This window comes from Mesorhizobium sp. LSHC420B00, assembly GCF_000503055.1.
Classification (GTDB): domain Bacteria; phylum Pseudomonadota; class Alphaproteobacteria; order Rhizobiales; family Rhizobiaceae; genus Mesorhizobium.
Map to the genome: position 1 here is coordinate 113431 of NZ_AYVY01000010.1, position 115343 is coordinate 228773.

Consider the following 115343-nt stretch of genomic DNA (forward strand, 5'->3'; position numbering starts at 1 on the left):
TATCCCGAGAAGAAAGGCCCGTTCAACATCGAGCTGTTCGGCGGTTCGCCGGACGACAACAATGCGTTCTTCTTCTATAACGGCGCCATGTCGGTTCTTCAGCCGCTGATCGACGACAAGACCCTCGTCGTGAAGTCCGGCCAGATGGGCATGGACAAGGTCGGCACGCTGCGCTGGCTGGCGGCAACCGCCCAGGCCCGCATGGACAATCTGCTCTCCGCCAACTACTCGGACGGCAGCCGCGTCGATGGCGTGCTCTCGCCCTATGACGGCCTGTCGCGCGGCATCATCGCTTCGCTGCGCGCCGTAGGCTACGGCACTGCCGATCAGCCATGGCCGATCGTCACCGGACAGGACGCCGAGACCGCTTCGGTCAAGGCGATCATCGCCGGCGAGCAGTATTCGACCGTGTTCAAGGACACCCGCGAACTCGCCAAGGCGACGGTCGAACTCGTCGACAAGGTGCTCTCGGGCGGCAAGCCGGAAGGCCTCGACACCACGACCTACAACAACGACGTCAAGGTCGTTCCCTCGATCCTGTTGACGCCGCATGACGTCGACAAGTCGAACTACCAGGCGCTGGTGGTCGACTCCGGCTACATCAAGGCCGAAGAACTGAAGTAATCGCGGTTACAAAGCCTGGGGTCCTGCGCAGGCAGGGCCCCTTTTCGTTGGCGAGCCAGCCCGGTATTGTTTGCGGACCTCGCAGGAGTGGTATTCTCAATGGCATCGACGATTTTGGAGATGCGCGACATCACCAAGACGTTTCCCGGCGTCAAGGCGCTGTCGAACGTCAAGCTCATGGTCGAGGAAGGCGAGATCCATGCCGTGGTCGGCGAGAACGGCGCCGGCAAGTCGACGCTGATGAAGGTGCTGTCGGGTGTGTATCCGTCCGGCACCTATGACGGCCAGATCATCTATCGCGGCGATGAGTGCCATTTCAAAGGCATCCATGACAGCGAGCGCAAGGGCATCGTCATCATCCACCAGGAGCTTGCGCTGGTGCCGATGCTGTCTATCGCCGAAAACATATTTCTCGGCAACGAGCAGGCCAAATACGGCGTCATCGACTGGAATGCCAACGAGACGCGCACCAGCGCCCTGCTCAAGAAGGTCGGCCTCAAGGAAGACCCCAACACGCTGATCACCAATATCGGCGTCGGCAAGCAGCAGCTGGTCGAGATCGCCAAGGCGCTCAGCAAAGAAGTGAAGCTGCTCATTCTGGACGAGCCGACGGCGAGCCTGTCCGAAAAGGACAGCCAGGCGCTGCTCGATCTGCTGCTCGAATTCAAGCGGCAGGGCATCACTTCGATCCTGATCTCCCACAAGCTCAACGAGGTGAACCGGGTCGCCGACAAGGTCACGATCATCCGTGACGGCCGGACCATCGAGACGTTGGCCAAGAAGGACATCTCGGAGGACCGCATCATCACCTCGATGGTCGGCCGTTCGCTCGACGACCGCTACCCGCCGCGAGAGCCGAAGATCGGTGAGACCGTTCTCGAAGTGAAAAACTGGTCGGTCTACCATCCCATCCATGCCGAGCGGCAGGTCATCAAGGGCATCAACCTCAACGCCCGCAAGGGCGAGGTGGTCGGCATTGCCGGGCTGATGGGCGCCGGCCGGACCGAGTTTGCCATGAGCCTGTTCGGCCGGTCCTATGGCCGTCGCATCACGGGCGAGGTGTTCCTTAACGGCAAGCCGATCGATGTCTCTTCGGTGAGCAAGGCGGTGGAACACGGCATCGCCTATGTTACGGAGGACCGCAAGACCTACGGTCTCAACTTGATCGACCATATCAAGCATAACATCACGCTGGCCAACCTGCCCGGCGTCTCGCGCCATGGCGTTATCGACGATTTGCGCGAGCTTTCCGTCGCCAACGATTATCGCGGCAGGACCAATATCCGCGCCTCAAGCGTCTACCAGATGACCGGCAACCTTTCTGGCGGCAATCAGCAGAAGGTGGTGCTGTCGAAATGGCTGTTCGCCAATCCGGAAGTGCTGATCCTCGACGAGCCGACACGCGGTATCGATGTCGGCGCCAAATATGAAATCTATACGATCATCGCGCGTCTCGCCTCCGAGGGTAAGGCAATCATCGTCATCTCGTCGGAAATGCCCGAACTGCTCGGCATCACCGACCGCATCTACGTCATGAACGAAGGACGCATCGTCGGCGAAATGGCGGCGAGCGACGCCAGCCAGGAAAAGATCATGCGCGCCATCGTCCGTGGAGAAGGGAAAGCATCATGAGCACCGAAAGCGCTCCCGGGCCGCAAACCGGCGTCGCCCAGGATATACAACAGGCACCTCGCATTGCCGTCTCGGCGCTGGTCACCAATCTGCGCGAATACGGGTTGGTGCTGGCGTTGATCGCAATCATGGTGTTCTTCCAGTTCACCACGTCCGGAACGCTGTTCAAGCCGGTGAACCTCAGCAATCTCGTGCAGCAGAACAGCTTCATCATCGTGATGGCGCTGGGCATGCTTCTGGTGATCGTTTCGGGCCATATCGATCTCAGCGTCGGCTCAGTCGCCGGCTTCATCGGCGCACTGGCGGCGATGATGATGGTTATCTGGCCGCTTGGCCCATTGAGCAATCCGCTGGTGGTGTCGATCATCTGCCTGATCGTGGGTGGCGCGATCGGCGCGGCACAAGGCTACTGGATTGCCTATCACCGAATACCGAGCTTTATCGTCACGTTGGCGGGCATGCTGATCTTCCGCGGCATCTGTCAGGCGCTGCTGGGTGGCGGGTCTTCCGTGGGGCCGCTTCCAGTCGGCTTCAAGGCGCTGAGTTCCGGCTTCATTCCGGACCTGATCGGCCCATTGACGCTGATACCACCGACCGTGAACGCCGCCGGCAAAACCATTGTCGGCAGCGGCCTGACGCTGCACCTGACGACTATCGTGATCGGCCTCGCCGCCGTGCTCGCCTATGCCTATTTCGGGCTCAGGGCGCGGCGCACCCGCGAGCGGCATGGCTACGAAGCCGAGCCTTTCTCGCTGTTCGTCGTCAAGACCCTGGTGATCAGCGGGCTGGCACTGTTTCTGGTCTACCAATTCGCCACCTATAGGGGCCTGCCCATCGTTCTCATGGTGATGGGCGTGCTGATAGCGTTGTTCGTCTTCGTTACCAAACGCATGACGATCGGACGCCGCATCTATGCGATGGGCGGCAATGCCAAGGCAGCCCAGCTATCGGGCATCAAGACCGAACGGCTGACGTTGATGGTGTTCATCAACATGGGCGTGCTGTCGGCACTCGGCGGCCTGATTATCGCGGCGCGCCTGGGGCAGGCGGTGCCTGCGGCGGGCCTCGGCAGCGAACTCGACGTCATCGCCGCGGTGTTCATTGGTGGCGCTTCGGCGATGGGCGGCGTCGGCCAGGTCATCGGCGCGGTGGTCGGCGGTTTCATCATGGGCGTCATGAACAACGGCATGTCGATCATGGGCGTCAATGTCGATTGGCAGCAGGTGGTCAAAGGCCTGGTGCTGCTCGGCGCCGTCGTCTTCGACGTCTACAACAAGAACAAGGCTTGAGAGGCAACCAGGAGGCATACAGGTCACATCGCGGCGCTGCCGGGCGGCGCGAAGAAGTCCCCCGAGGGACCTGACCCGCGAGCGCAATCCGGACGAAGAATTTCAACCGCGGCGTGGACAGGGTCCGAGCCGCGCCGGGCAGGGTTTGCCAAGAAGGCAGGCCGCAATTCAGAGAGGGTTACCATGCTGATCTCACAGATCCTCGACGACGCCGAGACGATCCGCGTCGTTGCCCGCAACGGCGGCAAGACCCGCGTCATCAACGGCGCTCGCAGCGTCTATTCGCTGGCGATGGAAGCCGCGCGCACCGGCACCGGGCTTGTCGCCCTGATCGAGCGCAAGGGCTTCGGCGAAACCGTCGATCTCGACGCAGCCTACAAGAAGGGACGGCTGCTGTCGCCGATCAACCATCCCGATCCGGCGCATCTCCATCTCACCGGCACCGGGCTGACGCATCTCGGCTCCGCCGCGACCCGCGATTCCATGCACAAGAAGCTCAGCGATGGCGGCGAGGAACAGCTGACCGATTCCATGAAGATGTTCCGCATGGGGCTGGAGGGCGGCAAGCCGGCGAAGGGCCAGATCGGCGTGCAGCCCGAATGGTTCTACAAGGGCAACGGTACCATGGCAGTGGCGCCCGGCGCGGCGCTCATGTCGCCCGCCTTCGCCCAGGATGCCGGCGAGGAGCCGGAAATCGCCGGAATCTATGTGATCGGCGACGACGGCGCCCCGTTCCGCGTCGGCTTCACGCTGTCGAACGAGTTTTCCGACCACGTCACCGAGCGCGTGAATTATCTCTTCCTCGCCCATTCGAAACTGCGCAACGCCTCGTTCGGGCCGGAGATCCTGATCGGCGACCTGCCGTCCGACATTCGCGGCGCTTCACGCATCCTGCGCCACGGCAAGCTGCTTTGGGAAAAGCCGTTCCTGTCGGGCGAGGCGAACATGTCGCACACCATTGGCAATCTCGAGCATCACCACTTCAAATACTCGGCCTTCCGCCAGCCGGGCGACGTGCATGTGCACATGTTCGGCACGGCGACGCTGTCCTTCGCCGACGGCATCAGGACGGAGGCCGGCGACGTGTTCGAAATCGAGGCGCAGGATTTCGGCCTGCCGCTGCGCAACCCGCTCGAAATCGAGCAGCCGGTGAAGGTGGCGGTGAAGGCGCTTTGAGCCGGCATAGCCGCAAGTAAGGGGAAGCTCAGCGCGCCGCGCGGAAATGCTTGGACAGTTTTAGGCCCTGCGCCTGATAGTTGGAGCCGAGATCGGTGCCGTAGAGTGCCTGCGGCCGTTTCAGCATGTGCTCGTAGACCAGCCGCCCGACGATCTGGCCATGGTCGAGAATGAACGGCACTTCGTGGCTACGCACCTCGAGCACCGCCCGGCTGCCGGTGCCGCCCGACGCCGAATGGCCGAAACCGGGGTCGAAGAAACCGGCATAATGGACGCGAAACTCGCCGACCAACGGATCGAAGGGCGTCATTTCGGCGGCGTAGAGCGGCGGCACATGCACCGCCTCGCGTGACACCAGGATATAGAATTCGTCCGGATCGAGCACCAGCTCGCCGGCACCGCTCTTGTAGAGCGGCTCCCAGAAATGGACGACATCCTGCGCGGCGCGCTTGTCGACGTCGACCAGGCCGGTGTGGTGCTTGCCGCGATAGCCGACCAGCCCGTCCTTGTCACCGTCGAGGTCGATCGACAACGCGATGCCGCCGCCTGAGATGTTGGGCGGCTCGGTGGCGACCAGCATCTCGGCGCGATGCAGGTCGTGCAGTTCGCTTTCCGACAAAAGCGCATTGCCGGTGCGGAACCTGATCTGCGACAGCCGCGAGCCGGTGCGCACGACGATCGGGAAGGTGCGCGGGCTGACCTCCAGATAGAGCGGGCCTTCATAGCCGGCGGCGATCTTGTCGAACTCGTGGCCGCGGTCGGTCATTACCCGAGTGAAGATGTCGAGCCGCCCGGTCGAGCTCTTCGGGTTGGCCGAAGCCGAAATATGCGCGGGCAGCGCCAGGCTTTCGAGCAGTGGCACGATGTAGACGCAGCCGGTTTCGAGCACGGCACCTTCGGCGAGGTTGATCTCGTGCAACTTCAGCCGGTCGAGCTTGTCGACAACTCTGTGGTCGGGGCCGGGCAAGAAGGAAGCACGCACGCGCCAGGCCTTGTCGCCGAGCCTGAGGTCAAGGCTGGCCGGCTGGATCTGGTCGGCATCGAGCGCGCGCGGCGATTTCAGCGCGCCCGTCTGGAACAGCGCGGAAATATCCCGATCGGGAAGAATGCCTGTCTGCCGCAAGGGTCTGGCTCCGTTCGAACACCGGGCGAGGTCTTGTTTCGTCACAGGTCCTTGCCACAAACCGTGGACGCCTTTGGCACCTGCTTGGTACAACCGTCTTAATCATGCCGGCAATTGACGCAAGCGTGGTGCGGGTCTAAAGCTCGTTATCCCGTGGTGATTTGGCCGGTCGGCTTGCAGCCACGTTAAACAAGTCGCTAAAGGACCGTCGGGCCGCAAGGCCATATGGACCGGTTGCGACTTTCGCGACCGGTTTTTTGTTGTTTGGACCATTTTTGGTGTTTGGATAGAATGATGACCAAGAAGCGCGACTGGAAGCCTCAGACCGCACTCGTGCATGCCGGGACGCTGCGTTCCGGCTTCGGCGAGACCTCCGAGGCGATGTATCTCACCCAAGGCTATGTCTACGAGACGGCGCAAGCGGCGGAAGCCCGCTTCAAGGGGGAGGAGCCGGGCTTCATCTATTCGCGCTATGCCAATCCGACGGTCGACATGTTCGAAAAGCGTATGTGCGCGCTGGAAGGCGCCGAGGACGCGCGCGCTACGGCGTCCGGCATGGCGGCGGTGACGGCAGCGCTGCTGTGCAGCGCCAGGGCGGGCGACCATATCGTGGCGGCGCGCGCACTGTTCGGCTCCTGCCGCTGGGTGGTCGAGACGCTGGCGCCGAAATACGGCATCGGGGCAACGCTGGTCGACGGCACCGACGTCGCCAACTGGGAACAGGCGGTCAAGCCGAACACCAAACTGTTCTTCCTGGAAAGCCCGACCAATCCGACGCTGGAGGTGGTAGACATCGCCGCCGTCGCGGCACTTGCCAACTCGATCGGCGCCAGGCTGATCGTTGACAATGTCTTCGCCACGCCCTTGCAGCAAAAACCCTTGCAGCTCGGCGCCCACATCGTCGTCTATTCGGCAACGAAGCATATTGACGGCCAAGGGCGCTGCCTTGGAGGCGTTATCTTGTCGGACAAAAAATGGATCGACGAGAACCTGCATGACTATTTCCGCCACACCGGCCCCAGCCTCTCGCCCTTCAATGCCTGGACCCTGCTGAAAGGCCTGGAGACGCTGCCGCTACGCGTCCGCCAGCAGACGGAAAGTGCCGGCCGCATAGCGGATTTCCTCGCCGAGCGCCCGCAAATCGCCCGTGTCATCTATCCCGGCCGTGCCGACCACCCGCAAGCGGCCGTGGTCAAGAAGCAGATGTCGGGCGGCTCAACGCTGATCTGCCTGGATGTGAAGGGCGGCAAGCAGGCGGCCTTTGCTTTCCAGAACGCGCTCGACATCGTGCTGATTTCCAACAATCTCGGCGACGCCAAGAGCCTGATCACCCATCCGGCGACGACCACACACAAGAACTTGACCGATGAGGCCCGCGCCGAGCTCGGCATCGGGCCGGGCACGCTCAGGCTTTCCGTCGGCCTGGAAGATACCGACGATCTGCTCGAAGATATCGAGCAAGCGCTGAGAGCCGCCGGATAGGGCTGACCGAACAGAGGTGAGCGGGGGGCGCCGATCAGGCGCCGGACGGGGTCTCTTCCAGCTCCGCGACGGCCTTGGTCTGGATGGTCATAACGTTGCCGCGCCAGTCGACGGCGCCGCTCAGCCAGCCGCGCGCCCATATCGCCGGCAGCATGCAGTCGCGAACCATCATCGCCAGGATGGTGCGCAGCGACAGGTGCCATCCTTTGACCCAGGCCAAGGCACATTCCGGCAGGTAGGCCGCGACCAGCACGGCGATGGCGGTTGCCGGCAGGCTGACGCCGGCGTCAGCCGCCGCGATCAGCGCAAGCAGCAGCGGCGGCGCCGCGCCGATCAGGATCTCGGGGGCGAAGAACAGCGCGAAGGTGACGCGGCGCAGCCGCGCCCAACGCGCCTGCCGAGACCAGATCTCGCCAAGCGTGCGCCGGCCGAGCGGCTGTTCGAAGGGCGAAGCGACAAGATTGACGCGAAGTCCGAGCCGGTTGACCAGCTTGGTCGCGGCGGCGTCCTCGGCGATCTCGGCGGCCAGTGCGCGGATGCCGCCATTGGCGTCAAGCATCGGCTTGTTCCACAACATGCTCTTGCCCTGGGCGAAGCCAAGGCCGAGCGCCTCTCCAGCGTACTGCCAGCGTGCCTGCAGTGTGTTGAGAAAGGCGCATTCGACCTCCCCCCAAAACCCTTCAGGCCGCGAGCCGATCGGCGTCGAGCAGACGAGGCCGGTGTCGGGCCGCCATGCCGCCATCAGCTGCTGGACATAATCGCTCGGCATAAGCACGTTGGAATCGGCAAGGATGACCCAGCGATAAAGCGCCGGTTCCCAACCCTTCACGCAATTGTTGAGTTTCGGATTGCCGCTGATGCGGTCGTCGCCGACGAGCAGCCGGGCGCGTATAGCCGGAAAACGCGCCATTGCAGTGGTGATCGACTTGACCACGGGGTCGTCGGCATGGGCGACGCAGAAGATGAGTTCGTAGCGCGGCCAGTCGAGTGAGAAGGCGCGCTCCAGCGTCTCCTCGGTAAACGGCTCGACGCCGCGCGCCGGGACGACGATCGATACCGGTGGCACGGTGGCGGCCGGCGATGCGATCCTAGCTGCTCGCTTCAGCTTCAGCGAAGCTAACAGGATGCTGGCGAGATTTGAAAGAAGGAGAGCTATGGAAAAGAGGGCGGCTGCGAATGTCGGTTCCATCGAGATCTGGTCACTCCAGAAATGCTGGCCGCATGACGGCCGTTTTCAACAATTCGACAGAACACCGAGTCGCCCGGCACAAGCCTGCACACCATCATTGTCATGTGTCACTTAAATGACATTGTTTTTCGGCACCTGCGCTTGAGTCGGGCAAGGAGATGACGCGCATCGTTGATCAAACTGCGCTGAGCGTCGAAAGTTCCGTCTACATTGCTTTGGAGCAGTTCATGTACAGCGCCGTCACCCGCAACATCGAAGTGCAGGTCAGGCCGTTCTATCTGGAGGATCATTCCGACCCGCCGCAAAACCGCTATGTCTGGGGCTACCAGGTGACCATCGACAATCGGTCGGACGAGTTCGTGCAGCTTCTGTCGCGCTACTGGCACATTACCGACGGCACCGGCAAGGTCGAGGAAGTGCGCGGCCCCGGGGTCGTCGGCGAGCAACCCGGACTCAACCCCGGCGACAGCTATCAGTATACGTCTGGATGCCCGCTCTCGACCCCGTCCGGCATCATGGTCGGGCACTACACAATGCGCAACAAGCGGGGCGAGACCTTCGACGTCGCCATCCCCGCCTTCTCACTCGATTTGCCAGGCACGCGGCGCACCGTCAATTGACGTTCACTTTGATTCCTCTTCCCGCCTTGCGGGGCGAGGAACCCAAGTTCTGCGAAGGCAGCCGCACTGACGCTCGTTATTGAGCCGCTGCAAATTCCGCCGGGTCGAAGTCATATTGCTTCGAGCAGAATTCGCAGGCGACGTGAATGCTACCATCCTCGGTGCTGTCTCTGATCTCCTCGGCGGAAAAACCCTCGAGGATGCCGCGGATCTTCTCCCTCGAGCATGAGCACTGGTCGGCGACCGGCACGCCGCCGAAGACGCGGACACCATGCTCGTGGAACAGCCGGTAAAGCAGCCGCTCGGCGCCGATAGTCGGATCGATCAGCTCGGTCGGTTCAATAGTACCAAGCAGCGCCAGCAGTTCCTGCCAGGAATTGTCGGTCGGGTCGTGGATTTCCTCACGCGGATCGCCGTCGCCCCCGGGAAGGTCGGGTACGCGCATGCGTTCCGGCGACTGCGGCAGGAATTGTGCCAGCAGGCCACCGGCGCGCCATTGCTCGCGGGCACCGCCGACGCCGGGCGTCAGAAGCTTGGCCACCGAAAGCCGTAGGTCGGTCGGAATCTGCTCCGATTGGCGGAAATAGGTGCGTGCGGCTTCTTCCAGCGTGACGCCGTCGAGCTGGACGATGCCCTGGTAGCGTTGCGTGTGGGCGCCCTGGTCGATTGTCAGCGCCAGGACGCCGCTGCCGAGCAGCGTCTGCGGCGACGTCTCGCCGGCAGCCGTCAAAGCCTCCAGCCGGTCGGCATCGAAGCGGGCATAGGCGCGCAGCGCGTGCGGCGTGGAGAAATCCGCGACCAGCATATCGACCGGCCCGTCGGTGCGGGTCTGCAGAATGAACTTGCCCTCGAACTTCAACGAAGTTCCGAGCAGGACGGTCAGCACACAGGCTTCGGCCAGTAGTCGTGCCACCGGCTCGGGATACTCGTGGCGGCTGAGAATAGCGTCGAGCATCGGCCCGAGCTGGACGGTACGGCCGCGCACGTCGAGCGGGCCGACCTCAAACGGCACGACATGGTCGTCGCCGGCGTAGCCGAACTCGCCGAGCTTGGGTTGATGTTCAGCCAATTGACGAGTTTCCAACATGACAAAGCTCCGGGGCGCGGCGATGCCGCCCTCCGGGGCGCATGCGACGAGACGCGCTCGATTTGCGTGATGCGCCTGAGATAGGCACCACGAACTCCCGGATCAAGGCGGCCCGGATCAAGCGCCCAGGCACCAGGCCAAAACCGCCTTCTGGGCGTGGAGCCGGTTCTCGGCCTCGTCGAACACCACCGAATGCGGCCCATCGATGACCTCGTCGGTAACCTCCTCACCGCGATGCGCCGGCAGACAGTGCATGAACAGCGCGTCCGGCTTGGCTTTCGCCATCAGGGCCGCGTTGACCTGATAGGGCAAGAAGACATTGTGGCCGCGCGCACGGTGCTCCTGACCCATCGAGACCCAGCAGTCGGTGACGATGCAGTCGGCCTCGTGAACGGCCTCCTCGGGCGAACGAGTGAATTTCAGCTTGCCGCCATTGGCCTTCGACCAGTCGACATGCCTCTGAGCCGGTTCGCTGCCTTCGGGCACGGCGACGTTCAGCTTGAAGCGGAACCGCGCAGAGGCCTCCAGTAAAGAATGCAGGACATTATTGCCGTCGCCGGTCCAGGCGATCGTCTTGCCGGCCACCGGACCGCGGTGCTCTTCGAAGGTCATGATGTCGGCCATCAACTGGCAGGGATGGGTTTCGTCGGTCAGCCCGTTGATGACGGGCACCGTAGCGTTTTCCGTCAGTTCCAGCAGCCGGTCATGCGAGGTGGTGCGGATCATGATGGCATCGACATAGCGCGACAGCACCTTGGCCGTGTCTGCAATAGTCTCGGAACGGCCAAGTTGCATCTCGGTGCCAGTCAGCATGATCGTCTCGCCACCCAACTGCCGCATGCCGACGTCGAACGACACGCGCGTGCGCGTCGAGGGCTTGTCGAAGATCATCGCCAGCACCTTGCCTTCGAGCGGCTTGGTGCGTTCGCCGGCCTTGAGCCTCGCCTTTCGCACAGCTGCGTCGTCGAGCATGAAGCGCAGATCGCCTTCGGAAACGGCGGATAGATCGGTGAAGTGGCGAAGGGACATCAGGAATTCCAGGATTACTTCGCGGCGGCAGCGACGATGGCATCCGCCAGGCTCTTGGCGCCGGCACGAATGCGCTCGAGCCCCTCGTGGATCTCGGCATCGGTGACGGTGAGAGGCGGCAACAGACGGATAACGTTGTCGCCGGCCGGAACCGTCAAGAGATGCTGGTCGCGCAGTGCCACCGTAACCTTGGTGTTGGGCATCGCGCATTTAAGGCCGAGCATCAGGCCGGTGCCCCTGATGCTTTCGATAACGTCCGGAAATTCGTCGGCGACACCGGCCAGCCCCTGTTTCAAGAGCAGCGCCTTGCGCCGGACGTCATCGAGAAAGCCGTCTTCCAGCACCACGTCGAGCACGGCGTTGCCGACCGCCATGGCCAGCGGATTGCCGCCGAAGGTGGTGCCGTGCACGCCGGCGGTCATGCCGGCCGCTGCCTCGTCGGTGGCGAGGCAGGCGCCCATCGGGAAGCCGCCGCCGATGCCCTTGGCCACCGCCATGAGGTCGGGTGTGACACCCGCCCACTCATGCGCGAACAGCTTTCCGGTGCGGCCGACGCCGCATTGGACCTCGTCGAAAATCAAGAGCAGTCCGTGCTGATCGCAGAGCTGCCTGAGCCGCTTCAGCGATTGCGACGGCACTTGCCTGATGCCGCCCTCACCTTGCACCGGCTCGATCAGGATCGCCGCGGTTTCAGGCGTGATCGCCTTTTCGGCGGCGTCGATGTCGTCGAAGCCGACTTGGTCGAAGCCGTCGACCTTGGGGCCGAAACCTTCCAGATATTTGTACTGGCCGCCGGCGGCGATGGTCGCCAGGGTGCGGCCATGGAAGGCGCCTTCGAAGCTGATGGTGCGGAAGCGCTCGGGATGGCCCTTGACGAAGTGATAGCGCCGCGCCGTCTTGATGGCGCATTCAAGCGCCTCTGCGCCGGAATTGGTGAAGAACACCTTGTCGGCGAAGCTGGCGTCGGCCAGCCGCTCGCCGAGCCGGCTCTGTCCCGGAATCTCGTACAGATTGGAGACGTGCCAGAGCTTGGCGGCCTGTTCAGTGAGGGCCGCGACCAGATGCGGATGGCTGTAGCCCAATGAATTCACGGCGATGCCGCCTGCGAAATCGAGATATCGCTCGCCCTTGTCGGTGACCAGCCAGGTGCCTTCACCGTGGTCGAAAGCCAGGGGTGCGCGAACAAAGGTCTCGAAAAGCGCCGAACCGCTCATTATATGCGTCTCCGGAACCGGAAAATCAAAAAGCCGCCAAAGCGGCGGCCCTTGTGGCTTATCGTGTTTTTCGGCCGTGAAGTCAACGAAAAGGTCGCGCAAGGACGTGCGGCAAGCCCCCCAGCACAATGCCGGCTCATAAGCGACCGGGCAAGTTGGGGAAAACCGAAAAAACCGATTCGTGTTGGCCTTGGGACTCTTGTCACCGAGTCAGCGCATAAGGTAATTGTAGTAGAGAAATAACTAGATTTCGTGCGGCGGACCTAATCACCCGATATATGTGGTGTCTGCCCGGCAGAAGCCGGGTCGGGAATGGATTCCGATTGCCGCACTTTTCAGCAGGAGCGCGGTCTCATGAACTGGACTGACGAGCGAGTCGAACTTCTCAGAAAATTGTGGTCGGAGGGTCTCAGCGCCAGCCAGATCGCCGCACAGCTTGGTGGGGTCAGCCGCAATGCGGTCATCGGCAAAGTGCACCGGCTGAAACTGTCCGGCCGCGGACGCACAACCGCATCACCGGCACGCCAGAAGAAGACGGTACAGGGATCGACGATCCAGAAATCGGTGTCGCGGGCAGCAAGCGCCACGCGCCATGCCACCACGTCGATGTCGATCGGTGCGACCGCGCTCAAGGCGCAGTTCGATGCCGAACCGGTGTCGCGCCACTATATCCGCCCGGTCGAAAACGTCGTCGTGCCGATCTCCCGGCATCTGCAACTCGTCGAGCTGAACGAGCGCACCTGCAAGTGGCCGAATGGCGATCCGCTTTCGGAAGACTTCCATTTCTGCGGCAACGACGCCGCCGAAACCGGACCCTACTGCAAGTACCACGCCCGGGTGGCGTTCCAGCCGGCGTCGGAGCGGCGGCGGAGCAGGTGAATGGTGGCGGCTTGAGCCTGGCGTAAGAAGCAAGGCTCCCATTTAGCCCTATTCACTATTCACCTCTCTTCAAAGCCACCCATTCTTGCGAAACCGCCAGTAAAGAAACGTGCAGATCAGGGCGATTGCCGCCAGTACGGCCGGGTAGCCATATTCCATCCTCAGTTCCGGCATGTCGCTGAAATTCATGCCGTAGATGCCGGCGAATGCTGTCGGCACGGCCAAGATGGCGGCCCATGAGGCAAGCTTCTTGGAGATCGCCGTCTCCTGACTCTGGCCGACCAGAAGGCTCGCCTCGAAGGCGAAGGCGAGAACCTCACGCAGGCTGTCGATCTTTTCCTGGACCGTGCGGATGTGGTCGGTGACGTCGCGAAACAGCGGGTGCATGGCTGTATGGATTTGCGGCAGATCGGCGCTGGTCAGCCGCCGGCAGACCTCCACCAGCGGCAGGGCCGCATTACGCAGGCGCAAGAGATCGCGGCGCAGCATGTAAAGCCGCTCGATGTCGGAGCCGGTCATCGGCTTCAGCAGAACCTTGTCCTCGATCGCCTCGACCTCGTTTTCGATCTGCTCGAGCACCGGCATGTAGTTGTCGACGATGAAATCGAGAATGGCGTAGAGGACGAAATCCTCGCCCTTGGCGAGGGAATGCGGACAGCTTTCCCAGTGCTGGCGAACGGCGGCGTAGGAGGTCGACGGGCCATGCCTGACGCTGACAATGTAGCCAGCGCCGACGAACAGATGCGTCTCGCCGAAGGTGACACGGCTGTCGATCAGCTGCGCCGTGCGGGCAACGATGAACAGGGCATCACCATATTGCTCGATCTTCGGCCGTTGGTGCGGATGCTCGGCGTCCTCGATCGCCAACTCGTGCAGATGGAATTGCGCCTGGACGCGCAGCAATAAATTGCGGTCGGGCTCCAGCAGTCCGATCCAGACGACATGGCCCGGCTTCCCGGCCCATTCGCCGGCTTCCTCGATCGGTATGTCGGCGATGCGCCGCCCAGCCGTATAGACGCCGCAAGCGATTATGCCCGACATCGGCGGCGCGGGAGCAAACTCGCGGACATATTCCATCCCAGCCTCCTGAAGGCAGGCTTTCATCGCGGAACTGAGAAGTCGGCGCGTCGAAAGCTTAGCGCAATTTGCTCTCAGGTGGCGAATCCGAAATTCGCATTAGTGTCGAGCAGCAGGGGAGCTGCTTTTCGGATTTGAGAGCCACTCCACCAAGTGGCAACTCTAGCGGCCACCACGTTTTGTTTCGAGAACTCACTTCGCAGGCAGCGTTGCGGGAAGAATTATCTTATCCGTCTTGTCGCCCTTCGGGCGATCGGCCGGCATCTGATCGCCGGTGACGATATAGTAGATCGTCTCGGCGATGTTGGTGGCGTGGTCGCCGATGCGCTCGATGTTCTTGGCGCAAAACAGGAGATGCGTGCAGGGCGTGATGTTGCGTGGGTCTTCCATCATGTAGGTCAACAACTCGCGAAACAGCGAGGTGTACATGGCATCGATCTGGTCGTCGCGGTCGCGCACGAAACCGATTTTCTCCACCGACCGCGACGCGTAGACGTCGAGCACTTCCTTGAGCTGGGTCAGTGCCAGATTGGCCAAAGCCTCGAGGCCGCGGAACAGGCTGTTCGGCTGGCGCCCGTCGGCGACGGCAACCACCCGCTTGGCGATGTTCTTGCCGAGGTCGCCCACCCGTTCGAGGTCCGCCGAGATGCGGATCGCGCCGACGATCTCGCGCAGATCCGTCGCCATCGGCTGGCGCTTGGCGATGATGATGATCGCCTTGTCGTCGATCTCACGCTGCCCCTCATCCAGAACCAGGTCGTCTCGAATGACTTTCTGGGCGAGCCCCGGATTCGCATTGACCAGCGCCGCTACTGCCTGCTCGACCATGCGCTCGGCATGCCCGCCCATCGCCGCGATGCGCTTCGACAGATATTTCAGCTCCTCGTCATAGGCGCTGACGATGTGCACGGACTGCATGGACGAATGCCTTCCCGGATCTTCTGGTTGAGTCGTTCGCTCGAATCCCCGCTGATACGCTAGCCGGATGACAGAAAAAAGAAACGGCCCATCATGTGGTAGATAGTACGGCGTCAGCGAGCCGGCAAATGGACCGTGAACGCCGCGCCCTTGCCGACCTCCGACCTGATGGAGAGTCTGGCGTTGTGGCGGGTTAGGATATGCTTGACGATGGACAGGCCAAGGCCGGTGCCCTTTTGGGTCCGGCTGTTCTCGACATCGACGCGGTAGAAGCGCTCGGTGATGCGCGGGATATGTTCTTCGGGGATGCCGGGGCCGAAATCCCTGATGGTGACGTCGATGCCCGGCTCGGGATCGCTGTCGCCGCGCGTAATCGACACCACGACGCGTCCACCGGACTGACCGTATTTGCAGGCGTTTTCTAGCAGGTTTTCAAAAACCTGGAAAAGCTCGTCGCGATCGCCGGGCACGTCGAGCGGCCCTTGCGCGAAATCCCGCTCGATGACGACGCCGTTTTCCTTGGCCAGCGGCCCAAGCGAATCGATGACGCTGTCGATGGCCTGGCGCAGATCGACCTCGGTTCCCGGCTTGAGATAGGGCTTCATCTCCAGGCGTGACAGCGACAGAAGGTCGTCGATGAGGCGCGCCATGCGGCTGGTCTGGTTCTGCATGATCTGCAGGAACTGCTCGCGTGCCGCGGGGTCGTTGCGGGCCGGCCCGCGCAGCGTCTCGATGAAGCCAGCGATCGAGGCGAGAGGCGTGCGCAACTCGTGGCTGGCATTGGCAATGAAGTCGGCGCGCATTCTGTCGATCCGGCGCGCCTCGCTCTGGTCCTTGAACACCAGCACGTAGAGATCCGTGGCGTGGCCGACAGAAGACGCGCTCACCCGATAAGCTCGTTCGACCGGCAGCTTCTCGATGTAGTCGACGCTGTCCGAAGCGACGTTGCCCGACAAGATATTATCCAGCAAGGCCTGCATTTCCGGCGCGCGGAATTTCAGCGACAGCGATACGCCGGGGGCAATCCCACCAAAGGCTGCAAAGGCGGCGGCGTTGGCATGGACGACGGCGGCGGAGCGATCGAAAATGATCAGCGGATCGGCAACCGCCGCCGCGAGATATTCGCCGGAAAGCCGTTGCAGGCCGCTCGCCTCGATGGCCGCGGCATTTTCGGTCGATTGATGCGCGACGCCGGCCGGCAGCATCGCAGCGGCAACCAGCACGGCGCCTGCCAGCAGCACCACATAGCCGGATATGCCGGCAAAACCATAGACCATCAGAACTGCAACGAAGCCGGCCGCCAGCAGCCAGCGGCTGTTCCACAGCCGCATGGCGACGGCTTGCGCCCTGCCTTTCCGCTCTGTGCCGATGTCGGCCATTTGCGCTCCGTCGCCTGCGCTCCGTCTGCGGCCACCTCAAGAACTTCCTGCTGGACCGGCATGGAGGCTCCCAATAGCATGAGTCCGGAAGCTGGAAAGGTTCGTCTCGATGAAAAACGCCAAGGAAGGCCCCGCTACAGGTTCGTCGGGGCCGTTGAAGATCATGATCGACGGCAAGGAGCGGGAGTTCGACATCGAGGCCCCCACTCTTCCGGACTGGGTCGAGGACCGCAAGCTGACCGCCGGCGGCTATCCCTACGACAAGAAGATGAAGAGCGAGGGGTATGACGAGAGGCTCGAGCAGCTGCAGATCGAGCTGGTCAAGGCGCAGGCGTGGCTACAGTCGACGGGCAAGCGGGTGATGTCGCTGTTCGAGGGACGCGACGCCGCCGGCAAGGGCGGCACGATCTTCGTTTTGCGCCAGTATCTGAACCCTCGGACGGCGCGCAACGTGGCGCTGACCAAGCCAACAGCCACTGAGCTTGGACAATGGTACTTCCAGCGCTACGTCGACCACTTCCCGACGTCGGGCGAATTCGTCACCTTTGACCGCTCCTGGTACAACCGCGCCGGCGTTGAACCGGTGATGGGATTCTGCACGCCCGCGCAGCACGAGCAATTTCTGGACGAGGTTCCGCATTTCGAGCGGATGATCCGCAACGAGGGCATCTATTTCTTCAAATTCTGGCTGAACATCGGCAGGGAAACGCAGCTTGAGCGATTCCATGACCGTCGCTGGAGCCCGCTGAAGAGCTGGAAGTTTTCGCCGATCGACATCGCCGGCATCACCAAATGGGACGACTACACCAAGGCGCGCGACCTGATGGTCGAACGCACGCACAAGGAGTTCGCGCCCTGGATCATTGTGCGGGCGAACGACAAACGGCGCGCACGGCTGGCGGTCATGCAGCGCATTCTCCTGTCACTTCCCTATGACGGCCGTGACCTCGACGTCATCGGCAAGGAGGACAAGAAGATCATCGGCGAAGGGCCGACTTTCCTCGAAAAATAAGCTCACCTCATCGATTAACGGCTCTCATGCCGCCATCCGGGCAATCCGCTGCAGCCGCTTCAGCGTGGTGTCGTCCTGCAACGCCTGCTGGAAAAGCGAGATCTCCTGGTCGATGCGGTCGCAGAGCGCGCCGGTGTCCCCCCTAAGCAGGTCGCGCGTCTGCAGCAGTGCCGCGACTGGCTTCTTGGCGAGCTGCCTGGCTCTGGCCAACGTGGCTTCCTCGACACTGACGTCCGTCACGATCTCGCCGACAAGGCCGAGCTGCCTGGCATCTTCGGCGGCGAGCGTGTCGCCGAGGCAGAAGAAGCGGAACGCACCGGCATAGCCGAGCTTCTGCGGCGCCAGGATGCTGGTCGCCGCGTCCGGCACCAGGCCGAAATCGACGAACGGCACCCGGAACGTGCTCTTGCTCGAGGCGATCACCATGTCGCAGTGGAACAGGATGGTGCAGCCGACGCCGACGGCGTCGCCGTCGACACAGGCAAGCACCGGTTTCGGGAACGTCGCCAGCGTGCGGAACATATCGGTGACGGCGGCGATCAATCGCCGATGTTTGGTGGCATCGAGAAATTCGGAGAAATCGGCACCGAGGCAAAAGCACCCGGCCAGGCCGCGCAGGACCACGACGCGGACGTCGTCATCGACAGCGGCTTCATGGAATGTCCTGGCCAGGCTTTCGTAGGCCCGCCTGTCCAGCACCGGGCGGCCGTCACCCGACGATACGGTGACGATCAGCGTGTGATTGCGGAATTCTGTTTTTGAGTGAACGTTCATGGCCCTCTCCAATCTTACGAGGCGCGTCTCTGTCCGAGCATGTCCGGGTACCCTCTGGCCAGCACCGGCGCAAAGTGATTGCGGCGCGATCGCACCACGTCGAGCGTGTGCTCGTTGAAGGTGAGCAGTGTGGCAACGACCTGCTGGTTGCCATAGGTCCGCTGATAGCCGAGCGGCGTTGCCAGGAAATGCAGTTGCAGCGCGCGAAGCACCCACATCGGCTCGAATTCGATGATCACCTGGTTGACGTTGCGCTTCAGACCCCACTCGACGAAGCCGGCGATCAGTTCGGTGCCCACCGTCGACACGCCGCGCCGGCCGTCGCGGAATCCCGGCGCAACCGCATAGCGGGTCAGTTCATAGACATTCGGCCCCGACGGTGGGGTTCCCTCATAAAGGTCCGCCAGCACATCGGTTAGAAGATGTGCCCGGGTCGTCGGCAACATACGCTGGTAACCGGCGAGCTCGCCATTGCGGATGACGATCTGGTGCACTGCCTCGTCGTGGTCGAATTGATCGATCTCGAGGCCATCGGGGCGCTGCAGATCGGTCCATCCCATCTCCTCGACGAAAATCTTGTAACGCAAGCGATGAACTGCCTCCCAAAGGCCTGGGCGTTCCATCAATTCCTGGGTGGTGAGGGAAAAAAGCATTTGCCGTCTCCTAGGTTCAATAGGAAAATACGGCCGTGCTCCCCCGAGAAAATTACGCGATCACGTAGGCAAGAATTTCTAGGCCGGCGCGGCCGACCTAGTTAATATAGCCGCGCCTTATCGCTTCCGCGACGGCTTGGACCCGGTTGACGGCACCGAGTTTGCTTTTGGCGTTAAGAAGGTGTTTCTCTGACGTGTGTTCCGAAATGCCGAGAATTTGGGAAATCTCCCATTCGGACTTGCCAACGGCGGCCCATTGCAGGCATTCGCGCTCACGCGGCGTCAATTCGACATGGTCGATGGTTTTGCCCGCCATGGTGTGGAGCTGCATGGCGCGGCCAATCGCATAAGTCGAGACCAACGAGACCAACCCGAACTCGGCGCCCGACAATTCGACAGCCTCGCCGCCCAGCGACACCATGACGATCTGGCCATCGAGCGTGATCAGCGGGAAGGCCAACCCGTCGCGCAGCTTGAATTCACCGGCGTCGCCCATCACCTCGCCGCCGCTCTTGCCGATGCGGATGCCCTGAGACGCTTCCCGCCACTGGAACGGCGCCTGAAGCTGCTTCATGTGGCTGACGACGGGATCGTGATCGACGTAGTTGCGCGCGACGTAGCGCTCAAGCCATTCAGCCGGCCAGTCGCAAAGCAGCACATGATTCTTTTGCTGATTTCTCGGCGTTCCAGGTTGCGGAACCGTCCCGGCCATCAGCGCCGTCAGCCCGAACCCGCTTGTTACCCCCAGCAGCTTTTCGCAGACGGCGGCCGCTGTGCCGGCGTGCTGCAACTGATCTATCAACTCCAGGGTACGATCGAAATGACCCATCGCAACATCTACCCCATGTTGCCTTCCGCACTTGAGACCAATGGCAGTGATCAACCCGCACTACGCCATCAACCCCGGACTGCAAAGCTGCTCCCTCTGTATGCCCCACCGCTCCTCTTGAGCCGGCATCATACAGTCACTTGCAAACTCACTAAACAATATCCCTAAATTGCCATGATGAAACCAAAAACCGTTGTGCCTGAGTTATTTTCGTACAAGAACCTGTGTTATTTCGTACGAAAGCCGGGGCAAGACTGGACGGAGTCGTCGCGTGGCGTTTCGGTGCATATCCATTTCATTGATCTCGATGCTGATCGGAGTGCAATCGCTTGCGGGTGCTGCGCGCGCTGCGGAGCCGCAGGTGCCGGTGTTTTGGGACGCCAAGGTGCGGCTGCCAAAGCCGGACCTTTCGATGCTGCCGCGGCTGCGATTCCTGACCACCACCGATTTCCCGCCCTTCAACTTTCTCGACGGGGCAGGCCGACTGTCCGGCTTCCATGTGGACCTGGCGCGCGCCATCTGCGCCGAGCTCGGCATTGCCGAAAAATGCCAGATCCAGGCGCTGCCCTGGGCCGAGCTCGAAGGCGCGCTGCGGAAAGGCGAAGGCGAAGCGATCATTGCCGGAATCGCCGCCACGCCGGAATCGCGGTCGAAATACGCGTTTTCACGCTCCTACCTGCGATTTCCGGCACGCTTCGTCGTGCCGAAGACACAGGCGCTGACGGAACCAATGTTCGACAAGCTGCGCAGCAAGCGTGTCGGCGTGATCGCCGGCTCCGGGCATGAGCGGATGTTGCGCGATTATTTCGGCGACGTCCAAATCGTCCCCTTCGCAAAGCCGGAGGAGCTTTATGGCGAGCTGAAAGCCGGCAAGATCGACGCCGCCTTCGGCGATGGCATGCGTTTTGCGTTCTGGCTCGGCGGTTCGGATGCGGCGGGCTGCTGCCGCTTTGCCGGCGGCCCCTATCTGGCGCCCGAATATCTCGGCTCGGGCATGGCGATCGCCACCAGGGCCGACGATCCGGCCCTGGCCGCCGCTTTCGACTATGCGCTGCAGGAAATTTCGGTGAAAGGCACGTTCGCCGAGTTCTATCTGCGCTATTTTCCGGTCAGCTTTTTCTGAGCTTGGCTGCTGGCTCAGGTCAGCGTGCGAAGGCGGGCCTTGGCGGCACGCGCGATGGCGGCGACCGTCAGCGCATCGAGGTCGAGTTCCCGGCGGACGAGCTGCAGCACGCGCACCTCCTCCAGTCGCATTTCGAGATCGACGGCCGCGACCTCGAAGGCAGCGGCATAGGCGGTGTCACGCAGGCGGTCGGGCAGCGCCTCGGCGACGCGCGCCAGGACGCCCTCCAGCCCGTCCTTTTCTTGCAGCATTTTCTGGCAGGCCTGGGCGACCTCGACCAGCCGCTCCTGATTGAAATCCTCAAACACCGGCCAGGATCGAACGACGTCGCCGATCCGCGCCAGTTCGACATCGGTCATGTCGCGGTCTGACGCCGAGGTGATGACCATCAGGTAGATCATGGCTTCGTGTGGCGACAATGGCATTTACAACTCCTTGAGACGGGTCCCGAAGTTAGGAACGAGGGACCGGCGCCGCAAGGAAAAAGAGCCGCGATCGTTGACGCTCCGGTCAGGCCCTGAAGCCTGATCCATACCGACTAAATGGGACGGGGCTCATATCTTCTTGCCTGATCACGGTCCTGCCCGGAAACCGGGTTCCACTTTTCGGGATCATAGTCTAGAGCATGCGGCTGCCGGCACGGATGCCGGCAAAGCTGCAGGAAATAGCATCATGGCCGGACAACAGCCGATCGATCTCAGCCCGGAAGTCCTCACCGCCGCCGCCGAAAGCAAGGCGTGGCCGTTCGAGGAAGCGAAAAAGATCGTCGCCCGCTACGCGAGCAGCGGCTACCCGGAAACGGTGCTGTTCGAGACCGGCTACGGCCCGTCGGGGCTGCCGCATATCGGCACTTTCGGCGAGGTGGCGCGCACATCTATGGTGCGCCACGCCTTCCGAGTGCTGACCGAAGACAAGGTCAAGACGCGGCTGCTGTGCTTCTCCGATGACATGGACGGATTGCGCAAGGTGCCGGACAATGTGCCTAACAAGGACATGCTGCGCGCGTATCTCGGCAAGCCGCTGACCAGGATACCGGACCCTTTCTCCAATGAGTATTCGTCCTTCGGCGCCGCCAATAACGCACGGTTGCGCGCCTTCCTCGACCGTTTCGGCTTCGATTACGAATTCGCTTCCTCGACCGACTATTATACTTCCGGCCGCTTCGACGCGACGCTGCTCAAGATGCTCGAGCGCTTCGATAAGGTGATGGCAATTATGCTGCCGTCGCTGCGTGAAGAGCGGGCGCAGAGCTATTCGCCCTTCCTGCCGATCCATCCCAAGACCGGCATCGTCATGCAAGTCGCGATCGATGAGCGCAAGCTCGACGCCGGCACCATCGTGTGGCGCGACCCGGACACCGGCGAGCGCTTCGAGACGCCGGTGACCGGCGGTCATGCCAAGCTGCAATGGAAGCCAGACTGGGCGATGCGCTGGGCAGCACTCGGCGTCGATTACGAGATGTCCGGCAAGGATCTGATCGATTCCGTCAAGCTCGCCGGGCAGATTTGCCGTGCGCTCGATGCTCCAGCGCCGGAGGGCTTCAATTATGAGCTGTTCCTCGACGAGCAGGGCCAGAAGATCTCGAAGTCGAAGGGCAATGGGCTAACCATCGACGAGTGGCTGACTTATGCGCCGACCGAGAGCCTTAGCCTTTATATGTTCCAGCGCCCGCGAACCGCGAAGAAGCTTTATTTCGACGTCATCCCGAAGGCGGTAGACGAATATTACACGTTCCTCTCTGCTTATCAGAAGCAGGATTGGAAAGAACGGCTGGGCAATCCGGTCTGGCACATGCATGACGGCAATCCGCCTATCATCGACCTGCCGGTGTCGTTCGCGCTGCTGCTCAACCTGGTCAGCGCCTCGAATGCGCAGAACAGGGACGTGCTGTGGGGCTTCATTTCGCGCCACGCACCGGGTGTGACGCCGGCAACTCACCCCGAACTCGACCGGCTGACCGAATATGCGATCCGCTATTTCGACGATTTCGTGAAGCCGGCTAAGGTGTACCGTGCCGCCGACGCGGTCGAGCGCGAGGCGCTGACCAAACTTTCGGAAGCGCTCGCCGCGCTGCCCGCTGACGCCGCCGGCGAGGCGATCCAGAACGCCGCCCTCAATGTCGCGCGCAAGATCGAGCGCTACCAGGATCGTTCCAAGCAGAGCCCTGAGGGTGGACCCGGCGTCTCCGTCGCCTTCTTCCAGATGATTTATCAGGTGCTGATAGGTCAGGAACGCGGGCCGCGCTTCGGTTCCTTCGCCGCACTCTACGGCATTGCCGAAACGCGTGAGCTCATTCGACGGGCGCTTGCTGGTCAGCTGGCGGCTTGAGGACGCCGTCCTGCTCCTCCAGGATCGAGCCCGGCGCCACAGGCGCGGATCGCGACGCAGCCGGGAGCGGCGGCAGGCCTGAGACCCTCGGCGCCGGCCCGAAGACGCCCTTTTTCGCTGCACGCGCCTTCTCGCCGGCTTCTATGTAAGCGCCGCCCTTGGCGGCGCGCGCCCAGCCGTTTTCGACCAACCATTGGCCGATATCCTGATTGCCGATCCGGCACTCGGCGGCGATCAGGTCACGGCCGCCTTCGGGCGGCACGGCACAGACCACCGCACGACCGCGCAGAAAAGCGCGGAAGGCAGTTCGCGCCCGGATGCCGCAACTCCAAGACTTGCCGCCGTCGGTGCAAGTCTCGTCCTGCTTGACGATGTCGATGCCGGAAACCGCAATCGAATAGCCCTTTGCCTCGATGACCCCGGCGGCCGGCGCGACCGGCTGGAACAGTTTCGTGCCTTTCCAGTCGTCAGGCATTTTCGTTTTTGGCGGCCTGGGCAGTCCGGCCAATGCCAGATCGCTCAACGGTGCGCGCGGCTCAATCCGTTCAAGCTCGTCGGAACCGAGCTGCGGCGGCACCACGATTTCCGGATCGATTGCCCTTGAATGCGTAGCCTGCTTGGCCGCCTCTGGTTTCGAGATGGCCGACGTAGCCGGCGCGGCGGGCTGGGGTTCAGCGCTGACCTGAATTTGCTCGCCAGGGCCGCCGCTTTGGTTCTGGACGGCGCGGCCGCCAGCGACAATTGCCGTGGCCATCGCCGGAATCGCCAGAACGGCCAAGGCAAGGTGAGGCAGACGCACCGGCCCCGCGCCTACTGGCTTGCCCAGACAATCCGCGCCACCCATTCGACATCACGCATGGGGATGTCGCGGTCCGGATGATCGGGATTGAGGGAGACCAGCGCGATCGACTTCGGTGTCTGACGGTCGAGCACCTTGGCCATCACCTCGCCGGCATTGGTCTTGACGACGACGCGATCGCCCTTTCGTATGATAGCCCCCGGCTCGACGATCAGGACATCGCCATTGCGGTAAAGCGGCAGCATGGAATCGCCCTGGACCTTCAACGCATAGGAGGTTTCGGTTGCCCGTGCCGGCAGCTCGATCAGGTCCCATCCCTGCCCCGCCGGAAACCCGGCGTCGTCGAAGAAGCCACCGGCGCCCGCCTGGGCGAAGCCGAGCAGCGGCACCGACGATTTCTGCACGGGCAGTGCGCCGGAATTACCCCGGCCTTCGACCAGCCCCGCAAATTCATCCAGCGAGGCGCCGGTCGCCTCGATGATCTTGGCCAGCGATTCGGTCGACGGCCAGCGCGGCCGCCCATCCGAGGACAGCCGCTTCGATTTGTTGAAGGCCGTCGAGTCGAGGCCAGCGCGCCTGGCCAGCCCGGAGGCCGAAAGCGAATAACGCTCGGCGAGAGCGTCGATGGCGGCCCAAACGCGGTCATGCGAGAGCACCTTGCTCTCCTTCGAAACAGGAAAAAATACCTTCCCTGTTCTACCTCTTGGCCGCCATCTTGTCCACCACCGAAGACGGCGTCACGCTGCCTCCTTGGCCTCGTTCCTGTCATAGGGATCGAAACGCTCATAGAAGGTCTCGCCCTTCTCGGCCATGTCGAGCAGCAGCTTCGGCGCCCTGAACTCGGCGCCGTATTTCTTCTGCAGGCGCTTGGCGATCTTGACGAATTTCTTCGCGCCGATGCCGTCGATGTAGGACAGTGCACCGCCTGTGTAGGGCGCGAAGCCGAAGGCCAGGATCGAGCCGACATCGGCCTCGCGTGGATCGGTAACGATGCCCTCCTCCATCACCCGTGCCGCCTCAAGCGCGATGGTGACCAGCAGCCGCTGCTTCAGCTCCTCATAATCGACCCTCTCCGGCGCCAGTTGCGGGTAGAGGTCCCTGAGGCCTGGCCACAGCTTCTTCTTGGCAGGTTTTGCCGGATAGTCGTAGAAGCCCTTGCTGTTCTTGCGACCCAAGCGACCGTGTGTGTCGACCATCGTGCTGATCAGCGCCATCTGCTTCGGGTCGACCGCCTTGTCGCCGAGATCGCGCATCGTCTGCTTCATGATCTTCTGGGCAAGGTCGATCGCGGTCTCGTCGGTCAACGCCAGAGGACCGACCGGCATGCCGGCGGCTTTGGCCGCATTCTCGATCATCGGCGCCGGAACACCTTCGATCAGCATCTTGTAGGCTTCCGACATGTAGCGCAGTACGCAGCGATTGACATAGAAACCGCGCGAATCGTTGACGACAATCGGGGTTTTCTTGATGGCGCGGACAAAGTCGATCGCGGTGGCCAGCGCTTTGTCGCCGGTCTTCTTGCCGAGGATGATCTCGACCAGCATCATCTTGTCGACCGGCGAGAAGAAGTGGATGCCGATGAAATTCTTTGGCCGCGCCGAATTCCTGGCCAGCGATGTAATCGGTATGGTGGACGTATTCGAGGCGAAGGTCGCCGAAGGCTTGAGCACAGCCTCGGCCTGTTCGGTGGCGCCCTTCTTTACGGCCGAATCCTCGAATACCGCCTCGACGACAAGATCGCAGCCGGCGAGATCGGCGTAATCGGCCGTCGGCGTGATCAGCGTCAGCAACTGGTCCTTGTCCTGTGGCTTGGCACGGCCCTTCTTCACCTGATCCGAGATAAGGTTGTCGGAATGCGCCTTGCCCTTGGCGGCAGACTCCATGTCACGGTCGAGCAGCACCACCGGAATGCCCGCCTTGGCCGTCACATAGGCAATGCCGGCGCCCATGAAGCCGGCGCCGAGCACGCCGATCTTCTTAAACCTCGTTTCCGGCACACCGGCCGGGCGGCGCGCGCCCTTGTTCAGTTCCTGGAGCGACACGAACAACGAGCGGATCATCGCTGCCGCTTCCCTGGTCTGCATGATCTCGGTGAAGTAGCGCTGCTCGATCCGCAAGGCGGTGTCGAACGGCACCAGCAAGCCCTCGTAAACGCATTTCAGGATGGCGGCAGCGGCGGGATAGTTGCCATAGGTCTCGCGGCGCAGGATGGCGATGGCCGGCGGCCACAGATTGGCACCGGCCACCGAATAGATCGGAGCGCCGGGCAGCTTGAAGCCTTTTTCGTCCCACGGCGCCACCGGTTTCAAGCCGTTCCTGATCATCGCCTTGGCGGTTTCGACCAGCTTGTCCGGCTCGGCAATCTCATGGATCAGGCCCATCGACTTGGCCTTCTGCGGCGACAGCGTCTGGCCGGAGGTCAGCATTTGCAGCGCCTGCTGCTGGTCGGTCAGCCGCGGCACGCGCTGGGTTCCGCCGGCGCCGGGGAAAATGCCGATCTTCACTTCGGGAAGTGCCATCCTCACTTTGTCGGAATCGGCCGCGACACGGCCATGGCAGGCGAGCGACAATTCGAACGCGCCGCCCATGCAGGTGCCGTTGATCGCCGAAACCCACGGCTTACCCGAGGTTTCCAGCTTACGGAACAGGCCGTTCATATAGCCCGCATTGTCGAACAGCGCCTTGGTCGCCTTCTCTGGGTCCTTTGCCTTGTCGGCGGCGAAGGTCGCCAGCATCTTGTGCAGCATGGTGATGTCGGCGCCGCCCGAGAACGTATCCTTGCCAGAAGTGATCACCGCCCCCTTGATCGCAGCGTCGTTCGCCACCTTGTCGACGATGGCGTTCAGTTCGAGCATCACCTCTTGGGTGAAGACGTTCATCGAACGGTCCGGCATGTCCCAGGTGACCAGCGCAATGCCGTCGGCGTCGATGTCGAGGGTGAAATTGCTGTAGCTCATCATCTCTCTCCGTCAGACGCGTTCGATGATCGTTGCGGTGCCCATGCCGGCGCCGATGCAAAGCGTCACCAGCGCGGTGTTCAGGTCGCGGCGTTCCAATTCGTCCAGCACCGTACCGAAGATCATCGCACCGGTGGCGCCGAGCGGATGGCCCATGGCGATGGCGCCGCCATTGACGTTGATCCGGTCATGCGGAATCTCGAAATTCTGCATGTAGCGCAGCACCACCGAAGCGAAGGCCTCGTTGAGCTCGAACAGGTCGATGTCCGACAGCTTCATCTTCGCCCGCTTCAACAGCTTTTCGGTGACGTCGACCGGGCCGGTCAGCATCAGCACCGGTTCGGAGCCGATGTTGGCAAAGGCGCGGATACGCGCGCGCGGCTTGAGGCCGAGCGTCTTTCCGGCCTTTTTCGAGCCGAGCAGCACGGCCGCCGCGCCGTCGACGATGCCGGACGAATTGCCGGCATGGTGGACGTGGTTGACCTCTTCCACCTCGGGATGCTTCTGCACGGCGACGGCGTCGAAGCCGCCCATTTCGCCGGGCATCACAAAGGACGGATTGAGAGCGGCCAGCGACTGCATGTCGGTCGAAGGCCGCATGTGCTCGTCGTGGTCGAGAATGGTCAGGCCGTTCTGGTCCTTGACCGAGATCACTGAATTCTTGAAGCGGCCCTCGCCCCACGCCTTGGCGGCACGCTTCTGGCTTTCGACCGCGTAGGCATCGACGTCGTCGCGCGAAAACCCGTATTTGGTGGCGATCAGGTCGGCCGATATGCCTTGCGGCACGAACCAGCCGGGCAGGCCGACCGAAGGATCCATGAACCAGGCGCCGCCGGAGGCGCCCATGCCGACCCGCGACATCGATTCGACGCCACCGGCAATCACGATCTCGTCGGCGCCTTGCGCGATCTTGGCGGCGCCGAAATTGATGGCGTCGAGGCCCGAGGCGCAGAAGCGCGATATCTGCATGCCAGGCGCCTTGGTGTCGTAGCCGGCCTCGAAAGCAGCGGCACGTGGAATGACTGCACCCGCCTCGCCAACCGGATCGACACAGCCGAAGATGATGTCGTCGACGGTGCCGGTGTCCAGCCCGTTGCGGTCGCGGATCGCCTCGAGCACCTTGGCGCCGAGCCGCACCGCCGGCACTTCGTGCAGCGAGCCATCCTTCTTGCCCCTGCCGCGCGGCGTGCGCACGGCATCATAGACGTAAGCTTCGGCCATTTTCCTGCTCCTTGGGTTTGCTGAAAGTCGCTCAGAGAGAGCGCCCGATCAGCAATTTCATGATCTCGTTGGTTCCGCCGTAGATGCGCTGGACGCGGGCGTCGCGGAACATGCGCGCAATCGGATATTCATTCATGTAGCCATAGCCGCCATGCAATTGAAGGCATTCGTCGACGACTTTTCCCTGCAGGTCTGACAGCCAGTATTTGGCCATCGAGGCCGTCACCGGGTCGAGGCCGCCGTTAATGTGGCGGGCAACGCAGTCATTATAGAAGACGCGCCCAATGGTCGCCTCGGTCTTCAATTCGGCCAGCTTGAACTGGGTGTTCTGGAATTCGATGATGGCCTTGCCGAAGGCCTTGCGCTCCTTGACGTAGTCGATGGTAAGAGCCAGCGCCCGCTCGACCATGGCGATAGCAGTGGTGCCGATCTGCAGCCGCTCCTGCGGCAATTGCTGCATCAGCTGGACGAAGCCCTGGCCTTCCTCGTTGCCAAGCAGGTTCGAGGTCGGCACACGCACGTCGTTGAAGAACAGTTCCGACGTGTCGTTGGCCTTGAGGCCGATCTTGTCGAGGTTGCGGCCGCGCTCGAAGCCCTCCACCTCGTCGGTCTCGACGACGATCAGCGAGATGCCCTTGGCACCTTTCTGCGGATCGGTCTTGGTGACGACGATGATGAAGTTAGCGAGCTGGCCGTTGGTGATAAAGGTCTTCGAGCCGTTGAGCTTGTACTGGTTGCCGTCCTTTTCGGCGCGCGTCTTGACGCCCTGCAGGTCGGAGCCCGCACCCGGCTCGGTCATGGCGATGGCGCCGATCAGTTCGCCGGTCGCCAGCCTCGGCAGCCATTTCTTCTTCTGCTCGTCCGAGCCGTAATGGAGGATGTAGGGGGCGACGATCGAATTGTGCAGGCCAATGCCGAACCCGTCGACGCCGACATGGGCGATCGCCTCGATGATGGCGCTCTCATGCGCGAAGCTGCCGCCCGAGCCGCCATATTCCTCCGGCATCGAGGCGCAGAGCAGGCCGGCCGCACCCGCCTTCAGCCAGCTTTCGCGGTCGACCATCTCGTTCTTCTCGAACTCGTCGTAACGCGGCGCGATCTCTTCCGACATGAAGCGGTGCGCCATGTCATAAAGCATGCCGACCTCGTCCGCCGCCCAGGCGGGTTTTGGAAGGCCAAGGATTTCGGCGGGACTGGTCATGTTTATTCTCTGATCCTCCTTCCAAGCACGCCGCCAGAATTGAGGCTGGCGCGCTGCCGTGGCGCCCTCTCCCGGCCGCTTCGCGGCCACCCTCCTCGCGAGGAAGAGGGGAGCCTAGAACGCTTCGGCCGGCAGCGCCATCAATGTGTCGGCGCCGCTGGAGATGCGGGCAAGGTGCGCCGCCGTCTCCGGCATGATCCGCTCCACGAAGAAGCGCGCCGTCACCAGCTTGTTGTCGTAGAAAGACGAAGCGCCGTCGGCGCCATTCGCCAATTTCGCTGCGGCCACCCTGGCCATCTGCGCCCACATATAGCCCAGCGCCACCAGGCCGAAGAGATGCATGTAGTCGGTCGAGGCGGCACCGGCATTGTCGGGCTTGGCCATGCCGTTCTGCATCAGCCACATCGTCGCCGCCTGCAGATCGTTGAGGCTCTTCTTCAGCGCCTTGGTGAAGGGCGCCATCTTCTCGTCGGTGCGGTTCTCCTCGCAGAACTCGCCGACTTCCCTAAAGAACGCCTGCACCGCGCGACCGCCATTCAAGGCCAGCTTGCGGCCGACGAGGTCGAGTGCCTGGATGCCGTTGGCACCCTCATAGATCATGGCGATGCGGGCATCGCGGACGAACTGGCTCATGCCGTGCTCTTCTATATAGCCGTGGCCTCCGAACACCTGCTGCGCCATTACCGCATGATCGAAACCCTTGTCGGTGAGCACGCCCTTGACCACCGGCGTCATCAGGCCGGTATAGTCATCGGCTGCCTGGCGATCCTTGTCGTCACCGGAGCGGTGAGCGATGTCGGACTTGATCGCCGTCCACAGCGCCAGCGCGCGGCCGGCCTCGTTGAAAGCCTTCATGGTCATCAGGCTGCGGCGGATGTCCGGATGGACGATGATCGGATCGGCCTTTCTGTCCGGCGCCTTCAGCCCTGACAGCGAGCGGCCCTGCAGACGATCCTTGGCGTAGGAAACCGCATTCTGATAGGCAACCTCCGACAGTGAGAGGCCCTGCAGGCCGACGCCAAGCCGCGCCTCATTCATCATGGTGAACATGGCTTTCAGCCCGCCATTGGCCTCGCCGAGCAGTGTGCCTTCAGCGTCGTCATAATTCATGACGCAGGTCGAATTGCCATGGATACCCATCTTCTCCTCGATCGAGCCACAGGAGACGGTGTTCTTCTCGCCCGGATTGCCTGATGCATCGAGCTTGAGCTTCGGCACGATGAACAGCGAGATGCCCTTCACGCCATCCGGCGCGCCCTCGATACGGGCCAGCACGAGGTGGACGATGTTTCCCGACATGTCATGCTCGCCGGCCGAGATGAATATCTTCTGGCCGGAGATCCTGTAGGTGCCGTCGCCATTTGGAACGGCCTTGGTGCGCAGCAAGCCGAGATCGGTTCCGCAGTGCGGCTCGGTCAGGTTCATGGTGCCGGTCCAGGCGCCCTCGACCAGCTTCGGCAACCATGTCGCCTTCTGCTCTTTGGTGCCATGGGTGATGATCGCAGCGATCGCACCTTGCGTCAGTCCGGCATACATCATCAGCGACATATTGGCCGACACCATATATTCGGCAACCGCAGTATGCACTGCATAGGGCAAGCCTTGCCCGCCAAACTCGACAGGTGCGGCGAGCCCCATCCAGCCACCTTCGCGATACTGGTCGAAGGCTTCCTTGAAGCCTTTTGGCGTCGTCACCGACCCGTCGACATGGCGCACACAACCTTCCACGTCGCCGACACGGTTGAGCGGCTGCATGACGTTTTCGGCGAGCTTCGCGCCCTCGGCAAGGATGGCCTCGAGCACATCCGGCGTCGCGTCGGAAAATCCGGGAAGATTGGAATAGCGCTGATAGCCCAGCACCTCGTTCAGCACGAACAGCGTGTCCCGGATCGGCGCTCTGTAGATCGGCATGCGTTTCCTCCACCATGCGGTCTTGGCCCCGAAATCAGCCTCAGCATATGAGGATGGCAGACGGACCAACGTTGCGGTCGAGATAACAAATATTGACGTTTGCGTAAACGTCAATTCTGCGATGGGGCAAATTTTCTCCCGCGCGCCAAGACGGCAAACGGCGAAGGACGGTAACGACGAAGAACCGCGCGGCGAAAGCCGCGCGGTTCTCATTCGTCAGAAATCGGCAGGTTTAGTTTAGCTCGCCACGCTGGCCTGCGGCGCCGAGCGCTCGATCAGCATTTGCCGGACGGTCGACATCGAGGCACTCAGTTCGCTGATAGCGTCATCGATCAACGCCCGCTGCTTCTGCAGGCGGGCAAGCTGCTTCTCCGACTTGTCGAGCGCCAACCGCAACTGCTTGGTGTTGGAGCCGTTCGGATCGTAGAGGTCCATCATCTGCTTGACGTCACGCAGCGAGAACCCGACCTTGCGGCCGAGCAAGATCAGTTTCAGCCGGGCCCTGTCGCGGCGTGTATAGAGACGGGTTGAGCCGTCACGCTGCGGGTTGAGTAGACCCTTGTCCTCATAGAAACGCAGCGTGCGCAGCGTCACTCCGTATTTCTTGGCCATTTCGCCGATGCGGACAAGCTCTTCACCGGCTTCGCTCGACATATCGTTGGTATTGGCCGCGGCTTGGCCGGGCGAAATAAGTTTCATGGTCACTGGCTTTCCCCGTCTGGTGGCGTCGCGGTCGCGGACCTTGCGTCGCCTGAGTGAAAGCGGGGGCGTGCTTCCACTCGTGGTTTCAACAAACAAATCACAAACGGCGTAATCCGCTCGTTTACGTTTACGTCAATGCTATATCGATAGCCGCCTTACGACGCAAGAGCGTTCTGGGCTTGGAACTTTATGCCGCAGCGCCGGTGGATAACCTAAAAGTCGTGGCCGATTTCGGGAGCGATCATGCGGCTGATCAAAATTCTACAGCGTCTTTTGTGCGTCCAAAAAGACACCCGGCGCCGTCCGCAGCCAGTCGACAAAGTTGCAACTTCTTAAGCTTGGTTAACGCGTTGTTTACCACGTTGGGGCGAAATGTGCGCATGTCGGTTACCCGTGTTTATCCTGTATTGAATTTTTCACGGTTTTTCGGAGCGCGGGTAAGACCCGGGAAGCTCGTCTTCCACTGCAACAAGCCAAGCAGTCGCGTTCGTCCCGGCAGGACTTTGGGAACCTGGTGAAAGCCAGCAATTCTGAAACGGGCGCATTGATGAACAGCAAGCGGTCCTACCTCGATACACTCAACGCCGGCAGGCAGCGCAGGCCGCACACGACGCTTGAAGAGCTCAACCGTTCCCTGGAAACGCTGGAGCAGCGACTGGAGCGGACGCGCGAGGAGACTGCAAGCCATCCCGGTCCACGCCGACCAGCGGCAGAACCGCGCTATCCTAGTGCCCAACCCTATGGCCAGCAGCGCCGGTACGAGGACCCACGCGACGCGCAGCGGCCGAAAGGTCCAGCGGCGGCCGTCGACCAGAACTACCAGGCGATCGCCCGCGATATCGACCGGGTGCGCGGCCAGGAGGACGGCGTCGCCCTAGCCGGCAAGATCGCTGGCGAATTGCGCGGCCTGCGCGAAGAGCTTCGCCAGCAGATGACCTCCGGCCTGCAACGCGAGTTCGACGCACTGCGCAAGAATATCGAGCGAGCCTACCAGTCAAATGGCGGCGGCAAGGGCAGCGCCGAACTCGGCGTCGAATTCGAGCGGCTTTCCGGCGCCATCCAGACGCTGGCCGAAAAAAGCGACGACAGAAGCGTCAATATGTTGCGGCTCGAGCTTGAGCAGGTCAAGGCAGCTCTCGATACGCTGGCGCGCGACGAGAGCGTGCAGGCAGTGGGCCGCCGCTGGGACGATTTCGACCGCCGCTGGAGCGCCTTCGAGGACCGCGTCGACGCCGATCAGCGCAAGCGCTCCGACGCGCCCGGCCTGTCGGCGCTGACCGAGCGACTCGAACAGATCAGCAATGCCGTCAGCAATCTGCCGGAATCGCTGTCGCTGCGCTCGCTGGAGGAAAAGGTCCGCATGCTTGCCGGAGCGGTCGACCATTTCGCCCGCCAGCAGGACAATCGCGGCAGCGACACATTCAGTCAGATCGACGAGCGGCTCGACGAGATTTCCCGCGCGATCGTCGCCTCGACGGTTGCCGCGCAAGCCAATTCGTTCGACCCCGAGCCCTTCGAACGCATCGAGAAGCGGATCGATTCACTGGCCCAGCAAATCGAAGAAGTGTCGCAGGATCGTCCGGGCCGGGAGGTCATCGACCGTCTCAACACATTGTCGAGCCGCGTGGATGAGCTGGCCGGCCGAGCCAATCTGCCGGAACAAGCTATGGAGCGCCTTGCCAGGCAAGTCGCGCTTATCGCCGACAAGATCGACCATGCACCTGCCATGCCCGACGCCGACTACATCTTCCAGGGGCTCGAGCAGCGCTTCGATGTGCTGTCCAGCATGATGGAACGTCGCCAGGGCGACGCCATCGAACAAGGCAACATGCTGTTTCGCGACCTTGAGCGCCGGTTGGACGAAGTCGCCGACAGGCTGGATCAGCGCATGCCGCAGGTCGACAGCGCCGGCGTCATGGATGCCATCGACGCCCGCTTCACCGCGCTGGCCAAGCGGATGGAGACGCGCGTTCCAGATCCCGCCAGCGAGGCGGCGATCCGCGGCCTGGAGAGCCGGCTCGAAGACATTTCAAGCCGGCTGGATTCGTCCGCGGCACAGGTCGCCAGCATCGACCCGGCGTTGATCCGCAGCCTCGAAGCGCAGGTCGCGGGCCTGACGGCGCATCTTTCCAAGCCCGGCACGCCGCTGCCGGAATTCGACGACATCAGCCCGCGCCTCAACGAGATCGAGAAGTCGCTGGCCGGAACCCGCGATTCCATCCTCGGCGCGGCGCGCGAGGCGGCCGAGAGCGCCGTCCGCTCGCTGGCCGGATCAAGCGCCAACACGGCGGCCGTTACCGGCCTCGCCCAGGACCTGAAGACGCTCGAGGCGCTGACGCGCCGTTCGGACGAGCGCAATTCAAGGACGTTCGAGGCTATCCACGACACGCTGCTCAAGATTGTTGACAGGCTAGGTTCACTGGAGACCGGCGAACCGGCAAGCGCAGAGTTGAGCAAACGCTTCGGCCGGGCATCCAAGATCTCGGTGCAGGACGCACCGTCGATGGACATCGACCAGCCGCTGCCGTTAACGGGCAACATGGCCGATCTGGACGGTCGCACCGCGGCGCTCGTGCGCGACGAGCCAGGTCCGCGTACGCCGGCCGCGGCGGCCGCGGCAGCCGCCCTGGCGGCCCTCGGTTCAGACACGACGCATGAAAAAACCGAGCACGGCGGCGGCAGGAAATCGATGTTAGGCGGGCTGGCGCGCGCCTTGAAGGGCAAGAAGGAGGCCGAGATGCCGCCGCTTGCCGGCTCGGCGTCGAGCGTCGAAATACCGAGCGTCGATCTGGACGAGCCGCTCGACCCCAAGGTCGCCAATCGGCCATTGGAACCCGGCTCCGGCGCCCCCGACCTCAGCGCCATCATGAAACGTGTGCGCGACGAGCGCGGGCAGCCGGCCCGCGAAGGCGGCGCCGAAGCGGCGAAATCGGACTTCATCGCGGCAGCCAGACGGGCTGCGCAAGCGGCGGCCGCCGAGGCGGACGCCCTTAAGCGCCAGTCGACGATGAAAGGCCCGGTCAAGGCGCTCAGGATAGGCGACCTGCTCAAGGCGCGGCGCAAGCCGATCCTGATGGGGGCAATTGCCATCATGCTGGCGCTTGCCGGCCTGCAACTGGGCAAAGCCTTCTTCTCCGATCCGGTCGAAGTCGCCAACAATGACGCGGCGCCGGCTGTGGCCGCACAGCCGGTGGAGACTGCATTGGCCAGCGTTGCCAGCGAACCGAAGGCGGACGCGCAGACGGCAGCGCAGGATAGCGCGCCGTCCTCCATCGTCAGGCAGGCAGAGCCGTCCGCAGCGACGACCAAGGACGACACGGCGGCGCAAACCGGCCCCGCCACACCGGCAACCGAGGCATCGACAGCCCCCGCGGCAGCCCCTGACATGGCGGCGCCAGACGCCACGGCCGCAGTGCCCGCACCGGCAGCGGCGACGGCCAGCGACGCCGAGCCAATGGCTGCCGCGCCTGCTACCACCACAGCTGCGACGCAGGACACGACGGGCACGGTGCCGCCGGCAGATGCTGCCGCGGCAAGCGTTGCCAAGATCGAGGTTCCGGCCGGTGTCGGTCCGGCCGCCCTGCGCGATGCAGCGGCCGGCGGCGACGCCAAGGCACTGTTCGAGATCGGCTCGCGCTACGCCGAGTCGCGCGGCGTCAAGGAAGACATGGCAGCGGCGGCCAAATGGTACGAGAAAGCTGCCGATCTCGGTTTCGCACCGGCAGAATACCGCATCGGCAATTTCTACGAGAAGGGCATCGGCGTCGCACGCGACATCAAAAAAGCGAAGACCTGGTACCAGCTTGCCGCAGAGCAGGGCAACGCCAGCGCCATGCACAATCTGGCCGTGCTGTTTGCGATGGCGGCGGATGGCGTGACCGACAATGAATCGGCAGCGCGCTGGTTCCAGGCGGCGGCGGACCTCGGCGTCAAGGACAGCCAGTTCAATCTCGGCATCCTTGCGGCGAAGGGCGTCGGCATGAAGCAGAACCTCGAGGAGAGCTACAAATGGTTCGCGCTCGTCGCCAAGACCGGCGACAAGGATGCGGCGGCCAAGCGCGACGAGATCGCCAAAGCCCTGAGACCCGAGCAGCTGGAGCGTACGCGTGCCGCGGCCGAGCTGTGGAAGGCCAAGCCGCTCGATCCAGCCGCCAATTCGGCCGACATTCCTGAATCGTGGCAGGACGGCACACCGCAGACGACGGCCGGCATCGACATGAAGAAAGCGGTCCAGAACATCCAGCGCATCCTCAACAAGAACGGCTACGAGGCCGGCAATCCCGACGGCATGATGGGCCGGAAAACCAAGAACGCGATCATGGCCTTCCAGACCGACAACGACATGAAGGCAACCGGCGCGATCGACGAAAAGCTGGTCAAGGCGTTGCTCGCGCGCAAATAACGGCGGATGCGTCGTTTCCGCGACGCCCTTGCCACAGATTTGCCTGTTAACTGATTGAGTTGTTTTTTGTTTCGGCGGTGCGACGAAGTTTGACTTCACCGCCCGGCCGGCGCAAGAACGAGATAGCCTTCTGGCGCAAAATGCCCGCAACGGTTGCATTCGCCAGGAGGCAAACTGATCGAGACTGACGGGTGGGCATCTATCTCCCGATCGCGGAAATTTCCGTTAACGTCTTCGTGCTGCTGGCCATGGGCGCAGCGGTGGGTTTCCTGTCGGGCATGTTCGGCGTGGGCGGCGGCTTTCTCATCACGCCGCTGCTGATCTTCTACAACATACCGCCCGCGATTGCGGTCGCCACCGGCGCCAACCAGGTCATCGCTTCCTCCTTCTCCGGCGCCCTGTCGCACATGAAGCGCGGCACGCTCGACTTCAAGCTCGGCGGCGTGCTTTTGGCCGGCGGCATCGTCGGCTCGACCGGCGGTATCTATGTCTTTGCGTTCCTGCGCCGACTCGGCCAGCTCGATCTGTTCATCTCGCTGCTCTACGTCGTGCTGCTCGGCACTGTCGGCGGGCTGATGCTGGTCGAGAGTATCAATGCGCTGCGCGTCACCCGCAGCGGCGCCGCACCGGTGTTGAAGAAATCCGGCCAGCACAACTGGATCCACCGCCTGCCGCTGAAGATGCGGTTCAGGGCCTCGAAGCTCTTCGTCAGCGTCATTCCGGTGCTTGGGCTGGGCGCGGCGATTGGCTTCCTATCGTCGATCATGGGCGTCGGCGGCGGCTTCATCATGGTGCCGGCCCTGATCTACCTTTTGAAAGTGCCGACCAACGTCGTCATCGGCACCTCGCTGTTCCAGATCATCTTCACCTCGGCTTACACCACGCTGGTCCACGCCACCACCAACCAGACGGTCGACGTCATGCTCGCCTTCCTGTTGATGGCAGGCGGCGTCGCCGGCGCACAATATGGCGCCAAGGCCGGTCAGAGGCTGCGGGGCGAACAACTCAGGGCGCTGCTGGCGCTGCTTGTGCTGGCGGTCGCCATCCGGCTCGCCATCGATCTTTTCGTCACGCCTCCCAATCTCTATTCGCTGTCCGGCGTGGGCCTGAGCTGATGGCTGGCTTGAGGACGCTCGCGGCCGCCGCCTTGCTGTCGCTGCTGGCCGCGGCGTCAGCGGCGAAGGCACAGACGCCACTAACCGAAAACATCCAGATCGGCCTTTCCACCGACAATGTCTCGATTACCGCCGGCTTTTCCGGCGCCGACCTGACCATCTTCGGATCGCTGGAAAATGCCGATCCGCTTGTCGCACGGCAAGGGCGCTACGACGTGATCGTTGTGCTGGAAGGCCCGGCCCGACCGGTCGTCGTGCGCCGCAAGGACCGGGTGCTCGGCGTCTGGGTCAATCTGGAGTCGGAGACCTTCGAAAACGTACCTGTCTCCTATTCTGTGGCGACGACGCGGCCGCTGCAGGACGTCACCGATCCGAACAGCTACAAGCAGCTGTCGCTTGGCGCCTCCAACCTCTATTTGCAGCCGGCCGACGCCGAGGACAGCCCGGCGACAATCGAGGAGTTCACCGCCGCGCTGCGCGAGCGCAAGGCGGCAACAGGCCTCTACAGCGAGAATGTCGGCGGTGTGCAGTTCCTGTCGCAGAACCTGTTCCGCGCCACCGTCAGGCTCGCTCCCAACGTTCCGGTCGGCACCCACAAGGCGCGCGCCTTCCTGTTCAAGAGCGGCCTGTTCATCAAGGAAAGCTCCGCCCAGCTCGAAATCCGCAAGTCCGGTTTCGAACAGTCGATCTTCCGCGTCGCCCACGACTACTCCTTCCTCTACGGTGTCTTTGCCGTATCGCTGGCCATGCTGACAGGCTGGCTCGGAAGACTGGTCTTCAGGAAAGACTGAACTCTCGTAAAAGTGGTTTCCCTTTCCGAGGGTATGGGCTAGACCGCGATCCCCGGTCCGACCGGGCACGAGCTGCTGCTCCCCAAATCAGAATATAGGAACGCACGATGCGACCAGCATTTGCCGGTATCGACTTCGGCACTTCGAATTCCACCGTGAGCGTGGTCAGGAACGGGCAGCCGCGGCTGGTGGCCTTGGAAGACGGCCAAGTCACTCTGCCCAGTGCGGTGTTCTTCAATTTCGAGGACAACCGCACCTATTTCGGGCGACGCGCCGTCGCCAACTATACGGACAGTATCGAAGGCCGCCTGATGCGCTCGCTGAAGAGCGTTCTCGGCAGCTCGCTCGCTCACGAAAAGACGCGCATCAAGGCGCGCTCGATCGGCTTCATGGAAATTGTCAGCCTATTTGTCGGCCACCTGAAAAAGAAGCTCGAAGAAAACGCCCTCGACACAGTCGAAAGCGTCGTAATCGGGCGGCCGGTACAGTTCGTCGACGACGACGCCGGGGCCGACGCCGAGGCCGAGCACGAACTCGAAAATGCCGCTCGCGCTCAGGGCTTCAAGCACATCGCCTTCCAATTCGAGCCGATCGCGGCGGCACTCGACTACGAACAGAAGGTGACGCGCGAGGAACTGGCGCTGATCATCGACATGGGCGGCGGCACGTCCGATTTCTCGATCGTGCGGGTCTCGCCCGAGCGCGCCCGCTCGCTCGACCGCAAGGACGACATCCTGGCCAGCCGCGGCATCCACATCGGCGGCACCGACTTCGATCGGCTGCTGAGCATCGCCCATGTGATGCCTCAGCTCGGCTATCTGACGTCGACTAAGGATGGCAAGCGCAATCTGCCGGCGAGCTACTTCATCGACCTGGCGACATGGCAGCGCATCAACCTGGTCTATACCGCAAGGGCGATGACGCATCTTCGCCAGATCCGCTACGAGGCAGAGCGCGCAGACCTGGTCGACCGCTTCATCCACATCGTCGAGCATCGTTACGGCCACGCGCTGGCGGCGCTGGTCGAAAGGGCCAAGATCGAGCTGACGGATCGATCGTCGGCCGGTATCGAGGTCGCGCTACCGGAGGTGAGGTTCACGGCAGAGATCACGCGCGAAGGTCTCGAAGCCACTATCGCTCGGGATATTGAGCGCGTTGCAGGTACCGTCGAGCAGACCGTCCGCGACGCGCAGGTGAAGCCCTCCGACATCACGGCGGTGTTCCTGACCGGCGGATCGACCGCGATCCCGCTGGCCAGGCAGCAGATCCTGGCTCTGGTGCCGCAGGCGTCGGTTATCGAAGGCGATGTGTTCGGCTCAGTCGGGCTTGGGCTGGCGCTCGACGCACAGCGGAAGTTCGCCTGATCGGCTTAAAGCGGCGCGGCTCTCTCAGCTTTGCCGCCGAGATGCGCCTTGAGCGCCATCTGGGCCAGGCTTGGCTGCCGGTCGCGATGCGTGATCATGGCAAATTCGCGCTTCGGCAGATCGATCGGCACGGAACGCAGACTGCCTTCGGCGACCGCGCGCGCGACGACGAGTTCCGAAATGATGCTGGCGCCGGCGCCGGCCTCGACCGCCTGGCGAATAGCCTCATTGCTCGGCAATACCAGGAATATCTGTAGGTCCGCGAACGAAATCCCGTCGCGTCGGGCAAGGTCCTCCAGCGCCTCGCGCGTGCCCGACCCGCCTTCGCGAATGATCCAGCGAAGCCCGCCAAGGTCGGGATGCCCAGGCGAAACTTCCGCGATCTCAGGGTGCGAGCGCGCCACGACCAGCATCATGCGATCGATATCGACCTTGGCACGCCGCAAAATGTCGGATTCGGTGCGCCCCTCGACCAGGCCAAAATCGGCTGCGCCATCAAGTACATTGGTCTCGACCTGCCTGGTGTTGCCAATGCTCACGCTCAGCCTGACGGCAGGATAGGCTTCGTGGAAAGAAGCGAGCCGGCGCGGCAGCCAATAGCTGGCGATGGTCTGGCTGGCAGCGATCGAGAGACTGCCTGATATCGTCTGCGAGACATGCTCCAGCACGTTGTGGGCGGCCGCCGCCCGCTCGAGAACCGCCTTGGCCTCCGGCAGGAACCGGCGTCCGGTCTCGGCGAGCTCGATATTGCGGCCCACTCGGTTGAACAACTGCACGCCGTGCTGCTGTTCGAGCGAGCGGATGGCGGCGGACGCGGCCGACTGTGAAATGCCTAACAAGTCGGCCGCTTTGGTCATGTGCGCCCGTTCGGCGACGGCGACGAAGATCCGCAATTGGTCCAGAGTCATGCCAGCATTAAGAAGCAAATCCGATTGGAATTACAAGAGCAAGTTGTTAGACAGATTGATTGCTTTGTTCTAAATTTTAGCCCGAAATTGGAAAAAAGTCGCGCCAGAACAGTCGAGGGTAGAAATTGGTGAGGCTGTTCAAATCCGTGTTTACGCACTGGACCCGCAGCCTGCGGTGGCGGCTCGTCGGTGAACGCTATCGGCCGGAACAGCATTACATGCGCGGCCCAGGCCCGAAGACGAGAGCCAAGGCCGCGGAACGCAACAACATCGCCGGATCATGACCAACAAACCGCTGCGCGGCGCCAACTCAGCACCATCCCAACGGCCGCTTGCCGATACGCGCGCGCCCGCCGAAGGCGACGGCGTCGATACTTCGCCTGATGTCTCCGACAGCATCGCCAAGACCACCTGCTATATGTGCGCCTGCCGCTGCGGCATCGACGTCCACATCAAGGACGGCAAAGTCCGCTACATCAACGGCAACAAGGACCATCCGGTCAACCGTGGCGTGCTGTGCGGCAAGGGCAGCGCCGGCATCATGCAGCACTACAGCCCGGCTCGGCTGAAAAAGCCGCTGCTGCGCACCGGCCCGCGCGGCTCGGGTGAGTTCCGCGAGATCGAGTGGGAGGAAGCTTTGTCGATCGCGACGAAGCGGCTTTCGAATATCCGCCGAACCGATCCGAAGAAACTCGCCTTGTTCACCGGGCGCGACCAGTCGCAATCGCTGACCGGCTGGTGGGCGAGCCAGTTCGGCACACCGAACTTTGCCGCCCATGGCGGCTTCTGCTCGGTCAATATGGCGGCCGGCGGCCTCTACACGATCGGCGGCTCGTTCTGGGAGTTCGGCGAGCCCGACTGGGACAACACCAAATACTTCATGCTGTTCGGGGTTGCCGAGGATCATGATTCCAATCCGATCAAGATCGGTCTCGGCAAGCTCAAGGCACGCGGCGCCAAGGTGGTCTCGATCAATCCCTGCCGCACCGGCTACAACGCGATTGCCGACGACTGGATCGGCATCCGGCCCGGTACCGACGGCCTGTTCGTGTTTGCGCTCGTCCACGAATTGCTTAAGGCCGGCCGTGTCGATCTCGACTACCTCTTGCGCTACACCAACGCCCATCTTCTCGTCATTCAAGAGCCTGGTGCTGCCGATGATGGGCTGTTCATGCGCGACGGCGACGGCAATCCGCTGGCTTGGGACAGGGTGGCGAAGATGCCAGTCAATGCCAGTGACGCCGACGCGAAGCCCGCACTGACCGGCAGCTTTCTCGTCGACGGCCGCCGTTGCGTGCCGGTCTTCCAACTCGTCGCCGACCGCTATCTGGATGAGAGCTATTCACCCGAGGCGGTCACTGACCGGTGCGGCATCTCCGCCGATACCATCCGCAGGATCGCCGCCGAACTCGCTCATGTCGCCTTCGAACAGCAAATCGAATTGCCGGTGGCGTGGACGGACTGGGCCGGCCGCCGGCACGAGACCATCAAGGGCCGACCGGTGTCGATGCATGCGATGCGCGGCATCTCGGCCCATTCGAACGGTTTTCACTCTTGCCGCGCCATTCATCTGCTTCAGGTGCTTCTCGGCACGGTGGACGTGCCGGGCGGCTTTCGCTTCAAACCGCCTTATCCACGGTCTGCACCGCCGGGTCCGAAGCCAGCCGGCAAGAATGTGAAGCCGATGACGCCGCTCGAGGGCATGCCGCTCGGTTTTGTCTGCGGACCGGGGGACCTGCTGATCGACGAAGGCGGCAAACCGATCCGTATCGACAAGGCCTACTCCTGGGATGCGCCGCTGGCCGCACACGGGCTCATGCACACGGTTATCCGTAACGCCTGGGCCGGCGATCCCTACACGATCGACACTCTGTTCATGTACATGTCCAACATGGCTTGGAACTCGTCGATGAATACCGTCGAGACGATGGCCATGCTGACCGATATTGATGCGTCGGGTGAGTACACGATCCCGTTCATCATCTATTCCGACGCTTATTATTCCGAGACCGTACCTTTTGCCGATCTGGTGCTGCCGGACACGACCTATCTCGAGCGTCATGACTGTATCAGTTTGCTCGATCGGCCGATCAGCCACGCCGACGGGCCGGGCGACGCCATCCGCCATCCCGTCGTCGAGCCGGATCGCGACGTCAGGCCGTTCCAGACGGTGCTGATCGAACTCGGCGCGCGGCTCAGCCTGCCCGGCTTCGTCGACGACGATGGTTCCGCCAAATACCGCGACTATCCCGACTACATCGTCAATCACGAGCGCACGCCAGGTGTCGGTCCGCTCGCCGGCTGGCGCGGCAAGGACGGGGCCTCGGTCGGCAAGGGCGACGTCAATCCCGACCAGTTGCAGCGCTACATCGATAATGGCGGCTTCTGGCACCAGGATTTCGCCGCCGATCAGCGCTACTACAAGATGGCCAACCGCTCCTATCTCGAATTCGCCGAGAGCATGGGCTTCATCCCGAAGGCCGAGCCGATCGTCTTCCAACTCTATTCCGAGCCGATGCAGCGCTTTCGCCTTGCGGCGCGCGGCCATGGCGGGGTGCTGCCGCCGGAGGCGGAGCGCAGCCGTATCGAGACCTATATGGATCCGCTGCCGTTCTGGTACGCGCCCTTCGAAGAGGCTGCAGTCGATAGCCAAGCCTATCCGCTCCACGCGCTGACGCAGCGGCCGATGCACATGTACCATTCCTGGGGCGCGCAGAATGCGTGGCTAAGGCAGATCACCAGCCAGAACCGGCTGTTCGTGCACAATCGGACCGCCGCCAGCCTCGGGCTTGTCGATGACGACTGGGTGTGGATCGAGAGCATCAACGGCAAGGTCAAGGGGCAGATCAGCCTGATCGACGGCGTCAACGCCGATACGGTGTGGACCTGGAACGCGATCGGCAAACGGCGCGGCAGCTGGGGGCTCAAGGATGACGCGGCCGAATCCAATCGCGGCTTCCTGCTCAACCACATCATCGGCGACCAGACCTCTGCCGATGCGAATGGCAAACGCTATTCGAATTCCGATCCTGTCACCGGCCAGGCGGCATGGTTCGACCTGCGCGTGCGCATCGTCAAATGCGCGGCCGAGGAAGCTGGCTTCACCGAGCCGCAATTCGAGCGGTTCCGGCAGCCGCCACACTTCGAGCCCTCGCCCGACAAGCTCAGTTTCGGCGCCGAATTCCGTCGGGAGAGAGAAGCTGCCGAATGACTTGCCTTCCCGCCCACACCGACAAAAAGCTCGGCCTGGTCATCGACCTCGACACCTGCGTTGGTTGCCAGGCCTGCGTCACCGCCTGCAAGGAATGGAACACCGGCGGCCATATGGCGCCGCTAACCGACATCGACCCCTATGGCGGCAATGTCGACGGCGTCTGGTTCAACCGCGTGCACAGTTATGAGCACATGACCGAGATGGGTGGGCGCACGGTCAATTTCCCGCGCTCCTGCCTGCACTGCGAGACACCGGCGTGCGTCACGGTCTGCCCGACCGGCGCCTCCTACAAACGGGCGTCGGATGGCATCGTGCTGGTCGACGAGGACAAATGCATCGGCTGTAAATTGTGCAGCTGGGCCTGCCCCTACGGCGCGCGCGAATTCGACACGGATGTCGGCGTGATGAAGAAATGTACGCTGTGCGTCGACCGCATCTATAACGACAATCTGGCGGAGGAAGACCGCGTGCCGGCCTGCGTTGCCGCCTGCCCGACCAGCGCGCGGCATTTCGGCGATCTGGGCGATCCGGCATCGGCTATCTCGCAACTGGTGGCGGAGCGCGGCGGTGTCGACCTGATGCCGGAGATGGGCTACAGGCCGACCAACAAATATCTGCCGCCACGCGCCCACACCAATCGCGCCGCATCGGTGCCGGCACAGGCGCTCCAGCCGATGCGAGCCGAAGGCGGTTTCCTTGGCTGGGTCGACCGCATGCTTTCGAACTGACCCGCGCCTTCATGCATCCAGCCTTCTCCGTCGTCTTTTTCACCACCGCCACGGGCGCCGGTTACGGCCTGCTCGCGCTGCTTGGCGTGTTGGCCGGACAGGGCTTTATCCCGCCCGATTTCTGGCTTGGCCTCACCGGCATGGGGCTGTCGCTCGGCCTGATCTCGGCAGGCCTGCTGTCCTCGGCCGGCCATCTCGGCCGGCCCGAACGCGCCTGGCGTGCCTTCTCGCAATGGCGTAGCTCATGGCTGTCGCGCGAAGGCGTTGCCTCGGTCGCCACCTTCGTGCCGGCGGGACTGTTCGGTATTGGCTGGGTGGTCCTCGGCCGTACGAGCGGCTGGGTGGCTGTCGCCGGGCTGCTCGCTGCCATCGGCGCGGTCGCAACCGTCTGCACCACCGGCATGATCTACGCGTCGTTGAAGCCGATCGCCCAATGGCACAGCCGCTTCACCCTGCCCGGCTATCTGATCTTTTCGGCGATGACCGGCAGCGTACTGCTCAACGCCCTGCTGCAGGGATTTGCGGCAGGCTCGAATATGCTTCTGGCGGCTGCCCTGTTGCTGACCGCGCTTGGCTGGGGTTTGAAGCTGGCGACCTGGCGATACAATGATAGGCTGGAGATCCCGACCAATGCCAACACCGCAACCGGGCTTTCCGGCGGCACGGTGCGGTCGATGGAATGGCCGCATACCGAGGAAAACTATCTGCTCAAGGAAATGGGCTTTCGCATCGCACGCAAGCACAGCGCAAAGCTGCGGCTGATCACCCAGGCTCTGGCCTTTGCCTTGCCCGCTTTGCTGCTGATTGCGGCGTTTGCCTTGCCGTGGCCCTTTGCGGCGGCTTCGTCGATACTCTCCGCAATCGCCCAACTCGCCGGCATGCTGGTGGAGCGCTGGCTGTTCTTCGCCGAGGCCAAGCACACTGTTACCCTCTATTACGGACGATAGGGCAGCTCAGCCCGGCCTGAGCATCGAGTGGGAAATCGCGAAGATGCGCTCAGTGCCAAGCATATAGGCCATCAGCGTTTCGCGGCGGAACAGCCCGGCATAGGCGCGGTCAAGGAGATTGAGCGAACCGGTGTAGGCGCCGAAGGCCGGCATGATCATGCGGCCGCCATCGCCGGCAAAGCAGCGCCGCCGCACCGAACGGCCTTGCTGGACGATGCGGGCGCAAGGATGCAGATGGCCTGATATCTCGCCCTCCACCCTTACCGCCGAAGGCTCGTGCCGGAAGAGCAGAGAGCCGATGGCCAGCTCGCGCACGGTGTCGCCCGGCAGGTCAGCCGGTGCTTCCGGGTCATGATTGCCGGCGACCCAGAACCAGTCGCGCCCAACCATCAGCCCTTCCAGCCTTTCGCGAAAGCTTGCGTGCATGCGCGCGGCGCCGCCGCCATCGTGAAAACTGTCGCCCAGGCTGATGACTATCGCAGGCTGATAATCGGCAATCACCGTCTGCAGCCGGAGCAGCGTGGCGCCGGTATCGTAAGGCGGAACCAGCGTGCCGCGCCTGGCCAGTGAGGAGCCTTTTTCCAGATGCAGGTCGGATACGGCCAGAAGCCGGAATTCGGGAAAATAGAGCACGCCGCGGCGGTCGCAGATCGCGCGTTCGCCAGCGATACGGACGGCGCCCGTATCCGCCAGAGTCGCAGCCATTGCCAGCGCCACAGTCATTTCGTCCCCATGGCCTCCTCGACCAGCGTGGCTGCATCCATCAGCAGCGTCTCATCGGCCTCGCCGTGCACCGGCATCTTGCCGATCTCAAGCATGATCGGCACGGCGAGCGGCGATATCTGCTCGAGATTCTTATGCATGATTCGACCCTGGACGCGCGAGAGCATCTCGGCAAGTCTGCTGACATCCAGCAGACCGGTCGCGGCATCGGCCCGCGTCGCCTGCAAAAGGATGTGGTCGGGCTCATGGCTGCGCAGCACGTCGTAGATGAGGTCGGTCGACACGGTCACCTGGCGGCCGCTCTTCTCCTGGCCCGGGTGGCGTTTCTCGATCAATCCCGAGATCAGCGCGCAATTGCGAAAGGTGCGCTTCAACAGCCAGCTGCCGGCGAGCCAGGCTTCGAGGTCGTCGCCCAGCATATCTTGATCGAAGAGCGCAGCCAGCGACGGTTTCTTCGCCCTGAACATGTGACCCATATCGGCCAGCGACCATATGGCAAGCGCATAATCGGTGGCGACGAAGCCGAGCGGCCTGGCTCCCGCCCTGTCGAGGCGGCGGGTCAGCAGCATGCCCAGCGTCTGGTGCGCCAGCCTGCCCTCGAACGGATAGGCCACCAGGTAGTAGCGGTTGCCGCGCGGAAAGGTCTCGATCAGCAGATCGTCGCGTTTCGGCAGCACCGACTTGTCGGCCTGGAAACGTAGCCAGTCGGCGACCTGCTCCGGCAGCTTCTTCCAGCGCTGCGGATCGTCCAGCATGGCGCGCACCTGTTCGGCTAGGTACGTCGAAAGTGGGAATTTGCCGCCGCCATAGTACGGCACCTTGGCGTCGCTGCCCGGCGCGTTCGAGACGAAGCACTCACTCTCACGGATGCCCTCGAAGCGCAGCACCTTGCCGGCGAACATGAAGGTGTCGCCGTGCGTCAGCGTTTCGAGGAACGCCTCCTCGATCTTGCCAAGAACCCGACCGCCACGCGAAGCCGCGCCTCTGCTGCCGGCCTGGACGTAGCGCACGTTGAGCGCCGGCACTTCAATGATGGTGCCGACATTCAGCCGGTATTGCTGAGCGACGCGAGGATTGGACACCCGCCACAGCCCGTCCTTGTTGAGACGAATACGGGCGTAGCGTTCGTAGTTCTTCAGCGCATAGCCGCCGGTGGCGACGAAATCGATGACGCGATCGAATGTCGGCCGGTCGAGATCGGCATAGGGTGCTGCCGTTCGCACTTCCTCGAACAGCGCATCGGCCTGGAACGGCGCACCGCAGGCGCAGCCCAGCACGTGCTGCGCCAGCACGTCGAGCCCGCCATTGACCAGCGGCGGCGTATCCTGGGCGCCCAGATAATTGGCGTCGAGCGCCGCCCTGCATTCCAGCACCTCGAAGCGATTGGCCGGGATCAGGATCGCCTTCGACGGCTCGTCCATACGGTGGTTGGCCCGACCGATGCGCTGTGCCAGCCGGCTGGCACCTTTCGGCGCGCCGACATGGACGACCAGGTCGACGTCGCCCCAGTCGATGCCGAGGTCGAGCGTCGAGGTGGCGACGATGGCACGCAAGGCGTTCTCGCCCATCGCTTTCTCGACGCGCCGGCGCTGGGCGACGTCGAGCGAGCCATGGTGTAGCGCGATCGGCAAGGTGTCCTCGTTGACCCGCCACAACTCTTGGAACAGCAGCTCCGCCTGGCTGCGCGTGTTGACGAACAGCAGGGTTGTCTTGTGGCGCTTGATCTCGTTGTAGATCTCCGGCGTTGCGTAGCGGGCCGAATGTCCCGCCCACGGCACGCGCTCCTCCGAATCGAGAATGGAGATCTCGGGCTTGGCGCCGCCAATGACGACGATCAGTTCGGCCATCGGCCCCGGTGGATTCTGGCTGACCAGCCAGCGCCGCAATTCGTCGGGCTCGGCGACCGTCGCCGACAGGCCGATCATCTGCAGGGCGGGCACAAACGAGCGCAGCCGGGCCAGGCCAAGCGACAGGAGGTGCCCACGCTTCGAGGTCACCAGCGAATGCAGTTCGTCGAGTACGACATAGCGCAGGTCCTCGAAGAAGCGCCTGGCGTCGGCCGCGGCAATCAGCAGCGCCAATTGCTCGGGCGTGGTCAGCAGAATGTCGGGCGGCGCCAGCTTCTGCCGCTGGCGCTTGTGTGCGGGCGTATCGCCGGTGCGCGTCTCGACAGTAACCGGCAGCCCGATCTCTTCGACGGGTTTGCCGAGATTGCGCTCGATGTCGACGGCCAGCGCCTTCAACGGCGAGATGTACAGCGTGTGGATGCCGCGATGCGCCTGCCCTGGCCTTCTCCTTGGCCGGCCGGCCAGTTCGGTCAGCGATGGCAAGAACCCGGCCAGCGTCTTGCCGGCGCCGGTCGGGGCGATCAGCAATACCGACTGCCCGCCCTGAGCCTTGGCCAGCAATTCGATCTGATGGGCGCGCGGCGACCAGCCTTTTTCCGCAAACCATTTGACGAATGGCTCGGGCAGGACGACGGCGGCTTTCTGTTCGGCAAGGCGCAGCTGCTCTGTCACGCGTCAGAGGTAGCGCGGCGGCGCGCGATCGCCAAGCAGAATCAGAACAAAAGGTGATCGATTCGCGTTACGGCCGGCGAAACCCCGTCGGACCGCCATAGAGATAGCCGATACGGGCGATCGCTTCGCTCAGTCCTTCACGCGATACCAGCATGGTGTGGCCATTGGCGTGGATTATCGTCTCGGCGTCGGTCATGATAGCGACGTGGCCTTTCCAGAACACCAGGTCGCCGCGCTGAAGCCCGGAAAAGTCCGGCCCCGGAACGAGCGGCTCGCCGATGGTTGCCGCCTGCATGTCGGAATCGCGCAGCACCTGCCTGCCGGCCATGCCCATCGCCAATTGCACGAGACCGGAACAGTCGATGCCGAAGCCCGAGGCGCCGCCCCACAAATAAGGCGTGCCGAGAAAGCTCTCGGCAACAGCAACGTAGTCGGCGGCCGCCTCGGCGACAGGCCTGAGATGACCCGAGATGACCGCTTGACCGGACGGCAACAGCGCATAATGCGTGCCGCGTGTTTCGGCTGAGCCCGTCACCGTCACCAATGATCCCATCGACAATTGCCCGCTCACCGGAAAGCGCAAGTCGGGTCCTGGATAGAGAAAGGTGCGCGGCACCGAAACGATATGGGTCGGCGCATGGTCCCGAGCGCCCAACGCCGTGTCGGCGACATAGCCGACATAGCCGTCGCATTCGCCCTGGATCCAGGCCCAGCCTTCTGCGTCCTCGAAGACGAGAATGTCATCGCCGAACAGAAGCTGTGTGTTGACACCGGCATTCGGCCGTGGCGCCTTGCGGATGTCGGCCACGGAAGCGGTGATGCGAGCCGGCCGGCCGGCGACGAACCGGTCGGCGGCGACCTCGCCTCTCAGCCTGGCATCGGCGAGATCGGAGCGGAAGGCATGGAGGCGGGCATCCCTGGCGGTCAAATCGGCAACTCGTTCAAATGGACAATTTGGTCAAATCGGCAGCTCTTGGGCTCTGGCAATGATAACATCGCCGAAGCGTTCGACAAAGAGCGCACCTTCGACTGTGCGCCTGACCAGCACGTTGCGCTTGTCGAGCTCGTCGCGGTGGCGCGACACCAACTTCAGCGCCCCCATCGTGTCGAGCGCACGGGTGATCACCGGCTTGGTGACATTGAGGCGGGCAGCCAGACCGCGCACCGTGTGCGGCGGCGGATCGAGATAGATGGTGAACAGGATCGCCGTCTGGCGCATGGTGAGATCGGGTGCGTCGTCGCGCACCTGCGACAGCACCACCTGCTGCCACAGTCGCAAGGCCTGACTTGGACGCATGATAATCGACATCCGTCCAGCATGACGGAAAATTGTTTCGGTTCCGTTTCAGTCAACACCTTCGTCGGCTATGCCGAGACATCATCCGCCGAAGCGGTTCGAAATGACACGCTCCAGCGCCCGGATGCCTTGCGCCTCGCCGCCGGCAAGGCCGTGCGGGCGGTCCGACGGGTTCCAGGCGAAGATGTCGAAATGCGCCCAGCTGGCGGTCTTTTGGACGAAGCGCTTCAGGAATAGCGCCGCGGTGATCGAGCCGGCGAGACCATCCGACGTGACGTTGTTGATATCGGCAATTTTCGACGCCAGCTTGGCGTCATAGGGCTTCCACAACGGCATGCGCCATAGCGGATCCTCGACCGCAACGGAGGCGTCCGCCAGCTCGGATGCAAGCGCCTCGTCACCGGTGTAGAAGGGCGGCAGGTCGGGGCCGAGCGCAACACGGGCAGCGCCTGTCAGTGTTGCCATATCGACCAGCATCTGCGGCTCCTCGTCGTCGGCCAAGGCTAAGGCGTCGGCGAGGACCAGCCGCCCTTCAGCGTCGGTGTTGCCGATTTCGACGGTGATGCCTTTGCGGCTCACCAGCACATCGCCTGGACGGAAGGCGTTGCCGGCTATCGAATTCTCGACAGCGGGGATGAGCACGCGCAGCCGGACCTTCAGCCTGGCGGCCATGATCATGGAAGCGAGGCCCAGCACGTTGGCAGCGCCGCCCATGTCCTTCTTCATCAAAAGCATGCCCGAGGACGGCTTGATGTCGAGGCCGCCTGTGTCGAAGCAGACGCCCTTGCCGACCAGCGTTATCTTGGGGGCATTCTTCGGCCCCCAAATCATGTCGATCAGGCGCGGCGCGTCGGCCGAAGCGCGACCGACGGCATGAATCATCGGAAAGTTGGCGGCGAGAAGATCGTCGCCCTTGGTCACCGATATTTCAGCCTTGTGCGTCGCGGCCAAGGTCCGGGCGGCATTCTCCAGCTGGCCGGGACCCATATCGCTGGTCGGCGTGTTGACCAGGTCGCGTGCCAGGAAAACGCCATCGGCGATGCGTCTGACGCGAGCGGCGTCGGCGCCGGACGGCAGCGCGAAGCGAAGCGTCCTGCCGGGCTTCTTGCCATAGCGGGTGAAGACATAGCCGCCGAGTGCCAGCGCGAGTGCCGTAAGCTCCGGCTTGGCCGGTGCGGACGCAAGACGCCACTCGCCTTCGGGCAAGGCTCTCGCCAGTGCCCCGACGGCCATTGCACCCTCGTCGTCGCCGGTGCCGAACAGGGCTCCGGCAATCGCACCGTTGTCGCCAGGCACAACCAGCGTCCTGCCGGCCTCGCCGGAAAAGCCGTTGGCCTTGGCCCAGGCGACTGAGGATGGCTCAAGGCCCGCCGCCGCCTGCGCATCCTTCGCCACCAAATGGACCGGCAGCGCATTGCTCAATTTTTTCTCGACGAGTTCAACAGGCATTCGCTGGTCTCCGGCTTCTGAGTCGGCATTTCTTAACTCTCCGTTAGGGTTAACAGAATATTTCTGCGGGAGGGAAGATGACCACGCAAATGGTCACGCGCATGAACGGAGCCCTGGTGCCGATGCCGACCGACCGCAGGATGAACGCCAGCGCAAATAGGCTGATCACCACGGCGTTGATGATGGTGCTTGCCGCAAGCGTCGCTGGCTGCGGAACCAGCAAATTGACGACTGGCTCGATTTCTCGCCCAAGCGGCAAGCCGCTGGAAACAATGTCGGCGGGCGAACTGCACAACGCCACGATGGCGCTCGGGCAGTCCTACTCGAAAAGCCCCAACGACAAGCGGATCGCGACAAACTATGCCGCGGCGCTGCAGATGGACGGTGACGCCGACCAGTCGCTTGCGGTGATGCGCAAGCTGGCGATTGCCTTGCCGAAGGACCGCGACGTGCTCGCCGCCTATGGCAAGGCGCTTGCCGCCAACGGACAGTTCGAGCCAGCTCTCGATGCCGTGCGCCGCGCGCAGACGCCCGAATATCCTGACTGGAAACTTGTATCGGCGGAAGCTGCCATTCTCGACCAGCTCGGCCAAAAGGACGAGGCGCGTCAAGACTATCGCAAGGCGCTGGACCTCAAGCCGAACGAACCGTCGATCCTTTCCAATCTCGGCATGTCGTACGTGCTGGAAGGCGATTTGCGCACGGCCGAAACCTATATGCGCTCGGCCGCCCAGCAGCCGAATGCCGACAGTCGCGTCCGCCAGAACCTAGCGCTGGTCGTCGGTCTGCAAGGACGTTTCGACGAGGCCGAGAAGATCGCCTCACAAGAGCTGTCGCCGGAACAGGCGCAGGCCAACGTCGCTTACCTTCGCCAGATGCTGGCGCAGCAGAATGCCTGGAGCCAGCTCAAGGAGCAGGACAAGGCAAAGCCTGCCACCAACTGACCGCTTCGAGCGCCGAACCGGCGCGAGAATTCCGCAACATGTCAAACGCAAGGAACCGCGCGACACCGGCAGCGCGGCTTTGAATCGTAGCAGCGTTTGTGGCGACGCCGCTTGGGCTACTGGCTGCTCGATTTCGGCTGGTCGCCAAAGATGCCGCGCTGACTCACCTGGATGCCGGCGGGACCCAGAATGATGGCGAACAGCACCGGCAGGAAGAACAGGATCATCGGCACGGTAAGCTTCGGCGGCAGCGCGGCCGCCTTCTTCTCGGCGGCATTCATGCGCATGTCGCGGCTCTCAGCGGCAAGCACGCGCAGCGCATGCGCCACGGGCGTACCGTAGCGCTCGGCCTGAACCAACGCCTGGGACACCGACCTGACGGATTCGAGGCCAGTGCGGCTTGCAAGGTTCTCGTACGCCTGCTTGCGCTCCTGCAGATAGGAAAGTTCGGCATTGGTCAGGATGAATTCTTCCGCCAATGCCACCGATTGCGCGCCGATCTCATCGGCGACCTTGCGAAGCGCTGCTTCCACCGACATGCCGGACTCGACGCATATCAGCAACAGGTCGAGCGCGTCCGGCCACGCCATCTGAATCGACTGCTTGCGCTTGGTCGCACGGTTGTTGACGTAGAGCACCGGCGCGTAGAACCCGGCATAGGCAACCACGATGCAGACGAACAGCTTCACGAAAAGCGGCTGCTCGGGCAGTCCTCCAAGCACGAACAGATATATGGCCGCCAATGCAAAGCCGATGAAGGGCAGGACGAGGCGGAAAAAAAGGAAGCGCGTCAGCGGATTTTGGCCGCGAAAACCCGCCACTTTCAATTTCTGCAAGGTACCTTCGTCCGCCAGCGCACGCCTGAGATCCAGGCGATCGACAATATTGCGCATGCCGACCGACTGCTCTTCGCGCAGGCCCTTGCGGCGGCGGTCGGCTTCGACTGCCAGCCGCGCGCGCTGTTTGGCGCGCAGCTCATCGCGCTCCAGCGCCACGGATTTCATGCGCGCCTTGAGCTGGTTCCCGCCAAAGGCGGGCAGCAGCGTGAAGACCGTCGCAAACACCGCGATGCCGACCAGCAGTGCGATCAGCAGGGACGGGTCGGTGACAGTTCTGATGACGTGATCGGTCATACGCGCGAATCCTAGACTTCGAAGTTCATCATCTTGCGCATTACCAGGATACCCATCGACATCCAGACGCCGGAACAACCGAGGATCAGATGGCCGGTGCTGGTGGTAAAGAGGGGCATGATGTAGTTCGGGCTCGTCAGATAGACGAGAAAGGCGACGACGAAAGGCAGCGCGCCGATGATCACGGCGGATGCCTTGGCTTCCATAGACAACGCCTGGACCTTGGCCTTCATTTTCTTGCGGTCGCGAAGCACGCGCGAAAGATTGCCCAGCGCTTCGGAAAGATTGCCGCCAGCCTGAGACTGGATCTGGATGACGATGCCGAAGAAGCTCGCCTCGGTGCACGGCATCGTTTCGGGCATGCGCATGGCCGCGTCGGGGATCGACAAACCCATTTGCTGCGAATCGACGATGCGGCGGAACTCGGTCTTGACCGGCTCGGGGGATTCATTGGCGATCAGGCGCACGGCGTCGTTCAGCGGCAGGCCAGATTTTACTGCACGCACGATGATGTCGAGCGCGTTCGGAAATTCGTTGAGAAACGCCTTGACGCGGCGTGCGCGGCGAAACGAGACGAACCAGCGCGGCAGACCCAAGACACCGACCAGCAGCGCAGCCGGCAAGACCAGCAGCGGTGCGCCGATGAAATAGACCAAAGCCGTCAAGACGACGCCGCAGACCGCCGAATAGACATAGAAGCGCTCAATCGAGACCTTCATGCCGGCCTGGCGGATTTGGATCTTCAGCGGTGGTTTCTTGACCAGGCTCTGGTTGGACTTTTGCTTTTGGTCGAGATCCTTCAGCGAATCCTGGACGGATTTGCGACGCTTGGCCGCTTCCGCCACGCGATCGCGCGAAGCCTTGACGACGGAACGATCCGTCTCGGCGGTCTTGATCGATTCAAGCCGCTTGCCGACCTGCTTCTCGGTGCTGATCCGATTGAACAGGAAAGCATAGGCCACTGCGCCGGCGCTGAAGCCGGCGAGCACGACGAATGCCAATACGGTGCTGTCAATCCCGAACATCGACCCTGGCCCCCACGCTTCCAGACGGATCAGTCAGCGCGTTTCTCCATCGCCTCGAGTGCAACGGCTAGGCGCTGCTCCTCGCCATAGTAGCGGGCGCGCTCCCAGAAATGCGGACGGCCGATGCCGGTCGACACGTGCTCGCCCAGCAACCTGCCGTTCGCATCCTCGCCCTTGATGTTATAGAGAACGATGTCCTGGGTGATGATGACGTCGCCTTCCATGCCGATCACCTCGGTGATGTGGGTGATGCGCCGCGATCCGTCGCGCAGGCGTGCAGCCTGTATGATCACGTCGACGGAGCCGACGACAATTTCGCGTACGGTTTTTTGCGGCAGCGTGTAGCCGCCCATGGCGATCATTGACTCTATACGGTTGAGGCATTCGCGCGGGCTATTCGAGTGGATCGTTCCCATCGAGCCGTCATGGCCGGTGTTCATCGCCTGCAACAGGTCGAACACTTCGGGTCCACGCACCTCGCCGACGATGATGCGCTCGGGCCGCATGCGCAGACAGTTCTTGACCAGGTCGCGCATGGTCACTTCGCCCTCACCTTCAAGGTTGGGCGGACGTGTTTCGAGACGCACCACATGTGGCTGCTGCAATTGCAGCTCAGCCGAGTCCTCGCACGTAATAACGCGTTCCTCGCGGTCGATATAGTTGGTCAGGCAATTGAGCAGCGTCGTCTTGCCGGAGCCGGTACCGCCCGAAATGACAATGTTGCAACGGACGCGGCCGATGATCTTGAGAATCTCGGCGCCTTGCGGCGAAATCGAGCCGAACTTGACCAGTTGGTCGAGCGTCAGCTTGTCCTTCTTGAACTTGCGGATGGTAAGGGCGGTGCCGTCGATGGCCAGGGGCGGTGCGATGACGTTGACACGGGAGCCATCAGGAAGACGCGCATCGCAGATTGGGCTTGATTCATCGACGCGGCGGCCAACCTGGCTGACGATACGCTGGCAGATGTTGAGGAGCTGCTGGTTGTCGCGGAAACGGATGCCGGTCTGCTCGACCTTGCCGTTGACCTCGATGTAGACGTTCTTGGAGCCATTGACCATGATGTCGGCAATATCGTCGCGGGCAAGCAGTGGCTCCAGCGGCCCGTAGCCCAAGACGTCGTTGCAGATATCCTCGAGAAGCTCTTCCTGCTCGGCGATGGACATCGCGAAGTTCTTGATCGCGATGATGTCGTTGACGATGTCGCGGATTTCCTCGCGCGCGCTTTCGGGATCGAGCTTGGCGAGCTGCGACAGATCGATCGTGTCGATGAGTGCGGAGAAGACCTGGCTTTTGGTGTCGTAATAGCTCTCGCTGCGCTCACGCTGAATCCTTTTCGGCTCCGGCGCCAATGGCGGCGGCTCGACCGCACGGCGAACCGCCGGCCCTGCAGGCGCGCCGGATGGCGGCAGCGCCCCGGGCCTGGCAGCTACCGCCGCTTCCACAGGGTTCGCGGCCGCCGGCGCGGCAGGTGCGGGTGCTGGCTGACGGAATTCCGGGATGGTCCGGTTGCCGTCGTCGCTGCCTCTTTTACCAAACATGATCGCTTACCAATTCCACCGCTGCGGCATCACTTCTTGTTGCGCGAAAGCTTGCCGAGCAGGTTGCCGAGGCCAGCCTTTTTCTTCACCTTGATTTCGCTGCGCCCCGTCAGCACATGGGCAATCTCGTTGATCGTGGCGACGACGGGGCTCTTGGCATCCATCTCACCGAGCATACGTCCGTTGTTGGCGGCATTTCCGAACAAAAGCGGCTCGAACGGGATGACCGACATCGGCGAAAGGCCGAGCGATTCGGAGAAATCGGACGGCGTAATCTCGGGACGTTTCGGCACACCGGCCTGGTTGATCACAAGCTTTGGCGCAGGATCGTTTGGACGAAGCCGCTTCAGCATGTCGACCAGGTTCTTTGTGTTTCGCAGATTGGCCAGTTCGGGCGTCGCCGTGATAACGATCTCGTCGGCCTTGACCAGCGTGTTCTTGGTCCAGCCGGCCCACACATGGGGGACATCGAGCACGAGGAGCGGCGCGCTACGCTGGGCTATGTCGATAAGCTGGGTGAAGGCGTCGGGCTCGAAATCGTAGACCCGCTCCAGGGTCGAAGGTGCCGCAAGCAGCGACAGGTGCTCGGCGCATTGGGCGAGCAGCCGGTCGAGATAGACCTCGTCGACGCGTTCCGGCGAGAAGACCGCCTCGGCAATGCCCTGCGCCGGGTCCTGGTCGAAATTGATGTTGGCCGTTCCGAAGGCGAGGTCGAGATCGGCGACAACCACTTCGGACTTGAAAAGGGACGACATGGCCCAAGCCACATTATGGGCTATTGTCGAGGAGCCGACGCCGCCCTTGGCGCCGATGAAGGCAATCGAGCGGCCGATCGGCTCAGCTTCCGGATCAACGAAGATCGAGGACACCACGCTGACGATGTCGGCCATCGATACCGGGGCGATGACATATTCGGAAATGCCCGAACGGATGAGTTCGCGATACAGGCCGACATCGTTGTAATGGCCGACAACCACCACCTTGGAGGTCGGATCGCAGTGCTCGGAGAGCTGGGCGAGTTGTTCCAGCAACAGCTTCGGCTCGCTGCGCGATTCAAGCAGGATCAGGTTCGGTGTCGGCGCAGACTGGTAGAATTCGATAGCGGTGGGGATGCCCCCCATATGCACCTTCAGATGGGCCTTGGCCATACGGCGATCCTCGCCAGCGCGCTCGACCGGATTGGCTACGCCTTCGGTCTCGCAGAACGCCTGGATCGAAATGCGCGGGATCGGCCGCAACGCCTGCATCGCGGCAATATCCTGCTCCGAGGTTTCGCCGCCTGCTACCTCTGTGTCATAGGCAAGATTGCTCATTGTCATCTCTTTCAGTGACTTGCGCGGCTTAGGTCTGTTGAGCCTCAACACTCGTTAATATTCGACTTCCGAATTGCCGAGGAGTTCGTCCGAAATTCCTCTGTCGCGATAGACGTCGATCACCGCGCTCCGATTTGCCGCGTCGATGGGAGTCTGTTTGCGCGGCCCGATCAGATCGGCCGGATTGGCCATCTGGGCGGCAAGGTTGTTTTGGTACGAACAGCCGAAATCGGCATAATGCTTGTTTTCCGAAGTCTCCAGAAGGTCTTCCGGCCAGCGCCCGCATTTGTCCGTCTGAGCCTTCACCGAGACGTAGGCGACACGGACCGGGGCGGACGCTTCGGCCGAAACGGATTGATAGGACCGCACGGCGATCCGCTTCCGGCTGATGCCGCTGGCTATGGCAAGCCTGGCGAAATCGCGGCCGGCCGCGGCCGCTGCGATTTCGTTAGCCGAGCCGCTCGGGACCTCAATCGTCAGCACCGGAGCCGCGCTCCTGTCGTATCCGTCCAGAAAGCCCAGGAGCGTGTCGCGCTGGAATCTGGTCATGCCACGGTCGCCGGCGCCGACCGGAAGGTCGATCTTCTGGATCTTCTCGGCGATGACGATCGGATGGGTGGTGCGATAGTCGTCCGGTATGGCACCGACCGTGACGCTGTCGCGATTGGCGCAGCCGGCCAGTGATGCCGCCATCACGACCGCCATGATGGGAACGGCGGGCCGCCAGATTCGCAAATGGACCGACCGCATCGCGGTGATCGCCTTTGTCTTCGATGCTGACTGAGACATGTCCGCTTCCCCGCTTACTTGTAGATGAAGCCGACAACGCCGTGATAACGGCCGTTGGGCTTGTCGGTCTGCATGGTGCCGTAGACGCGGTTGACGCGTCCAAGGAACATGGCGGCCCCGTCGCTGGCGGCGTTGAAATTGTCGTCAGGCTTGGCAAGGTCGTTGCGCGCCACCGGCTTCACCAGATAGGGCGTGATGATGATGACGAGCTCGGTCTCGTTGCGAACGAAATCCCTGCTGCGGAAGAGCGCGCCGAGCACTGGAATCTTTGTCAGGCCAGGCAAGCCGTTGACGGCTTGCCTGACATCGTCGCGGACGAGCCCGGCAATCATCATCGAGCCGCCCGAAGGCAGTTCCACCGTCGTGTCGGCCAAGCGTTTGCGAAGCGACAAGGCGTTCATGCCAAGGCTTTTTACGCCTTCGGAATAAGATACTGACCCTTCCGTTGTCGGCTCGGAGACCGACGTCCTGACTTTCAGGCTGATGCGGCCGGGAGACAGCACCACCGGCTGAAATTCCAGGCCAATACCATATTCGATCTTCTCGACTGAATAGGTTTTCAGACCTGTCTGGTTATCGTTGGAGACGGCTTCGGAAACGCCGGTCACCATGTTATATTCACCGCCGACCTTGAAGGTCGCCTTCTCGCCGGATACGGCCGTCAATGTTGGCTCGGCGAGAGTCTTCATGACGCCGGACTGTTCCATGGCGTTGATATAGGCCTGCAGCGTCGAGCTGCTGATAGAGAGGCCCGAGTTCGACAGCGACTTGCCTAAACCGGTGAAATTGTCGCTTAACGCGCTCCAGCTGATGCCGTTGCTGCTGCCGCTGCCGATCATGTTGACGCCGAGCTGCTTCATCACCGAGCGGCTGACTTCGGCAACCGTCACCTTGAGCGTCACCTGGTCGTCGCCGATAATCTGCAGCAGGTTGACGATCTTGCTGACGCGGCGCTCGGTGTCCGGATTGTTGATGTCGACGCCGGCATCGGCGGAGCCGCCGGCAGCGGTCTGCGAATATTGACCCGTGGTCGCTTCGCCGCCTGAGACGAAGATCTCCGCCAGGTCTTGCGCACGCTTGGCGTCCAGCGGAGTGTCAACGGTTCCGGTCAGAACGACATTGTCGTTCAGCAACTCGACCTTGATCTCCGATGACGGGATGAAGCGCTTGATATAGTCCTCCAGCCCGGCAACATCGCGTTCGACCGCCAGATCAAGGCTGACGATCTGTTCGCCATTCGGGCCAAAGACGAAGATGTTGGTCTCGCCGACCGCCTTTCCGAATAGATAGATGCGCCTGGCGGTGCGGGTCACCGCATCGGCTACCGCGGGGTTGGCAACGAGAATATCGTAGGCATCGCTCGGCAGGTCGATGACCACCGATTTGTTAAGCCCGAGCTTCACTCGCTGGGTGGCCGTCGAGGCTGTGACCCTGGCATTGTTCGCCGCATGGGCATCGAGAGTGCCATACGCATTCGTTCCAAGGAGAAACAGGCCGATCGCCGCAGCCAAGGTGACCGGCAGTTTGGTTTTTAGCTTCATTTCCTCGCCCCCACTTCGGAAACTTCGCCCGACTTGATCAACCGCACCGTTCCGCGCCGACCATTGCCGGAAACCAGGTAGTCGGCCTCCCCCACATTCTTGTCCTGGCTGTCCTTGATTGAGCGCAGTGCCAATGTCAGGCGATCCGCCATCTGCTGAGCGACGGTGATGATCTCGGACTGCTGCGGCGTCAGTTCCAGGGTGGCGGTCTGGCCGACCCTGGTCTTCTTGCCTTCCTCATCCTCCTGAATGGTCTGGTCGATCGCCAGGACGCGAATGTTCTTGAGGATAGTCTCGGTCGTGAAGCCCGGACTACCGCCATTGGCGGTATCGGCTCTGCGGGTCATGATGACGTCGACGAAATCGTTGGGAAGAATAAAGCCACCGGCCGAAGTGTCGGCCGAGATGCTTGTGGCGACAGCCCGCATGCCGGAGGGCAGGATCGACGACATGAAGCTTTGCCCCTCACCGATCAACTTCGAGCGCCGCAACGGCTCGCCGGCATACAGCGCCACGCGCGCGACGCCGCCCTTCAGCTTATCCAGCGCTTCAGGCTCGGCGGCGCGGGTGATGAAATTTGCGTTGATGCCGGCGGACGGCCATGACTCCCAGGAAATGTTGTTCTCTAGCGGACTGCCCATCGGAACATCGCCGGAAAGGACAAGCACGTCCTGCAGCGCGATCGCCGGCGCTTGGGGGCCGGAATCGACAACCGGAGGCGGCGGAGGCGCGACCATGTTCTTCGCGACATAGCCTGCACCTCCGGCCGCGGCTATCGCCACGCCTAGAATAATCAATCGGGATGCTGGCATCTGTCCGAACCTCGCCCTTGGCAAACCACCTGGCCAAGCCGGACTTTGCAGCGGCAATCGTCAAAACAAGGTTAATGTTATACTTACGATCGTGATTAATTTAACGTTTACATAAATTAGAGCGACCAAGCGCGGCCCGAAGGAAAGACGTCGCCAACTCGCCAGGCCCGGCGCAAATGGAGTAACGCAAATCAGCCCGCCAGCCTGGCGAGAGCCCAGGCCATTAACGGCGAGTCCGGATAGGTAAGCAGACCGCCAATGCCAAGCGCAATGCCGTACGGAACACCGGTCGCGTCATCGGCGAAATGGCGCAGGAACGGATTGTGGCTTGTGACGGCGGCAAGCAGCGATTTTCGATAGGCGAGAATGGCAAGCGTCAGCAAGCCGCCTATGAATGTCGAGGCGACGAGATATTCGATGAGATGGACATTCAGTCCCATCCACATGGCAGTGGCGGCCAGGAGCTTCGCGTCGCCGCCGCCCATGCCGCCAAGCGCGAACAGGCCGAACGTCACCGCGAGAACCAAGCCGGCGGCGGCGAAATGCCAGCCATAGGTGGCCCAATCCATGCCGGTCAAAGGCGCTACCAAGGCGAAGACAACCACAAGCAGCACAGGCACGCGATTGGCGATCGTCATCGACAGCATGTCGGAGATCGCGGCAAAAAGCATGCAGAACGGAAAGACGACGAAGATCACGGCTTCAAGCATGGACGAACGCCTGTGGTCAAATTGTACCTGGCCTAACCTAGGCACATTCTATTAACGACTGATGAGACTTCAAAGTGTTTTGTTACTATAATGCAACAGGGGCCGCAACGGAGCGGCCCCTGTTCTTGAAAAGTGACTGGCCGCGTAGCTTAATTGACGCCGTTGACCTTGCTGGCGATCTTGTCGAACTTGGCGTTCAGCGCGTTGCCGAGCGAGCCGGCGCCAACCATGATGGCGAGCGCGATGAGGGCGGCGATCAGACCGTATTCGATAGCGGTCGCGCCGGATTCGTCCTTCACAAAACGTGCGATGAGGTTAGACATTCGAGCTCCTACTCCAATTGTTACAGCACTTCCGTCAACTTCTCTTGATGGCTGATCGGATGCTGCGAATGTAAGCGGAAGCTGTTTCGATCGGCTTAATAAACAGGCTTACCGATTCCTTTCCCGCTTCGATGACATTGCGTAGTTAACCCAGGACTAAAATACCGGCCACTGGGTCCACAGGCTAACAAAGGGCGCAAAAGGCGCAATTCGGCAAAGAGGTTTGAGCCGTGCCTGCTAGCCCAATGCCGGTTCCGGCTTAATCCTGAACTCCAGCCGCTTAACGGTTGGTTCACCAATCTCGTTCATGTTCTGTTGAACAGTTTGTTGCCGGGGAGCGCCTCAATGGCCGGGCCGAGATCGTCATTTCCAATTGCCGTGGTTCTTGCCGCAGCGGCTTTCGCCGTTCCAGCCAAGGCAGGCGCCGGCATCGAGGTCACGATGAACCAGGCAAAGATCGTCAAATTGTCGCGCGCCGCCGATACGATTGTCGTCGGCAATCCGGCGATCGCTGACGCCTCCGTGCAGGACGCATCGACGATCGTACTGACCGGCAAGGGATTTGGCGTCACCAATCTTGTCGTCCTCGATCAGGAGGGCAACCCGATCGTCGATGAGCAAATAACGGTCGTGCGCCAGGCAGCGTCGTCGGTGCGCATCTATCGGCGTGCCGAAGTACAGACCATGTCCTGCGCGCCATATTGCGAAAGCTCGTACAAGAGCGATGCCGAGAAGGCCTCTGAGGCCGAGATGAGCGCCGGGCATTAGCTAGCCGACTTCTCCACCTTTGCGGGAACGCTTCGGTTATTGCCTGGTTAAGGCCTTTCCGCCGAATTTAACGGTCATTCCAACCGGACTTCAATCGGTTCCGACTAATGGTGGGATCCGATGCAGAACTGGAATCGGCGGGTAGAGGACATGAGCAAGGCAGGACGAGCAGGTTTTCCCGGAAGGTTTTTGGGCGACCGACGCGGAAGCACGGCGATCGAATTCGCCATGCTTGCAATTCCATTCGCGCTTCTTGTCTTCGCCATCCTGGAGAGCTGTATTTCATTTGCCGCACAAGAAGTGATGGCAAACGCCACAGACGACATCGCGCGCCAACTGCGTACCGGCCAATTAAGACCGGCCGATGTGTCCGGGACCAAGCTGCGGGATATGATCTGCACCAAGTTGGAGATCATGGTCGCCAAGACCTGTCCCGGATTGCTGGTGGATTTGCGCGAATATCCGACCTTCGCCGATGCGGCGCTGGCCGGTTTCAAGATCCAGGATGGCGACGTCGTGTTGACCAAGGGCACGAGCACACAGACCTTCACCGTCGCACCAGGCCTGGCAGAGTCGAGAAACATGCTGCGGGTTTTTTACAAATGGCCGGTGATGACCGACTTCATGGCCAAGTCGATGGCCAATCTGAAGGACGGCAAAACGCTGCATTTCGCTTCGATCACTTGGCAGAACGAGCCGTTCGACAACTGAACCACCTAGTCGCTTGAAAAGGGCAAAGCCATGATTCGTGCGGGGGCACAGCTGGGCATCGCAGAGATTTGTACAAGAGCAGTCCGGCTTTGCTCGGACCGCCGCGGTATTGCGGCTGTCGAGTTTGCCCTCATCGTGCCTGTCCTGTTGATCATGTACTTTATGACCATGGAAGCCTCGCAAGCCATCGAGACCAGCAAGAAGGTCAGCCGCATCGGCAGCATGGTAGCGGACCTTGTCACGCAGCAGCAGACCATCAAGGCGGCCGATCTCGATGCCATCATCGCGATCGGCAGTTCCACGCTTCAGCCCTATAATCGTTCGAAACCGAAGATCATCATTACGGCGATACAGGTCACGGACGAGACGACGCCGAAAGTCTTGGTCGTGTGGTCGCGCAAAGTAGTCGATGGTGTCTCTAGCGTCGACGCCATCAAGGATTCCGCCACAACGGTCCCGAGCGCGCTCAAGATCAAAGGCACTTTCCTCATTCGGGTCGAAAGCGATCTCGCCTACAAGCCAATCATCACCTGGTCGGCGGATGGCCAAAGCCGGTTCGGGTTGAGCTCGGCCTTCAATTCGATATCGATGGCGGAAACTTATTATCTACGGCCGCGAAGGAGCCCGACCATTCCGTGCAGCGATTGCTGACGCCTGAAGCCCGCTAACCGGGCTGTAGCTATTGCGTGCGGCCGCGGGCCGAGACCAGGTGCACGATGGCCGCAGCCAGCACATAATCCCTCGGACCGGCAACGGCGAACCCGCCGGAGTGTCTCGGCTCCAGAAGATCGTAAATGTCCGGCGCGGCTGATCTGAGATTGGTGAGAAAGACGGTGAGCCGGCGCTTGGCTTCGGGGTCCAGATCGCTGCGGACGGCGTGCGGACCATACCTCAGCAGGCCTGAGGTCCATACGACCTGAAGCGACGATTTCGAGAGCCCTGCGGCCTCGAGCCTCGCCACCGTGCCGCCAGGAGGATTTGGCCGTCCCTCTGCCACAGCCGGGATCCAGCCGAATATGGCATCGGCCTCGCCCTCGACCAGCATTGCTTCAGCTGCGGCAGCCGAATTGGCGTGGGTCAAAAACGGCGCATCTTCCGCCACGTTGACCCCGTCTGCAGCCAGCCCGGCAAGCGGCAACAAAGCACCACCGACGCTGTCGAAAGGCGCCATGACGACCCGATGGACTGCCATGGCCATCAGATCGGGAACCCTCCCGTCGCGCGTCAGCAGTACGGAGCGGATGCCGATGGCGCCGCCGGAATCGAGCGGCGCCGCGAGAGGTTCGACACATCCGCACCGTTCGGAGGCGGCGGCGTAGGCGGTTGCCGAATAGATTGCATATTCGATCCGCGCATTGGCCTGCGCCTCGATCAACGACGTATAGTCGCGGGCAACGACAAACTCCACCTTCATGCCGAGCGCTTTGGTATAGGCGTCGGTCAGCAGCGCCAGACCTGGAACGGTGTTGCCGGCGCCAGGCTCGGCGACGATACCGATACGGAACGTTCCGATATCATCGCGCCAATCGGCACGCGCCAGGTTCGCGCAAGATGCATCCAGCAGCAAGGCCAGTACGGCAGCGAATGCTTTCAGGGCAGGCCTCATGCGAGTTCCATGCCGCGCATTTCGATCGGCAGATCGACCATGCCGCGATTCGTTCCTCCCGGACCAGCACGCCAAGCCGTGCCGTTCGGGTTTCCGAATTGCCAACGGCAGCGCGGAACCCTATGTCTGAGTCAACACCCAGGCAATGATGAACCTTTGATGGCACGCGCCTCCCTTTTTGTCCTTGACTCCTTCGGCATCGGCGGCGCGGCCGACGCCGAACGCTATGGCGACACTGGCTCCAACACGTTCGCACACATCGCGCAGGCCTGCGCGGAAGGCCGCGCCAATCGCGAAGGCCTGCGTGGCGGACCGCTTCTTGTACCAAACATGCTATCGCTCGGCCTCGGCCATGCCGCGGCAACGGCGACGGGTTTCAGGTTCGAGAATGGCGGCAGCGTCGAGTTTGCCGCCGCCTTTCACGGCGCGGCACAGGAGGTTTCGAGCGGCAAGGACACGCCATCGGGCCATTGGGAAATAGCCGGCCTGCCGGTCCGTTTCGACTGGGGTTACTTCCCCGACACGATTCCCGCCTTTCCAGCCGAGTTGACCGAAGCAATGGTGCGTGAAGGGAAGGTGCCCGGCATTCTCGGCAATTGTCATGCCCCCGGCACCGAGATCATCGAACGGTTCGGCGAAGACCATATCCGCACCGGCAAGCCGATTTGCTACACCTCGGTCGACTCCGTCCTGCAGATCGCCGCGCATGAGGTTCATTTCGGCCTGGAACGGCTTTACGACTTCTGCAAGATAGTGCGCGGGCTGGTCGATCCGCTGAATATCGGGCGCGTCATCGCACGACCGTTTATCGGTGAAACCGCCGCCACGTTCGCGCGAACGCATAATCGTCGCGACTATGCCGTACCGCCGCCGGAACCGACGCTGCTCGACCGGCTGACGGCGCGCGGCAGCCGGGTTATCGCAATCGGCAAGATCGGCGACATCTTCGCCCATCGGGGGATCTCGGAAGTCCGCAAGGCTGCCGGCAACATGGCGATGTTCGACAAAGCGCTTGGCGCCATGGAAGATGCCCGCGACGGCGACTTCGTCTTCGCGAACTTTGTCGACTTTGATACCGAGTTCGGACATCGGCGCGACGTCGCGGGGTATGCCGCCGCACTCGAAGCTTTCGACCGGCGCCTGCCGGAGGCATTCGCGCGGCTGAGGCCAGGCGATCTGCTCATTTTGACCGCCGATCACGGCAACGATCCGACGTGGCGCGGCACCGACCACACACGCGAGCGTATTCCGGTTATCGGCACACGGCCGGGTTTCAAAGGCGCGGACATTGGACTGAGGACGACATTTGCCGACATCGGCGAAACCGTGGCCGAACATCTCGGGCTGGCGCCCGGCCCATACGGCACCTCCTTCCATGCCACGATAAGCGGCCATGCCTGAGCTGCCGGAGGTCGAGACAGTCAGGCGCGGTCTGCAGCCGGTCCTTGAAGGTGCCCGCATCGTCGGTGTCGAGGCACGCCGGCCCGATTTGCGGTTTCCATTCCCCGAGAGATTTTCGGAGCGGCTGACCGGCAAGACGATTGCAGCGCTCGGCCGCCGCGCCAAATATCTGACGATGCACCTGGACAACGGCCCGGTGCTGATCTGCCATCTCGGCATGTCGGGTTCGTTTCGCGTCGAAACGGCCGACGAGAGTGCAACACCCGGCGCGTTCCACTATGAACGTTCGAAAAACACCGCTCACGATCACGTCGTCTTCGACATCACATCACCTGCCGGCGTCCGCTCTCGCGTGATCTTCAACGACCCGCGCCGCTTCGGGTTCATGCTGTTTTCGGAAGACGAGCCAGACATGCATCCGATGCTGGCGGGATTAGGTGTCGAGCCTACAGGCAATGCACTGGACGGCGCTCTGCTCGCTTCGCTGCTGAAAGGTCGCAAGTCACCGCTGAAGGCGGCACTTCTCGACCAACGGCTGATCGCCGGGCTAGGCAATATCTACGTCTCGGAAGCGCTTTGGCGGGCCGGCCTGTCACCGCTGCGCAAAGCGGGCACGCTCGCGAGAGCCGGCAAGAAAGCCAGAGAACAGAGCGAACGCCTGGCCGAAGCAATCCGCTCGGTCGTCGCCGACGCGATCGCCGCCGGCGGCTCGTCGTTGCGCGATTATATGCAGACCGATGGATCGCTGGGCTACTTCCAGCATTCCTTCGCGGTTTATGATCGCGAGGGCGAGGCCTGCTCCAAGCCTGGTTGTGGCGGGCACATCGAGCGTATCGTGCAAAGCGGTCGCTCAACCTTCCACTGCCGGACCTGTCAGGCTTGAAACACAAGCGAGGAGGAGCAAGCATGGGCTATGAAACCATCATCGTCGAGACCCGCGGCAAGGTCGGGCTGATTACGCTGAACCGGCCGCAAGCGCTCAATGCGCTGAATTCACAAGTGCTGGCGGAACTGGTTGCGTCGGTGAACAGCATGGGCGCAAATGCCGACATCGGCGCTATGGTCATCACTGGTTCGGAAAAGGCTTTCGCCGCAGGTGCCGATATCAAGGAAATGCAGTCGATCTCCTATGTGGATGCCTATCTGCAGGATTTCTTCGTCGGCTGGGAAGAATTTACGCGGGCACGAAAGCCGATCATCGCGGCGGTGGCGGGCTACGCTCTGGGCGGCGGCTGCGAACTGGCGATGATGTGCGATTTCATCATCGCCGCCGATACCGCCAAGTTTGGCCAACCCGAGATCACGCTGGGTGTCATGCCCGGCATGGGCGGATCGCAGCGCCTGACCCGCTTCGTCGGCAAGTCGAAGGCGATGGATATGTGCCTGACGGGGCGAATGATGGACGCAGCCGAGGCCGAGCGTTCCGGCCTGGTCTCGCGCGTCGTGCCAGCCGGCGAGTTGATCGAGGAAGCGCTTAAGGCAGCGGCCAAGATCGCCGGTTTTTCCCTGCCATCGGTGATGATGGCGAAGGAGGCCGTCAACCGCGCCTATGAGACGACGCTCACCGAGGGCCTGCGGTTCGAGCGCCGGCTGTTTCATTCGCTGTTTGCGCTGGACGACCAGAAGGAAGGCATGGCGGCCTTCACCGGCAAGCGGAAGCCGAATTTCACGAACCGATGAGATGACGAAGGCACCGGCCAAAAAGAACGCGCCGCAGCGTTGACGCGCCGGAAAAGCTGAACTATAAGCCGCACCTACCGAGGCGGCCCTGTGGCTGCCCGTTTGTTTTTTGCGCCCCGCGGTATCCCGCAAGCGCCCACCAGATCAGAAGAGAGGCACCATGGCCAATACCTCCTCGGCCAAAAAGGCAACGCGCAAGATCGCCCGTCGCGCAGCGATCAACAAGAACCGTCGCTCCCGCGTCCGGACCTACATCCGCCAGGTCGAAGAGGCGCTCGCGGCCGGCGACAAGGCGGCCGCACAGGCTGCCTTCAAGGTGGCCGAGCCGGAATTGATGCGGGCCGCGACCAAGGGTGTCGTGCACAAGAACACGGCATCGCGCAAGGTGTCGCGGCTGGCCCAACGGGTCAAGGTGCTGTCGGCCTAATATACCTTTTCCTGCACTGCGCTTCTTCAAACCCGGCCGATCGCGCCGGGTTTTTTCGTTTGCCGGCAAGTACTTAAAAGAAAGCCCGCAAAACGGCGCTCCGCGTACATTTCAAAGTTCGAAATGCTTTGCCGGCATATACATGCCCGCTGATATTCGCAGCCTTCGAAACCGCCAATGCGAAAATTTCCGAGCGTCACAGATTACCGTTTCTTTTCAGCAGTTTACAGATGGTGATCCACAGCTTGTTCACATCGGCTGCGGTCGATAGGCGACAATTGGCTGTCAAGTGAATTATTTCAGAAAATTTCGCGTTGTGTGGCCTTTTTCATATTCGCCGGAAAAGGGTTTGAATCACAATGGCTTTGTCAAAATCAACTGTTGCGGCATGGCGTCCGAACCGTCCCTTGCTAGTCAGATTCCTTAAAAATCCGTTAGGGGTGGCCTTGCCCTATCCACAGCGATTTCGGTAATGTCTGTCCATCGAAGGGACGGGCCCTTGGCCCTTGACCAGCCTGAAACCGGCCAGCTCAAATTGGCAGAGTTTACAACGCGGATTCAACTCCGCGGACGGGGTTGGTTTGTCTTTTTGATACGGTAGGGGACTGGCGTAATTGTACATGGCAGGTCGACGGTGCGCCGGCGTTTTTCGCCGGACGGCATTTTATTGCCCTGACATGACCAAGGCGGATCGGCACTTCGGCGCCGGACCGATAACGAGGCGATTCATCAGCCGGCGGTGGCGATGGTGTCGCAGCGAAGACACGGTCGCCGGAAACATGGATGCAGGAGGCGCATCCCCGGCGGAAAACAGGTACAAGAGACAAGGAACTCGATCATGCAGAGCGGCGGCATCGAAAGGGAGCTTACGGGCGACCTCCCATTTCCTGGAACGTTAATCGGAAGGAACGACATGGCGGCTTCCAATGAAGCTGAACAGAAGTTCGATCGGGTCAAGGCCCAGCTGAAGGCGCGTCTGGGAACCGAGGTCTATTCGAGCTGGTTCGGGCGCATGAAGGTCGCTGAATCCTCCAAGGGCATTGTCCGCATCTCGGTGCCAACCGCATTCCTGCGTTCATGGATCAACGGCCACTATCTCGATCTCATCGCCGAGTTGTGGAAGCACGAGGATCCGGAGATCCTCAAGATCGAGATCGTCGTTCGCACCGCCACACGCCAGGGCCGCAACAGCGTCGAGCCGGAAGTGGCCCCGGCACGCAAGATGACCAGGCAGACGCAAACCGCTCTCTCTGCGGGCACGGCGAGCCCCAGCAGGGTCGAGCGGGTCCCGGCACCCCGCCCAGGAATGCCGGCAGAGACAGAGTTCCGGCACAATGTGCTCGGTTCGCCGCTCGATCCACGCTACACTTTCACCTCCTTCATCGAGGGACCATCGAACCGAGTGGCTTTTGCCGCTGCCAAGGCGGTCGCGGAATCACAGTCGAGCGCGGTGCGCTTCAATCCGCTCTTTCTTCACGCGACGGTTGGGCTGGGCAAGACGCATCTGTTGCAGGCGATCGCCGCAGAATCGCTGAAGCAGAACCCGAAATCGCGGGTCGTCTATCTGACGGCTGAATATTTCATGTGGCGGTTCGCCACCGCGATTCGCGACAACAACGCACTGACGCTGAAAGAACAGCTTCGCGACATCGACCTTCTCATCATCGACGACATGCAGTTCCTGCAGGGCAAGTCGATCCAGCATGAATTCTGCCATTTGATCAACATGCTGCTCGACAGCGCCAAGCAAGTGGTGGTCGCTGCCGACCGGCCGCCGTCGGAATTGGAGTCGCTGGAGCCGCGCGTCCGCTCGCGCCTCAACGGCGGCGTCGCGCTGGAAATGTCGGCCCCGGATTTCGCCATGCGCATCGGTATGCTCAAGCTCAGGCTTGCCACCGCCAAGCTCGACGATGTGTCGCTCGATATTTCCGAAGAGATCCTCAATCACGTTGCCCGCACGGTGACCGGCAGCGGGCGCGAGCTCGAAGGTGCCTTCAACCAGCTTTTGTTTCGCCAATCCTTCGAACCGCAGATCACCATCGACCGCATCGACGAGATCCTTGGCCACATCTATCGTTCCGGCGAGCCGAAGCGGGTGCGTATCGAGGACATTCAGCGCATCGTCGCACGCCATTACAACGTGTCGAAGACTGAACTTCTGTCCAACCGGCGCACACGCACCATCGTCAAGCCACGGCAGGTCGCCATGTACCTGTCGAAGGTGATGACGCCGCGCTCGCTGCCGGAGATCGGGCGGCGTTTCGGCGGCCGTGACCATACGACGGTGCTGCATGCCGTGCGCAAGATCGAGGATCTTTCAGGCGTCGACAACACACTGGCGCAGGAACTCGAATTGCTGAGAAGGCTGATCAACGACCAGGCCTGACGGCGCGAAAAACGCCGGCTCGCGGACTTCGGCCTTTTTATCCCCAGAAAGCCCGTGCAGCCGGCCCGAACCGGTGGCGCGGGCTTGCGTTTGCCGGGTTTTTCCTGTCAGTTTACGCAGATTCTGAGCCTGTTCAGACCTTTCGCGGGGCGCCGCTTGCCGGAGACCCGTTCATTCATTCAAGCGAGCCTGTTTCGTCATGCGTGTTATCCTGGAACGGTCAAATCTCCTGAAGTCGCTCAACCATGTTCACCGCGTGGTCGAGCGGCGCAACACCATTCCGATCCTGTCGAACGTGCTGCTCAGCGCCGAGGGGGCCAGCCTTGAAATGAAGGCGACCGACCTCGACCTGGAGGTGACCGAAGCAACGCCGGCAAAGGTCGAGCGTGGCGGGGCGACGACGGTTCCGGCGCATCTGCTCTACGACATCGTGCGCAAGCTTGCCGACGGCGCGGAGGTGGCGCTGAAGACCGACGAAGACGGCAACGCCATGACGGTGACGTCGGGGCGCTCGAGCTTCCGCCTGCAGTGCCTGCCGCAGTCCGACTTTCCCGAGCTTTCAGCCGGGTCGTTCTCGCATATTTTCCGGCTCGATTCCCTCGGGCTAAAGGGCCTCATCGAGAAGACCCAGTTCGCCATCTCGACCGAGGAGACGCGCTATTATCTGAACGGCATCTATCTGCACACGCACGAGGCTGGCGGCAAGCTGAAGCTGCGCTCGGTCGCGACCGACGGCCATCGGTTGGCGCGCGCCGAGATCGACGCACCAGCGGGCTCCGAGGGCATGCCTGGCGTCATCATCCCGCGAAAGACGGTCAGCGAGTTGCAGAAGCTGGTCGACGACCCCGACATTGCGGTGACCACCGAGCTGTCGGACACCAAGATCCGTTTCACCATCGGCAGCGTCATCTTGACCTCCAAGCTGATCGACGGCACTTTCCCGGACTACCAGCGCGTCATTCCGACCGGCAACGACAAGAAGCTGATCATCGATCGTCAGAGTTTCGCCGCTGCCGTCGATCGCGTTTCGACCATTTCGTCCGAACGCGGCCGGGCTGTAAAGCTTTCGATCGCCGAAGGCCAGGTCACGCTTGCAGTCAACAATCCGGATTCAGGCAGCGCCACCGAAGAACTGGCAGCCGACTATTCGTCCGATCCGATCGAAATCGGCTTCAACGCCAAATACCTGCTCGACGTTGCCGCGCAACTGACCGGCACGGAGGCGAAGTTCATGCTGGCGGATGCCGGATCCCCGACACTGATCCACGACATGGCCGACGAGACCGCGCTCTACGTGTTGATGCCGATGCGGGTGTAGGGCCCGAACGAGGCCATCTGCTGTCGTGACCAGATTTGCAAACCCGCGGCAGACTTACATAAGTAAGCTTACACTTACGAATTTCCGCAATTATGCGGCGTTGGCAATCGACCTTGATCCCGGCGCTGTGGTTTTCTCCGGCGACAATGGCGCCGGCAAGACCAATCTGCTTGAAGCGATCTCGCTGCTCACGCCAGGCCGCGGCCTGCGCCGCGCACCCTATGCCGAGGTGGCGCGCGAAGGCGGCGACGGTGGCTTTGCGCTGCATGCCCGGCTTGACGGGCCGGACGGCCAGGTCGAGATCGGTACCGGGATTGCAGGCAGCGACAGCGAAGGCGGCAGGCGGGTGCGGATCAACGGCGCGGCGGCGCGCTCAGCCGAAGACATGCTGGAATGGCTGCGCGTGGTCTGGCTGACACCGGCCATGGACGGCCTGTTCCCCGGGCCAGCCGCCGACCGTCGGCGCTTCCTCGACCGACTGGTGCTGGCGATCGACCCCGGCCACGGCCAGCGCGCGCTTGACTACGAAAAGGCAATGCGCGGCCGCAACAGGCTGCTCGCCGACGGTTCGCGCGACGGTGCCTGGTTCGATGCCATCGAGATGCAAATGGCGGAGACCGGCGTGGCAATTGCCGCGGCGCGTGCCGAACTGGTGCGCCTGCTCGCCGCCATGATCGACCGTCTGCCCGGCGACGGACCGTTTCCGCAAGCCGACATCGGCATCTCGGGGGAACTGGAAGGCGAAGTCGGCATTTCGCCGGCCGTCGACGTCGAGGAACGGTTCCGTCGTGCGCTTGCCCAAGGGCGCGACCGTGACCGCACCGCCGGACGCACGCTCGACGGCCCGCACCGTTCCGATCTCGTGGTGCGCCACCGGCCCAAGGCAATGCCGGCCGAACTCTGCTCGACCGGCGAGCAGAAGGCGCTGCTGGTCGGCATTGTCTTGTCGCATGCACGGCTAACCGGCGAGATGTCGGGCATGACGCCGATCCTGCTGCTCGACGAGATCGCCGCCCATCTCGACGGCGGCCGGCGCGCGGCCTTGTTCTCGATCCTGGAGGAGCTGAACTGCCAGGCTTTCATGACCGGGACCGATGCCGCGTTGTTTGACAGCCTCAGGGGACGCGCGGAGTTCCTGACCGTCGATCACGGCAAGGTCAGGCCGACCATCTGAACTTCGTCCATGACGCATTTCTGAGCCGCATGCATTGACGCCTGACAAGTTTTTTCCTCCGTTATATGGTCCGGCGATGATCACAGCCGCCCTCACCGACGAAGAGCTCGAACGCTACGCCCGCCACATCGTGCTGCCCGAAATCGGCGGCGCCGGCCAGCAGCGGCTAAAGCGAGCGCGGGTGCTGGTCATCGGCGCCGGCGGGTTGGGAGCGCCGGTGCTCGAATATCTCGCCGCCGCAGGGATTGGCACACTCGGTATCGTCGACGACGACATCGTTTCGCTTTCCAACCTGCAACGACAAGTGATCCACGCCACGGGCGATGTCGGCATGGCGAAAACCGACAGCGCCAAGGCGGCGATCATCCGCATCAATCCAAACGTCGTCGTGGAAGAGCACAATTTCAGGCTGACCGCGGACAACGCCCCTGCCCTCATCGCCGATTATGACATCGTCGTTGACGGCTCCGACAATTTCGAGACGCGCTACGCCGTGGCCGACGCCTGCGCCGCCGAAAGCCGGCCGCTCGTCCATGCCGCCGTTGGCCGCTTCGACGGCTCGGTCACGGTGCTGAAGCCGTTCGAAACCGGTCCGGACGGCACGTTGAACCCAAGCTACCGCGATCTTTTTCCCGAAGCGCCGCCGCCGGGACTGGTGCCGTCCTGCGCGGTGGCCGGCATTGTCGGCGCGCTGAGCGGGGTCATCGGCACGCTGCAAGCCATGGAGGCAATCAAGCTGATCACCGGGATTGGCGAGCCGCTGGTCGGGCGACTGCTGCTCTACGATGCACTGGCGGCACGCTTCGACACGATCCGCTACAAGCGAACTAGCCGGTGAGCCTGCCTGCCGACGTTTCCATTGTGCAGTTTGCGGCCGACTTCGATCGTTGGGACGAGGTCTTGGCACTGGTCATGCGCGCCTTCGCCTTCATGGAAGACGTTATTGATCCGCCGTCCTCGGCGCATCGGCTCACTGTCGAAAATCTTAGGGCTAAAGCGCTGGAGGAGACAGGATTCCTGGCGCTGAAGGAAAGCGAGATCGTCGGTTGCGTCTTCATCCTGGAGCGGGCAGACGACCTCTATGTCGGAAAGCTCGCGGTTGTGCCGGCTCTTCAGGGACAAGGCATCGGAAAGCGGCTGATGCAGGCTGTCGAAGATCTTGCCCGTAGCCACAACCGGGCCGCCATCGAGCTCCAGACCCGGGTCGAACTGACCGGAAACCACGCTGCCTTCGCCCGCCTCGGCTTTCGCGAAACCGAACGGACAGCGCACAAGGGCTACGACCGGCCGACCTCAATCACCATGCGCAAGGCGCTTTCGTAAGCCAACACTATCCAAAGACGAACGCGTGGTTGCCGCGGCAAGGCCATGCCGGCATGATGGCAGGTCACGCCCGCAGCGGCAGCACGCGGTCGGGCGGACGATGGCCATCGAAGAAGGCGCGGATGTTGATGATCACCTTCTCACCCATGTCGATGCGGCCTTCGAGCGTCGCCGAGCCCATATGCGGCAACAGCACGACCTTGCCTTTGTGGGCGAGCTTCAGAAGCTTGCTGTTCAGCGCCGGCTCGTGCTCGTAGACGTCGAGGCCGGCGCCGGCGATCTTGCCGTCATGGATGAGCTTGACCAGCGATTCCTCATCGATGATATCGCCGCGCGCGGTGTTGACTATGTAAGCGGACGGTTGCAGAAGCGCCAGCCGCCGCGCCGAAAGCAGGTGGAAGGTTGCCGGTGTCGATGGGCAATTGACCGAGATAATGTCCATACGGGCAAGCATCTGGTCGAGGCTTTCCCAATATGTGGCTTCCAACTCGTCCTCGATTGCCGGCAGCACGCGGTGGCGGTTGTGGTAGTGGATCGAGAGGCCAAAGGCCTTGGCGCGCCTGGCGACGGCGGTGCCGATGCGACCCATGCCGACAATGCCGAGCCGTTTGCCCCAGATGCGACGGCCGAGCATCCAGGTCGGCGACCAGCCCGCCCATTTCTTGTCCCCGGTCAGCACGTTGGCGCCTTCGGCCAGCCGTCGCGGCACGGCCAGCATCAGCGCCATGGTCATGTCGGCCGTATCTTCGGTCAGCACGTTCGGCGTATTGGTGACGGTGATGCCTTTCTTGGCCGCTGCCGCAACGTCGATCTTGTCGACGCCATTGCCGAAATTGGCGATCAGCTTGAGCTTGTCGCCGGCTTGGGCAATCAGCGCCGCGTCGATATTATCGGTCACGGTCGGCACCAGCACGTCAGCCTCCTTGACCGCCGCCACCAGTTCCGGCTGCGTCATCGGCCTGTCCTCGACATTCAACCGGGCGTCGAACAACTCGCGCATGCGGGTCTCGACCGGGTCGGGCAACTTGCGCGTGATGACGACGAGGGGCTTCTTTTTGCCTGCCATTGTTTCCTCGAACCCGATCTCGTTGAGACCTCTTTAACCAAGAACGGCGAAACTGAGAGCCGATCGCGGTACCGGTCATCCATGTAACAAGTGGTTCCGCCGAAGACAAAGAAAAAGGGGCGCGAAGGCCGATGGGCCGGCGCCGAAAGGAACGAAAGTGTCTGGTTTCGCGTCGCTCCGCCTGACCCTCAGTGCAGCATTCCTCGGCGCTCTCATCCATAGCCCACTGGTGATGGCGCAAAGTGCCGCGGCCCCCGCCCAGAGCGTCACGCTCGGACCAAGCGGCTTGCCGCTGCCGCGCTTCGTCAGCCTGAAATCCGGCCGCGTCAACTCGCGCGTCGGGCCGGGCGTCAACTATTCCGTCGATTGGATGTACATGAAACCAGGCCTGCCGATGGAGATCATCCAGGAGTTCGATACATGGCGCCGCGTGCGCGATGCCGACGGCTCGGAAGGCTGGATCAATCAGTCGCTGCTTTCGGGCCGCCGCACGGCGATCGTCGCCCCCTGGCAGCGCGGCAAGGACGCCCGCATCAACCTCCTCGACGACCCGGCAAAAGATGCAAGCGTCATCGCGATCCTCGAACCGGGGGTGATGGGCACGATCAAGTCCTGCGATGGCCAATGGTGCGAAATGACCTTCGACGGCCATACCGGCTGGCTCGCCCAGTCGCTCGTCTGGGGCGCCTATCCCGGCGAAAAGGTCAAGAACTGACGCTTCCGAACCGGAGGTCAGGCCAGCGCTGCAAGCACCGGATCCGGCATTTTGTTTCGCTGTTCTTCAATTCGGGGATGATCTAGCCGCCGATGCGGCCGAGATGGGTATCCTGGAAACTGCTCGACAGCTTCAAGCCATAGCCCAGGGCGCGGTCGATGGCGATGTGGGCGATCCAGATCAGCGCAACGGATGTCGCCAATGCATTGTCAAAGACGCTGCCGAAAAGCGCCAGCAGAACGGGCAAGACCAGTATGTGCAAGGTGTTGTAGGCGACGGCCCCGACGCGCGGCCCGGCCATGTAACCCAGGATCGACAGGTCGGGCGCCAGGACGAGCACTGCAAATAGCCACCAGGAAGCACCGGCCATTGCATAGAAGACAAGAGCCGCCACCGCGACGGCGACCCATTCGAGCCGGAGCGTCAAATCCAGGAAATTCATAAGGCGCCGGTCAGTCGCAGCGTTTCGGACGCAGTCTCACCACGATATCGACATTGGCGATCTCCATGCCTTCCGGCGGTTCCGGCAGGTTGGAAACCGTCACCGGGCCGCTGTCGATATCGAAGATCCTGTTTTCGCCCTCGATATAGAAATGATGGTGATCGGAGGTGTTGGTGTCGAAATAGGTCTTCGATCCCTCGACGGCAAGGATGCGCAAAAGGCCAGCCTGGGTGAACTGGTGCAGAGCATTGTAGACGGTGGCCAGAGACACCGGCACGCCGGCGGCAAGCGCTTCCTCGTGCAGTTCCTCGGCCGAAAGGTGGCGGTCGCCCTTGGCGAAAAGCAGATCGGCCAGCGCGATACGCTGGCGTGTCGGCCTCAGACCGGCTTCGCGAACCCGCTTGTCCACAGCGACATTATCCTTCCGGCAACCCAGATCCATCTATCCGTCGCGCCCACAGTTCCGTCTCAGACACGTCCAAAATGGCAGAAATAGAGCATCTGCCGAAATTGGACGTGTCCTGACATATATTCTGTCGGCCGAATGCGATCAATAGCGCGCATTGACCCGGGCAGACGGGCAGGTTAAGCGCAAACGCCGGTTTCCGGCCTGAAACAGATTGTGTTAGGAAACCACCAGCATGGGCGCCTATCGCCCGGGACGATCACGGGGACGAGATTGATGGCGGGTTCGAAATCCAGCTACGGTTACGAGGAATTGCTTGCCTGCGCCCGCGGCGAGCTGTTCGGACCGGGAAATGCGCAACTGCCCTATCCGCCGATGCTGATGTTCGACCGCATCACCGAGATCAGCGAAACCGGCGGTGCGTTCGACAAGGGTTTCATCCGCGCAGAATTCGATATCCAGCCGGATTTGTGGTTTTTCGCCTGCCATTTCATCGGCAATCCGATCATGCCGGGATGCCTGGGCCTGGACGCCATGTGGCAGTTGACGGGTTTCTACCTTGGATGGCTCGGCGAACCAGGCAAGGGAATGGCGCTGTCGACAGGTGAGGTGAGATTCAAAGGCATGGTCACGCCTTCGGTCAAGAAGGTGGAGTATGGCGTCGACTTCAAGCGAGTGATGCGCGGTCGGCTTGTGCTTGGCATCGCCGATGGCTGGCTGAAGGCAGATGGCGAGCCCATATATGCGGCAACGGATCTGAAGGTCGGTCTGTCCAAGCAATCGGCCGCCGGCTGAGCGAAGACCAACAGTGCCACGTCTTGGACATCTAAAGGACGCTGTAGCACTTTAATTTGCGCATGGTTCCGTTCCGGAAACTTAATCAGGTTTCGGAGGTCCGTGCTGGAAGGAGTTGCGAATGAGACGGGTCGTAGTCACAGGTCTCGGCATCGTGTCGTCGATCGGCAACAATGCCAACGAGGTGCAGGCCTCCTTGCATGATGCCAGGTCCGGCATCAGCTTTTCCGACTCTTTCGCCGAGCATGGCTTCCGTTGCCGGGTGTGGGGAGCGCCGACGCTGGATCCGTCGGGAATGATCGACCGTCGCGCCATGCGCTTCCTGTCGCAAGGTGCTGCTTGGAACCATGTCGCGATGGACCAGGCGATCGCAGACGCCGGCCTCGACGAGACCGACATCACCAACGAGCGCACCGGCATCGTAATGGGCTCCGGCGGACCGTCGACCCGTGCAATCGTCGAAGCGGCCGAGACGACGATCAAAAACGGCAGCCCCAAGCGGATCGGCCCGTTCGCGGTGCCAAAAGCGATGTCGTCGACCGCTTCAGCGACGCTTGCCACTTGGTTCAAGATCCACGGCGTCAACTATTCGATCTCATCGGCCTGCTCGACGTCAGCGCATTGCATCGGCAATGGCTACGAGCTGATCCAGTGGGGGAAGCAGGACATCGTCTTCGCCGGCGGTCATGAGGATCTCGACTGGACGATGTCGGATCTGTTCGATGCCATGGGCGCCATGTCGTCCAAGTTCAACGACAGGGCATCAGTCGCCTCGCGCGCCTACGACGTCGATCGCGACGGTTTCGTCATTGCCGGCGGCGCCGGCGTGCTGATTCTTGAAGAGCTCGAGCATGCCAAGGCACGCGGCGCCAAGATCTATGCCGAGATCGTCGGCTATGGCGCCACCTCCGACGGCTACGACATGGTGGCGCCGTCGGGCGAAGGCGCGGCTCGCTGCATGAAGCAGGCGCTCGCAACGGTGTCCTCGCCGGTCGACTATATTAATACGCACGGCACTTCGACGCCGGTCGGCGACTCCAAGGAAATGGGCGCCATCCGCGAGGTGTTCGGCGAGAAGATGCCTTTCATCACGTCGACCAAATCGCTGACCGGTCATTCGCTGGGTGCGGCCGGCGTGCAGGAATCGATCTACTCGATCCTGATGATGCAAGGCGGCTTTATCGGCGAGAGCGCCCACATTGACAACCTCGATCCGGAATTCGAAGGCATGCCGATCGTGCGCAAGCGCATCGACGAAGCCAGGATCGACACCGTTTTGTCCAATTCGTTCGGTTTCGGTGGCACCAACGCTACGCTGATTTTCCAGCGCTATTCCGCATAAGGATTTGCCGACCATGGACGGATTGATGAAGGGCAAGCGCGGGCTTGTCATGGGCGTCGCCAACGATCATTCGATCGCCTGGGGCATCGCCCGCAAACTGTCCGAACATGGCGCGGATCTCGCCTTCACCTATCAGGGTGAGGCCTTCGGGCGCCGCGTCAAGCCGCTCGCCGAGAAACTGGGCGCATCGCTGGTGGTACCTTGCGACGTCGAGGACAGCGCATCGGTCGCCGCGACTTTCGAGACTTTGGGCAAGGCGTGGGGCGGGCTGGATTTCGTCGTCCATGCCATCGGCTTTTCCGACAAGAACGAGCTGAAAGGCCTCTACGCCGACACCAGCCGCGACAACTTCATCCGCACCATGGTGATCTCCTGCTACTCCTTCACCGAGGTCGCCCGTCACGCCGCCACGTTGATGAAGGATAGCGGTTCGATGATCACGCTGACCTATGCCGGTTCGGTCCGCGTCATGCCGAACTACAACGTCATGGGCGTCGCCAAGGCCGGGCTGGAGGCCAGCGTCCGCTATCTAGCCAACGACTACGGCCCGCGCGGCATCAGGGTGAACGGCATATCGGCTGGACCGGTGCGGACGCTTGCCGGCGCCGGGATTTCCGACGCACGCCACATGTTCTCCTACCAGCAGCGCAACTCGCCGCTACGCCGCACGGTGACAATCGACGAAGTCGGCGGCTCAGCGCTCTATCTGCTGTCCGATCTGTCCTCCGGCGTCACCGGCGAAATCCACTATGTCGATTCCGGCTATCACATCGTGTCCATGCCGACGCTTGACGAGTTGAAGCAAACCGACGGCGGGCGGGAATAGCGCGAGCGACGTGTCGCCGGCTTGCCCCGCAGCGTTTCAGCGTCGCGCCGAGAAGACCTTGAACATGCCGTCGCGGGCGAGCTCCGCATGGCTGGAGAAGGCGGCCGCCAGCACCGGTTCGTAGGGAAGCTGACGGTTCGCCACCATGAACAGCCGGCCGCCCGGCTTCAGCGCCTTGCCTGCCGCGCGGATCATGCCGGCACCGATTTCGGGCTCAGTCGCCCGGCTGCGGTGAAAGGGCGGGTTCATGGCGATCACATCGTAGCGGTGCTCGACCGGCTCGCTCAAAAGATCTATCCAGAAGAAACGTGGCTCCAGGCCTGTGTTGCCGACATTGACCTTCGCCGCCTCCAGCGCCTCGAAATCCGCTTCGTAAAGGTCAAGCGCCGATATGCCGGGTGAGCGGGCGGCGACTTCGGCGGCGACATAGCCCCAACCGGCACAGAAATCCGCAACGCTGCCACGCAGATCGTTGGGCAGAGTTTCGACCAGCAGCTTCGATCCGGCATCGATCTTGTCGAACGAAAACATGCCTGGGGCCGTGCGGAAGCGGTCCTCGACCACCAAGTCCGGATTGGCGGCGCGAAGCGTTGCCGCGGCGACGGTATCGGCCGGCCGGCGAAACCAGAAGGCAATGCCGTGATGCTTCGGCAGGTGGCCTTCGGGCGGCACAAGGGCGCCGACATGCTTGCGCAGGCTGGCGATACCATCGTCCTTACCGCCGGCGACGACGATCAACCCGCCTGATGCCACGTGCTCGATCGCTTCTGCGACGCGCAACTCGTTTTGTCCGCGATGGCGGCCAGCGAGCACTAGCGCCGCGTCGAAAGCCTTGCCTTCCACTTGCGGCGTGACGGTGAAGCCGGACGCCTGCAAGGCGCGAAAATGCGGCCTGAAGCCTTGGACCAGATGAAGCTTGGCATCGAAGCCTTCGAGCAAGCGAAAGCCGGGCTCGGCACCGAGAAAAAGAATACGTTCATCCTTTCGCGGCAGGGAAACGGTCCCGGCCTCGAAAGGATGGAAAAGCGTCTTCAGCGGCTCGGCGGACATTCACCACTCTTGAACTGCAAGGCTGTTGTTGAAATGCAAACGGGCGCGACCTTCCGGCGCGCCCGCTTCGATTGCTTTATGCGTTCGACGGAACGCAACCCCGCTTAGGCGGCGTTTTCTTCGCCTTCGCTCTTCTTATCGCGGGCGATTTCCTTGCCGGTGGCCTGGTCGACGACCTTCATCGACAGGCGGACCTTGCCGCGCTCGTCGAAGCCCATCAGCTTGACCCAGACCTTGTCGCCTTCCTTGACCACATCGGAGGTCTTGGCGACGCGATCATTGGCGAGCTGCGAGATGTGGACGAGGCCGTCACGCGGACCGAAGAAGTTGACGAAAGCGCCGAAGTCGGCGGTCTTGACGACCGTGCCTTCGTAGATTTCACCGACTTCCGGCTCGGCGACGATGGTGTGGATCCACTTCTTCGCCGCCTCGATTTCCTTGGCGTTGGCCGAAGCGATCTTGACCGTGCCGTCATCCTCGATGTTGATCTTGGCGCCGGTCTTTTCGACGATCTCGCGGATGACCTTGCCGCCCGAGCCGATCACGTCGCGGATCTTGTCGGTCGGGATGTGCATGACCTCGATGCGCGGCGCGAACTCGCCGAGCTCGGCACGCGCGCCGGACAGCGCATGGGCCATTTCGCCGAGAATGTGCTGACGGCCATCCTTGGCCTGGTCGAGGGCGATCTTCATGATCTCCTCGGTGATGCCCTCGATCTTGATGTCCATCTGCAGCGAGGTGATGCCGTAGGCGGTGCCGGCAACCTTGAAATCCATGTCGCCGAGGTGGTCCTCGTCGCCGAGGATATCGGAGAGCACGGCGAAGCGCTCGCCTTCCTTGATCAGGCCCATCGCAATGCCGGCGACCGGCTTGGCCAGCGGCACACCGGCATCCATCAGCGCCAGCGAGGTGCCGCAGACGGTAGCCATCGAGGACGAGCCGTTGGACTCGGTGATCTCCGAAACGACGCGCAACGTATAGGGGAACTGGTCGGCGGTCGGCAGCATCGGCCGGATGGCGCGCCAGGCGAGCTTGCCGTGGCCGATTTCGCGGCGGCCGGGCGAACCCATACGGCCCGTTTCACCGACCGAATAGGGAGGGAAATTGTAGTGCAGGAGGAACTTCTCCTTGTACATGCCGGTCAGCGAATCGACATACTGCTCGTCCTCGCCGGTGCCGAGCGTGGCGACGACCAGCGCCTGGGTCTCGCCGCGAGTGAACAGCGCCGAGCCGTGTGTGCGCGGCAGGACGCCGACTTCCGAGACGATCTTGCGGACCGTCTTCAGGTCGCGGCCGTCGATGCGCGAGCCGGTGTCGAGGATGTTCCAGCGCACGACCTTGGCCTGGAGTTCCTTGAACACGGTGCCGATCTGTTCGGACGTGTATTTGGCCTCTTCGCCTTCTGCCGGCGCAAACGCGGCCTTGACCTTCGCCTTGACGGCGTCGACGGCGGCATAGCGCTTCTGCTTGTCGGTGATCTTGTAGGCATCGCGAAGCTCGCCTTCGACGATCTTGAGCATCTCGGCTTCAAGCGCGGAATAGTCCGGCGCGGTGAAATCGCGCGGGTCCTTGGCGGCGACTTCGGCCAGCTTGATGATCGCGTCGATCACCGGCTGGAAGCCCCTGTGGCCGAACATGACGGCGCCGAGCATCAGATCCTCGCCGAGTTCCTTGGCTTCGGACTCGACCATCAGCACGGCGTCGGCGGTGCCGGCGACGACCAGGTCGAGCTTCGATTCCTGCATCTCGTCGACATGCGGGTTGAGCACGTATTCGCCGTTAATGTAGCCAACGCGGGCGCCACCAACCGGGCCCATGAACGGCACGCCGGACAAGGTCAGTGCGGCGGAGGTGGCGACGATCGACAGGATGTCCGGATCATTTTCGAGATCGTGCTGGACGACGGTGACAACGATCTGGGTGTCGTTCTTGTAGCCTTCGGCGAAGAGCGGGCGGATCGGGCGGTCAATCAGGCGGGAAACCAGCGTTTCCTTCTCGCTCGGACGGCCTTCACGCTTGAAATAGCCACCCGGGATCTTGCCGGCGGCGTAAGTCTTTTCCTGGTAGTTGACCGTCAGGGGAAAGAAATCGAGGCCGGGCTTCGGCTCTTTCATCGAGACGACGGTGGCGAGAACCTTGGTTTCGCCATAGGTGGCCAGCACCGCGCCGTCAGCCTGACGTGCGATCTTGCCGGTTTCGAGAATGAGCGGACGGCCGCCCCATTCGATTTCCACTTTGTGGTAATTGAACATATCTTGTCCTTCGTATGCGGAAAGGGCCGCGCCGTTTCAGCGTGCGCGGATGCCCCTTTCCCTTGGCTTCCTTTCTCGGGCAGCCACGGGCAAGACAACGGGAAGCTCGGCTATTCGGCGCATTTGCCGCACGAGCGTCCTGCAATCCTGCCCCATGACCGTCCATGGGCGGTTTCGAGTGGCCCTCTGCTGTTTCGAAACCGGGTTGGCCAATCGATCCGACTGGCCTTGCGCGTGAACCCGAAAACCAGGTTTTCGGAAAGTATCCTGCGCAAATCTAAAACTTCAGAGCGTCCTTTGCGCATCCAAACCGGTGCGCGGCGCTCTGCTTTCTTCATTGGAGCCTTGGATGATCCGATGCTCCAATGCGCGACCGGCGGGCTCTCGAAAGAACCCGCCGGTCAATTCGTCAACGGCGCAGACCGAGCTTCTCGATCAGCGTCTGATAGCGCGCGTCGTCCTTGCGCTTGAGATAATCAAGCAGGCTGCGGCGCTGGGAAACGAGAGCGAGCAGGCCACGGCGGGAATGGTTATCCTTCTTGTGGTCCTTGAAATGATCGGTCAGGTTCTTGATGCGCTCGGAAAGGATGGCCACCTGGACTTCCGGAGACCCGGTATCGCCCTTGGCGGTTGCGAATTCGCCCATCAATTCCTTCTTGCGTTCGGCAGTAATCGACATCGTGTTTTTCCTTGTCTGTTTGAGGAAACGGGACGCCCTCAGCCGGGATGTCGTCCAGCAGGGGCCGGTGCAAGCAACGCGTCAAAGCGCGAAGCTGCGGCGCATATAGTGCAATTCCGACAAAAAGGCCAGCCCAATTCACAAGCCGGCTTTTTGCTGCATAAACGGGCACTTCCGCATGGTCAGAGCCATTTCTTCCATTTGAAGTATGCGTAGAGCCCGACCGCAACAATCGCCATGAAGACGAGCGACAGGGGATAGCCGTAATAGGCTTTCAGCTCCGGCATGTTCCAGGGCGAGGTGTCGGGGTCGAAATTCATACCCCATACGCCGACGAGAAAGGTGAGCGGCATGAAGATCACCGAGACGATGGTCAAATAGCTGATGACGTCGTTGGTGCGCGCCTGGCTGAGCGACAGGTGCATCTCGATCAGGCCGGTCAGCATATCGCGCTGGGTTTCGACCAGTTCGATCAATCGCAGCGAATGATCCAGCGTGTCGTTCAGGAATAATTTGGTTTCGGCCTTCACATAAGAGACGTCGTTGCGGATCATGGTCGCCAGCGCGTCGCGCATCGGCCAAAGCACGCCCTTCAGCACATTGGCGTCGCGCCGCAATTCGTGAAGCTGCCGCATCTGGTGCTTGTGCGCCTGGTTCAGCATCTGGTCCTCGATGCTGTCGACCAATTCGCCGGCAGCCTCGATCGGCGGGAAATAGCTGTCGACGATGGCGTCGATCAAAGCATAGGCGAGATAGTCGGCGCCGCGCGAGCGCAAGCGGTTGGGCACCGAGCTCGCGATCCGCTTGCGCACGGGATCGAACGGGTCGCCTTCGCGCTCCTGGAAGGTGACGACGAAGTTCTTGCCGAAGAAGACGGCGATCTGTTCGTAACGATGGGCGGTGACATCGTCGATCATCCTGACGACGACAAAGGCATGGTCCTCGAAGAAATCCACCTTGGGCCGCTGACCGGTGTTGACGACATCTTCCAGCGCCAGCGGATGCAGGTTGAAGATCCCGCCGATCTCCTCGATCAGCTGGATGTTGGCGAGGCCTGTGCAGTCGAGCCAGATGATCGGCCAATTGTGGCAATGGGTGTTGACGTCGTCGATGCTGGCATTGTCGATCGTCTTGAACTTCTCAGGCGAGATCAATGTCAGCCTGAGCTCGGAGCGGCGCGCCGCGGGGTCGGCGATCAGCGTGCCCGGCGAAGCCCCGACCGGTGGCCGCCGTGTTTTGAGCGCCGCTCGCTTGTTGACCGTGTCAGCCTTTGCCATGTGCCCCCTCGAGTGCAGCGTCGAACGGCACTACAGCACAGCGCATCCTTTCGGACGACAAACGACGCCGTAGCCCTGTTGATTTAGCGCATGATCCTTTCCCAAAATAGAATCCGGTTTGGAGATCATGCGCCGGGCGACAGCTGTTACCCGACAAAGACCCGCTTTGGCTTGAACATGCCTTGCTCGATGGCGCCGATGGCGACCAGCTTGCCGCGCGCGGTGGCGCAGGCCTCCTCAGCTTCTACCGGCGCGTCACGGCCGCGAATGATGACCGGATTGCCGAGGCGGATTTTGGTTGCCGCATCGTCGCTGATCGCAACCTGCGGCAAGCATTCGAGCGCCGCGGCGGTGTCGACCAGAAGTGCATCGATGGCACCGAAGTCGATCGGCGCGTCCGCTGCTTGCGAAGCGTCCTCGCTCTGTTCGCCGAAGCGGGCGGCCTCCAGCTCGGCCAAGGTGACGAAATCTCCCTGCGTGAACGGCTCGACCTCGACCCGCCGCAGCTCGGCGATGTGACCAAAACAGCCAAGGTCGCGCCCCATGTCGCGCGCCAGCGAGCGGACATAGGTGCCCTTGCCGCATTCGACCTCGAAGATGGTGCGATCGGCCATGTGCTCGACCAGGTCGAGCCGGCCGATCTCGACCTCGCGTGCCGGAATGTCGACCGTCTCGCCGTCGCGGGCAAGGTCGTAGGCGCGCTCGCCGGCGATCTTGATCGCTGAGAATTGCGGCGGTGTCTGCATGATCACGCCGGTATATTTCGAAAGCAGCGCCAGCACTTCGGATTCCGCCGGACGGAGGTCTGAGCTTTTGGTCGCCGCGCCTTCGAGGTCGTCGGTCGAACGCTCCTCGCCCCAGGCAACGGTGAAGCGGTAGACCTTGGCGCCGTCCTGGACGTAAGGCACGGTCTTGGTCGCCTCGCCAAGCGCGATCGGCAGCATGCCCGACGCCAGCGGGTCGAGCGTGCCGGCATGGCCGGCCTTTTCCGCCAGGAACAGCCATTTGATCTTGGAGACGGCTTCGGTCGAGCCCATGCCGACCGGCTTGTCCAGTACCAGCCAGCCCGAGATCGGCCGGCCCTTCTTCTTGCCGCGACGCGCCACTATTCGCTGTCCTTCCGGTCGTCTTTGTCTTTGTCTTTGTCGTCGGCGCTGAGATCGCGCGCCACTTCGGGCGAGTGCAGCAATTCGTTGATCTTCTGGAAATTATCGTAGCTGGTATCGAGCCGGAAGCGGAATTCCGGCATGTACTTCATCTGCCGCAGCGCGCCGGAGACGCGGCCGCGGACGAACTTGGCATGCTTGTTGAGCGCTTCGACCACCGCACCGGCATCCTTGGCGCCGAGCGGCGAGACGAAGGCGGTGGCGATCTTCAGATCGGGCGACATGCGCACTTCGGAGACCGAGACCACTGTGTTCTCGATCAGCGGATCGAGGATCTCGCCGCGCTGCAAGGTTTCGGATAGCGCATGGCGCACCTGCTCGCCGACGCGCAGCATGCGCTGGGATGGGCCTGACGGGGTCGAACGGGGCATTTTCCTCGGTCCTGAAATCGTGAAGCGCGGGATGGAACCGCGCCGCATGTCTCATATGGTTTGGGCGGCGGCCTTTCGACCACCGCCCGGTCTCAATAGATGCTCGAACTCAAGACGCTCGAACTCAGAGCGTCCTGGTTACCATCTCGACGCGGAAGCACTCGATGACGTCACCGACGCGCATGTCCTCGTAGTTCTGGAAGGCCATGCCGCATTCCTGACCGCCCGGAACTTCCGAAACCTCGTCCTTGAAGCGCTTCAGGGTCTTCAGCGTGCCTTCGTGGATGACGACGTTGTCGCGGATCAGGCGCACGCCCGCACCACGCTCGACCTTGCCTTCGGTGACACGGCAGCCGGCGATCTTGCCGACCTTGGTGATGTCGAAGATCTCGAGGATCTCGGCATTGCCGATGAAGGTCTCGCGACGCTCCGGTGATAGCAGGCCGGAGAGCGCCGCCTTAACGTCATCGACGAGATTGTAGATGATCGAATAGTAGCGGATCTCGATGCCTGCCGCAGCCGCGGCCGCACGCGCCTGCACATTGGCACGAACGTTGAAGCCGATGATCGCAGCCCCCGAGGTCTCCGCCAGCGACACGTCGCTTTCGGTGATGCCGCCGGCGCCCGCATGGACGATGCGGGCGCGCACCTCGTCGGTGCCGAGATTGTCGAGCGCCGCGTTGATCGCCTCGATCGAGCCCTGCACGTCGCCCTTGATGACCAGCGGGAATTCCTTCAATCCGCTGGTCTGCAATTGCGACATCATCTGTTCAAGCGAGCCGCGCTGGCCGGCATGCCTGGCCACCGCCTTCTCGCGCGCCAGACGTTGGCGATATTCGGTGATCTCGCGGGCGCGGGCTTCGTTGTTGACAACGGCGAAGCGGTCGCCGGCCAGCGGCGTACCTTGCAGACCGAGGACTTCCACCGGCATTGCCGGCGGCGCTTCCTTGACCTGATCGCCGCGATCGTTGACCAGCGCGCGCACCCGGCCCCACTCGTTGCCGGCGACGAGAATGTCGCCCGGCATCAGCGTGCCGGTCTGCACCAGCACGGTTGCGACTGGGCCGCGGCCCTTGTCGAGCTGGGCTTCGATGACAACGCCTTCGGCGGTGCGGTCCGGATTGGCCTTCAGGTCGAGGATTTCGGCCTGCAGCAGGATCGCTTCGAGCAACTTGTCGAGATTGATGCCCTTGGTCGCCGACACCTCGACATCCAGCACCTCGCCGCCCATGGATTCGACGAACACCTCATGGCGCAGCAGTTCCGAGCGCACCTTCTGCGGGTCGGCGTCGTGCTTGTCGATCTTGTTGATCGCCACGATGATCGGAACGCCGGCCGCCTTGGCGTGGTTGATCGATTCGATCGTCTGCGGCATCACGCTGTCGTCGGCCGCCACCACCAGGATGGCGATATCGGTCGCCTGGGCACCGCGGGCACGCATCGCCGTGAAGGCGGCGTGGCCGGGCGTGTCGATGAAGGTAATCTTGTTACCGTTCTTCTCGACCTGATAGGCGCCGATATGCTGCGTAATGCCACCGGCTTCGCCGGACACCACGTTGGCATTTCGGATGGCATCGAGCAACGAGGTCTTGCCGTGATCGACATGGCCCATGATGGTTACCACCGGCGGACGCGGCTGCAGGTCCTCGGGACGATCGGCGATGTTGAACAAGCCCTCTTCGATGTCGGACTCGGCGACGCGGCGGACCGTGTGGCCAAATTCGGTCGCGACGAGTTCGGCCGTGTCGGCGTCGATGACGTCGCCAGGCTTCAGGATCTGGCCCTGCTTCATGAAGAACTTGACCACGTCGACAGCGCGCTCGGACATGCGCTGCGCCAGCTCCTGGATGGTGATGGTTTCGGGCAGGATCACTTCACGCATGACTTTCTCGCGTGGCTCATTATGCAACGCGCGCTTGAATTTCTCCTGACGGCGGCGCATCGACGACAGCGAGCGGGCGCGCGCATCCTCGTCGGAAAGCGCCGAATTCAGCGTCAGCTTGCCGCGGCGGCGGTCTTCCTCGCCCTTGGTCGGTTTGGCCGGACGCGCCACTTCGGGCGTGACCAGACGGCGCACTGGTGCGCCGGCACCGGTCCGCTTCGGCTTGACCTCTTCCTCGTCATCGACTGTCGCCAGTTCGGCGGCCAGCGGCGCACGGCGGCGTGCCTCTTCCTCGGCACGGCGGCGGGATTCAGCCTCGGCTTGCAGCCGTGCCTCTTCCTCGGCCTGACGGCGAGCCGATTCCTCGCGCTCGCGGCGGCGGCGCTCCTCGTCCTCGCTGCGGCGCTTGGCCTCCTCGATGGCGCGTTGGCGATCCTCGACGTCACGGACCTTCGAGCCCTCGAGAGCCCGGCGGCGTGCTTCCATTTCCTGGCGCGACAACTCGTTCAGCACCATGCCGCCGCGTTCGACCGGCGGCGGAGGCGGCGGCGCCTTGGGGGCTTCCTGCACGGCAGGCGCTGCCGCGACCGGCTTCGGCGTGAAGACGGACACAGGCGCTGCCGCCGGCTCCGGCTTGTCGCCGGGCAGCGAGAACTTGCGCTTCTTGGTCTCGACAACCACCGATTTGGTGCGGCCGTGCGAGAAGTTCTGGCGCACCGTGCCCTGTTCCATACCGGGGCGCTTCAGCGTCAAGGTCTTCTTCGGCGTAACACTCAGCGTCTTGTCGTCGCCCGATTTCGTATCGCTCATTCCATATCCTCTGCGGCATCATCTTCGTCAGCAACGGCCGCAAGCATTGCCAGATCGTCCGGGGAACCGCCCCGATATCGGTCGAGCGCAACCATGCGCTTCTGGACCGCCCTGCCCGCGTCTCCCGCGAGAACGGCAGCATGTATCACATTTGTACCCCCCAATGCCAAGCTCAACTCGGCCTCGGAGAAAAGTTTGTAAGCGCGGATCGCAGGCCCGCCGAGGTGGACGGTTGCCCGTCGCGCCTGGCTTATCTTGCGGACGCCATCGTCGGAAGCCTCGGTCGCGTGGAGCACGAAAAGTGCAAGTCCGCCGCGCACGGCGCTCTCGACCTTGGTCGCTCCGAGCGCTATGGCGCCCGCCTTGCGGGCCAGGCCAAGCATGCCCAGAGCGGACCTGGAAAGCAGCGCGTCGACCATGCCGCCAAGATCGGCTGGCACGGTCACCTGCGCCTTAAAAGCACGGGCAAACAGGTTTTTCGCCGCTGCCTTGTCTATATGTAGGCGGTCGGCGGTCACCCAGCAACCGCGGCCGGGCAGGTTTCTCTTGATGTCCGGAACGACGGCCGAATCCGGGCCGACGACGAAACGGATCAGCTCATCCGGTTCGGCTTGCCTGCGGGTGACGATGCAGGTGCGATCGTTCATCTCGTCCAAGGGCGGGTTCGGTGCGATGCGGTTTCACCTCACGCACCGACGGTTTCGTCAGCCGGCACGCCCTCGGCGGCAAGCTCGTCTTCGGTGATCCAGCCAGCCTTCAGGCGAGCGGCCAAGACCATTTGCTCGGCATCGGCGCGCGACACGCCGTGGTTGGCGAGCACACCCGGGAATACCTTCGTCTCGCCGTCCTTGCGTTCCTTCCAGCCGGTCAGGTCGTCGGCGGCGTAGCCGGCGAAATCCTCGATCGTCTTCACGCCGTCCTCGCCAAGCGTCACCATCATGGCGGTGGTGATGCCGGGAATCTCGCGCAGCTCGTCCTTAACGCCGAGCGCCTTGCGCTTCTCGTCATGCTCGGCTTCGATCTTCTCCAGATATTCGCGGGCGCGGGTCTGGATCTCCGAAGCCGTGTCCTCGTCGAAGCCGTCGATCGACGCGATTTCGCCGGAATCGACATACGCGACCTCCTCGACGCTGGTGAAGCCTTCGGAAGCGAGCACCTGGCCGACCATCTCGTCGACGTCGAGGGCTTCCATGAACAGCGACGACCGTTCAACGAATTCCTTCTGGCGCCGTTCGCTCTCTTCCTGCTCGGTCAGGATGTCGATATCCCAGCCGGTGAGCTGCGAGGCAAGACGGACGTTCTGGCCGCGGCGACCGATGGCCAGCGACAGCTGGTCGTCGGGGACGACGACCTCGATGCGCTCGGCATCCTCGTCGAGCACGACCTTGGCGACTTCCGCCGGCTGCAATGCATTGACGATGAAGGACGCGGCCGAGGGCGACCACGGAATGATGTCGATCTTCTCGCCCTGCAATTCGCCGACGACCGCCTGGACGCGGCTGCCGCGCATGCCGACGCAGGCACCGACCGGATCGATGGAGCTGTCACGGGAGATGACAGCGATCTTGGCGCGCGAACCCGGATCGCGGGCGACCGACTTGATCTCGATGATACCGTCGTAGATTTCCGGCACTTCCATGGTGAACAGTTTCGCCATGAACTGCGGATGGGTGCGCGACAGGAATATCTGCGGGCCGCGTTGTTCGCGGCGCACGTCATAGACGTAGGCGCGGACGCGATCGCCATATTTATAGTTTTCGCGCGGGATCAGCTCGTCCCGGCGGATAATCGCCTCGCCGCGGCCGAGATCGACGATGACGTTGCCGTATTCGACACGCTTGACGGTGCCGTTGACGATCTCGCCGATACGGTCCTTGTACTCGTCATATTGCCGGTCGCGCTCGGCCTCGCGCACCTTCTGCACGATGACCTGCTTGGCCGACTGGGCGGCGATGCGGCCGAAATCCATCGGCGGCAGCTGTTCGGCGATGAAATCGCCGAGCTGGGCGTCCGGATTGCGCTCGCGCGCCGAGGAAATGGCAATCTGCGTCGCGTAGTCGTCGACCTTCTCGACCACTTCCATCAGCCGCTGCAGCTTCATCTCGCCGGTATTCGGATTGATATCGGCCCGGATATTGGTTTCCTGGCCGTAGCGCGAGCGCGCGGCCTTCTGGATCGCATCGGCCATAGCGGCGATGACGATCGACTTGTCGATCGACTTTTCACGCGCGACCGCATCGGCGATCTGCAGCAGTTCAAGCCTGTTGGCGCTTACAACCATCTTCTTTCTCCCGAGCTTGTTGCCGACCTTACGGCCGGCAGCCCAATCACATTTCCTGTTCGGTTTCGTCTTCCGCACCCTCTGGTGCGTCTTCGGGTTCGCCGCGGCGTTTTCTGGCTTCCTTGCGCGCCCGGTTATCCTTCGACAGCGCATCGCGGATAAGATCATCGGTCAGAACCAGCCGCGCTTCGGCAATCGCATCGTAGGGAACACGCACCGTCGGCTCCTCGCCGTAAGCGGCCTTGTCGCGCTCGATCAGCACACCGTCCGCGTCGCTTTCGGCGATCTTGCCCTTGAAGCGCTTGCGGTCGGCGACGAGAACCGACGTTTCCATCTTCACCAGATGGCCGGTCCAGGCTGCAAAGTCCGATTTGCGGACCAGCGGCCTGTCGATGCCCGGCGACGACACTTCGAGATGATAAGCCTTCTCGATCGGATCATCGACATCGAGCGCCGGCGATACTGCCCGGCTGACCTCTTCACAATCCTCGACAGTCATCGTGCCGTCCTCGCGCTCGGCCATGATCTGCAGCGTCAGCCCGTTCTGGCCCGACAGATGCACACGTACCAAGCGGAAACCGATGGCGCGCAGTACCGGCTGAACGATCAGCGCGATGCGCGCATCGATGCCGCTTTCGCGGATGATGCGGTCGTCGCCTTCGCTTGCCGTCACTGTCATTCGGTCCCTGTCGTTCGATTCCTGCTTGGCCGCCAGGTAATAAAAAAGAGCGGGACCGGGTGGACCCACTCTTCGTCATACCGACCAAGAATTTGAAGCTGATATAGACGATCGTGGCCGTCGTTTCAAGCCCGTCGTGCATGACGGCAAGGCTCCGAGTCCGCAGCGCTGCGCCAAATGCATGGCGCCCATGCAATAATCCTCCTTTGAGCACCGGCAACGCACGACTATCTATGTTGCATTGCACAATTGGAGCGCTCACTACGCTCGGAAGGATCCGATCATGAACAATCGTGGATTTTTTTCAGCCATAGGCGACTTTTTTAGCGTGTTTGGCAGCGCCGTAGCAGCGTCGCGTGCTGTGGAAAACGGTCGCAAGCCGCGTGCGAATGATCTGCGCAATCTGGGCATGGAGCCGGCAGCCTTCGATAAAATCCGCCGCTTCTAAGCCAAGTGAACAGGAGAGCCTTCGGCCGCTCAGCTCGGACTTCCTGCTATTTCCGCACAAAGGTGAGATAGGCGGGCCGTCGGCCCTCGCGAATGGCCTTGGCCTCATAGCGCGTCCCCGGCCAGCCATCATAGGGCCGACGCCAGTCGGCTGCTTCGTTTGCCTGCCACGTGAAGGCGCCATGCGCCCGGCAATGCAGCAGCGTCCAGTTCACATAGCTGTCGATGTCTGACGCAAAGTGGAACTTTCCGCCGTGCTTCAGGACGCGCGCGAAGCGGTCGAGATTGACCGGGCTGACGAAGCGCCGCTTCCAGTGCTTCTTCTTCGGCCACGGATCCGGGTAGAGAAGGTCGATGCCGTCAAGCGAAGCCTGCGGCAGCCAGTCAAGCAGGCGTGTGGCGTCGTCGTCATAGACGCGCAGATTAGCAAGCGGCCGCTCCCGGACCGCCATCATCATCTTGGCCATGCCGTTGACGAAAGGCTCGACGCCGATAAAGCCGGTCGCCTGGCCGGCCGTGGCACGGTGCAGAAGATGTTCGCCGCCGCCAAAACCGATTTCGAGCTGGACAGCGGAAACTTCGGCTTCGAAAAGGCTGGGCAGATCGGCTGGCGGTTCAACCGTCAGATCGAGCCTGTAGGCGGCGAAGCCGCTCTCCAGCGCCGCCGCCTGCTGCGGTCGAATGGTTTTGCCGCGCCGGCGACCGAAAAACGCCTCGGTCGCACGGCTTGGCCGGCCCTTCGGGTCCATAGGCGCCGCGGTTAGGCGGCGACTGCTTCGGCGACCGGTTCGGCGAGAGCGTCCTTGAGCGCCTTGGCGAGATCGGTCTTCTCCCAGGAGAAGGATCCGTCGCGGCCGGCCTTGCGGCCAAAATGGCCGTAGGACGACGTCTTGGCATAGATCGGCTTGTTGAGATCGAGGTGGCGGCGGATGCCGGACGGCGACAGGTCCATCACGGTGCGCAGTGCACGCTCGAGCTTTGCCTCGTCGACCTTGCCGGTGCCGTGGAGGTCGACGTAGATCGACAGCGGCTGGGCGACACCGATCGCATAGGAAAGCTGGATAGTGCAGCGATCGGCAAGCTTCGCGGCAACCACGTTCTTGGCGAGATAGCGCGCCGCATAGGCGGCCGAGCGGTCGACCTTGGTGGTGTCCTTGCCGGAGAAGGCGCCGCCGCCATGGGGCGCAGCCCCACCATAGGTGTCGACGATGATCTTGCGGCCGGTCAGGCCGGCGTCGCCGTCAGGTCCGCCGATGACGAACTTGCCAGTCGGGTTGATGTACCAATTGCAATTGTCGGCGATCTTCAGGTCGCCTAGTGCTTCGCGGATATAGGGCTCGACGACGTTGCGCACCTTCTTCGAATCCCACGTCTCATCGAGATGTTGGGTCGACAGCACGATCTGCGTCACTTCCGCCGCTTTGCCGTCGACATAGCGGACTGTCACCTGGCTCTTGGCATCCGGCCCGAGCCTGCCGGCATCACCGCTGCCCTCATGGCGCGCAGCGGCCAGCAATTCGAGGATCTTGTGGCTGTAATAGATCGGCGCCGGCATCAGGTCCGGCGTTTCGCGGCAGGCATAGCCAAACATGATGCCCTGATCGCCGGCTCCTTCCTCGCCTTGCCGGTCGGAAGCGTTGTCGACGCCTTGGCCGATATCCGGCGATTGGCCGTGCAGCAGGACCTCGATCTTGGCCGTCTTCCAGTGGAAGCCGGCCTGCTCGTAGCCGATTTCGCGGATTGCCTTGCGTGCGACCGACTTGAACTTGGCCGGGTTGACAATCGGATGGCCGGCCGCATCCTTCAGGACGTTGCCCTCCTTGTCCTTCTTGAGCAGCGTCTCGGGGACGCGCACTTCACCGGCGATGACAACGCGATTGGTCGTCGCGAGCGTCTCGCAGGCGACGCGGACTTTCCACGGGTCCATGCCGGTCTTTCTGGCCTCGCGGTAGACGAGATCAACAATCTCGTCGGAGATACGATCGCAGACCTTGTCGGGATGGCCCTCGGCAACGGATTCCGAGGTGAAGAAATAATTGTGCCGCGTCACGGGTGTCCCCTCTTGAAAAAATATCGGCAGGCCGCCGATTTTGGCGCGCCAGTTGTTAACGGTGCCGGGCGCCGCTCGTCAAGTCGTGCAGCCGTTCTAGCATGAATTTTGACGTTATTATCTTTGCGTCCAGAAGACGGCGGCAGGGCGCACTACCCTCATCTCTTGCACTCACAGGCTGAAGAGAACGGTTTCGTGGAAGCATGTCGAGCAAAATCGATCCGCGCGTCGGCGCATCTGCGGAATGCACATCCCACGGTGCACTCAGCCACGAGAAATTGCATGCCCGGCTACGGCCAGTCAATCGACCTCGTCGACGGAGAGCGACTTCACAAGCTCGATGATCTTGCGACGCACTTTCACGTCGGCGATCTTGACGAAGGCGCGGTTCAGCTGGAGGCCTTCCGGGCTGCCGCAGAATTCGACGGCGGAGGTCATCGACGCATCCTCGGCAAATCCACGGTTGCCCACGGCCTCCTGACCGGGCGCATCCTCGAAAAAGAAGGCGACGGGAACGCCGAGTATCGAGGCGATTGCCTGCAAACGACTGGCGCCGACGCGATTGGTGCCTTTTTCGTACTTTTGGATCTGCTGGAACGTTATGCCGAGGTTTTCGCCCAGTTTTTCCTGACTCATTCCCAGCATATTGCGGCGAAGCCGGATGCGGCTTCCGACGTGGATGTCGATCGGATTCGGCTTTTTCTTGTTTTCTTCTGTCATTTTTTCCTCGCCGAATTTTTCCGGCTTTTTCTATTTTGCTGCCCAAACGACGCCGCGGCCCGTGCCCCAACAGAACGACCTTATCGACTTCGAGAATTTTCAGGCGCTTACAGTATGAGTTTCTAATGTGTCGGCTGTCAATTCGCCCGTAGCCTTTGCCTTACGTTCAAAATGCATGCCGCAACGGCAAGCAAAAACATGATCAGCATTCCGTTAATGCGTCGTTGGCCGGAGGAAACGATGGCTTGGTTGGAGATCGGCACACGCACATCGATGGCGCCGCGTGCGTCGATAGCCAGCGCGTCGACGATGCGTCCTCGCGGGTCGACAACGGCCGAAATGCCGTTATTGGCCGCGCGCAACAGGGGCACCCCATTCTCCACCGCCCGGATCTGCGCCTGCCTGAAGTGCTGGTACGGCCCTGGCGTGTCGCCGAACCAGGCGTCATTGGTGACGTTCACAATAAGCTCGGCTGACGTGGCGTCAACCGCGACCAGATCGGGAAAGATGACCTCATAGCAAATAAACGGCAGCGCCCGGATGCCGCCGGGCAGCGTGATCGGGTGCCGCTCATTGCCGGCCGCGAAGGTCATTGGGCCGGCGACAAGCTGCTCAAGCCCAAAGCGGCCGAGCAGATCGGCGAAAGGCAGGTATTCACCAAACGGTACCAGATGAACCTTGTCGACGGCATCGACGATTTCGCCCCTTTCGTCGATCGCCACGACCGAGTTGTAGTAACGGCTTCCGGTCGCCGAGCCGCCTTCCTCGCGAACGACGCCGGCGACCAGCATCTGGCCATCGCCGAGCATCTCTCCGATGGCAGGCAAGGCATCCGGACGTTCGGTGAACAGAAACGGCACGGAGGTCTCCGGCCACAGGATCAACTGCGGCCTGTCATGGCCGGGTTCCGGCGCTTTGGCCGAAAGCCCCATCATGGTGGCGAAGATGCGGTCACGCACCGAGGCATCCCATTTTTCCGTGAGGTCGACGGCAGGCTGCACGATACGGACGTCGAGGCTGCGGGCGGCCGGCTTTTCGGGGGCGGCGAGCCTGAGATAGCCGAAGCCGACATGGGCAACGACCAGAACGACAAGCAATGCCACGCCGAGGCGAAGATGCCGGCGCGCCGCAAGCAGGGCCGGCAGTGCAAAGACGAAGACTGCAAGCGCATTCATGCCGATCATGCCGGTCACCGACACGCTCTGCATCAGCAAAGGCACCGGCATCGCCGCATAGCCGACGGCATTCCAGGGAAAGCCGGTGAACAGGAAGCCGCGCAACCATTCCGCCAGCGCAAAGCCGAAGGCGAGCGCGGCGATGCGGCCGATGTCATTGCTCCACAACAGCCGGGCAACCAGGGCGGCGAAGCCATAGAAGAAGGCCAGCGCGAGGGGGATGCCAACCACCGCGAACGGCAAGGCCCAGGCGAAGCTGTCGGCCTCGACCAGAAGCGCCGAGCCAACCCACCACAGACCGGCAAGAAAGTAGCCGAAACCGAACCACCAGCCGATGGCGAAAGCCGGCAGCAAGCGTCGCAGAAAACCGTCCGAGGCTTCGCCGGTCGCGCCATCGAGAAGCCACACCAGCAGCGGGAACGAAACGAAACAGACGGCGAAGAAATCGTAAGGCGCCTGAGCGAGAACCGCCAGCGCGCCGGCAAGAAACGCCACCAGCGCGCGCCGCCAGCCCCAAAGCAGAATTATCCGGCCGGCCTGGCGCTCCATCTATGCTTCCGAGTCGTGCGAATCAGGAAGCAAGATTTATCAGGCCGCGGCCTTGGCTCCAAACCGGATAAGAGCGAACAAGTCCGCTCATAGCTATCGATGCCAGCCTTCGATCTTCAGTCCGCCCAGCCGCTCAGCCTCTTCGCGTGGGACGGAGCGGACAGTCTGGGAAAAGGTCCAGACATGGCCTTCAGGATCGCGCGCCCTGTACTGCCGTTCACCGTAGAACTGGTCGGCAGGCTCCTCGACGATCTCGGCTCCCGCCGCCCTTGCACGATCACAGTGGGCATCTATCCCGTCCTTGAGGCGCGCATGGACCGACTGCGTGTTCTTGCCTGCAACTGAAGCCGGGCTGGCTATATGGTCGGCCCATTCGGAATCGATGATGATATAGCCGTCGCCGAACCGCATCTCGGAATGGACGAGCCTGCCATCGGTATCGCTGACCACCATGCTCGGCTCGAAGCCGAAAGCCTTTTCAAGCCATGTCAATGCGGCCCGCGGATCCTGGTAGAAGACGCCGGAGCCCAGTGTCGAGTGCTTGAACGGGTCCTCAATCGGCATCGGGCGAGCCGCGTCCTTCAAGCCTGCTCGGTGCGGGCGGCGCGGCGGCGGCGCTCGCCCTTCAGGGTTTCGACTATGCGCACGCGCTTGACGCGGCGTGGGTCGGCGTCGAGCACATGGAACTCGAAGCCGGGTATGGCCTGCACCACTTCGCCGCGCGCCGGCACCCGGCCAAGCGTGTTGAAGATCATGCCGCCGATCGTGTCGACATATTCGCCGTGCTCGCCGGCGGCGAAATCCTCGCCGATCATCTTGGCGACATCGTCGATCTCGGCCTTGCCGTCGACGATGAAGACGCCTTCGCCGGCCTGGGTGATCATCGGCTCGTCGTCGTCGTGCTCGTCCTCGATGTCGCCGACCACCATCTCGACGATATCCTCGAGCGAGACGAGGCCGTCGGTGCCGCCATATTCGTCGATGACCAGCGCCATCTGGGTGCGCGTCGTCTGCATCCGCCCCATCAGGTCGGAGGCGAGCATCGACGGCGGCACGAACAGCACCGGTCGGATCAGGTTGAGATCGCCGATGGTGCACGCCAGATCGACCTGGGCGAGATCGAGAACCGTTGCGACCGCGGTTTTCCTGGTCGTCCTGCCCTTTCGGACGCGGGCGACCTTGGTGATGTGCGCCAGCACGTCGCGGATATGGACCATGCCGCGCGGGTCGTCGAGCGTCTCCGAATAGACCGGCATGCGGGAATGGCCGGACTGTTCGAAGAGCCCCAGAAGATCACCCAGCTTCGTGGTGATCTCGACCGCCTCGATGTCGGCGCGCGGCACCATGACGTCCTCGACGCGCACTTCGCGCAGACGCAGGATATTGTTGAGCATGGCGCGTTCGCCGGGCGAGAAGGATTCCGCATCGCTCGCCGTTTCGGCAAGCGCACCGGCAATCTCCTCGCGCAGGCTGGTGCCGTTGCGGTGCCTGAAAAGCCCGAGCACGCGATCGAACAGGGAAGGACCGGCAGGCGATGCCTCGCTGGCGAAGCTGCCGGTCGTGGTACTCGGACTCGAGCCCTCTTCCGTCGTTTCGGAAGGCTTGATCGCACTGCCGGCATCGGGGCGGGCGGCAGTCTCTGGTTTGTCGTTCATCATCGTCCGGTCAATTGATCTTTTGTAATTACGTGTAGGGATCGGGAATGGCAAGCCTCGCAAGTGCTGCGCGCTCTGTCGCTTCCATCAGTTCCGCTTCGGCGTCGGTTTCGTGATCGTAGCCCAGCAAATGCAGCAGGCCATGGATAAGGAGATGGGAGATATGGTCCTCGACCGGCTTGTCTTCCAGTGCCGCCTCGCGCGCGACCGTCTCGGCGGCCAGCACGATGTCGCCGAGCATCGGCGGCAGCGGCCCGCCCCGGGCAAACGGAAAAGCCGGAAAAGACAGGACGTTGGTCGGCTTGTCCTTGCCGCGCCAGCCGGCATTGAGCGTGCGGATATGGGCATCGTCGGAAAAGAGGATGCTGAGCTCGGAACGCCCGTCCGCACCGGTTTCGGCAAAGGCGGCCGAGACGGCATGGTCGACCAGCCGCGTCAGCGTCGTCTCGGCGGGCCAATCTCCGGCCTCGATCGCGATATCGATCTCGACGGGAAGCGGCCCCCCCGCCTTTTGCTCCTCAGCCATGCGGCCGCATAATCATATCAGCCTTCGACACCCAAGCCCCTGGCCAGCTTGCCGTCGCGGTCGTAGGCCTTGACGATCTCGGCGACCAGCGGATGCCTGACGACGTCGCCTTCGTTGAAGCGGACCGTCACCATGCCGGTGACGCCGTCGAGGATTCTCAGCGCCTCGACCAGGCCGGACTTGGTGTTTGGCGGCAGATCGATCTGGGTCGGATCGCCGGTGACGATCATGCGCGAGTTCTCGCCGAGCCGGGTCAGGAACATCTTCATCTGCATGGGCGTGGTGTTCTGCGCCTCGTCGAGGATGACGGCAGCGTGCGCCAGCGTACGGCCGCGCATGAACGCCAGCGGCGCGATCTCGATGACCTCGGCGGCAATCGCCCGCTCGACCTTGTCGGCCGGCATCATGTCGTAGAGCGCGTCATAGAGCGGCCGCAGATAAGGATCGACCTTCTCCTTCATGTCACCCGGCAGAAAGCCAAGCCGTTCGCCGGCCTCGACCGCGGGGCGCGACAGCACGATGCGTTCGACCATGCCGCGTTCGAGCAGCATTGCCGCATGCGCCACCGCCAGATAGGTCTTTCCGGTGCCGGCCGGGCCGATGCCGAAGACGAGTTCCGACCGCTCCAGCGCGCGCATATAGGCGTCCTGGTTCAGCGAGCGGGCATAGATCGTCTTCTTGCGCGTCGATATCTGGGCGGCAGACACCTTGCCCTTGCGCTCCAGTGTCGGCAGCGTCAGTTGGTCGTCGGCGGCGATCGCCATGCGCACAGCGCCGTCGACATCGGACTGGCCGATATCGGTGCCTTTCTGCAGAATTCCGTAAAGATTGTCCAAGGCGCGGCGTGCCTGCTCGGCCGCCGAGGAAGAGCCTTTGATGGTCAATTGATTGCCGCGCGAGCGGATGTCGACGCCGAGCTTCTGCTCGAGTCTGGCCAGATTCTCGTCGAATTGGCCGTAAAGGGCGCTGGCAAGCTTGTTGTTGTCGAAAGTCAGTACGATGTGCGCCATATCCGAGGCCCCCGAGGGTAGGTTCTGGGGCAGGTTCTTCACTTCAGCAGCGCTCAACCGTCTCTCCTCATCTGCCGAGACCTTCAGGCCAATTCGGCGAACAGGCTGTTGTAGCCCGTCTTCGTGATTCGTACCTGGATAATGTCACCGATTTCGCCGGCCATTTCATCAACAATAACCGGCTGCAGCCAGGGCGAGCGGCCAACCTTCTGACCGGCCTGGCGGCCCGGCTTTTCGATCAGCGTGTCGATGGTCCTGCCGATCAGGCTTGCGCCGAAATCCTGCTGCTGTTTCAGCAGTAGCGCCTGCAGCCGCTGCAGGCGCTCGTCCTTGACGGCCTCCGGCACGTGATCACTCATCTCGGCGCCCGGCGTGCCGGGGCGCAGCGAATATTTGAACGAAAAGGCCGAGGCATAGTTGACGTCTTGGACCAACTGCATGGTCGCCTCGAAATCGGCTTCCGTCTCGCCGGGAAAGCCGACGATAAAATCGCCCGACAGCGCAATGTCGTTCCGTGCGGCACGGATGCGGTCGATCAACGTCAGATAGTCATTGGCCATATGTCTGCGGTTCATCGCCTTGAGTATGCGGTCGGAGCCGGATTGCACCGGTAAATGTAGATAGGGCATCAGCGTAGGCAAATCACGATGGGCGGCGATCAATTCATCGTCCATGTCGCGCGGATGACTGGTTGTGTAACGCAGACGCGCCAGGCCCGGAATCTCGGCCAGCCTGAACAGCAGCCGGCCAAGGCCCCATTCTGCGCCGTTTTCACCTCTTCCATGCCAGGCATTGACGTTCTGGCCGAGCAGCGTCACCTCGCGCACGCCGGCATCCGCCAGGCGCTCGGCCTCGGCGACGATCTGTGCCACCGGCCGCGAGACTTCCGAGCCGCGTGTGTAGGGCACGACACAGAAGGTGCAGAACTTGTCGCAGCCTTCCTGAACGGTCAAGAACGCCGTCACGCCGCGCGTGATCAGTTCGGCGCGCTTCGGCTGCGGCAGATGCTCGAACTTGTCCTCGACGGCATAGTCGGTCTCGACGATCTTTTCGCCGCTCCGCGCCCTCGCCAGCACACCGGGCAGCCGGTGGTAGGTCTGCGGGCCGATGACCAGGTCGACGGCCGGCGAGCGGCGGATGATCTCGGCACCCTCGGCCTGCGCCACGCAGCCGGCGACGCCGACCAGCATTTCGCGCCCGGCCCTTGCACGCTCGGCCTTCAACTCACGGATGCGCCCAAGTTCGGAATAGACTTTTTCCGCCGCTTTCTCGCGGATGTGGCAGGTGTTGAGCAGCACCAGATCGGCCTCGCCGATAGCGTCTGTCGCGGCATAGCCGTCGGCCGCCAGCGCATCGGTCATGCGCTGCGAATCGTAGACGTTCATCTGGCAGCCATAGGTCTTGACGAAGACCTTTCTGGTCGCGGCAGGCAGAACGACTAGGTTTTCGGCGGCAGCGCCGATGTCGTCGCGTTCTATCGTGTTCAATTCCATTTCGCGGCTTCTAGCGCCTTTCCCTGACAAAAAACAGACGAATCTGGCCGGAACCTGCGCGGCTTACCGGCTTGGGCGCGGTTCGGCGAGAGCCGCCTGTACCATCTCGCGCACCTGGCGTTCCATCTGCTTTGCCGTTTCCTTGCGGCTGGAGCCCTTGGAGAAAGCAATCGCCTCGCCAAAATGCACCTCGACGTCGAGGGCGCCCTCGGCCATCAGCACCTTCAGATGCGGCATCAGCTCTTCATCGCCGATCCAGGCGGCAACCGGCCGATGCCGGCGGCCGAGCGGCACGCCATGCAGGCGCGTATAGACGATCGCCACCGGCTGGATGAAGACCTGTTCGGCCGCCCCTTCCGCAATCGCCATTGTAGCGGCGCCGAACAGCGTACTCTTGAACGGCAGGATCATGTTGCCGTCGCCGGTCGAGCCTTCGGCAAACAGCACCATGGCGTCGCCCTTAGCCATGCGGCCGGCGATCTCGCTCGCCTGGTCGCCCGACGAACGTTTGCGCTCACGTTCGATGAAGACAGTGCGCTGCAGCTTCGACAGCATGCCGATCAACGGCCAGCCGGCCATGTCGGCCCTGGCGATGAACGTCACGTCGACCATCGACCCCAGTACCATGATGTCGGTCCAGGAGATGTGGTTGGCGGCAATCAGCAATGGGCGCTGGCCGGACAGCGCCCCCTTGACATGGATGCGCAGCCCCAGCGCCCTGACGATCATCCTGTGCCAGATCTTCAGGATGAAGGTCTCGCGCCAGAGCCCGGTCCTCATCGACAGGACCTGCAGCGGCACAAGCACCAATGAGCCGACGACAACCAGCCCCAGCGCCAGGAAAATCCTGATTTTTCCGATCATCCGCACCACCCCGGCGTTTGGCTAGCGAAGATCGCGGCGCATGACAAGCGCGCCGGTCGGGCCGTGTTCCGGCGATTTGTAATAGTTGGCGCGCTTGCCGACCTCGCGGAAGCCAAGCCGCCGATAGAGCGCGATCGCAGCGACGTTGGTCTCGTCGACCTCGAGGAAAAGTGCCTCGGCGCGCTGTGCGTGCAATTCGCGCAGCACCGCATCCATCAATTGCCAGCCGAGCCCCCGGCGCCGATGCGAGCGTGCCACCGCGACCGTCAGGACCTCCCCCTCGCCGGCCGCCAGCCGCGCCAGCACGAAGCCGACCGGCGGCTTGGCGCCCTGTCCGGTCTCGCGCGCGGCATAGCCGAACACGGTGTCCTGCTCGAGCAGTGCGGCGAATTCGTCGTCGGTCCACGGCCGCGCGAAATCCTCGCGATGCAGCACCGACATGGCCGCGCTGTCGGCAATTGTCAGCGGCTCGAGCGCATAGTCCCTGCGGCGCGGCTGGAGGAACGGAATGCGCATCAGTTTTTTTGCCTCGATAAAACAAAGCCGGCCTGCGGCTTGGCGTCGGCGCCGCGCAGATAGAGCGGTTTCGGCTTTTCGCCCTCGCCCTTGGCTGCGGCCCGATGGGCATAGACGGCGATGTCGGCGGTGGCCGCCGTCCCGCCGAGATCGAAGCTGCGCCCGGCCGCCGCGGCAATTTGGGTTGCCGCCGTGCCCGCCAGAACCGGAGAGATGTCGGTCGCCATGGCTGCGGCTTGCGAGAGCGTGGTCACAGCCGGACCATAGATCAGAACCGACCTCTCATCGTAAAGCGCCGCATGGATCTCCTCGCGGCCTGCATCGAGCGCGGCGAGCACGGCGCGGCGGGGAAATATCGCTGCGGCCTCTGCGGCCAACGCCTCCAGAGTCGTCACGCCGATCGCGGGGATTTTCAGCGCCAGCGCAAGGCCGCGCGCCGCCGAGACGCCGACGCGCAGACCGGTGAAGGAGCCCGGACCGGTCGCAACGGCAATGGCGCCGAGGCCGGTAAAGTCCGTTCCGGCCGCCTTCAACGCCCCTTCGATGACACCCATCAGATGCTCGGCATGACCCTTGCCGAGATCGAGCACCGAACGGCCGAGTTCTTTCCCGGCCGCCGCGTCGTAGACGCAGGCGGCGCAGAGATTGGCGGCACAGTCGATGGCAAGCAACTTCATGAAGCGCCCGGTTGAGACAGTTTCGAAAGCAGCCTCCCTCTGCCCGCCAAGGCTGATCCCCGCAAGGGGAATATCCACAAATCTTCAGGCGACTTGCTTGGAGTGTGGGTCCAAGAAGGTAAGTTTCGACGAACGCAACTGCCACAAACCGTTGCCAGGATTAGCCGATCTGCTCGATACGCAGCACGTGATTGTCCCAGACATAGTCCGGCTCGGAACGGATCGTGCCACCGCCCTCGACAATTTCGCCGGCGCCCGTCGTCGCCATGAAGCTTTTCCCATCGGGCGCCACGCCACAGACCTCGACCAGCGCCTTGGTAGCGACGATGCGGCTGCTGGCGGTGTCGATCACGGCAAGCGAATTCCCCTCAGGCGAAGACACGGCGATGGTGCCGGCGGCAGGGTTGGCGGCGACCGAGCCGATATAGTTCCTGAAGCCGGAGAGCACGTCTTGCGACATGTCGAGCAATTGCAAGTCCTTGCCGCGCGGCGCGCGGCCGACCAGCGGGGGACGATCGGTACCCGGCCCCCTGTATTGACAGCCGAACCAGACGGTGCCGGACCGGTCGGCATCCATATGGCGGATCGACAGTTGGTGCAGCGCCGGCGGCAATTCGTGCTTTTCGGTGAGATCGCCGGTAAGGCGGTCGACCAGAACATAGGACGGCTTCATCGTTGCGATATTGAGCTCTGCGCGGCCATAATCCGGATGCGTCTCGATGCCGCCATTAGCCACAGCAATCGTCCTGCCATTGGAAAGCAGCAAAAGCTCGTGTGGGCCCATGCCGTAGGTCGGGAACTCGCCGATGCGCTTGAATTTCGCATGCGCGTCATAGACGCCGACCACGCCGGCGGCATTGTCGAAATCGTTCTCGGTGGCGTAGAGCAGCGTGCCGTCGGCCGAGAACACGCCATGGCCGAAAAAATGTCGGCCGGCAACGCTGGCAATGGTCTGCGGTTCATCGCGGCCGGTATGGTCGAAGACGACAGCAAAGGTGCCCGGCTGCCTGGCAAACACCACCGACCGCTTCGACACCGGGTCGAAAGTAACGTCGTGGCCCCGATCGGGCAGATCGATCGTGTGCAGCAACTTGCCGGCCTCGGACAGGACGGCCGCGCCATAGCTGCCGTCGCGCTTGACGAAAGCGGTGGCGAAGACCGCGTCGGCGTCGAGTGTCTTTGCCCAGGCCGACGGCGCCATCGCCGCTACGAAACCAGCGCCTGCGGCCCTCAGGAAATCGCGCCGATCGATCAGCGGCGTCCTCATGATCAGTCGCCGTCCAGTGACGAGAACCCGGCGGTCAGGCCAAATTCGGCGGTCAGCCTGGTTCCGATCAGGGTCGTCAGGCTGGATGTCACCAGCGAGAAATAATCGAGCTTGCGGCGCAGCGCCGGATCGGCAAGTGCCTTGTCGATCGGACCCCTGATCGCCTTGGCCGCCTCGATCCCGTTGGTGAGCTGGATGTGAACCGATTCCGCCATCCAGCGCGCATCGGGCGGCAGCGCGTCGCCAAGCTGCGAGGCCTGGAACAGCGCGTCCATGCCCGCCAGGTTCCCGGTCAGCGAGCGGGCGGTGTTTTGCGAGCGCCAATAGATCGCCTGTTTCGGTTTGTCGGCCTCCGGCTTGGCGCCCAGGAAGCCTTTCAGGCGCACGTCGCGCACCATTTTCAGCTCGTTGATGAAGACGCCGACCAGTTCGGTCACCGCTTCGGTGCCGCCGTGATAGAGCGCGTTCTGCGGACCCGGATTGGCCCAGAGCGCGGCAAAACCGTCGGGCTTGGTCCAGGCATCGCTGACCTCGCCGGCGATTGCCTCGATATTGCCGGCAATGGCCGCACCGTAGGCGCAGCGATAGGCGGCGTCCCTGCCGGCCAATTGATCGGCGCCGTCACCATGGAGCACGAATTCCAGTGCGCCGAGCCCTTGCATGGCGACGCTCTTTGTCGCCAGCTGGGCCGGATCGGCGGCTGTCGGATCCTTGCCGGCAAGTGCTGCCTGCACCTGCTTCAGGCCGATGCTCTTGCGGTCCGGCCAAAACAGCATGCGCTCAAGCCGGTTGTTTTCGGAGATCGGCCCGAAACGGATGATTTCCACCACCGACCAGGCATCCACGACACCCGAGAATTCGGCGCGTGCCGCATCGAGATTGTCTTGCGAGGGCGCCTGGCAAAGCGCGTGCATGATCTTCGCCAAGCTGTCCGCATGGTCATGCAGCCTGGCATAGGCCGGGCGGACGAAGCCGTCGGTCGCCCGCTGGATCACATCCGAAGCCTTCACCGCCGCGGATGCTGGCAGCGCACCGTTGAGGACCAGCAGAGCGAGCGCAAGCGCAAGACGCTTCGGCATCAGAGCGACTCCAGAAATTTGATCAGCGCATCGCGATCGGCCGCATCAGCGGCGGCAAAGCGGTCACGCGCCTTCTGGCCCTCGCCGCCATGCCACAGGATCGCCTCGGCCAGGCTGCGCGCGCGCCCGTCATGCAGGAAGAAGGTGTTGCCGCTGACGGTCTGGGTGAGCCCGATGCCCCACAGCGGCGGCGTGCGCCATTCGCTTCCCGTGGCCTCGCCCACCGCCTGCCCGTCGGCAAGGCCTGGTCCCATGTCGTGCAGCAGGAAATCGGAATACGGCCAGATCAGCTGGAAGGCCTGCGCCTTATTCGGGGTGCCGCGACGGGTGACGAATTTCGGCGTATGGCAGGAGATGCAGCCCATATCGTAGAACAGTTTTTTGCCGGCGAGCACGTCCGGTCTGTCGAGACCGCGCCGGGCCGGCACGGCAAGGTTTTGCGAATAGAAGGTAACGAGGTCCATGATCGGCGGCGGCGCTTCGACCGGACCGAGGCGCTCCTGCACGCCGTTAGGCAGGGCAAGGCAGGTCTTTTCTCCGGAGGTGCAATCGCCCCAGTGCTTCGGCACCTCGGGCGTCGAAATGCCGATATCACCGGCAAAAGCGTCCGCCGATTGCTGGCGGATCGATGCCGCCTGCGCCTTCCAGCCGAAACGGCCGAGCGTCAGTTCACCGCTGCTGCCGTCACGTATTATGTTGGGCCTGCCGGAAATCCCGTCACCATCGCGGTCGGCCGCATCGGCACGCGCAAGGATGTCGGCAGGAGCGATCTGCTCGACCAGGCCGAGGCCGATCATCGGCGGCGTCATGCGCGGCGACAGCGTGGTGTGCGGGTCGAGCGGCCCGTAGGCGAGGCCCTCGACCGAATAGCTCGGCTTGCGCAGCGACACCGTGCTGCCATCCGCCAATTTCACCTTCTCGTCCTGATAGTCGACATGCATCCTGCCCTCGCCCTGCAGGCCGGGTACCGCCAATTCCTGCAATTGCGTGCCATAGACCGGGTCGGGGAAGTTGAGCACCTTGTGATCGGCGAGCGCGGCTTCCTCCTCCTCGGTACTGGCTTGCCTTGCCAGGCGCAGGAACATCGAGGTGGTGCCGCTGTCGCCTTGGGGCGGATGGCCGCGGCCGTCCTTCAGATGACAGTTCTGGCAGGCGCGCTCATTGAACAGCGGACCGAGCCCATCCGAGGCCTGTGTCGAGGATGGCGAGGACACCCAGTTCTTGCGGAAGATGGCGTTGCCGAGCTTGAAGGTGCCCTCTTCCTCGAAGCTGATGTTGGCAGAGGATTGCGAGAAGGCGTCCTTGTTGACGTCCTTCTTCGAGGTGCCGGCGCCGCCCTGCATTAGCTCGAATTGCTCGGGCTTGGAGAAATCGCTGGTCGGCCTGGTAATGGCGATGACGCGCGCCAGATCCTTCGGCGTCAGATCGGTGCGGCTGGTAGCAAGCCCCGCCGGTTGCGGCGCTCCGGCCAGCGCCGAGGCTGTGAGCGTCGCCACCACGGCAAGAAAAGCGCCGCGAACCATTCCGTATCGCGGTTTCTTCTGAGGCGGCAGGCCGCAATGCTCGGCCGGCCGCAAGCGGCGCATGAAATCTAGGGGGCGCCGCATTCCTGCATGTCCTTATTCCGCCTCGTCGGCCGATGCCGCGTTGAGCTGGCCGTATTTTTCCTCGCCGATCGAGGCCAGCAGATCGAGTTGCGTCTCGAGGAAGTCGATGTGACCTTCCTCGTCAGTCAGCAATTCCTCGAACAGCTTCATCGTCACGTAGTCGCCTGCCTCGTTGCAGATCTCGCGCGACCGCTTGTAGGCAGTGCGCGCGTCATATTCGCCGGCAAGATCGGATTCGAGCACTTCCTTGACATTCTGCCCGATGCGCAGCGGCGCCACGGACTGCAGGTTCGGATGGCCCTCGAGGAAAATGATGCGCGCCACGAGCCGGTCGGCATGGTGCATTTCCTCGATCGATTCGGCGCGTTCCTTCTTCGCCAGCTTGGCGTATCCCCAGTCTTCCAGCAGCCGGAAATGCACCCAGTACTGATTGACCGCTCCAAGTTCCAGAAACAGAGCCTCGTTAAGCCGCTCTATGATCTGCTGTTCGCCTTTCATGGGTTCTGCTCCCGTATTGGACGCGCAGGCCTCTGACGCGATCCAGGTGTGAAACGATGTCCACGCCACTCGCCGCCGAGCGGGTGTGGTAATTTTCGGTGACCCGAATGATCGTTTCGACCACATTTGGGAAGCAGCCGCAACAGCGACCGCGCTTGTGCATGGCATGATAGACCTTCGCCGGCACGATAAGCTGCCAAGGGTCCTCATCCAGCAGTTCGACGATCGTCTGCTCTATCTCCTTTTCGGTGATGATGTTGCAATGGCAGATCAGCATTTGGCGCTCTGGCTGACGGCGCTCATTGCACCGCGTGGCTGGTGGTTTCGATAGTTTACTGGAACACCTTGTCCGGTGAATCGAGGCTGTCCGAGCCCTCGAAGGCTATGGCATTGAGCTTCAGGGTACCGACGGCGCGTTCGATCGACTTGGTCTGATCGACCAGCGCGTCGATCGCCGCCTGCACGGTGGCATTGCCTTCCGTGTTGCCCTCTCCGATCTGCTGGTCATAGGCCTCGCCGGCAAGCGCCCGCGCCTTGATGGCCTCCATCTTGGCGACGGTGACATCCAGTTTGTCCGATAATTCCTTGTCGATCGCCGGATCGGCCGCCTTGACCATGTCGGCCACCGACGGGCCCTCGACGACAGTGCCGTCAAGCCGCGTGTAGCTGCCGCGATAGGCGGCGCGGATGCCGACGGCGTCATTGAGATGGGAGTTGTAGGTGTTGTCGGAGAAACAATCGTGCTCCTCTTCCGGATCGTGCAGCAAGAGGCCGAGCTTCATCCGCTCGCCGGCGAGCTCGCCATAGGACAGCGAGCCCATGCCGGTGAAGATGGTCGAAATGGCGGCGTTCGGCTCGCCATCGACAAGGTTCTTGCGGGCGGCGCCGCCTTCTTTCCAGTCGTTGACCATGTCCTTGAGATCGGAAACCAGAAGGTCGCTCGCCGATTTCAGGTACTGCGAGCGGCGGTCGCAATTGCCGCCGGTGCAATTGGTGAGGTCGTAATCGGTGTAGGGCCGCTCGCCGGCGCCCGGACCGGTGCCGTGCAGGTCTTGCCCCCACAGCAGGAATTCGATGGCGTGATAGCCGGTCGCCACATTGGCCTCGATGCCGCCGGCCTCCTGCAGGGTGCCGGAGAGGAACTCCGGCGTCAGATTGGTGGCGTCGACCTTCTTGCCGTTGATCTCGATCGACTTGTTGGCGATCACATTGGCGGTGTAGAGCGCGTTGGCGTCCGATTCGGTGCCGTAGCTCTTGGCGACATAGTCGATCAAGCCTTCGTCGAGCGGCCAGGAGTTCACCTTGCCTTCCCAGTCATCGACGATGGCATTACCGAAGCGATAGACCTCGGTCTGCTGATAGGGAACGCGCGATGCCTTCCACGCCTCGCGGGCGGCATTCAGCGTCTCAGCCGATGGCTTGGCGAGCAGTGCATCGACAGCCTTGTCGAGCGCCTCGGCCGTGATCAGCGAATCCTCGTATTTGGCAAGCGCAATGTTGGAATAGGTCTTGATGACCGCCTTGGTATCGGTTTGCGCCTTGGCCGGCAGCACGAACACCGCCGCCGTGAGCATCGCGGTGGCGCCGATCGCCGCAAGCCTGCCGCCATACCGCGCCGTGATCATCGTTCTCATGACTGTCTCTCCTCGGGAATCAATGAAATGCCGGCGCCGCGGCGGGCAGTTGCCAGCGGGCAAAGAAGGGTCGCGCCATCGCGCGGTTCGCGGAAGAAAGACACCGAAATGCCTCCAATCGAAAGGGTTCAAGGCCCAGACATCAAAGGGATGCGCTGACGCGCGAGCTTCCATAAAACGGCGAAGACGCCGGATGTCAACCGGTGGGCGTAGAAAAAATTCAATTGAAACAACAGTTTAGAATTATTCTAAACTAGAACTGTCAACTTTAACGCCGATCTATCCGGAATGCCGGCGCATGAAGCGATTGACAGGTGGCCGTTCCGGGTGCGACCCGGATCGGCGCTCTTGCGGCGGCGCCGGACAATCGCCACCTGGCGGGAAGTCCTAGATTTGGAGGAGGAATCGGGCTGTTATGAAGAACGGGGTTGTCATTGTCGGTGCGGGTCATGCGGGCGTGCAAGCGGCCGCCAGCCTGCGCGAAGAAGGCTATGACGGTCCGGTGATCCTGATCGGCGACGAAAACGAATTGCCCTACCACAAGCCGCCGCTGTCGAAGACCTTCATCAAGGATCAGCAAGCAAAGTCGCAGCCGCTGCGCGGCGAGGCTTTTTATACCGGCAGCGCCATCGACTTCCGGCCAGGCATCCGGATCGAGCGCATCGATGCAGGCGGCCGCAGGCTGGAGATATCGGGCGGCGGCGTGCTGCCGTTCGACCGGCTGGTCCTCGCCACCGGCGCGCGGCCGCGCCTGCTGCCGCTGCCGGGTTCGGAGCTTTCCGACGTTGTGTCGCTGCGCTCGCTCGGCGATGCCCGCCTGATCCGCCAATTGAGCGTGCAAAGCGAGGAGGTCGTCATCCTCGGCGGCGGCTTCATCGGCCTGGAGATTGCCGCAACGCTCACCGCCGCAGGCCGCAAGGTCACCGTGGTCGAGGCGGTCGACCGGCTGCTCGGCCGCGCCGTGGCGCCGGTCATCGCCAGCCATGTGCGCCAGCGGCTGGAAGCGACCGGTGTGCGCATCCTTACCGGCACCACCATCGAACGGCTGGAGGGCGAGAACGGCCGTGTTTCGGCTGCAATCACCTCATCCGGCGAGAGATTGCCGGCACAGATGGTCGTCATCGGCATTGGCGTCGTGCCGAATGTCGAATTGGCCGAAGCCGCCGGTATTGCCATCGCCAACGGCATCCGCGTCGACCAGCAGATGCGTACGTCGATGCCAGAAATCCTCGCCATCGGCGACGCCGCCTCCTACCGGCACTGGTTCACCGGCGGCGACGTTCGGCTGGAATCGGTGCAGAACGCCACAGACCAGGCGCGGCTCGCCGCTCGGACCATCGTCGGCCATGCCGACAATTATTCGGCGGTGCCGTGGTTCTGGTCCGATATTGGCGACATGAAGCTGCAGATGGTCGGCCTGATTTCAGGTGGCGACAGCCATGTCGTGCTGGGCGACGTGGCCGAGAACAAATTCTCCGTCTACCACTATGCTGGAAGCCGGCTGCTCGGCATCGAATCGGTCAACCGGCCAGGCGACCACATGCTTGGCCGCAAGATGCTCGGCGCCGGCTTTTCGCCGTCGCCGCAGATTGTCGCGACCGGGCCCGACGGGCTGAAGGCGGCGCTCGCCGCCTTCCAGCAGGCAGAGCCTGCAAGAGCGGCCGGATAGCTCAGGCGGCGCGAACTTCGCGGATCGAGCTTTCCAGGATGTCGAGCGCCTCGTTCATGACGCCATCCTGGATGGTGATCGGCGCGAGGAAGCGGATGACGTTGCCGTAGACGCCGCAGGTCAGCAGGATCAGGCCCTTGTCGAGTGCCTTCAGCCGCACCGCATTGGCGATTTCCGGCGACGGCAGCCCCTTCGTCACATCGTTGAACTCGACCGCGTTCATGAAGCCGGGGCCTCTGATATCGACGATCTCCGGCGCTTCGTCGCGGATCGATTGCAGGCGCTGCTTCAGACGGTTGCCCAGCGTGTTGGCGCGGTCGCAGAGCTTCTCTTCGTCGATGACGTCGAGCACGGCATGCGCCGCGGCGACGCCGATCGGGCTGCCGCCATAGGTGCCGCCAAGCCCGCCGGGGTTCGGTGCATCCATGATCTCGGAACGCCCGGTGACCGCCGCCAGCGGGAAGCCGCCGGCCAGGCTCTTGGCCATGGTGGTGATGTCGGCCGCCACCTCGTGGTGGTCCATGGCGAACATCTTGCCGGTGCGGGCAAAGCCGGTCTGCACTTCGTCGGCGATCAACAGCATGCCGTGCTGGTCGCAGATCTTGCGCAGTGCGGTCATGAAATCGCGCGGCGCCTCGTAGAAGCCACCTTCGCCCTGCACCGGCTCGACGATGATCGCGGCGACTCGGGCCGGATCAACATCGGCCTTGAACAGCCGGTCGAGCGCGGCCAGCGAATCGGCGACCGAGACGCCGTGCAGCGCCGCCGGGAACGGCGCATGGAAAACATCCGCCGGCATGGCGCCGAAGCCGACCTTGTAAGGCACGACCTTGCCGGTCAGCGCCATGCCCATGAAGGTGCGGCCGTGAAAGCCGCCGGAAAAGGCGATGACTGCCGGCCGCCCGGTGGCGTTGCGGGCGATCTTGATGGCATTCTCGACCGCCTCGGCGCCGGTGGTGACGAAAATCGTCTTCTTGTCGAACTTGCCGGGCAGCATGCCGTTCAGCCGTTCGGCCAGCCTGATATAGCTCTCATAGGGCACGACCTGGTAGCAGGTGTGGGTGAAACGGTCGAGCTGCGCCTTGACCGCTTCGATCACCCTGGGGTGGCGATGGCCGGTGTTGACGACAGCGATGCCGGACGAGAAATCGATATAGCGGCGGCCTTCGACGTCCCAGATCTCCGAATTTTCGGCGCGATCGGCATAGATCTGCGTGGTCATGCCGACGCCGCGCGAAATCGACTGGTTCTTGCGTTCGGAAATGGCTGAATTTGTCATGTACCCCTCGCCGGGCCGGCGCCCGCTCTCGTTTGATGGCTGTTGAGACTCTTCTGGGCTTATTTCAGTTTTTCCTCAAGTTGGCACCGCCGCCGGGCGATTGGGCCTGCCGACGCCGCGGTCAGCAACCGAACGCCCGTCGCTCATGCCGTCCTGACAAATCCTTCGCTCGCCCTCAGCAGATTGCGCGTGTAGTCCTTGCTGACGCGGCGCTCGACAAGGTCGCCGGCAGCGAGGTGCTCGACCGCCTCGCCGTTCTGCATCACCATCAGCCGCTCGCACATATGGGTGATGATGGCTAGGTCGTGGCTGACCATCAGGAAGGTCAGCTTGCGGCGCCGCCGGATCTCCTCCAACAGGTTCAGCACTTCGGCCTGTACGGAAGCGTCGAGCGCCGAGGTGGGTTCGTCGAGCAGCAGGATCGAGGGTTCGAGGATCAGGGCGCGGGCGATCGCGACGCGCTGGCGCTGGCCGCCCGACAGTTGATGCGAATAGCGGAAGCGGAATCCGGTTCCCAGGCCGACCTCGTCCAGCGCCCGCTGGATGCGCTTTTCGCCGTCAGCAAAGCCGTGAATGGCGAGTGGCTCCTGCAGCAGGCGGTCGACGGTCTGGCGTGGGTGCAGCGAGCCGTACGGGTCCTGGAAGACCATCTGCACCTCGCGATAAAACGCCTTGTCGCGGCGCGCGCCGAGCGTTTTGCCGTTGACGGTAATGGTGCCTGATGCGGCCGGCGCCAGGCCGGCGATTGCCCTGAGAAGGGTCGACTTGCCGGAGCCGGACTCGCCGACGAGGCCGAACGATTCACCGGATTGCACCTCGAGGCTGACGCCTTTCAGCGCGCGGAAGCGGTCGAACGTCACCTCCAGCCTGCCGACGGAAAGGGCTGTCGTCATGCCGCCCACTCCGGCTTGCGGTCGAGCACCGGCAGCGGGTGGCGGTCGGCGCCGATCTTCGGCATGCAGTTGAGCAGGCCGCGCGTATAGGGATGCTGGGCGCGGCCGAGCTCGGAGGCCTTGAGCTGTTCGACCACCTTGCCGGCATACATGACGATGACACGATCGCAGAAGGACGAGACCAGGCGCAGATCGTGCGAGATGAAGATCAGCCCCATGCCGCGCTCGCTGACCAGCCGGTCGAGGATGCCGAGCACGTCGAGCTGCACGGTGACGTCGAGCGCCGAGGTCGGCTCGTCGGCGATCATCATCTCCGGCCCGGCGATCAGCATCATGGCGATCATGGCGCGCTGGCCCATGCCGCCGGAAACCTCGTGCGGATGCAGGTCGAAGACGCGGGCCGGATCGCGGATCTGCACAGCCTCCAGCATGGCAAGCGCGCGCTCGCGGGCTTCGGCCTTGGAGACCTTCTCATGCGTGCGCAGCGTCTCGACGATCTGGCGGCCGATGCTCATCACCGGGTCCAGCGAATATTTCGGATCCTGCAGGATCATGGCGATACGCTTGCCGCGCAGCGCGCGGCGCTCGCGCGGCGAGGCGGCCAGCAGGTCGATGCCGTCGAAAGCGAGCGTCTTCGCGGTCACCTCGGCCTGCGGCGGGGTGACGCCCATGATGGCGCGGCCGGTCTGCGACTTGCCGGAGCCGCTTTCGCCGACAATGCCCAGCCGCTCTCGGCCGAGCGNCCGCTCTCGCCGACGATGCCGAGCCGCTCGCGGCCGAGCGAGAAGGAAACGCCGCGCACCGCCTCGATCAGGCCGGTGCGCGTCGGGAAGGTGACGCGCAGGTCGTCGACTTCGAGAAGCGTGCTCATTGGTCACCGCTTCGGGGATCGAGCGCGTCGCGCAGGCCGTCGCCGAGCAGGTTGAAGCCGAGGCTGACGATGAGGATGGCAAAGCCCGGCGCGCCCGCCACCCACCACTGGTCGAGCACGAAGCGGCGGCCGGACGCGATCATCGCACCCCATTCCGGCAGCGGCGGCTGCGCGCCGAGACCGAGGAAGCCGAGGCCGGCGGCGGTCAGGATGATGCC

The 115343-nt window shown here is 62.6% G+C and carries 105 protein-coding genes, 1 pseudogene and 1 riboswitch (2 of these 107 only partly in view); of the genes and pseudogenes, 36 read left to right on the plus strand and 70 right to left on the minus strand.

Translation table 11 applies throughout. From position 1 onward, the window contains the following. The 4 genes from chvE to araD1 all read left to right on the plus strand — a co-directional run. Positions 1-624 carry the 3' portion of a multiple monosaccharide ABC transporter substrate-binding protein gene (chvE, locus tag X760_RS56020; protein ID WP_023719486.1) on the plus strand. 441 nt of this gene lie to the left of the window's left edge, so only the last 624 of its 1065 coding nucleotides appear in the window; its start codon lies off the left edge, out of view; the stop codon is at positions 622-624. Positions 625-723: 99 nt separating this feature from the next. Then, complete coding sequence (gene mmsA / locus X760_RS56025; protein ID WP_023719487.1) at positions 724-2256, plus strand: multiple monosaccharide ABC transporter ATP-binding protein; 1533 nt, start codon at positions 724-726, stop codon at positions 2254-2256. Then, positions 2253-3545 carry a multiple monosaccharide ABC transporter permease gene (gene mmsB / locus X760_RS56030; RefSeq protein WP_023719488.1) on the plus strand — a complete coding sequence of 431 codons (1293 nt, stop codon included), beginning with the start codon at positions 2253-2255 and terminating at the stop codon, positions 3543-3545. The genes mmsA and mmsB overlap by 4 nt, the downstream gene beginning before the upstream one ends. A 183-nt stretch (positions 3546-3728) precedes the next feature. After that, a complete protein-coding gene (gene araD1, locus X760_RS56035) occupies positions 3729-4721 on the plus strand; it encodes an AraD1 family protein (protein WP_023719489.1) in 993 nt (330 codons plus the stop codon). A gap of 28 nt (positions 4722-4749) precedes the next feature. Here the strand turns inward: araD1 and X760_RS56040 are convergent, their stop codons facing one another. Then, a complete protein-coding gene (locus tag X760_RS56040; protein ID WP_023719490.1) occupies positions 4750-5844 on the minus strand; it encodes a 2'-deoxycytidine 5'-triphosphate deaminase in 1095 nt (364 codons plus the stop codon). 143 nt (positions 5845-5987) lie between these two features. Next, positions 5988-6065: riboswitch (SAM riboswitch) on the plus strand. A 70-nt stretch (positions 6066-6135) separates the two neighbouring features. Here X760_RS56040 and X760_RS56045 point away from each other — a divergent pair. Continuing rightward, on the plus strand, positions 6136-7326 hold the full coding sequence (locus tag X760_RS56045; RefSeq protein WP_031194169.1) for an O-succinylhomoserine sulfhydrylase: 1191 nt from the start codon (positions 6136-6138) through the stop codon (positions 7324-7326). A gap of 34 nt (positions 7327-7360) precedes the next feature. On the opposite strand, the gene X760_RS56050 is transcribed toward X760_RS56045, so the two are convergent. Next, complete coding sequence (locus X760_RS56050; protein WP_023719492.1) at positions 7361-8515, minus strand: ceramide glucosyltransferase; 1155 nt, start codon at positions 8513-8515, stop codon at positions 7361-7363. Between the two features lie 227 nt (positions 8516-8742). On the opposite strand from X760_RS56050, the gene apaG reads away from it, so the two are divergent. Beyond that, a complete protein-coding gene (apaG, locus tag X760_RS56055) occupies positions 8743-9135 on the plus strand; it encodes a Co2+/Mg2+ efflux protein ApaG (RefSeq protein WP_023719493.1) in 393 nt (130 codons plus the stop codon). A gap of 76 nt (positions 9136-9211) precedes the next feature. Here the strand turns inward: apaG and X760_RS56060 are convergent, their stop codons facing one another. From X760_RS56060 to X760_RS56070, 3 genes are all read right to left on the minus strand, one after another. Then, on the minus strand, positions 9212-10222 hold the full coding sequence (locus X760_RS56060) for an Hsp33 family molecular chaperone (protein ID WP_023719494.1): 1011 nt from the start codon (positions 10220-10222) through the stop codon (positions 9212-9214). 117 nt (positions 10223-10339) lie between these two features. Then, positions 10340-11251 carry an ornithine carbamoyltransferase gene (gene argF / locus X760_RS56065; protein WP_031194171.1) on the minus strand — a complete coding sequence of 304 codons (912 nt, stop codon included), beginning with the start codon at positions 11249-11251 and terminating at the stop codon, positions 10340-10342. A gap of 14 nt (positions 11252-11265) precedes the next feature. Continuing rightward, on the minus strand, positions 11266-12465 hold the full coding sequence (locus X760_RS56070; RefSeq protein ID WP_023719496.1) for an aspartate aminotransferase family protein: 1200 nt from the start codon (positions 12463-12465) through the stop codon (positions 11266-11268). Positions 12466-12819: 354 nt separating this feature from the next. On the opposite strand from X760_RS56070, the gene X760_RS56075 reads away from it, so the two are divergent. Next, positions 12820-13344 (plus strand): GcrA family cell cycle regulator, encoded by a 525-nt coding sequence (locus tag X760_RS56075; protein ID WP_023719497.1) that lies wholly within the window; start codon positions 12820-12822, stop codon positions 13342-13344. A 69-nt stretch (positions 13345-13413) separates the two neighbouring features. Here the strand turns inward: X760_RS56075 and X760_RS56080 are convergent, their stop codons facing one another. The 3 genes from X760_RS56080 to X760_RS56090 form a co-directional block, all read right to left on the minus strand. After that, positions 13414-14421 carry a magnesium and cobalt transport protein CorA gene (locus X760_RS56080; protein WP_023677347.1) on the minus strand — a complete coding sequence of 336 codons (1008 nt, stop codon included), beginning with the start codon at positions 14419-14421 and terminating at the stop codon, positions 13414-13416. A 192-nt stretch (positions 14422-14613) separates the two neighbouring features. Beyond that, entirely contained in the window at positions 14614-15339 is a 726-nt protein-coding gene (gene phoU, locus X760_RS56085) for a phosphate signaling complex protein PhoU (RefSeq protein WP_023719498.1), read from the minus strand. 113 nt (positions 15340-15452) lie between these two features. Then, positions 15453-16718 carry an ATP-binding protein gene (locus X760_RS56090; protein WP_023719499.1) on the minus strand — a complete coding sequence of 422 codons (1266 nt, stop codon included), beginning with the start codon at positions 16716-16718 and terminating at the stop codon, positions 15453-15455. Between the two features lie 109 nt (positions 16719-16827). Between X760_RS56090 and ppk2 the strand changes: the two genes are divergently transcribed. Then, positions 16828-17730 (plus strand): polyphosphate kinase 2, encoded by a 903-nt coding sequence (ppk2, locus tag X760_RS56095; RefSeq protein WP_023719500.1) that lies wholly within the window; start codon positions 16828-16830, stop codon positions 17728-17730. A gap of 24 nt (positions 17731-17754) precedes the next feature. Here the strand turns inward: ppk2 and X760_RS56100 are convergent, their stop codons facing one another. The 3 genes from X760_RS56100 to X760_RS56110 all read right to left on the minus strand — a co-directional run bounded on the left by X760_RS56100 (position 17755) and on the right by X760_RS56110 (position 19986). Next, positions 17755-18504, minus strand: coding sequence for an enoyl-CoA hydratase-related protein (locus X760_RS56100; protein ID WP_023719501.1), 750 nt, complete (start codon positions 18502-18504; stop codon positions 17755-17757). Between the two features lie 14 nt (positions 18505-18518). Further along, entirely contained in the window at positions 18519-19157 is a 639-nt protein-coding gene (locus X760_RS56105) for an acyl-homoserine-lactone synthase (protein ID WP_023719502.1), read from the minus strand. A 97-nt stretch (positions 19158-19254) separates the two neighbouring features. Continuing rightward, a complete protein-coding gene (locus X760_RS56110) occupies positions 19255-19986 on the minus strand; it encodes a LuxR family transcriptional regulator (RefSeq protein WP_023719503.1) in 732 nt (243 codons plus the stop codon). Between the two features lie 271 nt (positions 19987-20257). Here X760_RS56110 and X760_RS56115 point away from each other — a divergent pair, with 271 nt between their 5' ends. Next, a complete protein-coding gene (locus X760_RS56115; RefSeq protein WP_023719504.1) occupies positions 20258-21109 on the plus strand; it encodes a transporter substrate-binding domain-containing protein in 852 nt (283 codons plus the stop codon). A gap of 14 nt (positions 21110-21123) precedes the next feature. Here the strand turns inward: X760_RS56115 and X760_RS56120 are convergent, their stop codons facing one another. Next, positions 21124-21534 (minus strand): tellurite resistance TerB family protein, encoded by a 411-nt coding sequence (locus X760_RS56120; RefSeq protein ID WP_023719505.1) that lies wholly within the window; start codon positions 21532-21534, stop codon positions 21124-21126. Between the two features lie 247 nt (positions 21535-21781). On the opposite strand from X760_RS56120, the gene X760_RS56125 reads away from it, so the two are divergent. Then, positions 21782-23437 carry a lysine--tRNA ligase gene (locus X760_RS56125; protein ID WP_023719506.1) on the plus strand — a complete coding sequence of 552 codons (1656 nt, stop codon included), beginning with the start codon at positions 21782-21784 and terminating at the stop codon, positions 23435-23437. Here the strand turns inward: X760_RS56125 and X760_RS56130 are convergent. The 7 genes from X760_RS56130 to X760_RS56160 all read right to left on the minus strand — a co-directional run bounded on the left by X760_RS56130 (position 23400) and on the right by X760_RS56160 (position 32225). Then, positions 23400-24236, minus strand: coding sequence for a thermonuclease family protein (locus X760_RS56130; RefSeq protein ID WP_023719507.1), 837 nt, complete (start codon positions 24234-24236; stop codon positions 23400-23402). The two genes, X760_RS56125 and X760_RS56130, sit on opposite strands and share 38 nt — an antisense overlap. An 11-nt stretch (positions 24237-24247) precedes the next feature. Next, entirely contained in the window at positions 24248-24892 is a 645-nt protein-coding gene (locus tag X760_RS56135; protein WP_023719508.1) for a helix-turn-helix transcriptional regulator, read from the minus strand. An 81-nt stretch (positions 24893-24973) separates the two neighbouring features. Then, a complete protein-coding gene (locus X760_RS56140) occupies positions 24974-27193 on the minus strand; it encodes a 3-hydroxyacyl-CoA dehydrogenase NAD-binding domain-containing protein (protein ID WP_023719509.1) in 2220 nt (739 codons plus the stop codon). Positions 27194-27205: 12 nt separating this feature from the next. Beyond that, entirely contained in the window at positions 27206-28414 is a 1209-nt protein-coding gene (locus X760_RS56145; RefSeq protein ID WP_023719510.1) for an acetyl-CoA C-acetyltransferase, read from the minus strand. A gap of 31 nt (positions 28415-28445) precedes the next feature. After that, entirely contained in the window at positions 28446-29615 is a 1170-nt protein-coding gene (locus X760_RS56150; RefSeq protein WP_023719511.1) for an acyl-CoA dehydrogenase family protein, read from the minus strand. A 114-nt stretch (positions 29616-29729) separates the two neighbouring features. Beyond that, positions 29730-31526, minus strand: coding sequence for an acyl-CoA dehydrogenase (locus X760_RS56155; RefSeq protein ID WP_023719512.1), 1797 nt, complete (start codon positions 31524-31526; stop codon positions 29730-29732). A gap of 237 nt (positions 31527-31763) precedes the next feature. Then, positions 31764-32225, minus strand: a complete 462-nt coding sequence (locus X760_RS56160; protein WP_023719513.1) for a MerR family DNA-binding transcriptional regulator — start codon at positions 32223-32225, stop codon at positions 31764-31766. 550 nt (positions 32226-32775) lie between these two features. On the opposite strand from X760_RS56160, the gene X760_RS56165 reads away from it, so the two are divergent. The 4 genes from X760_RS56165 to X760_RS56180 all read left to right on the plus strand — a co-directional run bounded on the left by X760_RS56165 (position 32776) and on the right by X760_RS56180 (position 39900). Beyond that, positions 32776-36630 carry a peptidoglycan-binding protein gene (locus X760_RS56165; protein ID WP_023719514.1) on the plus strand — a complete coding sequence of 1285 codons (3855 nt, stop codon included), beginning with the start codon at positions 32776-32778 and terminating at the stop codon, positions 36628-36630. Between the two features lie 191 nt (positions 36631-36821). Next, positions 36822-37745, plus strand: a complete 924-nt coding sequence (locus X760_RS56170; protein ID WP_023719515.1) for a sulfite exporter TauE/SafE family protein — start codon at positions 36822-36824, stop codon at positions 37743-37745. Continuing rightward, positions 37745-38536, plus strand: coding sequence for a TIGR02186 family protein (locus X760_RS56175; protein WP_023719516.1), 792 nt, complete (start codon positions 37745-37747; stop codon positions 38534-38536). The genes X760_RS56170 and X760_RS56175 overlap by 1 nt, the downstream gene beginning before the upstream one ends. A 107-nt stretch (positions 38537-38643) precedes the next feature. Beyond that, entirely contained in the window at positions 38644-39900 is a 1257-nt protein-coding gene (locus X760_RS56180; RefSeq protein WP_023719517.1) for an Hsp70 family protein, read from the plus strand. A 5-nt stretch (positions 39901-39905) separates the two neighbouring features. Here the strand turns inward: X760_RS56180 and X760_RS56185 are convergent, their stop codons facing one another. Then, positions 39906-40808 carry a LysR family transcriptional regulator gene (locus X760_RS56185; RefSeq protein ID WP_023719518.1) on the minus strand — a complete coding sequence of 301 codons (903 nt, stop codon included), beginning with the start codon at positions 40806-40808 and terminating at the stop codon, positions 39906-39908. A 280-nt stretch (positions 40809-41088) separates the two neighbouring features. On the opposite strand from X760_RS56185, the gene X760_RS56190 reads away from it, so the two are divergent. The 3 genes from X760_RS56190 to X760_RS56200 are packed head-to-tail and all read left to right on the plus strand — an operon-like array spanning position 41089 to position 45697. Continuing rightward, on the plus strand, positions 41089-44019 hold the full coding sequence (locus tag X760_RS56190; protein WP_023719520.1) for a molybdopterin oxidoreductase family protein: 2931 nt from the start codon (positions 41089-41091) through the stop codon (positions 44017-44019). Then, positions 44016-44750: a 4Fe-4S dicluster domain-containing protein gene (locus tag X760_RS56195; protein ID WP_023719521.1), complete on the plus strand. Its 735-nt coding sequence runs from the start codon at positions 44016-44018 to the stop codon at positions 44748-44750. Before X760_RS56190 ends, X760_RS56195 begins: the two co-directional genes overlap by 4 nt. A gap of 11 nt (positions 44751-44761) precedes the next feature. Beyond that, positions 44762-45697 carry a DmsC/YnfH family molybdoenzyme membrane anchor subunit gene (locus X760_RS56200; protein WP_023719522.1) on the plus strand — a complete coding sequence of 312 codons (936 nt, stop codon included), beginning with the start codon at positions 44762-44764 and terminating at the stop codon, positions 45695-45697. 6 nt (positions 45698-45703) lie between these two features. Here X760_RS56200 and pdeM read toward each other — a convergent pair whose 3' ends face one another. The 5 genes from pdeM to X760_RS56225 form a co-directional block, all read right to left on the minus strand. Beyond that, positions 45704-46420 (minus strand): ligase-associated DNA damage response endonuclease PdeM, encoded by a 717-nt coding sequence (pdeM, locus tag X760_RS56205; RefSeq protein ID WP_023719523.1) that lies wholly within the window; start codon positions 46418-46420, stop codon positions 45704-45706. Beyond that, the gene (locus X760_RS56210; RefSeq protein ID WP_023719524.1) at positions 46417-48939 is read right to left on the minus strand and encodes a ligase-associated DNA damage response DEXH box helicase; all 2523 of its coding nucleotides are present in this window, start codon (positions 48937-48939) and stop codon (positions 46417-46419) included. Before X760_RS56210 ends, pdeM begins: the two co-directional genes overlap by 4 nt. 67 nt (positions 48940-49006) lie before the next feature. Next, the gene (locus tag X760_RS56215) at positions 49007-49867 is read right to left on the minus strand and encodes an NlpC/P60 family protein (protein ID WP_023719525.1); all 861 of its coding nucleotides are present in this window, start codon (positions 49865-49867) and stop codon (positions 49007-49009) included. A 30-nt stretch (positions 49868-49897) separates the two neighbouring features. Further along, positions 49898-50248: a MarR family winged helix-turn-helix transcriptional regulator gene (locus X760_RS56220; RefSeq protein WP_023719526.1), complete on the minus strand. Its 351-nt coding sequence runs from the start codon at positions 50246-50248 to the stop codon at positions 49898-49900. A gap of 69 nt (positions 50249-50317) precedes the next feature. Then, the gene (locus tag X760_RS56225; RefSeq protein ID WP_023719527.1) at positions 50318-51685 is read right to left on the minus strand and encodes a M17 family metallopeptidase; all 1368 of its coding nucleotides are present in this window, start codon (positions 51683-51685) and stop codon (positions 50318-50320) included. A gap of 122 nt (positions 51686-51807) precedes the next feature. Here X760_RS56225 and X760_RS56230 point away from each other — a divergent pair, with 122 nt between their 5' ends. Continuing rightward, a complete protein-coding gene (locus X760_RS56230; RefSeq protein ID WP_023719528.1) occupies positions 51808-52629 on the plus strand; it encodes a tetratricopeptide repeat protein in 822 nt (273 codons plus the stop codon). 116 nt (positions 52630-52745) lie between these two features. On the opposite strand, the gene X760_RS56235 is transcribed toward X760_RS56230, so the two are convergent. The 9 genes from X760_RS56235 to X760_RS56275 form a co-directional block, all read right to left on the minus strand. Next, a complete protein-coding gene (locus X760_RS56235; protein ID WP_023719529.1) occupies positions 52746-53762 on the minus strand; it encodes a type II secretion system F family protein in 1017 nt (338 codons plus the stop codon). Between the two features lie 11 nt (positions 53763-53773). After that, positions 53774-54787 (minus strand): type II secretion system F family protein, encoded by a 1014-nt coding sequence (locus X760_RS56240; RefSeq protein WP_023719530.1) that lies wholly within the window; start codon positions 54785-54787, stop codon positions 53774-53776. A gap of 29 nt (positions 54788-54816) precedes the next feature. Then, a complete protein-coding gene (locus X760_RS56245) occupies positions 54817-56325 on the minus strand; it encodes a CpaF family protein (RefSeq protein WP_023719531.1) in 1509 nt (502 codons plus the stop codon). Positions 56326-56354: 29 nt separating this feature from the next. After that, positions 56355-57638, minus strand: coding sequence for a CpaE family protein (locus X760_RS56250; protein WP_023719532.1), 1284 nt, complete (start codon positions 57636-57638; stop codon positions 56355-56357). Positions 57639-57692: 54 nt separating this feature from the next. Next, positions 57693-58427: a CpaD family pilus assembly protein gene (locus X760_RS56255; RefSeq protein WP_023719533.1), complete on the minus strand. Its 735-nt coding sequence runs from the start codon at positions 58425-58427 to the stop codon at positions 57693-57695. 14 nt (positions 58428-58441) lie between these two features. Then, positions 58442-59968: a type II and III secretion system protein family protein gene (locus tag X760_RS56260; RefSeq protein ID WP_023719534.1), complete on the minus strand. Its 1527-nt coding sequence runs from the start codon at positions 59966-59968 to the stop codon at positions 58442-58444. Further along, positions 59965-60780 (minus strand): Flp pilus assembly protein CpaB, encoded by an 816-nt coding sequence (cpaB, locus tag X760_RS56265; RefSeq protein WP_023719535.1) that lies wholly within the window; start codon positions 60778-60780, stop codon positions 59965-59967. Before cpaB ends, X760_RS56260 begins: the two co-directional genes overlap by 4 nt. Before the next feature lie 191 nt (positions 60781-60971). Next, a complete protein-coding gene (locus tag X760_RS56270) occupies positions 60972-61490 on the minus strand; it encodes a prepilin peptidase (RefSeq protein WP_023719536.1) in 519 nt (172 codons plus the stop codon). 149 nt (positions 61491-61639) lie between these two features. Further along, complete coding sequence (locus X760_RS56275; RefSeq protein ID WP_023719537.1) at positions 61640-61813, minus strand: Flp family type IVb pilin; 174 nt, start codon at positions 61811-61813, stop codon at positions 61640-61642. 345 nt (positions 61814-62158) lie between these two features. Between X760_RS56275 and X760_RS56280 the strand changes: the two genes are divergently transcribed. The 3 genes from X760_RS56280 (at position 62159) to X760_RS56290 (ending at position 63943) form a co-directional block, all read left to right on the plus strand. Continuing rightward, positions 62159-62581 (plus strand): pilus assembly protein N-terminal domain-containing protein, encoded by a 423-nt coding sequence (locus X760_RS56280; RefSeq protein WP_023719538.1) that lies wholly within the window; start codon positions 62159-62161, stop codon positions 62579-62581. Positions 62582-62731: 150 nt separating this feature from the next. Continuing rightward, positions 62732-63292, plus strand: coding sequence for a TadE/TadG family type IV pilus assembly protein (locus tag X760_RS56285; RefSeq protein ID WP_031194173.1), 561 nt, complete (start codon positions 62732-62734; stop codon positions 63290-63292). A 30-nt stretch (positions 63293-63322) separates the two neighbouring features. Continuing rightward, positions 63323-63943: a TadE/TadG family type IV pilus assembly protein gene (locus X760_RS56290; protein WP_023719540.1), complete on the plus strand. Its 621-nt coding sequence runs from the start codon at positions 63323-63325 to the stop codon at positions 63941-63943. 28 nt (positions 63944-63971) lie between these two features. Here X760_RS56290 and X760_RS56295 read toward each other — a convergent pair whose 3' ends face one another. Next, positions 63972-64898, minus strand: coding sequence for a PhnD/SsuA/transferrin family substrate-binding protein (locus X760_RS56295; RefSeq protein WP_023719541.1), 927 nt, complete (start codon positions 64896-64898; stop codon positions 63972-63974). A gap of 159 nt (positions 64899-65057) precedes the next feature. Here X760_RS56295 and X760_RS56300 point away from each other — a divergent pair, with 159 nt between their 5' ends. From X760_RS56300 to X760_RS56340, 9 genes are all read left to right on the plus strand, one after another. Beyond that, positions 65058-66299 (plus strand): phosphopentomutase, encoded by a 1242-nt coding sequence (locus X760_RS56300; RefSeq protein ID WP_023719542.1) that lies wholly within the window; start codon positions 65058-65060, stop codon positions 66297-66299. Then, positions 66292-67182, plus strand: a complete 891-nt coding sequence (gene mutM / locus X760_RS56305; protein ID WP_023719543.1) for a bifunctional DNA-formamidopyrimidine glycosylase/DNA-(apurinic or apyrimidinic site) lyase — start codon at positions 66292-66294, stop codon at positions 67180-67182. Before X760_RS56300 ends, mutM begins: the two co-directional genes overlap by 8 nt. A gap of 23 nt (positions 67183-67205) precedes the next feature. Continuing rightward, positions 67206-67979, plus strand: coding sequence for an enoyl-CoA hydratase (locus tag X760_RS56310; RefSeq protein ID WP_023719544.1), 774 nt, complete (start codon positions 67206-67208; stop codon positions 67977-67979). 160 nt (positions 67980-68139) lie between these two features. After that, complete coding sequence (gene rpsT, locus X760_RS56315) at positions 68140-68406, plus strand: 30S ribosomal protein S20 (RefSeq protein WP_023676922.1); 267 nt, start codon at positions 68140-68142, stop codon at positions 68404-68406. 913 nt (positions 68407-69319) lie between these two features. After that, complete coding sequence (gene dnaA, locus X760_RS56320; RefSeq protein WP_023719545.1) at positions 69320-70792, plus strand: chromosomal replication initiator protein DnaA; 1473 nt, start codon at positions 69320-69322, stop codon at positions 70790-70792. Between the two features lie 199 nt (positions 70793-70991). After that, positions 70992-72110 (plus strand): DNA polymerase III subunit beta, encoded by a 1119-nt coding sequence (dnaN, locus tag X760_RS56325; RefSeq protein WP_023719546.1) that lies wholly within the window; start codon positions 70992-70994, stop codon positions 72108-72110. A 25-nt stretch (positions 72111-72135) separates the two neighbouring features. Further along, the gene (gene recF, locus X760_RS56330) at positions 72136-73284 is read left to right on the plus strand and encodes a DNA replication/repair protein RecF (protein WP_023719547.1); all 1149 of its coding nucleotides are present in this window, start codon (positions 72136-72138) and stop codon (positions 73282-73284) included. Between the two features lie 76 nt (positions 73285-73360). Beyond that, a complete protein-coding gene (locus X760_RS56335; RefSeq protein WP_031194176.1) occupies positions 73361-74122 on the plus strand; it encodes a molybdopterin-synthase adenylyltransferase MoeB in 762 nt (253 codons plus the stop codon). Beyond that, positions 74119-74607, plus strand: a complete 489-nt coding sequence (locus X760_RS56340) for a GNAT family N-acetyltransferase (RefSeq protein ID WP_023719549.1) — start codon at positions 74119-74121, stop codon at positions 74605-74607. The genes X760_RS56335 and X760_RS56340 overlap by 4 nt, the downstream gene beginning before the upstream one ends. A 64-nt stretch (positions 74608-74671) precedes the next feature. Here X760_RS56340 and X760_RS56345 read toward each other — a convergent pair whose 3' ends face one another. Continuing rightward, positions 74672-75673: a D-glycerate dehydrogenase gene (locus tag X760_RS56345; protein ID WP_023719550.1), complete on the minus strand. Its 1002-nt coding sequence runs from the start codon at positions 75671-75673 to the stop codon at positions 74672-74674. 157 nt (positions 75674-75830) lie between these two features. Here X760_RS56345 and X760_RS56350 point away from each other — a divergent pair, with 157 nt between their 5' ends. Then, positions 75831-76388, plus strand: coding sequence for an SH3 domain-containing protein (locus X760_RS56350; RefSeq protein WP_023719551.1), 558 nt, complete (start codon positions 75831-75833; stop codon positions 76386-76388). Positions 76389-76470: 82 nt separating this feature from the next. On the opposite strand, the gene X760_RS56355 is transcribed toward X760_RS56350, so the two are convergent. Together X760_RS56355 and irrA are read right to left on the minus strand one after the other, a co-directional pair. Continuing rightward, on the minus strand, positions 76471-76830 hold the full coding sequence (locus tag X760_RS56355) for a DUF4260 domain-containing protein (protein ID WP_023719552.1): 360 nt from the start codon (positions 76828-76830) through the stop codon (positions 76471-76473). 10 nt (positions 76831-76840) lie between these two features. Beyond that, positions 76841-77272: an iron response transcriptional regulator IrrA gene (gene irrA / locus X760_RS56360; protein ID WP_023676913.1), complete on the minus strand. Its 432-nt coding sequence runs from the start codon at positions 77270-77272 to the stop codon at positions 76841-76843. A gap of 240 nt (positions 77273-77512) precedes the next feature. Between irrA and fabA the strand changes: the two genes are divergently transcribed. The 3 genes from fabA to fabI all read left to right on the plus strand — a co-directional run bounded on the left by fabA (position 77513) and on the right by fabI (position 80199). Continuing rightward, positions 77513-78031 (plus strand): 3-hydroxyacyl-[acyl-carrier-protein] dehydratase FabA, encoded by a 519-nt coding sequence (gene fabA, locus X760_RS56365; RefSeq protein ID WP_023719553.1) that lies wholly within the window; start codon positions 77513-77515, stop codon positions 78029-78031. Between the two features lie 121 nt (positions 78032-78152). Then, complete coding sequence (gene fabB, locus X760_RS56370; RefSeq protein ID WP_023719554.1) at positions 78153-79373, plus strand: beta-ketoacyl-ACP synthase I; 1221 nt, start codon at positions 78153-78155, stop codon at positions 79371-79373. A gap of 13 nt (positions 79374-79386) precedes the next feature. Continuing rightward, entirely contained in the window at positions 79387-80199 is an 813-nt protein-coding gene (gene fabI / locus X760_RS56375) for an enoyl-ACP reductase FabI (RefSeq protein WP_023719555.1), read from the plus strand. A gap of 36 nt (positions 80200-80235) precedes the next feature. Here fabI and X760_RS56380 read toward each other — a convergent pair whose 3' ends face one another. The 10 genes from X760_RS56380 to rimP form a co-directional block, all read right to left on the minus strand. Next, positions 80236-81249: a class I SAM-dependent methyltransferase gene (locus tag X760_RS56380; RefSeq protein WP_023719556.1), complete on the minus strand. Its 1014-nt coding sequence runs from the start codon at positions 81247-81249 to the stop codon at positions 80236-80238. 104 nt (positions 81250-81353) lie between these two features. Further along, positions 81354-83501: a polyribonucleotide nucleotidyltransferase gene (gene pnp / locus X760_RS56385; RefSeq protein ID WP_023719557.1), complete on the minus strand. Its 2148-nt coding sequence runs from the start codon at positions 83499-83501 to the stop codon at positions 81354-81356. A 409-nt stretch (positions 83502-83910) separates the two neighbouring features. Beyond that, positions 83911-84222 (minus strand): 30S ribosomal protein S15, encoded by a 312-nt coding sequence (gene rpsO / locus X760_RS56390; protein WP_280940423.1) that lies wholly within the window; start codon positions 84220-84222, stop codon positions 83911-83913. A 140-nt stretch (positions 84223-84362) separates the two neighbouring features. Beyond that, positions 84363-85457: a magnesium/cobalt transporter CorA gene (gene corA, locus X760_RS56395; RefSeq protein ID WP_023719558.1), complete on the minus strand. Its 1095-nt coding sequence runs from the start codon at positions 85455-85457 to the stop codon at positions 84363-84365. A gap of 146 nt (positions 85458-85603) precedes the next feature. Beyond that, complete coding sequence (truB, locus tag X760_RS56400; RefSeq protein WP_023719559.1) at positions 85604-86563, minus strand: tRNA pseudouridine(55) synthase TruB; 960 nt, start codon at positions 86561-86563, stop codon at positions 85604-85606. Beyond that, positions 86563-86994 (minus strand): 30S ribosome-binding factor RbfA, encoded by a 432-nt coding sequence (gene rbfA, locus X760_RS56405; protein WP_023719560.1) that lies wholly within the window; start codon positions 86992-86994, stop codon positions 86563-86565. Before rbfA ends, truB begins: the two co-directional genes overlap by 1 nt. 124 nt (positions 86995-87118) lie before the next feature. Further along, positions 87119-89686, minus strand: coding sequence for a translation initiation factor IF-2 (gene infB / locus X760_RS56410; protein ID WP_023719561.1), 2568 nt, complete (start codon positions 89684-89686; stop codon positions 87119-87121). Next, on the minus strand, positions 89683-90333 hold the full coding sequence (locus X760_RS56415; RefSeq protein WP_023719562.1) for an RNA-binding protein: 651 nt from the start codon (positions 90331-90333) through the stop codon (positions 89683-89685). Before X760_RS56415 ends, infB begins: the two co-directional genes overlap by 4 nt. A gap of 38 nt (positions 90334-90371) precedes the next feature. Further along, a complete protein-coding gene (nusA, locus tag X760_RS56420; RefSeq protein ID WP_023719563.1) occupies positions 90372-91967 on the minus strand; it encodes a transcription termination factor NusA in 1596 nt (531 codons plus the stop codon). 46 nt (positions 91968-92013) lie between these two features. Further along, positions 92014-92646 carry a ribosome maturation factor RimP gene (rimP, locus tag X760_RS56425; protein WP_023719564.1) on the minus strand — a complete coding sequence of 211 codons (633 nt, stop codon included), beginning with the start codon at positions 92644-92646 and terminating at the stop codon, positions 92014-92016. A 283-nt stretch (positions 92647-92929) separates the two neighbouring features. Between rimP and X760_RS74820 the strand changes: the two genes are divergently transcribed. Continuing rightward, a complete protein-coding gene (locus X760_RS74820; RefSeq protein WP_023719565.1) occupies positions 92930-93094 on the plus strand; it encodes a hypothetical protein in 165 nt (54 codons plus the stop codon). A gap of 46 nt (positions 93095-93140) precedes the next feature. Here X760_RS74820 and X760_RS56430 read toward each other — a convergent pair whose 3' ends face one another. The 18 genes from X760_RS56430 to X760_RS56515 all read right to left on the minus strand — a co-directional run bounded on the left by X760_RS56430 (position 93141) and on the right by X760_RS56515 (position 110353). Beyond that, entirely contained in the window at positions 93141-93842 is a 702-nt protein-coding gene (locus X760_RS56430) for a tRNA (guanosine(46)-N(7))-methyltransferase TrmB (RefSeq protein ID WP_023719566.1), read from the minus strand. 11 nt (positions 93843-93853) lie between these two features. Further along, a complete protein-coding gene (gene metK / locus X760_RS56435) occupies positions 93854-95143 on the minus strand; it encodes a methionine adenosyltransferase (protein ID WP_023719567.1) in 1290 nt (429 codons plus the stop codon). Between the two features lie 300 nt (positions 95144-95443). After that, on the minus strand, positions 95444-95863 hold the full coding sequence (locus X760_RS56440) for a helix-turn-helix transcriptional regulator (RefSeq protein ID WP_023719568.1): 420 nt from the start codon (positions 95861-95863) through the stop codon (positions 95444-95446). A 137-nt stretch (positions 95864-96000) separates the two neighbouring features. Continuing rightward, positions 96001-97587: an apolipoprotein N-acyltransferase gene (gene lnt, locus X760_RS56445; RefSeq protein ID WP_023719569.1), complete on the minus strand. Its 1587-nt coding sequence runs from the start codon at positions 97585-97587 to the stop codon at positions 96001-96003. 93 nt (positions 97588-97680) lie between these two features. Next, positions 97681-98151 carry a VOC family protein gene (locus X760_RS56450; RefSeq protein ID WP_023719570.1) on the minus strand — a complete coding sequence of 157 codons (471 nt, stop codon included), beginning with the start codon at positions 98149-98151 and terminating at the stop codon, positions 97681-97683. 17 nt (positions 98152-98168) lie between these two features. Further along, a complete protein-coding gene (locus tag X760_RS56455) occupies positions 98169-99242 on the minus strand; it encodes a hemolysin family protein (protein ID WP_023719571.1) in 1074 nt (357 codons plus the stop codon). Positions 99243-99270: 28 nt separating this feature from the next. Next, positions 99271-99768 (minus strand): rRNA maturation RNase YbeY, encoded by a 498-nt coding sequence (gene ybeY, locus X760_RS56460; protein ID WP_023719572.1) that lies wholly within the window; start codon positions 99766-99768, stop codon positions 99271-99273. Positions 99769-99785: 17 nt separating this feature from the next. Then, positions 99786-100835: a PhoH family protein gene (locus X760_RS56465; protein ID WP_036244869.1), complete on the minus strand. Its 1050-nt coding sequence runs from the start codon at positions 100833-100835 to the stop codon at positions 99786-99788. 26 nt (positions 100836-100861) lie between these two features. Continuing rightward, the gene (miaB, locus tag X760_RS56470; protein WP_023719574.1) at positions 100862-102271 is read right to left on the minus strand and encodes a tRNA (N6-isopentenyl adenosine(37)-C2)-methylthiotransferase MiaB; all 1410 of its coding nucleotides are present in this window, start codon (positions 102269-102271) and stop codon (positions 100862-100864) included. A gap of 63 nt (positions 102272-102334) precedes the next feature. Further along, positions 102335-103135, minus strand: coding sequence for a lysophospholipid acyltransferase family protein (locus tag X760_RS56475; protein WP_023719575.1), 801 nt, complete (start codon positions 103133-103135; stop codon positions 102335-102337). A gap of 21 nt (positions 103136-103156) precedes the next feature. Beyond that, positions 103157-103651 carry a ribosomal protein S18-alanine N-acetyltransferase gene (gene rimI / locus X760_RS56480; protein WP_023719576.1) on the minus strand — a complete coding sequence of 165 codons (495 nt, stop codon included), beginning with the start codon at positions 103649-103651 and terminating at the stop codon, positions 103157-103159. Then, positions 103651-104328 carry a tRNA (adenosine(37)-N6)-threonylcarbamoyltransferase complex dimerization subunit type 1 TsaB gene (gene tsaB / locus X760_RS56485; RefSeq protein WP_023719577.1) on the minus strand — a complete coding sequence of 226 codons (678 nt, stop codon included), beginning with the start codon at positions 104326-104328 and terminating at the stop codon, positions 103651-103653. The genes rimI and tsaB overlap by 1 nt, the downstream gene beginning before the upstream one ends. A gap of 160 nt (positions 104329-104488) precedes the next feature. Further along, positions 104489-105595, minus strand: a complete 1107-nt coding sequence (locus tag X760_RS56490) for a DUF1513 domain-containing protein (RefSeq protein WP_023719578.1) — start codon at positions 105593-105595, stop codon at positions 104489-104491. Between the two features lie 2 nt (positions 105596-105597). Next, on the minus strand, positions 105598-106674 hold the full coding sequence (locus X760_RS56495; RefSeq protein ID WP_023719579.1) for an imelysin family protein: 1077 nt from the start codon (positions 106672-106674) through the stop codon (positions 105598-105600). Further along, complete coding sequence (locus X760_RS56500) at positions 106674-108281, minus strand: di-heme oxidoredictase family protein (RefSeq protein WP_023719580.1); 1608 nt, start codon at positions 108279-108281, stop codon at positions 106674-106676. Before X760_RS56500 ends, X760_RS56495 begins: the two co-directional genes overlap by 1 nt. Positions 108282-108293: 12 nt before the next feature. Then, entirely contained in the window at positions 108294-108779 is a 486-nt protein-coding gene (gene bfr / locus X760_RS56505; protein WP_023719581.1) for a bacterioferritin, read from the minus strand. Continuing rightward, positions 108745-109056, minus strand: a complete 312-nt coding sequence (locus tag X760_RS74825; RefSeq protein ID WP_084642720.1) for a (2Fe-2S)-binding protein — start codon at positions 109054-109056, stop codon at positions 108745-108747. Before X760_RS74825 ends, bfr begins: the two co-directional genes overlap by 35 nt. A gap of 55 nt (positions 109057-109111) precedes the next feature. After that, positions 109112-110353, minus strand: a complete 1242-nt coding sequence (locus X760_RS56515; protein ID WP_245278611.1) for an imelysin family protein — start codon at positions 110351-110353, stop codon at positions 109112-109114. A gap of 475 nt (positions 110354-110828) precedes the next feature. Here X760_RS56515 and X760_RS56520 point away from each other — a divergent pair, with 475 nt between their 5' ends. Continuing rightward, complete coding sequence (locus X760_RS56520) at positions 110829-112082, plus strand: FAD-dependent oxidoreductase (protein ID WP_023719584.1); 1254 nt, start codon at positions 110829-110831, stop codon at positions 112080-112082. Position 112083: 1 nt separating this feature from the next. On the opposite strand, the gene X760_RS56525 is transcribed toward X760_RS56520, so the two are convergent. The 4 genes and pseudogenes from X760_RS56525 to nikC all read right to left on the minus strand — a co-directional run. Then, positions 112084-113361, minus strand: a complete 1278-nt coding sequence (locus X760_RS56525) for a 4-aminobutyrate--2-oxoglutarate transaminase (RefSeq protein ID WP_023719585.1) — start codon at positions 113359-113361, stop codon at positions 112084-112086. A 143-nt stretch (positions 113362-113504) separates the two neighbouring features. After that, a complete protein-coding gene (locus X760_RS56530) occupies positions 113505-114254 on the minus strand; it encodes an ABC transporter ATP-binding protein (RefSeq protein WP_023719586.1) in 750 nt (249 codons plus the stop codon). Further along, a pseudogene (locus X760_RS56535) lies at positions 114251-115125 on the minus strand (ABC transporter ATP-binding protein). Before X760_RS56535 ends, X760_RS56530 begins: the two are co-directional and overlap by 4 nt. Further along, on the minus strand, positions 115122-115343 hold the 3' portion of the coding sequence (nikC, locus tag X760_RS56540; protein WP_023719587.1) for a nickel transporter permease. The gene runs 699 nt beyond the window's last position; only the last 222 of its 921 coding nucleotides appear in the window; its start codon lies beyond the right edge, outside the window; its stop codon occupies positions 115122-115124. Before nikC ends, X760_RS56535 begins: the two are co-directional and overlap by 4 nt.

Excerpts from the sequence above, each read along its gene's own strand:
- mmsA (WP_023719487.1), top strand. The coding sequence starts at position 724 with ATGGCATCGACGATTTTGGAGATGCGCGACATCACCAAGACGTTTCCC.
- mmsB (WP_023719488.1), top strand. The coding sequence starts at position 2,253 with ATGAGCACCGAAAGCGCTCCCGGGCCGCAAACCGGCGTCGCCCAGGAT.
- araD1 (WP_023719489.1), top strand. The coding sequence starts at position 3,729 with ATGCTGATCTCACAGATCCTCGACGACGCCGAGACGATCCGCGTCGTT.
- X760_RS56045 (WP_031194169.1), top strand. The coding sequence starts at position 6,136 with ATGATGACCAAGAAGCGCGACTGGAAGCCTCAGACCGCACTCGTGCAT.
- X760_RS56050 (WP_023719492.1), bottom strand. The coding sequence starts at position 8,515 with ATGGAACCGACATTCGCAGCCGCCCTCTTTTCCATAGCTCTCCTTCTT.
- apaG (WP_023719493.1), top strand. The coding sequence starts at position 8,743 with ATGTACAGCGCCGTCACCCGCAACATCGAAGTGCAGGTCAGGCCGTTC.
- X760_RS56060 (WP_023719494.1), bottom strand. The coding sequence starts at position 10,222 with ATGTTGGAAACTCGTCAATTGGCTGAACATCAACCCAAGCTCGGCGAG.
- argF (WP_031194171.1), bottom strand. The coding sequence starts at position 11,251 with ATGTCCCTTCGCCACTTCACCGATCTATCCGCCGTTTCCGAAGGCGAT.
- X760_RS56070 (WP_023719496.1), bottom strand. The coding sequence starts at position 12,465 with ATGAGCGGTTCGGCGCTTTTCGAGACCTTTGTTCGCGCACCCCTGGCT.
- X760_RS56075 (WP_023719497.1), top strand. The coding sequence starts at position 12,820 with ATGAACTGGACTGACGAGCGAGTCGAACTTCTCAGAAAATTGTGGTCG.
- X760_RS56080 (WP_023677347.1), bottom strand. The coding sequence starts at position 14,421 with ATGGAATATGTCCGCGAGTTTGCTCCCGCGCCGCCGATGTCGGGCATA.
- phoU (WP_023719498.1), bottom strand. The coding sequence starts at position 15,339 with ATGCAGTCCGTGCACATCGTCAGCGCCTATGACGAGGAGCTGAAATAT.
- X760_RS56090 (WP_023719499.1), bottom strand. The coding sequence starts at position 16,718 with ATGGCCGACATCGGCACAGAGCGGAAAGGCAGGGCGCAAGCCGTCGCC.
- ppk2 (WP_023719500.1), top strand. The coding sequence starts at position 16,828 with ATGAAAAACGCCAAGGAAGGCCCCGCTACAGGTTCGTCGGGGCCGTTG.
- X760_RS56100 (WP_023719501.1), bottom strand. The coding sequence starts at position 18,504 with ATGAACGTTCACTCAAAAACAGAATTCCGCAATCACACGCTGATCGTC.
- X760_RS56105 (WP_023719502.1), bottom strand. The coding sequence starts at position 19,157 with ATGCTTTTTTCCCTCACCACCCAGGAATTGATGGAACGCCCAGGCCTT.
- X760_RS56110 (WP_023719503.1), bottom strand. The coding sequence starts at position 19,986 with ATGGGTCATTTCGATCGTACCCTGGAGTTGATAGATCAGTTGCAGCAC.
- X760_RS56120 (WP_023719505.1), bottom strand. The coding sequence starts at position 21,534 with ATGCCATTGTCGCCACACGAAGCCATGATCTACCTGATGGTCATCACC.
- X760_RS56125 (WP_023719506.1), top strand. The coding sequence starts at position 21,782 with ATGGCCGGACAACAGCCGATCGATCTCAGCCCGGAAGTCCTCACCGCC.
- X760_RS56140 (WP_023719509.1), bottom strand. The coding sequence starts at position 27,193 with ATGAGCTACAGCAATTTCACCCTCGACATCGACGCCGACGGCATTGCG.
- X760_RS56145 (WP_023719510.1), bottom strand. The coding sequence starts at position 28,414 with ATGGCCGAAGCTTACGTCTATGATGCCGTGCGCACGCCGCGCGGCAGG.
- X760_RS56150 (WP_023719511.1), bottom strand. The coding sequence starts at position 29,615 with ATGACCAGTCCCGCCGAAATCCTTGGCCTTCCAAAACCCGCCTGGGCG.
- X760_RS56155 (WP_023719512.1), bottom strand. The coding sequence starts at position 31,526 with ATGCCGATCTACAGAGCGCCGATCCGGGACACGCTGTTCGTGCTGAAC.
- X760_RS56160 (WP_023719513.1), bottom strand. The coding sequence starts at position 32,225 with ATGAAACTTATTTCGCCCGGCCAAGCCGCGGCCAATACCAACGATATG.
- X760_RS56165 (WP_023719514.1), top strand. The coding sequence starts at position 32,776 with ATGAACAGCAAGCGGTCCTACCTCGATACACTCAACGCCGGCAGGCAG.
- X760_RS56175 (WP_023719516.1), top strand. The coding sequence starts at position 37,745 with ATGGCTGGCTTGAGGACGCTCGCGGCCGCCGCCTTGCTGTCGCTGCTG.
- X760_RS56180 (WP_023719517.1), top strand. The coding sequence starts at position 38,644 with ATGCGACCAGCATTTGCCGGTATCGACTTCGGCACTTCGAATTCCACC.
- X760_RS56185 (WP_023719518.1), bottom strand. The coding sequence starts at position 40,808 with ATGACTCTGGACCAATTGCGGATCTTCGTCGCCGTCGCCGAACGGGCG.
- X760_RS56190 (WP_023719520.1), top strand. The coding sequence starts at position 41,089 with ATGACCAACAAACCGCTGCGCGGCGCCAACTCAGCACCATCCCAACGG.
- X760_RS56195 (WP_023719521.1), top strand. The coding sequence starts at position 44,016 with ATGACTTGCCTTCCCGCCCACACCGACAAAAAGCTCGGCCTGGTCATC.
- X760_RS56200 (WP_023719522.1), top strand. The coding sequence starts at position 44,762 with ATGCATCCAGCCTTCTCCGTCGTCTTTTTCACCACCGCCACGGGCGCC.
- pdeM (WP_023719523.1), bottom strand. The coding sequence starts at position 46,420 with ATGACTGTGGCGCTGGCAATGGCTGCGACTCTGGCGGATACGGGCGCC.
- X760_RS56220 (WP_023719526.1), bottom strand. The coding sequence starts at position 50,248 with ATGTCGATTATCATGCGTCCAAGTCAGGCCTTGCGACTGTGGCAGCAG.
- X760_RS56225 (WP_023719527.1), bottom strand. The coding sequence starts at position 51,685 with ATGCCTGTTGAACTCGTCGAGAAAAAATTGAGCAATGCGCTGCCGGTC.
- X760_RS56230 (WP_023719528.1), top strand. The coding sequence starts at position 51,808 with ATGCCGACCGACCGCAGGATGAACGCCAGCGCAAATAGGCTGATCACC.
- X760_RS56235 (WP_023719529.1), bottom strand. The coding sequence starts at position 53,762 with ATGACCGATCACGTCATCAGAACTGTCACCGACCCGTCCCTGCTGATC.
- X760_RS56240 (WP_023719530.1), bottom strand. The coding sequence starts at position 54,787 with ATGTTCGGGATTGACAGCACCGTATTGGCATTCGTCGTGCTCGCCGGC.
- X760_RS56245 (WP_023719531.1), bottom strand. The coding sequence starts at position 56,325 with ATGTTTGGTAAAAGAGGCAGCGACGACGGCAACCGGACCATCCCGGAA.
- X760_RS56250 (WP_023719532.1), bottom strand. The coding sequence starts at position 57,638 with ATGAGCAATCTTGCCTATGACACAGAGGTAGCAGGCGGCGAAACCTCG.
- X760_RS56255 (WP_023719533.1), bottom strand. The coding sequence starts at position 58,427 with ATGTCTCAGTCAGCATCGAAGACAAAGGCGATCACCGCGATGCGGTCG.
- X760_RS56260 (WP_023719534.1), bottom strand. The coding sequence starts at position 59,968 with ATGAAGCTAAAAACCAAACTGCCGGTCACCTTGGCTGCGGCGATCGGC.
- cpaB (WP_023719535.1), bottom strand. The coding sequence starts at position 60,780 with ATGCCAGCATCCCGATTGATTATTCTAGGCGTGGCGATAGCCGCGGCC.
- X760_RS56270 (WP_023719536.1), bottom strand. The coding sequence starts at position 61,490 with ATGCTTGAAGCCGTGATCTTCGTCGTCTTTCCGTTCTGCATGCTTTTT.
- X760_RS56275 (WP_023719537.1), bottom strand. The coding sequence starts at position 61,813 with ATGTCTAACCTCATCGCACGTTTTGTGAAGGACGAATCCGGCGCGACC.
- X760_RS56280 (WP_023719538.1), top strand. The coding sequence starts at position 62,159 with ATGGCCGGGCCGAGATCGTCATTTCCAATTGCCGTGGTTCTTGCCGCA.
- X760_RS56285 (WP_031194173.1), top strand. The coding sequence starts at position 62,732 with ATGAGCAAGGCAGGACGAGCAGGTTTTCCCGGAAGGTTTTTGGGCGAC.
- X760_RS56290 (WP_023719540.1), top strand. The coding sequence starts at position 63,323 with ATGATTCGTGCGGGGGCACAGCTGGGCATCGCAGAGATTTGTACAAGA.
- X760_RS56295 (WP_023719541.1), bottom strand. The coding sequence starts at position 64,898 with ATGAGGCCTGCCCTGAAAGCATTCGCTGCCGTACTGGCCTTGCTGCTG.
- X760_RS56300 (WP_023719542.1), top strand. The coding sequence starts at position 65,058 with ATGGCACGCGCCTCCCTTTTTGTCCTTGACTCCTTCGGCATCGGCGGC.
- mutM (WP_023719543.1), top strand. The coding sequence starts at position 66,292 with ATGCCTGAGCTGCCGGAGGTCGAGACAGTCAGGCGCGGTCTGCAGCCG.
- X760_RS56310 (WP_023719544.1), top strand. The coding sequence starts at position 67,206 with ATGGGCTATGAAACCATCATCGTCGAGACCCGCGGCAAGGTCGGGCTG.
- rpsT (WP_023676922.1), top strand. The coding sequence starts at position 68,140 with ATGGCCAATACCTCCTCGGCCAAAAAGGCAACGCGCAAGATCGCCCGT.
- dnaA (WP_023719545.1), top strand. The coding sequence starts at position 69,320 with ATGGCGGCTTCCAATGAAGCTGAACAGAAGTTCGATCGGGTCAAGGCC.
- dnaN (WP_023719546.1), top strand. The coding sequence starts at position 70,992 with ATGCGTGTTATCCTGGAACGGTCAAATCTCCTGAAGTCGCTCAACCAT.
- X760_RS56335 (WP_031194176.1), top strand. The coding sequence starts at position 73,361 with ATGATCACAGCCGCCCTCACCGACGAAGAGCTCGAACGCTACGCCCGC.
- X760_RS56345 (WP_023719550.1), bottom strand. The coding sequence starts at position 75,673 with ATGGCAGGCAAAAAGAAGCCCCTCGTCGTCATCACGCGCAAGTTGCCC.
- X760_RS56355 (WP_023719552.1), bottom strand. The coding sequence starts at position 76,830 with ATGAATTTCCTGGATTTGACGCTCCGGCTCGAATGGGTCGCCGTCGCG.
- irrA (WP_023676913.1), bottom strand. The coding sequence starts at position 77,272 with ATGGATCTGGGTTGCCGGAAGGATAATGTCGCTGTGGACAAGCGGGTT.
- fabA (WP_023719553.1), top strand. The coding sequence starts at position 77,513 with ATGGCGGGTTCGAAATCCAGCTACGGTTACGAGGAATTGCTTGCCTGC.
- fabB (WP_023719554.1), top strand. The coding sequence starts at position 78,153 with ATGAGACGGGTCGTAGTCACAGGTCTCGGCATCGTGTCGTCGATCGGC.
- fabI (WP_023719555.1), top strand. The coding sequence starts at position 79,387 with ATGGACGGATTGATGAAGGGCAAGCGCGGGCTTGTCATGGGCGTCGCC.
- X760_RS56380 (WP_023719556.1), bottom strand. The coding sequence starts at position 81,249 with ATGTCCGCCGAGCCGCTGAAGACGCTTTTCCATCCTTTCGAGGCCGGG.
- pnp (WP_023719557.1), bottom strand. The coding sequence starts at position 83,501 with ATGTTCAATTACCACAAAGTGGAAATCGAATGGGGCGGCCGTCCGCTC.
- corA (WP_023719558.1), bottom strand. The coding sequence starts at position 85,457 with ATGGCAAAGGCTGACACGGTCAACAAGCGAGCGGCGCTCAAAACACGG.
- rbfA (WP_023719560.1), bottom strand. The coding sequence starts at position 86,994 with ATGCCCCGTTCGACCCCGTCAGGCCCATCCCAGCGCATGCTGCGCGTC.
- infB (WP_023719561.1), bottom strand. The coding sequence starts at position 89,686 with ATGAGCGATACGAAATCGGGCGACGACAAGACGCTGAGTGTTACGCCG.
- X760_RS56415 (WP_023719562.1), bottom strand. The coding sequence starts at position 90,333 with ATGAACGATCGCACCTGCATCGTCACCCGCAGGCAAGCCGAACCGGAT.
- nusA (WP_023719563.1), bottom strand. The coding sequence starts at position 91,967 with ATGGTTGTAAGCGCCAACAGGCTTGAACTGCTGCAGATCGCCGATGCG.
- rimP (WP_023719564.1), bottom strand. The coding sequence starts at position 92,646 with ATGACAGTGACGGCAAGCGAAGGCGACGACCGCATCATCCGCGAAAGC.
- X760_RS74820 (WP_023719565.1), top strand. The coding sequence starts at position 92,930 with ATGAACAATCGTGGATTTTTTTCAGCCATAGGCGACTTTTTTAGCGTG.
- X760_RS56430 (WP_023719566.1), bottom strand. The coding sequence starts at position 93,842 with ATGGACCCGAAGGGCCGGCCAAGCCGTGCGACCGAGGCGTTTTTCGGT.
- X760_RS56440 (WP_023719568.1), bottom strand. The coding sequence starts at position 95,863 with ATGACAGAAGAAAACAAGAAAAAGCCGAATCCGATCGACATCCACGTC.
- lnt (WP_023719569.1), bottom strand. The coding sequence starts at position 97,587 with ATGGAGCGCCAGGCCGGCCGGATAATTCTGCTTTGGGGCTGGCGGCGC.
- X760_RS56450 (WP_023719570.1), bottom strand. The coding sequence starts at position 98,151 with ATGCCGATTGAGGACCCGTTCAAGCACTCGACACTGGGCTCCGGCGTC.
- X760_RS56455 (WP_023719571.1), bottom strand. The coding sequence starts at position 99,242 with ATGAACGACAAACCAGAGACTGCCGCCCGCCCCGATGCCGGCAGTGCG.
- ybeY (WP_023719572.1), bottom strand. The coding sequence starts at position 99,768 with ATGGCTGAGGAGCAAAAGGCGGGGGGGCCGCTTCCCGTCGAGATCGAT.
- miaB (WP_023719574.1), bottom strand. The coding sequence starts at position 102,271 with ATGGAATTGAACACGATAGAACGCGACGACATCGGCGCTGCCGCCGAA.
- X760_RS56475 (WP_023719575.1), bottom strand. The coding sequence starts at position 103,135 with ATGATCGGAAAAATCAGGATTTTCCTGGCGCTGGGGCTGGTTGTCGTC.
- rimI (WP_023719576.1), bottom strand. The coding sequence starts at position 103,651 with ATGCGCATTCCGTTCCTCCAGCCGCGCCGCAGGGACTATGCGCTCGAG.
- tsaB (WP_023719577.1), bottom strand. The coding sequence starts at position 104,328 with ATGAAGTTGCTTGCCATCGACTGTGCCGCCAATCTCTGCGCCGCCTGC.
- X760_RS56490 (WP_023719578.1), bottom strand. The coding sequence starts at position 105,595 with ATGAGGACGCCGCTGATCGATCGGCGCGATTTCCTGAGGGCCGCAGGC.
- X760_RS56495 (WP_023719579.1), bottom strand. The coding sequence starts at position 106,674 with ATGCCGAAGCGTCTTGCGCTTGCGCTCGCTCTGCTGGTCCTCAACGGT.
- X760_RS56500 (WP_023719580.1), bottom strand. The coding sequence starts at position 108,281 with ATGCGGCGCCCCCTAGATTTCATGCGCCGCTTGCGGCCGGCCGAGCAT.
- bfr (WP_023719581.1), bottom strand. The coding sequence starts at position 108,779 with ATGAAAGGCGAACAGCAGATCATAGAGCGGCTTAACGAGGCTCTGTTT.
- X760_RS74825 (WP_084642720.1), bottom strand. The coding sequence starts at position 109,056 with ATGCTGATCTGCCATTGCAACATCATCACCGAAAAGGAGATAGAGCAG.
- X760_RS56515 (WP_245278611.1), bottom strand. The coding sequence starts at position 110,353 with ATGCTCACGGCGGCGGTGTTCGTGCTGCCGGCCAAGGCGCAAACCGAT.
- X760_RS56520 (WP_023719584.1), top strand. The coding sequence starts at position 110,829 with ATGAAGAACGGGGTTGTCATTGTCGGTGCGGGTCATGCGGGCGTGCAA.
- X760_RS56525 (WP_023719585.1), bottom strand. The coding sequence starts at position 113,361 with ATGACAAATTCAGCCATTTCCGAACGCAAGAACCAGTCGATTTCGCGC.
- X760_RS56530 (WP_023719586.1), bottom strand. The coding sequence starts at position 114,254 with ATGACGACAGCCCTTTCCGTCGGCAGGCTGGAGGTGACGTTCGACCGC.